The organism is Scandinavium sp. UTDF21-P1B, from assembly GCF_040750395.1.
Taxonomy (GTDB): Bacteria; Pseudomonadota; Gammaproteobacteria; order Enterobacterales; family Enterobacteriaceae; genus Scandinavium.
This window is the reverse complement of record NZ_JBFLVD010000012.1, coordinates 1-115343: the sequence shown is the minus strand read 5'-3', so window position 1 is coordinate 115343 and position 115343 is coordinate 1. Positions and strand designations below refer to the sequence as shown.

101 protein-coding genes and 1 tRNA gene (1 of these 102 running past the window's edge) are annotated in these 115343 nt (G+C 56.3%); 67 read left to right on the top strand and 35 right to left on the bottom strand.

The genetic code is table 11. The features are described from left to right. The 14 genes from nnr to rlmB form a co-directional block, all read left to right on the top strand. On the top strand, positions 1-785 hold the 3' portion of the coding sequence (gene nnr / locus AB1287_RS08925) for a bifunctional ADP-dependent NAD(P)H-hydrate dehydratase/NAD(P)H-hydrate epimerase (protein WP_435617557.1). Its footprint begins 766 nt before the window's first position; 785 of the gene's 1551 nt are visible here — the last part of the coding sequence; its start codon lies beyond the left edge, outside the window; the stop codon is at positions 783-785. Beyond that, positions 754-1215: a tRNA (adenosine(37)-N6)-threonylcarbamoyltransferase complex ATPase subunit type 1 TsaE gene (gene tsaE / locus AB1287_RS08920; RefSeq protein ID WP_312630064.1), complete on the top strand. Its 462-nt coding sequence runs from the start codon at positions 754-756 to the stop codon at positions 1213-1215. The genes nnr and tsaE overlap by 32 nt, the downstream gene beginning before the upstream one ends. Before the next feature lie 16 nt (positions 1216-1231). Further along, a complete protein-coding gene (gene amiB / locus AB1287_RS08915) occupies positions 1232-2566 on the top strand; it encodes an N-acetylmuramoyl-L-alanine amidase AmiB (RefSeq protein ID WP_435617556.1) in 1335 nt (444 codons plus the stop codon). Between the two features lie 10 nt (positions 2567-2576). Continuing rightward, the gene (gene mutL / locus AB1287_RS08910; RefSeq protein WP_435617555.1) at positions 2577-4424 is read left to right on the top strand and encodes a DNA mismatch repair endonuclease MutL; all 1848 of its coding nucleotides are present in this window, start codon (positions 2577-2579) and stop codon (positions 4422-4424) included. Continuing rightward, positions 4417-5364 carry a tRNA (adenosine(37)-N6)-dimethylallyltransferase MiaA gene (miaA, locus tag AB1287_RS08905; protein ID WP_435617554.1) on the top strand — a complete coding sequence of 316 codons (948 nt, stop codon included), beginning with the start codon at positions 4417-4419 and terminating at the stop codon, positions 5362-5364. The genes mutL and miaA overlap by 8 nt, the downstream gene beginning before the upstream one ends. A 123-nt stretch (positions 5365-5487) precedes the next feature. After that, the gene (gene hfq, locus AB1287_RS08900) at positions 5488-5796 is read left to right on the top strand and encodes an RNA chaperone Hfq (RefSeq protein ID WP_312630059.1); all 309 of its coding nucleotides are present in this window, start codon (positions 5488-5490) and stop codon (positions 5794-5796) included. Positions 5797-5870: 74 nt separating this feature from the next. Further along, positions 5871-7151 (top strand): ribosome rescue GTPase HflX, encoded by a 1281-nt coding sequence (gene hflX, locus AB1287_RS08895; RefSeq protein WP_312630166.1) that lies wholly within the window; start codon positions 5871-5873, stop codon positions 7149-7151. Between the two features lie 78 nt (positions 7152-7229). Then, positions 7230-8501: an FtsH protease activity modulator HflK gene (gene hflK / locus AB1287_RS08890; protein WP_435617553.1), complete on the top strand. Its 1272-nt coding sequence runs from the start codon at positions 7230-7232 to the stop codon at positions 8499-8501. Between the two features lie 2 nt (positions 8502-8503). Continuing rightward, positions 8504-9508, top strand: coding sequence for a protease modulator HflC (gene hflC, locus AB1287_RS08885; protein ID WP_312629140.1), 1005 nt, complete (start codon positions 8504-8506; stop codon positions 9506-9508). A 65-nt stretch (positions 9509-9573) separates the two neighbouring features. After that, on the top strand, positions 9574-9771 hold the full coding sequence (locus AB1287_RS08880; protein WP_312629146.1) for a DUF2065 domain-containing protein: 198 nt from the start codon (positions 9574-9576) through the stop codon (positions 9769-9771). Positions 9772-9873: 102 nt separating this feature from the next. Next, positions 9874-11172, top strand: coding sequence for an adenylosuccinate synthase (locus tag AB1287_RS08875; protein ID WP_435617552.1), 1299 nt, complete (start codon positions 9874-9876; stop codon positions 11170-11172). 139 nt (positions 11173-11311) lie between these two features. Beyond that, positions 11312-11737: a nitric oxide-sensing transcriptional repressor NsrR gene (gene nsrR, locus AB1287_RS08870; RefSeq protein ID WP_312629137.1), complete on the top strand. Its 426-nt coding sequence runs from the start codon at positions 11312-11314 to the stop codon at positions 11735-11737. 38 nt (positions 11738-11775) lie between these two features. Beyond that, positions 11776-14235, top strand: a complete 2460-nt coding sequence (gene rnr / locus AB1287_RS08865) for a ribonuclease R (RefSeq protein ID WP_435617551.1) — start codon at positions 11776-11778, stop codon at positions 14233-14235. 158 nt (positions 14236-14393) lie between these two features. Next, complete coding sequence (rlmB, locus tag AB1287_RS08860) at positions 14394-15128, top strand: 23S rRNA (guanosine(2251)-2'-O)-methyltransferase RlmB (RefSeq protein ID WP_312629133.1); 735 nt, start codon at positions 14394-14396, stop codon at positions 15126-15128. Between the two features lie 95 nt (positions 15129-15223). Here the strand turns inward: rlmB and AB1287_RS08855 are convergent, their stop codons facing one another. Further along, on the bottom strand, positions 15224-16516 hold the full coding sequence (locus AB1287_RS08855; protein ID WP_436799827.1) for an MFS transporter: 1293 nt from the start codon (positions 16514-16516) through the stop codon (positions 15224-15226). 198 nt (positions 16517-16714) lie between these two features. On the opposite strand from AB1287_RS08855, the gene AB1287_RS08850 reads away from it, so the two are divergent. Further along, positions 16715-18337 carry an isovaleryl-CoA dehydrogenase gene (locus AB1287_RS08850; RefSeq protein ID WP_435617550.1) on the top strand — a complete coding sequence of 541 codons (1623 nt, stop codon included), beginning with the start codon at positions 16715-16717 and terminating at the stop codon, positions 18335-18337. A gap of 36 nt (positions 18338-18373) precedes the next feature. Here the strand turns inward: AB1287_RS08850 and AB1287_RS08845 are convergent, their stop codons facing one another. Both AB1287_RS08845 and bsmA read right to left on the bottom strand, forming a co-directional pair. Then, positions 18374-18649 carry a DUF1471 domain-containing protein gene (locus tag AB1287_RS08845; protein WP_312629129.1) on the bottom strand — a complete coding sequence of 92 codons (276 nt, stop codon included), beginning with the start codon at positions 18647-18649 and terminating at the stop codon, positions 18374-18376. Positions 18650-18782: 133 nt separating this feature from the next. After that, complete coding sequence (gene bsmA / locus AB1287_RS08840) at positions 18783-19094, bottom strand: biofilm peroxide resistance protein BsmA (protein ID WP_435617549.1); 312 nt, start codon at positions 19092-19094, stop codon at positions 18783-18785. Between the two features lie 208 nt (positions 19095-19302). Here bsmA and yjfP point away from each other — a divergent pair, with 208 nt between their 5' ends. Next, positions 19303-20016 (top strand): esterase, encoded by a 714-nt coding sequence (gene yjfP, locus AB1287_RS08835; RefSeq protein ID WP_435617548.1) that lies wholly within the window; start codon positions 19303-19305, stop codon positions 20014-20016. A 65-nt stretch (positions 20017-20081) separates the two neighbouring features. Here yjfP and yjfY read toward each other — a convergent pair whose 3' ends face one another. Continuing rightward, a complete protein-coding gene (gene yjfY / locus AB1287_RS08830) occupies positions 20082-20357 on the bottom strand; it encodes a DUF1471 family protein YjfY (protein WP_312629126.1) in 276 nt (91 codons plus the stop codon). A gap of 339 nt (positions 20358-20696) precedes the next feature. Between yjfY and rpsF the strand changes: the two genes are divergently transcribed. The 5 genes from rpsF (at position 20697) to AB1287_RS08805 (ending at position 23209) form a co-directional block, all read left to right on the top strand. Continuing rightward, entirely contained in the window at positions 20697-21092 is a 396-nt protein-coding gene (rpsF, locus tag AB1287_RS08825; protein ID WP_312629125.1) for a 30S ribosomal protein S6, read from the top strand. 6 nt (positions 21093-21098) lie between these two features. After that, complete coding sequence (gene priB / locus AB1287_RS08820) at positions 21099-21413, top strand: primosomal replication protein N (RefSeq protein WP_312629124.1); 315 nt, start codon at positions 21099-21101, stop codon at positions 21411-21413. A gap of 4 nt (positions 21414-21417) precedes the next feature. Then, positions 21418-21645, top strand: a complete 228-nt coding sequence (gene rpsR / locus AB1287_RS08815; RefSeq protein WP_002210155.1) for a 30S ribosomal protein S18 — start codon at positions 21418-21420, stop codon at positions 21643-21645. 39 nt (positions 21646-21684) lie between these two features. Next, a complete protein-coding gene (rplI, locus tag AB1287_RS08810) occupies positions 21685-22134 on the top strand; it encodes a 50S ribosomal protein L9 (RefSeq protein WP_097162720.1) in 450 nt (149 codons plus the stop codon). A 145-nt stretch (positions 22135-22279) separates the two neighbouring features. After that, positions 22280-23209 carry a DMT family transporter gene (locus AB1287_RS08805; RefSeq protein WP_312629120.1) on the top strand — a complete coding sequence of 310 codons (930 nt, stop codon included), beginning with the start codon at positions 22280-22282 and terminating at the stop codon, positions 23207-23209. 30 nt (positions 23210-23239) lie between these two features. On the opposite strand, the gene AB1287_RS08800 is transcribed toward AB1287_RS08805, so the two are convergent. Then, on the bottom strand, positions 23240-23911 hold the full coding sequence (locus AB1287_RS08800; protein ID WP_435617547.1) for a LysM-like peptidoglycan-binding domain-containing protein: 672 nt from the start codon (positions 23909-23911) through the stop codon (positions 23240-23242). A 132-nt stretch (positions 23912-24043) separates the two neighbouring features. On the opposite strand from AB1287_RS08800, the gene fklB reads away from it, so the two are divergent. Together fklB and cycA are read left to right on the top strand one after the other, a co-directional pair. After that, positions 24044-24664 carry an FKBP-type peptidyl-prolyl cis-trans isomerase gene (fklB, locus tag AB1287_RS08795; protein WP_312629117.1) on the top strand — a complete coding sequence of 207 codons (621 nt, stop codon included), beginning with the start codon at positions 24044-24046 and terminating at the stop codon, positions 24662-24664. A gap of 313 nt (positions 24665-24977) precedes the next feature. Continuing rightward, on the top strand, positions 24978-26381 hold the full coding sequence (gene cycA / locus AB1287_RS08790) for a D-serine/D-alanine/glycine transporter (protein ID WP_435617546.1): 1404 nt from the start codon (positions 24978-24980) through the stop codon (positions 26379-26381). Between the two features lie 99 nt (positions 26382-26480). Here cycA and ytfE read toward each other — a convergent pair whose 3' ends face one another. The 4 genes from ytfE to AB1287_RS08770 form a co-directional block, all read right to left on the bottom strand. Then, on the bottom strand, positions 26481-27143 hold the full coding sequence (ytfE, locus tag AB1287_RS08785) for an iron-sulfur cluster repair protein YtfE (RefSeq protein ID WP_435617545.1): 663 nt from the start codon (positions 27141-27143) through the stop codon (positions 26481-26483). 82 nt (positions 27144-27225) lie between these two features. Further along, the gene (locus AB1287_RS08780; protein WP_312629114.1) at positions 27226-28200 is read right to left on the bottom strand and encodes a DMT family transporter; all 975 of its coding nucleotides are present in this window, start codon (positions 28198-28200) and stop codon (positions 27226-27228) included. A 73-nt stretch (positions 28201-28273) separates the two neighbouring features. Beyond that, positions 28274-29098, bottom strand: coding sequence for an AraC family transcriptional regulator (locus AB1287_RS08775; RefSeq protein ID WP_312629113.1), 825 nt, complete (start codon positions 29096-29098; stop codon positions 28274-28276). A gap of 78 nt (positions 29099-29176) precedes the next feature. Continuing rightward, complete coding sequence (locus tag AB1287_RS08770; protein ID WP_435617544.1) at positions 29177-30025, bottom strand: SDR family oxidoreductase; 849 nt, start codon at positions 30023-30025, stop codon at positions 29177-29179. 84 nt (positions 30026-30109) lie between these two features. Between AB1287_RS08770 and AB1287_RS08765 the strand changes: the two genes are divergently transcribed. Then, complete coding sequence (locus AB1287_RS08765) at positions 30110-30496, top strand: winged helix-turn-helix transcriptional regulator (protein ID WP_312629111.1); 387 nt, start codon at positions 30110-30112, stop codon at positions 30494-30496. A gap of 65 nt (positions 30497-30561) precedes the next feature. Here AB1287_RS08765 and cpdB read toward each other — a convergent pair whose 3' ends face one another. After that, entirely contained in the window at positions 30562-32505 is a 1944-nt protein-coding gene (gene cpdB / locus AB1287_RS08760; protein ID WP_312629110.1) for a 2',3'-cyclic-nucleotide 2'-phosphodiesterase, read from the bottom strand. 191 nt (positions 32506-32696) lie between these two features. Between cpdB and cysQ the strand changes: the two genes are divergently transcribed. Continuing rightward, positions 32697-33440: a 3'(2'),5'-bisphosphate nucleotidase CysQ gene (gene cysQ / locus AB1287_RS08755; protein ID WP_435617543.1), complete on the top strand. Its 744-nt coding sequence runs from the start codon at positions 32697-32699 to the stop codon at positions 33438-33440. Here cysQ and AB1287_RS08750 read toward each other — a convergent pair. Beyond that, positions 33434-33991 (bottom strand): YtfJ family protein, encoded by a 558-nt coding sequence (locus tag AB1287_RS08750; RefSeq protein WP_312629108.1) that lies wholly within the window; start codon positions 33989-33991, stop codon positions 33434-33436. The two genes, cysQ and AB1287_RS08750, sit on opposite strands and share 7 nt — an antisense overlap. Positions 33992-34312: 321 nt before the next feature. On the opposite strand from AB1287_RS08750, the gene AB1287_RS08745 reads away from it, so the two are divergent. Then, the gene (locus tag AB1287_RS08745; RefSeq protein WP_312629107.1) at positions 34313-34519 is read left to right on the top strand and encodes a DUF1107 domain-containing protein; all 207 of its coding nucleotides are present in this window, start codon (positions 34313-34315) and stop codon (positions 34517-34519) included. Positions 34520-34594: 75 nt separating this feature from the next. On the opposite strand, the gene AB1287_RS08740 is transcribed toward AB1287_RS08745, so the two are convergent. Together AB1287_RS08740 and msrA are read right to left on the bottom strand one after the other, a co-directional pair. Then, a complete protein-coding gene (locus AB1287_RS08740; protein WP_312629106.1) occupies positions 34595-35932 on the bottom strand; it encodes a hemolysin family protein in 1338 nt (445 codons plus the stop codon). A 191-nt stretch (positions 35933-36123) separates the two neighbouring features. Next, positions 36124-36765: a peptide-methionine (S)-S-oxide reductase MsrA gene (gene msrA, locus AB1287_RS08735; protein ID WP_312629104.1), complete on the bottom strand. Its 642-nt coding sequence runs from the start codon at positions 36763-36765 to the stop codon at positions 36124-36126. A gap of 214 nt (positions 36766-36979) precedes the next feature. On the opposite strand from msrA, the gene tamA reads away from it, so the two are divergent. The 3 genes from tamA to AB1287_RS08720 are packed head-to-tail and all read left to right on the top strand — an operon-like array spanning position 36980 to position 42833. Continuing rightward, entirely contained in the window at positions 36980-38713 is a 1734-nt protein-coding gene (gene tamA / locus AB1287_RS08730; RefSeq protein ID WP_435617542.1) for an autotransporter assembly complex protein TamA, read from the top strand. After that, positions 38710-42486, top strand: coding sequence for an autotransporter assembly complex protein TamB (gene tamB, locus AB1287_RS08725; protein WP_435617541.1), 3777 nt, complete (start codon positions 38710-38712; stop codon positions 42484-42486). Before tamA ends, tamB begins: the two co-directional genes overlap by 4 nt. Before the next feature lie 2 nt (positions 42487-42488). Continuing rightward, positions 42489-42833: a gamma-glutamylcyclotransferase family protein gene (locus AB1287_RS08720; protein ID WP_312629100.1), complete on the top strand. Its 345-nt coding sequence runs from the start codon at positions 42489-42491 to the stop codon at positions 42831-42833. Positions 42834-42920: 87 nt separating this feature from the next. On the opposite strand, the gene ppa is transcribed toward AB1287_RS08720, so the two are convergent. Next, entirely contained in the window at positions 42921-43448 is a 528-nt protein-coding gene (gene ppa / locus AB1287_RS08715; protein ID WP_032616230.1) for an inorganic diphosphatase, read from the bottom strand. Positions 43449-43742: 294 nt separating this feature from the next. Here ppa and ytfQ point away from each other — a divergent pair, with 294 nt between their 5' ends. The 5 genes from ytfQ (at position 43743) to AB1287_RS08690 (ending at position 50033) form a co-directional block, all read left to right on the top strand. After that, positions 43743-44699, top strand: coding sequence for a galactofuranose ABC transporter, galactofuranose-binding protein YtfQ (gene ytfQ, locus AB1287_RS08710; protein WP_312629098.1), 957 nt, complete (start codon positions 43743-43745; stop codon positions 44697-44699). Between the two features lie 140 nt (positions 44700-44839). After that, positions 44840-46345: a galactofuranose ABC transporter, ATP-binding protein YtfR gene (ytfR, locus tag AB1287_RS08705; protein WP_435617540.1), complete on the top strand. Its 1506-nt coding sequence runs from the start codon at positions 44840-44842 to the stop codon at positions 46343-46345. A gap of 10 nt (positions 46346-46355) precedes the next feature. Then, the gene (gene ytfT / locus AB1287_RS08700; RefSeq protein WP_435617539.1) at positions 46356-47381 is read left to right on the top strand and encodes a galactofuranose ABC transporter, ATP-binding protein YtfT; all 1026 of its coding nucleotides are present in this window, start codon (positions 46356-46358) and stop codon (positions 47379-47381) included. Continuing rightward, a complete protein-coding gene (yjfF, locus tag AB1287_RS08695) occupies positions 47368-48369 on the top strand; it encodes a galactofuranose ABC transporter, permease protein YjfF (protein WP_435617538.1) in 1002 nt (333 codons plus the stop codon). The genes ytfT and yjfF overlap by 14 nt, the downstream gene beginning before the upstream one ends. Before the next feature lie 95 nt (positions 48370-48464). Next, the gene (locus tag AB1287_RS08690; protein ID WP_435617537.1) at positions 48465-50033 is read left to right on the top strand and encodes a methyl-accepting chemotaxis protein; all 1569 of its coding nucleotides are present in this window, start codon (positions 48465-48467) and stop codon (positions 50031-50033) included. Positions 50034-50201: 168 nt separating this feature from the next. On the opposite strand, the gene fbp is transcribed toward AB1287_RS08690, so the two are convergent. Then, positions 50202-51200, bottom strand: coding sequence for a class 1 fructose-bisphosphatase (gene fbp / locus AB1287_RS08685; protein WP_312629091.1), 999 nt, complete (start codon positions 51198-51200; stop codon positions 50202-50204). 180 nt (positions 51201-51380) lie between these two features. Here fbp and mpl point away from each other — a divergent pair, with 180 nt between their 5' ends. Beyond that, a complete protein-coding gene (gene mpl, locus AB1287_RS08680) occupies positions 51381-52757 on the top strand; it encodes a UDP-N-acetylmuramate:L-alanyl-gamma-D-glutamyl-meso-diaminopimelate ligase (RefSeq protein WP_435617536.1) in 1377 nt (458 codons plus the stop codon). Positions 52758-52842: 85 nt separating this feature from the next. Next, complete coding sequence (locus tag AB1287_RS08675) at positions 52843-53367, top strand: GNAT family N-acetyltransferase (protein ID WP_435617535.1); 525 nt, start codon at positions 52843-52845, stop codon at positions 53365-53367. Between the two features lie 36 nt (positions 53368-53403). Here the strand turns inward: AB1287_RS08675 and yjgA are convergent, their stop codons facing one another. Next, on the bottom strand, positions 53404-53958 hold the full coding sequence (gene yjgA, locus AB1287_RS08670) for a ribosome biogenesis factor YjgA (RefSeq protein ID WP_312629088.1): 555 nt from the start codon (positions 53956-53958) through the stop codon (positions 53404-53406). 94 nt (positions 53959-54052) lie between these two features. Here yjgA and pmbA point away from each other — a divergent pair, with 94 nt between their 5' ends. The 13 genes from pmbA to ymcF all read left to right on the top strand — a co-directional run bounded on the left by pmbA (position 54053) and on the right by ymcF (position 65536). Further along, a complete protein-coding gene (gene pmbA, locus AB1287_RS08665) occupies positions 54053-55405 on the top strand; it encodes a metalloprotease PmbA (protein ID WP_435617534.1) in 1353 nt (450 codons plus the stop codon). A 70-nt stretch (positions 55406-55475) separates the two neighbouring features. Next, on the top strand, positions 55476-55862 hold the full coding sequence (gene cybC, locus AB1287_RS08660; RefSeq protein ID WP_312629084.1) for a cytochrome b562: 387 nt from the start codon (positions 55476-55478) through the stop codon (positions 55860-55862). A 453-nt stretch (positions 55863-56315) separates the two neighbouring features. Beyond that, a complete protein-coding gene (locus tag AB1287_RS08655; RefSeq protein ID WP_312629083.1) occupies positions 56316-56645 on the top strand; it encodes a glycine dehydrogenase in 330 nt (109 codons plus the stop codon). Between the two features lie 10 nt (positions 56646-56655). Beyond that, complete coding sequence (locus tag AB1287_RS08650; RefSeq protein WP_312629082.1) at positions 56656-57018, top strand: SFCGS family glycine-rich protein; 363 nt, start codon at positions 56656-56658, stop codon at positions 57016-57018. 2 nt (positions 57019-57020) lie between these two features. After that, on the top strand, positions 57021-57320 hold the full coding sequence (locus AB1287_RS08645) for a DUF4312 family protein (RefSeq protein WP_312629081.1): 300 nt from the start codon (positions 57021-57023) through the stop codon (positions 57318-57320). A gap of 19 nt (positions 57321-57339) precedes the next feature. Continuing rightward, positions 57340-58116 (top strand): DUF4311 domain-containing protein, encoded by a 777-nt coding sequence (locus AB1287_RS08640; protein ID WP_312629079.1) that lies wholly within the window; start codon positions 57340-57342, stop codon positions 58114-58116. Between the two features lie 11 nt (positions 58117-58127). Continuing rightward, entirely contained in the window at positions 58128-58769 is a 642-nt protein-coding gene (locus AB1287_RS08635; RefSeq protein ID WP_312629078.1) for a DUF4310 family protein, read from the top strand. An 18-nt stretch (positions 58770-58787) separates the two neighbouring features. Further along, positions 58788-59921 carry an amidohydrolase/deacetylase family metallohydrolase gene (locus tag AB1287_RS08630; RefSeq protein WP_435617533.1) on the top strand — a complete coding sequence of 378 codons (1134 nt, stop codon included), beginning with the start codon at positions 58788-58790 and terminating at the stop codon, positions 59919-59921. Then, positions 59905-61023 (top strand): DgaE family pyridoxal phosphate-dependent ammonia lyase, encoded by a 1119-nt coding sequence (locus AB1287_RS08625; protein WP_312629075.1) that lies wholly within the window; start codon positions 59905-59907, stop codon positions 61021-61023. Before AB1287_RS08630 ends, AB1287_RS08625 begins: the two co-directional genes overlap by 17 nt. Then, complete coding sequence (locus AB1287_RS08620) at positions 61020-61760, top strand: 2-dehydro-3-deoxy-phosphogluconate aldolase (RefSeq protein ID WP_435617532.1); 741 nt, start codon at positions 61020-61022, stop codon at positions 61758-61760. Before AB1287_RS08625 ends, AB1287_RS08620 begins: the two co-directional genes overlap by 4 nt. Positions 61761-61948: 188 nt before the next feature. Continuing rightward, positions 61949-63091: a lactonase family protein gene (locus AB1287_RS08615; RefSeq protein WP_435617531.1), complete on the top strand. Its 1143-nt coding sequence runs from the start codon at positions 61949-61951 to the stop codon at positions 63089-63091. Positions 63092-63142: 51 nt separating this feature from the next. Beyond that, a complete protein-coding gene (locus tag AB1287_RS08610; RefSeq protein WP_312629072.1) occupies positions 63143-65053 on the top strand; it encodes a BglG family transcription antiterminator in 1911 nt (636 codons plus the stop codon). A gap of 285 nt (positions 65054-65338) precedes the next feature. Further along, on the top strand, positions 65339-65536 hold the full coding sequence (ymcF, locus tag AB1287_RS08605) for a cold shock small protein YmcF (RefSeq protein ID WP_312629070.1): 198 nt from the start codon (positions 65339-65341) through the stop codon (positions 65534-65536). Positions 65537-65678: 142 nt separating this feature from the next. On the opposite strand, the gene nrdG is transcribed toward ymcF, so the two are convergent. The 3 genes from nrdG to AB1287_RS08590 all read right to left on the bottom strand — a co-directional run bounded on the left by nrdG (position 65679) and on the right by AB1287_RS08590 (position 69505). Then, a complete protein-coding gene (gene nrdG, locus AB1287_RS08600) occupies positions 65679-66143 on the bottom strand; it encodes an anaerobic ribonucleoside-triphosphate reductase-activating protein (protein WP_312629068.1) in 465 nt (154 codons plus the stop codon). 106 nt (positions 66144-66249) lie between these two features. Next, a complete protein-coding gene (nrdD, locus tag AB1287_RS08595) occupies positions 66250-68388 on the bottom strand; it encodes an anaerobic ribonucleoside-triphosphate reductase (RefSeq protein WP_435617530.1) in 2139 nt (712 codons plus the stop codon). Between the two features lie 373 nt (positions 68389-68761). Further along, positions 68762-69505, bottom strand: a complete 744-nt coding sequence (locus AB1287_RS08590; RefSeq protein WP_435617529.1) for a MurR/RpiR family transcriptional regulator — start codon at positions 69503-69505, stop codon at positions 68762-68764. Between the two features lie 257 nt (positions 69506-69762). On the opposite strand from AB1287_RS08590, the gene AB1287_RS08585 reads away from it, so the two are divergent. The 3 genes from AB1287_RS08585 to celB all read left to right on the top strand — a co-directional run bounded on the left by AB1287_RS08585 (position 69763) and on the right by celB (position 72838). Beyond that, entirely contained in the window at positions 69763-70071 is a 309-nt protein-coding gene (locus AB1287_RS08585; RefSeq protein ID WP_312629065.1) for a PTS sugar transporter subunit IIB, read from the top strand. A gap of 84 nt (positions 70072-70155) precedes the next feature. Continuing rightward, positions 70156-71463, top strand: a complete 1308-nt coding sequence (locus AB1287_RS08580) for a 6-phospho-beta-glucosidase (RefSeq protein WP_435617528.1) — start codon at positions 70156-70158, stop codon at positions 71461-71463. Between the two features lie 22 nt (positions 71464-71485). Then, positions 71486-72838, top strand: coding sequence for a PTS cellobiose transporter subunit IIC (celB, locus tag AB1287_RS08575; protein ID WP_312629063.1), 1353 nt, complete (start codon positions 71486-71488; stop codon positions 72836-72838). Positions 72839-72952: 114 nt separating this feature from the next. Here celB and treC read toward each other — a convergent pair whose 3' ends face one another. The 3 genes from treC to treR all read right to left on the bottom strand — a co-directional run bounded on the left by treC (position 72953) and on the right by treR (position 77163). Further along, positions 72953-74611 (bottom strand): alpha,alpha-phosphotrehalase, encoded by a 1659-nt coding sequence (gene treC / locus AB1287_RS08570; RefSeq protein WP_435617527.1) that lies wholly within the window; start codon positions 74609-74611, stop codon positions 72953-72955. A 50-nt stretch (positions 74612-74661) separates the two neighbouring features. Continuing rightward, positions 74662-76080: a PTS trehalose transporter subunit IIBC gene (gene treB / locus AB1287_RS08565; protein ID WP_312629144.1), complete on the bottom strand. Its 1419-nt coding sequence runs from the start codon at positions 76078-76080 to the stop codon at positions 74662-74664. A gap of 135 nt (positions 76081-76215) precedes the next feature. After that, positions 76216-77163 (bottom strand): trehalose operon repressor TreR, encoded by a 948-nt coding sequence (treR, locus tag AB1287_RS08560; protein ID WP_435617526.1) that lies wholly within the window; start codon positions 77161-77163, stop codon positions 76216-76218. A gap of 189 nt (positions 77164-77352) precedes the next feature. On the opposite strand from treR, the gene mgtL reads away from it, so the two are divergent. The 5 genes from mgtL to mtgA all read left to right on the top strand — a co-directional run bounded on the left by mgtL (position 77353) and on the right by mtgA (position 84353). Next, positions 77353-77406 (top strand): mgtA regulatory leader peptide MgtL, encoded by a 54-nt coding sequence (mgtL, locus tag AB1287_RS08555; protein ID WP_409438261.1) that lies wholly within the window; start codon positions 77353-77355, stop codon positions 77404-77406. A 154-nt stretch (positions 77407-77560) separates the two neighbouring features. Beyond that, positions 77561-80269, top strand: a complete 2709-nt coding sequence (gene mgtA, locus AB1287_RS08550) for a magnesium-translocating P-type ATPase (RefSeq protein WP_312629059.1) — start codon at positions 77561-77563, stop codon at positions 80267-80269. Positions 80270-80414: 145 nt separating this feature from the next. Next, a complete protein-coding gene (arcB, locus tag AB1287_RS08545) occupies positions 80415-82742 on the top strand; it encodes an aerobic respiration two-component sensor histidine kinase ArcB (protein WP_312629058.1) in 2328 nt (775 codons plus the stop codon). A 235-nt stretch (positions 82743-82977) separates the two neighbouring features. Then, positions 82978-83631 carry an isoprenoid biosynthesis glyoxalase ElbB gene (gene elbB, locus AB1287_RS08540; protein ID WP_312629057.1) on the top strand — a complete coding sequence of 218 codons (654 nt, stop codon included), beginning with the start codon at positions 82978-82980 and terminating at the stop codon, positions 83629-83631. Then, entirely contained in the window at positions 83628-84353 is a 726-nt protein-coding gene (gene mtgA / locus AB1287_RS08535; RefSeq protein ID WP_435617525.1) for a monofunctional biosynthetic peptidoglycan transglycosylase, read from the top strand. The genes elbB and mtgA overlap by 4 nt, the downstream gene beginning before the upstream one ends. Before the next feature lie 40 nt (positions 84354-84393). Here the strand turns inward: mtgA and AB1287_RS08530 are convergent, their stop codons facing one another. From AB1287_RS08530 to pepA, 4 genes are all read right to left on the bottom strand, one after another. Then, positions 84394-84897: a GNAT family N-acetyltransferase gene (locus tag AB1287_RS08530; protein WP_435617524.1), complete on the bottom strand. Its 504-nt coding sequence runs from the start codon at positions 84895-84897 to the stop codon at positions 84394-84396. A 120-nt stretch (positions 84898-85017) separates the two neighbouring features. Beyond that, positions 85018-87873, bottom strand: coding sequence for a valine--tRNA ligase (locus AB1287_RS08525; RefSeq protein ID WP_435617523.1), 2856 nt, complete (start codon positions 87871-87873; stop codon positions 85018-85020). Further along, a complete protein-coding gene (gene holC, locus AB1287_RS08520; protein ID WP_312629362.1) occupies positions 87873-88316 on the bottom strand; it encodes a DNA polymerase III subunit chi in 444 nt (147 codons plus the stop codon). Before holC ends, AB1287_RS08525 begins: the two co-directional genes overlap by 1 nt. A 116-nt stretch (positions 88317-88432) precedes the next feature. Continuing rightward, positions 88433-89944 carry a leucyl aminopeptidase gene (gene pepA, locus AB1287_RS08515; protein ID WP_435617522.1) on the bottom strand — a complete coding sequence of 504 codons (1512 nt, stop codon included), beginning with the start codon at positions 89942-89944 and terminating at the stop codon, positions 88433-88435. 392 nt (positions 89945-90336) lie between these two features. On the opposite strand from pepA, the gene lptF reads away from it, so the two are divergent. The 6 genes from lptF (at position 90337) to AB1287_RS08485 (ending at position 99419) form a co-directional block, all read left to right on the top strand. After that, positions 90337-91437 carry an LPS export ABC transporter permease LptF gene (gene lptF, locus AB1287_RS08510; RefSeq protein ID WP_312629364.1) on the top strand — a complete coding sequence of 367 codons (1101 nt, stop codon included), beginning with the start codon at positions 90337-90339 and terminating at the stop codon, positions 91435-91437. Further along, positions 91437-92519, top strand: coding sequence for an LPS export ABC transporter permease LptG (lptG, locus tag AB1287_RS08505; RefSeq protein ID WP_312629365.1), 1083 nt, complete (start codon positions 91437-91439; stop codon positions 92517-92519). The genes lptF and lptG overlap by 1 nt, the downstream gene beginning before the upstream one ends. A gap of 393 nt (positions 92520-92912) precedes the next feature. Next, on the top strand, positions 92913-93548 hold the full coding sequence (locus AB1287_RS08500) for a response regulator (protein ID WP_435617521.1): 636 nt from the start codon (positions 92913-92915) through the stop codon (positions 93546-93548). Continuing rightward, positions 93535-96702, top strand: coding sequence for an ATP-binding protein (locus AB1287_RS08495; protein ID WP_435617520.1), 3168 nt, complete (start codon positions 93535-93537; stop codon positions 96700-96702). The genes AB1287_RS08500 and AB1287_RS08495 overlap by 14 nt, the downstream gene beginning before the upstream one ends. 86 nt (positions 96703-96788) lie before the next feature. Further along, positions 96789-97220, top strand: a complete 432-nt coding sequence (locus AB1287_RS08490) for a DUF1090 domain-containing protein (RefSeq protein ID WP_312629368.1) — start codon at positions 96789-96791, stop codon at positions 97218-97220. 120 nt (positions 97221-97340) lie between these two features. Further along, a complete protein-coding gene (locus AB1287_RS08485) occupies positions 97341-99419 on the top strand; it encodes a fimbria/pilus outer membrane usher protein (RefSeq protein WP_435617519.1) in 2079 nt (692 codons plus the stop codon). 95 nt (positions 99420-99514) lie between these two features. On the opposite strand, the gene AB1287_RS08480 is transcribed toward AB1287_RS08485, so the two are convergent. Continuing rightward, positions 99515-101017, bottom strand: a complete 1503-nt coding sequence (locus AB1287_RS08480; protein ID WP_435617518.1) for a helicase HerA-like C-terminal domain-containing protein — start codon at positions 101015-101017, stop codon at positions 99515-99517. 136 nt (positions 101018-101153) lie between these two features. On the opposite strand from AB1287_RS08480, the gene AB1287_RS08475 reads away from it, so the two are divergent. Continuing rightward, the gene (locus AB1287_RS08475) at positions 101154-102794 is read left to right on the top strand and encodes a dihydroxyacetone kinase subunit DhaK (RefSeq protein WP_435617517.1); all 1641 of its coding nucleotides are present in this window, start codon (positions 101154-101156) and stop codon (positions 102792-102794) included. Positions 102795-102846: 52 nt separating this feature from the next. On the opposite strand, the gene ridA is transcribed toward AB1287_RS08475, so the two are convergent. The 4 genes from ridA to AB1287_RS08455 form a co-directional block, all read right to left on the bottom strand. Continuing rightward, complete coding sequence (gene ridA, locus AB1287_RS08470) at positions 102847-103233, bottom strand: 2-iminobutanoate/2-iminopropanoate deaminase (protein WP_312629374.1); 387 nt, start codon at positions 103231-103233, stop codon at positions 102847-102849. A 150-nt stretch (positions 103234-103383) separates the two neighbouring features. Continuing rightward, positions 103384-103845: an aspartate carbamoyltransferase regulatory subunit gene (gene pyrI / locus AB1287_RS08465; protein ID WP_312629376.1), complete on the bottom strand. Its 462-nt coding sequence runs from the start codon at positions 103843-103845 to the stop codon at positions 103384-103386. An 11-nt stretch (positions 103846-103856) separates the two neighbouring features. Beyond that, entirely contained in the window at positions 103857-104792 is a 936-nt protein-coding gene (gene pyrB, locus AB1287_RS08460; protein WP_435617516.1) for an aspartate carbamoyltransferase, read from the bottom strand. A gap of 36 nt (positions 104793-104828) precedes the next feature. Then, positions 104829-104933 carry a pyrBI operon leader peptide gene (locus tag AB1287_RS08455; protein ID WP_435617515.1) on the bottom strand — a complete coding sequence of 35 codons (105 nt, stop codon included), beginning with the start codon at positions 104931-104933 and terminating at the stop codon, positions 104829-104831. Positions 104934-105126: 193 nt separating this feature from the next. Between AB1287_RS08455 and AB1287_RS08450 the strand changes: the two genes are divergently transcribed. Continuing rightward, complete coding sequence (locus AB1287_RS08450; RefSeq protein ID WP_435617514.1) at positions 105127-105585, top strand: YhcH/YjgK/YiaL family protein; 459 nt, start codon at positions 105127-105129, stop codon at positions 105583-105585. A gap of 65 nt (positions 105586-105650) precedes the next feature. Here AB1287_RS08450 and ahr read toward each other — a convergent pair whose 3' ends face one another. Further along, positions 105651-106670, bottom strand: coding sequence for an NADPH-dependent aldehyde reductase Ahr (gene ahr / locus AB1287_RS08445; protein WP_435617513.1), 1020 nt, complete (start codon positions 106668-106670; stop codon positions 105651-105653). Positions 106671-106981: 311 nt separating this feature from the next. Here ahr and AB1287_RS08440 point away from each other — a divergent pair. After that, positions 106982-107066 (top strand) — tRNA-Leu (locus AB1287_RS08440). Between the two features lie 188 nt (positions 107067-107254). Next, positions 107255-108520 carry a tyrosine-type recombinase/integrase gene (locus tag AB1287_RS08435; protein WP_435617512.1) on the top strand — a complete coding sequence of 422 codons (1266 nt, stop codon included), beginning with the start codon at positions 107255-107257 and terminating at the stop codon, positions 108518-108520. A gap of 305 nt (positions 108521-108825) precedes the next feature. On the opposite strand, the gene AB1287_RS08430 is transcribed toward AB1287_RS08435, so the two are convergent. From AB1287_RS08430 to AB1287_RS08420, 3 genes are read right to left on the bottom strand one after another with little or no spacing between them, the layout of a single operon-like run. Beyond that, complete coding sequence (locus AB1287_RS08430) at positions 108826-109980, bottom strand: restriction endonuclease subunit S (RefSeq protein WP_435617511.1); 1155 nt, start codon at positions 109978-109980, stop codon at positions 108826-108828. Then, positions 109973-111607: a class I SAM-dependent DNA methyltransferase gene (locus AB1287_RS08425; RefSeq protein WP_435617510.1), complete on the bottom strand. Its 1635-nt coding sequence runs from the start codon at positions 111605-111607 to the stop codon at positions 109973-109975. Before AB1287_RS08425 ends, AB1287_RS08430 begins: the two co-directional genes overlap by 8 nt. Beyond that, positions 111601-114699, bottom strand: coding sequence for a type I restriction endonuclease subunit R (locus tag AB1287_RS08420; RefSeq protein ID WP_435617509.1), 3099 nt, complete (start codon positions 114697-114699; stop codon positions 111601-111603). Before AB1287_RS08420 ends, AB1287_RS08425 begins: the two co-directional genes overlap by 7 nt. Positions 114700-115343 lie beyond the last annotated feature (644 nt).

The following is a 115343-nucleotide window of genomic DNA, read 5'->3' as shown; positions in this document are numbered from 1 at the left end:
AGCTGGTGATTATCGGCGGTGACCATGGCACTTCAGGTGCCATTCGCATGGCTGGTGAAGCCGCGCTGCGTGCCGGGGCCGGACTGGTGCGTGTCTTGACGCGTGCAGAAAATATTGCGCCCATTGTGACGGCGCGGCCTGAACTGATGGTGCATGAGCTCACGCCGAAAACCCTGGATGAGAGTCTGGAATGGGCGGACGTTATCGTGATCGGCCCAGGGCTTGGGCAGCAGGCCTGGGGCAAACAGGCGCTGCGAAAAGTGGAAAACGTCAGAAAGCCCATGTTATGGGATGCCGACGCGCTTAACATTCTGGCAATCAATCCGGATAAACGTCACAATCGCATCCTGACGCCGCACCCCGGCGAAGCGGCCCGGTTGCTGAACTGCAGCGTGGCGGAAATTGAAAGCGATCGCTTACTTTCTGCACAGCGTCTGGTAAAACGGTACGGAGGCGTCGCGGTGCTGAAAGGCGCAGGAACCGTGATTGCCGGTGAGACGCGCGGTATCGCCATTGCCGATGTCGGCAACGCGGGGATGGCCAGCGGCGGCATGGGCGATGTCCTTTCCGGCATTATTGGCGCGTTGCTAGGCCAGCATCTCTCGCCGTATGATGCTGCCTGTGCCGGCTGTGTTGCACATGGCGCGGCGGCAGACATGCTTGCCGCCCGTTACGGAACCCGTGGCATGCTTGCCACCGATCTTTTTTACACGCTACAGCGTGTTGTTAACCCGGATGTGATTGACGTAAACCATGATAAATCGAGTGATTCCCTTACCCCATGAGCAGGCCACATTAGAGCTGGGCAATCGTATTGCCGGGGCCTGCACGGGCGCGACCGTCATTTATCTCTACGGCGATTTGGGCGCCGGGAAAACCACGTTTAGTCGCGGTTTTTTGCAGGCGCTGGGCCATAAAGGCAACGTCAAAAGCCCGACCTATACGCTGGTTGAGCCGTACACGCTCGACAATTTAATGGTTTACCACTTTGATTTGTACCGCCTTGCGGATCCTGAGGAGCTTGAATTCATGGGGATCCGCGATTACTTCGCTGACAATGCCATCTGCCTGGTGGAATGGCCGCAACAGGGCGCGGGTGTGTTGCCTGAACCGGATGTCGAAATTCACCTCGAATACCAGGCACAAGGGCGAGAGGCGCGCGTGACGGCAGTCTCCTCACTGGGTGAGTCTTTACTGGCGCGCTTAGCCGGTTAACCTGAGGGATGACGGGATGATGTATCGCGTTAAAAGTTGGTGGGTGGCATGCCTGATGCTTTTTTGCCTTCAGGCGACGGCGGCAAGTTTATCCGATATCCAGGTCTCTAACGGAGATAAACAGGCCCGCATTACGTTCAGTTTTCTGGGCGATCCTGACTACTCCTTCTCGCAGGAAGGCAAACGCAGCGTCGCGCTGGATATCAAGCAAACCGGCGTGATTCAGGGGTTGCCGCTCAACTTCAGCGGTAATAACCTGGTCAAAAGCATTCGTTCCGGCACGCCAAAAGATGACCAGTCTTTACGTCTGGTGGTTGATCTTACCGGCGACGGCAAAACTCGCGCGGTGAAACAGCAAAATGGTGCGAGCACCCTTGTGGTCTTCACCATCAACGCAGATGAGCCACCTCCGCCACCGGCGGTAGCGAAACGTGTGGAAGCCCCGATGGTGACTCCCGCACCTCGTCCTGTTGAACCAGCGCGCAATCCGTTCAAAACGCAAAATGACCGCATGACAAGCGTGACCAGCAGCAATACGCAAACCCGACCGGCGGCGAGAACGCGTACGGCAAGCGCCAGCGGTGACAAGGTCATTATTGCTATTGATGCCGGGCACGGTGGCCAGGATCCCGGCGCAATCGGCCCGGGCGGCACCAAAGAGAAAAACGTCACTATCTCCATTGCCCGTAAGCTGCGCGCTCTGCTGAATGACGACCCGATGTTTAAAGGCGTGCTGACGCGAGACGGCGATTACTTTATTTCAGTGATGGGGCGTTCGGACGTAGCCCGTAAGCAGAACGCTAACTTCCTGGTGTCCATCCATGCGGATGCTGCGCCAAACCGCGACGCCACGGGCGCATCGGTGTGGGTGCTGTCCAACCGCCGTGCCAACAGCGAAATGGCGGGCTGGCTGGAGCAGCACGAGAAGCAGTCTGAGCTGCTCGGCGGCGCAGGCGATGTGCTGGCGAACAGTCAGGCCGACCCTTACCTGAGTCAGGCGGTGCTGGATTTACAGTTCGGCCATTCGCAGCGCGTCGGGTATGATGTGGCGGTTGACGTTCTGGGTCAGCTTCAGCGTGTCGGCAATATTCACAAGCGCCGCCCTGAGCATGCAAGTTTAGGCGTGCTGCGCTCGCCTGATATCCCGTCGATCCTCGTTGAAACCGGCTTTATCAGCAACGGCGGTGAAGAACGCCTGCTCGGCAGCGACAGCTATCAGCAGCAGATCGCCGAAGCGATTTATAACGGTCTGCGGAAGTACTTTGAAGCGCATCCGTTACAAAGCGGGCCGCGCGGCGAAGCGTCACAAACGGCCAGCGCAGCAGGCCCAAACGGAACGTTAATTAACTAAGGAGCGCTTCATGCCGATACAGGTTTTGCCCCCGCAGCTTGCGAACCAGATTGCCGCTGGCGAAGTGGTGGAGCGGCCCGCATCGGTAGTGAAAGAGCTGGTCGAAAACAGCCTTGATGCGGGCGCGACCCGCATTGATATCGATATCGAACGCGGTGGCGCAAAGCTTATCCGCATTCGCGATAACGGCTGCGGCATCAAAAAAGATGAGCTGGCGCTGGCGCTGGCCCGTCACGCCACCAGTAAGATTGCGTCGCTCGACGACCTTGAGGCGATCATCAGTCTCGGTTTTCGCGGGGAGGCGCTGGCGAGTATCAGCTCCGTTTCCCGTCTGACCTTAACGTCCCGCGTGGCCGAACAGCCTGAAGCCTGGCAGGCGTACGCCGAAGGGCGCGATATGGACGTGACCGTAAAACCTGCGGCGCATCCTGTGGGCACAACTCTCGAAGTGTTAGATCTGTTTTACAACACGCCGGCACGCCGCAAATTTATGCGTACCGAAAAAAACGAATTCAGCCACATCGATGAAATTATTCGCCGCATTGCTCTGGCGCGATTTGACGTCACCATTAACCTCAGCCACAACGGCAAAGCGGTGCGGCAGTACCGTGCGGTGGCGGAAGGCGGCCAGAAAGAACGCCGTCTGGCGGCCATCTGCGGTACGCCGTTTATGGAACAGGCGCTGGCGATTGAATGGCAGCATGGCGATTTGGCCCTGCACGGCTGGGTGGCCGATCCGAAACTCAGCAATGCGCAGTTGGCGGAAATTCAGTACTGCTACGTGAACGGGCGCATGATGCGCGACAGGCTTATCAATCACGCGATTCGCCAGGCCTGTGAAGACAAGCTCGGAGCCGGGGAACAGCCTGCGTTCGTGCTTTATCTGACTATCGACCCGCACCAGGTCGATGTGAACGTGCATCCGGCGAAGCATGAGGTGCGCTTTCATCAGTCGCGGCTGGTACATGATTTTATCTATCAGGGCGTGCTGAGCGTGTTGCAGCAGCAGATGGATACGCCTTTGCCGCTGGCGGAAGAAGCTGAAGAACCCGCGCTGCGCACATTACCGGAAAACCGCGTAGCCGCCGGACGTAACCATTTTGCTGAACCTGCCGTTGTACGCGAGCCTGCCGCGCCGCGCTATAGCTCGCCATCCGGCGGCAGTTCGCGTCATGAAAGCTGGCCTAATGCGCAACCGGGTTACCAGAAACAGCAGGGGGCTTTATACAAACAACTGCTGGAGACACCGGTTGCAGAACGCAGGCCTGTTATGCCTGCCGCGCCGGAAAGCTTGTCCGGACACAGCAACAGCTTTGGCCGGGTATTGACGATTATTGCTGCCGATCTTGCACTGCTCGAACGCGACGGCAAGCTCAACCTGATGGCGCTGCCCGTTGCGGAACGCTGGCTGAAACAGGCGCAGCTTTCGCCGGAAACGTCCCCGGTTTGCGCGCAGCCTCTGCTGATTCCGCTGCGCTTAAAAATAAGCGCTGAAGAGCAGGCGGCGTTGGCTAAATCCCTTCCCGTACTGGGGCAATTAGGCGTTGAAATTCAATCAGAAGCGCAGCATGTAACGGTGCGGGCGGTGCCTTTACCCTTAAGACAACAAAATTTACAAATCTTGATTCCTGAACTGATAGGCTACCTCGCGCAGCAATCGACGTTCGATGCGGTGACGCTGGCGCAGTGGTTAGCGCGCAATCTTGCAAGCGAACATGCGCAGTGGAATATGGCGCAGGCGATTGCCCTGCTGACGGACTTAGAGCGTCTTTGTCCACAGCTGGTGAAAGCGCCGCCGGGTGGCCTGTTACAACCCGTTGATTTACATACGGCGATGAATGCCCTTAAACATGAGTGACGTAACACAGAGCCTGCCTCAGGCCATTTTTTTGATGGGGCCAACGGCCTCCGGTAAAACCGCGCTGGCGATTGAGCTACGCAAAGTTTTGCCCGTTGAGTTGATTAGTGTGGATTCCGCCCTCATTTACCAGGGGATGGATATCGGCACCGCGAAGCCAGATGCCCGTGAGCAGGCCTTAGCCCCTCACAGGTTGCTGGATATTCGCGATCCGGCGCAGGCGTATTCTGCCGCGGATTTCCGCCGCGATGCGCTGGCCGAGATGGCCGAAATCACCGCTGCCGGGCGTATCCCGCTGCTGGTGGGCGGTACAATGTTATATTTCAAGGCGTTGCTGGAAGGACTCTCGCCCTTGCCGTCGGCAGATCCCGCCGTCAGGGCCAGGATTGAGCAACAGGCAGCAGAGCAGGGATGGAATGCACTGCATCAGCAACTTCTGGAGATTGACCCGGTTGCCGGTGCGCGTATTCATCCAAATGATCCGCAAAGACTTTCCCGGGCACTGGAAGTTTTTTTCATTTCGGGTAAAACTTTAACGGAACTGACGCAAACGTCAGGAGACGCTCTGCCGTACAAGGTGCATCAGTTCGCCATCGCCCCGGCGAGCCGTGAACTGCTCCATCAGCGCATTGAGCAGCGTTTTCATCAGATGTTGGCTTCAGGTTTTGAAGCAGAAGTGCGGGCGCTTTTTGCCCGTGGAGATTTGCATACGGACATGCCTTCCATTCGTTGTGTGGGATACCGCCAGATGTGGTCATACCTTGAAGGCGAAATCTCATATGATGAAATGGTTTATAGAGGTATTTGCGCCACGAGACAGTTGGCCAAGCGTCAGGTGACCTGGTTGCGCGGTTGGGAAGGGGTTCATTGGTTAGACAGTGAACAACCTGAACAAGCGTTCAACGATGTGTTAAAGGTTGTTGATGCGAGCCTGGGCTGAACGTGTAAAATTAAGACGTATCGTGCGCAATTTTTCAGAATCGAAAGGTTCTAAGTACAAGCCCGAAGTTTGTGGGTAACACCCTGAAAACCGTGGGTATAACAAGCATATAAGGAAAAGAGAATGGCTAAGGGGCAATCTTTACAAGATCCGTTTCTGAATGCACTTCGTCGGGAACGTGTTCCGGTTTCTATTTATTTGGTGAATGGTATTAAGCTGCAAGGTCAAATTGAGTCTTTCGATCAGTTCGTGATCCTGTTGAAAAACACGGTCAGCCAGATGGTCTATAAGCACGCAATTTCTACCGTTGTTCCGTCTCGTCCGGTCTCTCATCATAGCAACAACGCTGGCGGCGGTACGGGTAGTAACTACCATCATGGTAGCAACGCGCAGTCTTCATCTGCGCCGCAAGACAGCGACGAAACCGAATAAGGTTGATGGCTGTTTTTCCATGTCGGGGAGCCAGTTTATTCGGTTCCCCGCTGGTCTTTTAGGAGATTTTTCGCTTGTTTGACCGTTATGACGCCGGTGAGCAGGCGGTGCTGGTACACATCTATTTTTCGCAAGACAAAGATATGGAAGACCTTCAGGAGTTTGAATCCCTGGTCTCTTCCGCCGGTGTCGAAGCAATGCAGGTGATTACCGGTAGCCGTAAAGCGCCGCACCCAAAGTATTTTGTTGGTGAAGGTAAGGCTGTCGAAATTGCGGAAGCCGTGAAAGCAACGGGGGCCTCTGTTGTCTTATTCGACCATGCATTAAGTCCGGCCCAGGAGCGAAACCTGGAGCGTTTGTGCGAATGCAGGGTTATCGATCGTACCGGTCTTATTCTCGATATTTTTGCTCAGCGTGCGCGTACCCACGAGGGGAAACTGCAGGTTGAGCTGGCGCAGCTGCGTCACCTGGCAACACGCCTGGTGCGAGGCTGGACCCACCTGGAACGTCAGAAAGGCGGGATTGGTTTGCGTGGCCCGGGTGAAACCCAGCTCGAAACTGACCGCCGTTTGCTGCGTAACCGTATTATGCAGATCCTCTCCCGTCTGGAGAGAGTTGAGAAGCAGCGCGAACAGGGGCGCCGTTCGCGAACCAAAGCCGATATTCCGACCGTGTCGCTGGTGGGTTACACCAACGCCGGGAAGTCGACGCTGTTTAACCAGATTACTGAAGCGCAGGTGTATGCGGCCGACCAGCTGTTCGCGACGCTCGACCCGACGCTGCGTCGGATTAACGTCGCTGACGTAGGCGAAACCGTACTGGCGGACACCGTTGGGTTTATTCGCCATTTGCCGCATGATTTAGTGGCCGCATTTAAGGCGACCCTGCAGGAAACACGTCAGGCGACGCTCCTGCTGCATGTGATTGACGCCGCCGATGTGCGTTTGCAGGAAAACATTGATGCGGTGAATGTCGTGCTCGATGAAATAGAGGCCGACGAGATCCCAACCCTGCTGGTGATGAACAAAATAGATATGCTGGACGATTTCGAACCGCGTATCGACAGAGATGATGAAAACAAACCGATTCGGGTCTGGCTTTCTGCTCAGACCGGCGTCGGCGTACCACTGCTTTTCCAGGCTTTAACGGAACGACTTTCCGGTGAGGTGGCACAGCACACGCTGCGCCTGCCGCCGCAGGAAGGGCGTCTCAGAAGCCGGTTTTATCAGCTTCAGGCGATAGAAAAAGAGTGGATGGAGGATGACGGCAGCGTTGGTCTGGAAGTTCGGATGCCGATAGTTGACTGGCGTCGCCTCTGTAAGCAAGAACCTGCGCTGGCAGACTACGTTGTCTGATAGCCAGTTGGCCTGAAGATTATTCGCCTTTATACCCGGCGTGCCGGGTATACACCGCATAACAAATGGAGCATATACATGGCGTGGAATCAGCCCGGTAATAACGGACAGGACCGCGACCCGTGGGGAAGCAGCAATAATCAAGGCGGCAACTCTGGGGGAAATGGAAACAAAGGTGGTCGCGATCAGGGGCCTCCTGATTTGGATGATATCTTCCGCAAGCTGAGCAAAAAGCTCGGCGGCTTAGGCGGTGGTAAAGGTGGCTCGGGCGGAGGCAGCAGCGCTTCGCAGGGGCCTCGTGCGCCAATGAGTGGGCGTATTGTCGGTATTGCGGCCGCAGCGGTCGTCATTATCTGGGCGGCGAGCGGCTTCTACACCATTAAAGAAGCAGAGCGCGGTGTGGTCACTCGTCTGGGTAAATTCAGCCATCTGGTTGAGCCTGGCCTGAACTGGAAGCCGACGTTTATCGACGAAGTGACGCCGGTCAACGTGGAAGCCGTTCGCGAGCTTGCCGCTTCTGGTGTGATGCTGACGTCTGATGAAAACGTGGTGCGCGTTGAAATGAACGTGCAGTACCGCATCACCGATCCGCAGAAATACCTGTTCAGCGTGACCAGCCCGGACGACAGCCTGCGTCAGGCGACGGACAGCGCCCTGCGCGGCGTGATCGGTAAATACACCATGGACCGTATTCTGACCGAAGGCCGTACCGTTATTCGTAGCGATACCCAGCGTGAGCTGGAAGAGACGATTCGCCCGTACAACATGGGGATCACCCTGCTGGATGTCAACTTCCAGGCTGCTCGTCCGCCGGAAGAGGTAAAAGCAGCGTTTGACGATGCCATTGCCGCTCGTGAAAACGAACAGCAGTACATTCGTGAAGCGGAAGCGTACACCAACGAAGTTCAGCCGCGTGCCAACGGTCAGGCGCAGCGTATCCTCGAAGAAGCTCGCGCTTATAAGACGCAGACTATCCTCGAAGCGCAAGGTGAAGTTGCGCGTTTCGTCAAGATTCTGCCTGCGTATAAAGCGGCGCCGGAAATTACCCGTGAGCGCCTGTATATCGAAACCATGGAGAAAGTGCTGAGCCATACCCGTAAAGTGCTGGTCAACGATAAAGGGGGCAACCTGATGGTGCTGCCGCTCGACCAGATGCTGAAGGGTGGCAGTGCAGCGCCGGCAAAAAAGAGTGACAGCAGCGGCGCCAGCAGCCTGTTGCGCCTGCCGCCTGCATCCAGCTCAAGCAGCGCCAACAGCAACAGCGCCGCACCGGCCACAAGCGACAGCGATATCATGGACCAACGCCGTGCTAACGCGCAGCGTAACGACTACCAGCGTCAGGGGGAATAACGATGCGTAAGTCAGTTATTGCAATAATTATCATCGTGCTGGTAGGCCTTTACGCTTCAGTCTTTGTGGTGAAAGAAGGTGAACGCGGAATTAAATTCCAGTTCAGCAGCGTGGTGCGTGACAGCGACAAGAAGCCGGTGATTTATGCGCCGGGCCTCCATTTCAAGGTGCCATTTATCCAGTCGGTGAAAACGCTGGATGCGCGTATCCAGACCATGGATAACCAGGCCGATCGCTTCGTGACTAAAGAGAAGAAAGACCTGATCGTTGACTCCTACATCAAGTGGCGCATCAGTGATTTCAGCCGTTACTTCCTGGCAACCGGTGGCGGAGACGTCTCTCAGGCCGAAGTGCTGCTGAAGCGCAAATTCTCTGACCGTCTGCGTTCTGAAATTGGTCGTCTGGATGTGAAAGATATCGTAACGGATTCCCGCGGTCGTCTGACTATCGAAGTACGCGATGCCCTGAACTCCGGTACCTCCGGCGGTGACGAAGAAGTGGCAACGCCTGCAGCTGACAGCGCTATCGCGGAAGCGGCAGAACGTGTCGTTGCGGAAACCAACGGTAAAGTGCCGGTGATCAATCCGAACAGTATGGCTGCGCTGGGTATTGAAGTGGTTGATGTCCGCATCAAGCAGATCAACCTGCCTGCGGAAGTGTCGGAAGCTATCTACAACCGTATGCGCGCCGAGCGCGAAGCGGTAGCCCGTCGCCACCGTTCACAGGGTCAGGAAGAGGCAGAGAAACTGCGTGCGGCCGCCGACTATGAAGTGACCAAAACGCTGGCGGAGGCCGAGCGTCAGGGTCGCATCATGCGCGGTGAAGGTGATGCCGAAGCGGCGAAACTGTTTGCCGATGCCTTCAGCCAGGATCCGGATTTCTACGCCTTCATCCGTAGTCTGCGTGCTTACGAGAACAGCTTCGAAAGCAATCAGGACGTGATGGTGCTGAGTCCGGACAGCGATTTCTTCCGTTACATGAAGACGCCGACCAGTACCGCGCGTTAAACTCTCCCATAGTTTTGTGAAAAACCACCGCTCTTGCGGTGGTTTTCTTTTTCTCAGGATGAATGATGAATTCAACAATCTGGCTGGCGCTTGCGCTGGTACTGGTGCTCGAAGGTCTTGGACCGATGCTCTATCCTCAGGCCTGGCGCAAAATGGTGGCGGCACTTTCACAGCTTCCGGACCATCTTTTGCGTCGTTTTGGCGGTGGCCTTGTGGTCGCAGGCGTAGTGATCTACTACATGTTGACGAGAACGATTGGCTGAATAAAAAAACGGCGGAATCATCATTTTTAGGATGCAAAAAGTGCTGGTCATCATCGAAACCGATGGTAGAATCCATTTTTAAGCAAACGGTGATTTTGAAAAATGGGTAACAACGTCGTCGTACTGGGCACCCAATGGGGTGACGAAGGTAAAGGGAAGATCGTCGATCTTCTGACTGAACGGGCTAAATATGTTGTACGCTACCAGGGCGGTCACAACGCAGGCCATACTCTCGTAATCAACGGTGAAAAAACCGTCCTCCATCTTATTCCATCAGGCATTCTTCGTGACAACGTGACCAGCATCATCGGTAACGGCGTTGTGCTGTCGCCTGCTGCGCTGATGAAAGAGATGAAAGAACTGGAAGACCGTGGTATCCCGGTTCGTGAACGTCTGCTGCTTTCCGAAGCTTGCCCGCTGATCCTTGATTATCATGTCGCGCTCGACGTGGCTCGTGAAAAAGCGCGCGGTGCAAAAGCTATCGGCACCACCGGTCGTGGTATCGGCCCGGCTTATGAAGACAAAGTGGCCCGTCGCGGCCTGCGCGTTGGCGACCTGTTCGACAAAGCGACCTTCGCCGACAAGCTGAAGGAAGTGATGGAATATCACAACTTCCAGCTGGTGAACTTCTACAAAGCCGAAGCGGTTGATTTCCAGAAAGTGCTGGATGACGTCATGGCCGTTGCCGACATCCTCACCGCGATGGTTGTTGACGTTTCCGACCTGCTGGATCAGGCGCGTCAGCGTGGTGATTTCGTGATGTTCGAAGGTGCCCAGGGCACGCTGCTGGACATCGACCACGGTACCTATCCGTACGTAACCTCCTCCAACACCACCGCAGGTGGCGTGGCGACCGGCTCCGGCCTGGGCCCACGTTATGTGGATTACGTTCTGGGTATTATCAAAGCTTACTCTACCCGCGTTGGCGCAGGTCCGTTCCCGACCGAGCTGTTTGACGAAACCGGCGAGTTCCTCTGCAAGCAGGGTAACGAGTTCGGCGCGACCACCGGTCGTCGTCGTCGCTGCGGTTGGCTGGATGCCGTTGCGGTACGCCGTGCCGTGCAGATCAACTCCCTGTCTGGCTTCTGCCTGACCAAGCTGGACGTGCTGGACGGCCTGAAAGAGGTGAAAATCTGCGTCGGTTATCGTATGCCGGATGGCCGCGAAGTGACCACCACGCCGCTGGCTGCCGACGACTGGGAAGGCATCGAGCCGATTTATGAGTCCATGCCGGGCTGGTCTGAAACCACCTTTGGCGTGAAAACCCGCAGCGGCCTGCCGCAGGCGGCGCTGGACTATATTAAACGCATCGAAGAACTGACCGGCGTACCGATTGATATTATTTCAACCGGCCCGGACCGTTCTGAAACCATGATCCTGCGCGACCCGTTCGACGCATAATCATGCCAGGGGCGCATTCATTGCGCCCCTCTGTTCCCGCTTTCCGCCTTCCTCCGCTTAAATTAATTAACCGCTACCTGGCTGGCTGGTTTATCATCAATGGTAATAATCCCCCGTTTTTTTCCGCTTTGAGGTTGATGTGCAGTTAACGAGTTTCACCGATTACGGATTGCGTGCGCTAATCTATATGGCATCGCTGCCGGACGGCCGAATGACCAGTATCTCTGAGGTGACGGAGGTGTATGGCGTGTCCCGTAATCATATGGTTAAAATTATCAACCAGTTAAGTCGTGCAGGCTTTGTTGATGCCGTGCGCGGTAAAAATGGTGGTATTCGCCTGGGCAAACCGGCCCATACCATTGGCATCGGCGACGTTGTTCGTGAACTTGAGCCATTATCGCTGGTGAACTGCAGCAGCGAGTTTTGCCATATAACGCCCGCCTGTCGTTTAAAACAGGCACTTTCTCAGGCCGTAAACAGTTTTCTCAAGGAGCTGGATAACTACACGCTGGCCGATTTGGTTGAAGAGAATCAACCGCTTTATAAATTATTGCTGGTGGAGTGACTCGTCACTTCACCGGAGCTGACAACGGAGGAACCGCTATGTCACAAGATCCTTTCCAGCAACGCGAAGCCGAAAAATACGCGAACCCTATCCCGAGCCGGGAGTTCATCCTCGATTTCATCACCCAACGCGAAAAACCGGTCAGCCGAGATGAGCTGGCAATCGAACTGAAAATCGAAGGTGAAGAACAGCAGGAAGCCCTGCGTCGCCGCCTGCGCGCCATGGAGCGCGACGGGCAACTCGTTTTCACCCGCCGTCAGTGCTATGCGCTGCCGGAACGTCTCGATCTGCTGAAAGGCAAAGTCATTGGCCATCGTGATGGCTTTGGCTTCCTGCGCGTCGAAGGGCGCAAAGACGATCTCTATCTTTCATCCGAGCAGATGAAAATGTGCATGCACGGCGATCTGGTGCTGGCACAGCCGCTGGGCGCCGATCGAAAAGGTCGTCGCGAAGCGCGCATCGTGCGCGTGCTTGAACCAAGAACCGGGCAAATCGTGGGGCGCTATTTCACCGACGCTGGCATCGGCTTTGTGGTGCCGGACGATAGCCGCCTGAGCTTCGATATCCTCATTCCGCCGGAAGAACTCATGGGCGCGCGCATGGGCTTTGTGGTGGTGGTTGAACTTACCCAGCGCCCAACCCGCCGCACCAAGGCCGTCGGCAAAATTGTCGAAGTCCTTGGCGATAACATGGGCACCGGTATGGCCGTGGACATGGCGCTGCGCACCCATGAAATCCCTTACGTCTGGCCGCCTGAAGTTGAAAAACAGATTGCGAACCTGAAAGAGCAGGTGCCGGAAGAAGCGAAAATCGGTCGCGTGGATCTGCGTGATTTACCGCTGGTTACCATCGATGGCGAAGACGCCCGCGATTTCGATGACGCCGTTTTCTGCGAGAAGAAACGCGGCGGCGGCTGGCGTCTGTGGGTGGCCATTGCGGACGTCAGCTATTACGTCCGTCCGCCAACGCCTCTGGATACCGAAGCCCGCAACCGCGGCACCTCGGTTTACTTCCCGTCTCAGGTCATCCCGATGCTGCCGGAAGTGCTGTCCAATGGGCTGTGTTCCCTGAATCCTCAGGTCGACCGCCTGTGTATGGTCTGCGAAATGACCATTTCAGCGAAGGGCCGCCTGACAAGCTACACGTTCTACGAAGCGGTGATGAGTTCCCATGCGCGTCTGACCTACAACAAGGTCTGGCATATGCTGCAGGGCGATCAGGATCTGCGCGAGCAGTATGCGCCGCTGGTCAAGCATATCGAAGAGCTGCATAACCTCTACAAAGTGCTTGATGCCTCCCGCGCCGAACGCGGAGGGATCTCGTTTGAAAGCGAAGAGGCGAAGTTTATCTTCAACGCTGAGCGTCGCATCGAACGTATTGAGCAAACCCAGCGTAATGATGCGCATAAGCTTATCGAAGAGTGCATGATCCTCGCCAATATCTCGGCGGCGCGCTTCGTCGAGAAAGAGAATGAGCCTGCGCTGTTCCGTATTCACGACAAGCCGACCGAAGAGGCGATCACCTCTTTCCGTACCGTGCTGGCCGAGCTTGGTCTGGAGCTCCCAGGCGGCAACAAACCGGAGCCGCGTGACTACGCGAAGCTGCTGGAGTCCGTTGCCGATCGTCCGGATGCGGAAATGCTGCAAACCATGCTGCTACGCTCAATGAAGCAGGCGGTGTACGACCCGGAAAATCGCGGCCACTTTGGCCTGGCGCTGCAGTCCTACGCCCACTTTACTTCACCGATTCGTCGTTACCCGGACCTGTCGCTGCATCGCGCCATCAAATACTTACTGGCGAAAGATGAAGGTCACAAAGGAAACTCAACGGAGACCGGCGGCTGGCACTACAGCATGGAAGAGATGCTGCAGCTCGGTCAGCATTGTTCGATGACCGAACGCCGTGCCGACGAGGCGACCCGCGAAGTATCCGACTGGCTGAAGTGCGACTTTATGCAGGATCAGGTCGGCAACGTGTTCTCCGGGGTCATTGCCAGCGTTACGGGCTTCGGCTTCTTCGTGCGTCTTAACGATCTGTTTATTGACGGTTTGGTGCACGTATCGTCTCTGGACAACGACTACTATCGCTTTGACCAGATTGGCCAGCGCCTGATTGGCGAATCCGGCGGTCAGACCTATCGTCTTGGCGATCGCGTGGAAGTGAAGGTTGAAGCCGTCAACATGGACGAGCGTAAAATCGACTTCTCGCTGATTTCCAGCGAGCGTGGCCCGCGTAACCCAGGCAAAACCGCGCGCGAGAAAGCGAAGAAACCGGCAAATGGTAAAGCGGGTGGTAAACGCCGCGATGCCGGGAAAAAGGTCAACTTTGAGCCAGACAGCGCCTTCCGCGGTGAGAAAGGCCAGAGCAAAAAAGTGAAGCCAAAAGCGGCGAAGAAGGCGGCGACCAGTCAAAAAGCCAAAAAACCGTCTGATAAAACGCTTAAAATCGCCGCTGCGACAAAAGCCAAACGCGCAGTGAAGAAGCAAGCGGCAGAGTAAGAGATAAGCCCCTCTCCCCGGCCCTCTCCCGTAGGGAGAGGGAGAAAATATACAGCGAGCTTTCCAGAACGAAGCTCAGGGCTGTTCCCTCTCCCTGTGGGAAAGGGTTAGGGAGAGGGGAAAACAATATTTGAACTAACAGGTAATGAGTACCCTTCATGAGTGAAATGATTTACGGCATCCACGCGGTGCAGGCCCTGCTGGAGCGTGCTCCGGAACGTTTTCAGGAAGTCTTTATTCTGAAAGGCCGCGAGGACAAACGTCTGCTGCCGCTTATCCACGCGCTGGAAGCGCAGGGCGTGGTGATCCAGGTTGCGAACCGCCAGTTCCTTGACGAGAAGAGCGACGGCGCCGTGCATCAGGGGATCATCGCCCGCGTGAAAGAGGGCCGTCAGTATCAGGAAAACGATCTGCCGGATCTGCTGGCTCAGTTCGAGAATCCGTTCCTGCTGATCCTCGACGGCGTTACCGATCCGCATAACCTGGGCGCATGCCTGCGTAGCGCCGATGCCGCAGGCGTCCACGCGGTGATTGTTCCGCGCGATCGCTCGGCTCAGCTCAATGCAACGGCGAAGAAAGTGGCCTGTGGTGCCGCTGAAAGCGTGCCGCTGATCCGCGTGACCAACCTGGCGCGCACTATGCGTCTGCTGCAGGAAGAGAATATCTGGATTGTAGGGACTGCTGGCGAAGCCGATCACACGCTCTATCAGAGCAAAATGACGGGCCGCATGGCGCTGGTGATGGGCGCCGAAGGGGAAGGCATGCGTCGCCTGACTCGCGAGCACTGCGATGAGCTGATCAGTATTCCGATGGCGGGCAGCGTGTCGTCGCTGAACGTTTCTGTTGCGACGGGCATTTGCCTTTTCGAAGCCGTTCGCCAGCGCGCGGTATAAACAGTAAAACCTTCTCTTCGGAGAAGGTTTTTAGTCTGTGCTCCCTCTCCCTGTGGGAGAGGGGCGGGGTGAGGGCACCAGACGGCGCTGAACTCTTACTCATCCAGCGACCGCAGATGGTCGTCCTTTCTCAGCGTCATCAGCGCGAAGATACTCACCACCGCCGTTGCCATCACGTAATAAGCCGGAATATCGAGATTCCCCGTCTGCTTAATCAGGCCGGTGATAATCAGCCCCGCACATCCCGAGAAAATCGCGTTCGACAGCGAATACGCCAGCCCAAGCCCGGTGTAACGCACTTTGGTCGGGAACATCTCTGACAGCATCGCAGGCCCTGGGCCCGCCAGCATGCCGACTAATCCCCCAGCCACCAGCACAACCAGCGCTTTTACCAGCAGCGTGCTCGACTCTGCCTGCAAAATCTTCAGCAACGGCAGCGCCAGCGCCAGCAGCAGCACCGCGGCGATAACCATCACCGTGCGACGGCCAATTTTATCGCTGAGCATGCCTGACGGCAGAATGGTGACCGCAAAACCAATGTTGGAAATAACGGCGATCAGCAGCGCCTGGTTAAAGCCGGTATGCAGCGCCGATTGCAGGTACGAAGGCATGATCACCAGATAGGTGTAGCCTGCGGCGGACCACACCATCAGGCGGCCAATGCCGGTCACAATTGCTTTAAAAGTGCCGCTGACGCTGGCTTTAACCGCTGGCATATCGGTTTTTTGCTGGCGTACAAAGCTCGGCGTTTCTTCCATATGCATGCGCAGCCAGAGCGCGACAGCACCCATCGGCAGCGCTAAATAGAACGGGACGCGCCAGCCCCAGTCGAGCATAGCTTCTGGCGTCAGCAGGGCCGACATCAGCGCGACAATTCCCGCGCCCGCCAGCAGGCCCAATGCCACGGTGAACGACTGCCAGGCGCCGTACAGGCCACGTTTTCCGCGAGGGGCAAACTCCGTCATTAGCGAAACTGCACCACCGTATTCGCCACCGGCAAACAGGCCTTGCAGGATGCGCAGCGCCGTCAGCAGCAGCGGGGCCGCTACGCCAATCGAGGCATAAACCGGCACGAGGCCAATCGCCGTGGTGGCGAACGTCATCATCACCAGCACCAGAATCAGCGTTGGCTTACGCCCGATGCGATCGCCAATGCGACCAAAAACCACTGCGCCTAACGGGCGGAAGAAAAAGGCGACGGCGAAAGCCGCGTAGGTGAGGATAAGGCTGGTGAGCGGCGCTTCTCCCGCCAGCTGAAAGAAGTTTTTGGCGATAACCGTTGCCAGAAAACCGTACACGGCAAACTCATACCATTCGATAAAGTTGCCAATTGAACCCGCAATAAGCGCGCGCTTGTGCGCTGCGCCAGCCACTGACCCTGTTTGCATACTCTTTCCCGGTTTGTACAGCGTATTAACGTGTGAATAAATTATTCCATACAAAAATGAGAAGAAAATTTAAAATTCTTATGCCTGTGATGTGCCTCACGAAGCCAGCGCCGATTCTTTTTTGTCCGGCCTTTAACAGGCAGAGTCGCCGTGCGCTGGCCATACTTATCGCTTAATCCCTGACAGTAAGGAGACGTCATGTCCTGGCAAACGCATACCGTGTTCAACCAGCCAGCGCCCCTGAACAACAGCAACCTCTTCCTTTCGGATACGGCGCTACGGGAGGCCGTGCAGCGTGAGGGGGCGGGCTGGGATGGTGATTTACTGGCAAGCATCGGGCAGCAGCTTGGTACGGCGGAATCGCTGGAACTCGGGCGGCTGGCAAACGTCAATCCACCGGAGCTGCTGCGCTATGACGCTACGGGCGAGCGGCTGGACGATGTACGCTTCCATCCCGCGTGGCACCTGTTGATGCAGGGGCTTTGCGCCAATCGGGTACACAATCTTGCCTGGGAAGAGGATGCGCGGATGGGGACGTTTGTGGCGCGTGCCGCACGCTTTACTCTGCATGCTCAGGTGGAAGCGGGGACGCTTTGCCCGATAACCATGACCTTTGCGGCGACACCGCTGTTACAGCAACTGATGCCAAAGCCCTTCGCCGACTGGCTGACGCCGTTAATGAGCGATCGTTATGACTCGCATCTGCTGCCGGGAAGCCAGAAGCGTGGGCTGCTGATCGGCATGGGGATGACCGAGAAGCAGGGTGGTTCAGACGTGCTCAGCAACACGACCCGGGCAGAGAAAATTGACGGCCAGCTGTACCGGCTGGTGGGGCATAAATGGTTTTTTTCGGTGCCGCAAAGCGACGCACATCTGGTCCTTGCCCAGGCCAAAGGCGGGCTCTCCTGCTTTTTTGTGCCGCGCTTTTTGCCCGACGGGCAACGCAACGCGATCCGGCTCGAACGCCTGAAAGACAAGCTTGGCAACCGTTCGAATGCCAGTAGCGAAGTTGAGTTCACTGATGCTACCGGCTGGCTGTTGGGTGAAGAGGGCGAGGGTATCCGGCTTATTCTGAAAATGGGTGGCCTGACGCGATTTGACTGCGCGCTGGGCAGCCACGGCCTGATGCGGCGTGCGCTTTCGGTGGCGCTCTATCACGCTCATCAGCGCCAGGCTTTTGGCAAGCCGCTTATTGAGCAGCCTCTGATGCGCCAGGTGCTCAGCCGTATGGCTTTGCAGCTGGAAGGGCAGACCGCGTTTTTGTTCCGTCTGGCGAGGGCCTGGGATAACCGCACCTCCCCGGAAGCGACGCTATGGGCGCGTTTGTTTACGCCAGCGGCGAAATTCGGCGTCTGCAAAGTGGGTATGCCATTTGTGGCTGAGGCGATGGAAGTGCTTGGCGGCGTGGGCTATTGCGAAGATAACGAACTGCCGCGTCTGTATCGCGAAATGCCGGTGAACAGCATCTGGGAAGGCTCGGGCAATATTATGTGCCTTGATGTACTTCGGGTGCTGACCCGACAACCCGGCGTGCTTGATTTACTCAGCGCCGAATGCAATGAAGTCAAAGGTCAGGACAGACACTTCGACAGGGCCTGGCGGCAGCTAGCTCAGCGGCTACATAAGCCTTCAGAAGCGCAGGGAAGGGAAATCACTCAGCAGCTTTATCTGCTGGGCTGCGGCGCGCAAATGCTGCAAACGGCGACGCCACCGATAGCGCAGGCGTGGTGCCGCATGATGCTGGATACGCGAGGAGGCGTACTGCTGGACGGGCAGGTTCAGGACGACTTATTACTCAGAGCGACGGGCGGCGTCGGGTAAGACGAAAGGGCAGACTGATGAAATCTGCCCGTGTGCTCAGGCGTAAAGAATCGCCTGTACGCGCCAGTTATCGGCGTGCTGTTCCTCATACATCTGAATAATACGGTACCAGCTGGCCCCTTGCTCATCGGCTTTGCGGGCGATGACGTATTCGACGTCCTGAAGCGTGCCGGAAATATTATTGACGGAAATCAGACCGATCTCGTTCAGTCCGGTAACACAATCGGCGCTGGCAAACTCCGCAGGCTGCGCCGTCGTGTTTGAAAATCCTAAAGAGAAGGCAAAGGCGTGTTTCATCGTCGTCAGCTCCATTTCACGTAACCCGAGGTAGCCCTGGGCAATCCATCGCGGACAATCATCCCGTCGTAAATCGGCATGACGCCATTGTGCATCGGGAAACGTGAAGGGCTGAAAAGCAATGTAAAGCGGATTAAATAATCCTCGCTTACGGCTTGTGATACATTATCGCCTGTGAATACCATTGCGCCGGAACCACGGTGTCATCAATCATTACGATCACGTAGTAATCCGCTTTGGCGGCAGTCACTTTCGCCTTAATATCCGCTTCTGCGTCCATCGGTGAACCGTAAACCATAGTGCTGACTGTGCCGATTTTTTGCAGGCCTTCCGTTTGGTTTCGCTGGATTTCCTGCGGATAGTCGGTTTTCGGCGGCGGCGCCGCAGGTGTTCCCTGAAGCACGCTACATCCACATAACAACAGCACCAGAAGCAGTGGCGTAATACGTTGCATAGCCATATCCCGTTTCCTGATAATCATGAGTGTAGTGACTAATAATTTGCCTTTAGGGGGAATGTTCCCGAATTGTTATCTCTGGCGCGATTTTCGAATGAAATCTTTCTAAAAGCGTAATCCATGTCGCAACATTCGGCGGACGCAATGTCAGTGCAATTTGCAGGTAATATTACTGCGCGCTATCGGCTAAAGAGAGAGAAGGAGAAGAGTAATGATTGAACTTGACGTGCGCAAGCTGGCGGGCAGGGAAGTTTTGCAGGCCTGTCCCCAGGGAAAGAACGCTTCTCCACTGCCGTGTGTCGTTTTTTATCATGGCTTTACCTCATCGAAGCTGGTCTACAGTTATTTTGCCGTGGCGCTGGCGCAGGCTGGTTTCCGGGTCATTATGCCGGATGCGCCCGATCACGGGTCACGCTTTGAAGGCGACGAGAACGCCCGGATGCAGCGCTTCTGGCCAATCCTGCTGAACAGCTGCCAGGAATTTGCTGCGCTGCGCGAAGCCATCATTGAGCAGGGCTGGCTGGAAGAGGAACGACTGGCAGTGGCGGGGGCGTCGATGGGCGGCATGACGGCGTTGGGTATTCTTGCCCGGCATCCGGACATCAAATGTGGCGCAAGCCTGATGGGATCGGGCTATTTTATGTCGCTCTCCCGTACGCTCTTTCCGTCGCCAGATTTTCCCACTGAGCTTGCGGAGTGGGACGTTACGCATCAGTTGGAAAAACTCGCCTTGAAGCCTTTGTTACTGTGGCATGGTGAAGACGATGACGTTGTGCCCGCGGCAGAAACGTTCCGCTTACAGCAGGCGCTGCGGAAGGCCGGGCTTGACGCAAAGCTTACCTGTGAGTGGCAGACTGGCGTGCGTCACCGCATCACGCCAGAAGCGCTGTCCGCGACGGTGGCTTTTTTCCAGAAACACTTGTGAAAAAAAGCCCCCGGAGCCGGGGGCAGAGTGGATTAGGGCAAATACGTTCAGTGGTTTTCCTGGTGCTAGCGGTAAACGTCAGCGCTGGCGTGAATAAGGCCATTGCTGCCGGGTTCATGAAGAAGGATTGGGTGATAGTATTTGGCGCCGTGGGCGTCACTCTCTTCACTCAAGGCTTGATCTGCTTCGCTTTCGGTGGCGATGTTATGATTGATGTATATGACGCCTAAGCTCTGCACATCGTCCATATTTCTGGCCTGTCGGCCGTCGATTTTGATGGCTGCCATCGCGTTTGCTGTGAGCAAAAGGGTAGCCATTACGGCGATTGCGATGTTTTTCATGTGCGTTACTCCATACAGCCTGCTGCGTTAAACTGAAGTCTCCTGCTGTCTTCCGCTGAGGTATGATGTAAGTGTAATCGCTCCTTTTCGATTCCATCACGACCATTTCTGATGCAGTTGTTCAAAAATTTGGCGCATCCATTACTGATTAATTTTAAGCCACTGACTTCCCTTCGCTTTGCCCTTCGTGCGAATTATTTGCGCAATCACCTTGAGTTTCCCCTTGCCCGCAAGTATGATTACGCGTCAATTTTTCAGCCGCCCTTTAACACGTTCCTTGCCTCCATGGGCCGCGGCTGACCCAGACAGGAGGCTGAATAATCCGTAAGGAGCAATTCGATGCGTCATTACGAAATCGTTTTTATGGTCCATCCTGACCAGAGCGAACAGGTTCCGGGTATGATCGAGCGTTACACTGGTGCAATCACTGCAGCAGAAGGTACGATCCACCGTCTGGAAGACTGGGGCCGCCGTCAGCTGGCTTACCCGATCAACAAACTGCACAAAGCGCACTACGTTCTGCTGAACGTTGAAGCACCGCAGGAAGTGATCGATGAGCTGGAAACAAACTTCCGCTTCAACGATGCCGTTATCCGCAGCATGGTTATGCGTACCAAACACGCTGTGACTGAAGCATCTCCAATGGTTAAAGCGAAAGACGAGCGTCGTGAGCGTCGCGATGATTTCGCAAACGAAACCACAGATGATGCTGAAGCTGGGGATTCTGAAGAGTAATTGCTGATGGCCAACCGTCTGGCGTTGTCCGGCACAGTGTGCAGGGCGCCCCTTCGAAAGGTCAGCCCATCAGGAATTCCTCACTGCCAGTTCGTGCTTGAGCACCGTTCTGTGCAGGAGGAAGCCGGTTTTCACCGGCAGGCGTGGTGTCAAATGCCGGTTATTATTAGCGGGCAAGAGAACCAGGCCATTACTCACAGTATAACGGTCGGCACGCAAATCACCGTTCAGGGCTTTATCAGCTGCCACAAGGCGCGAAATGGTCTGAGCAAAATGGTGTTGCATGCCGAGCAGATTGAATTGATAGATTCTGGAGACTAGCCAAATGGCACGTTATTTCCGTCGTCGCAAGTTCTGCCGTTTCACCGCGGAAGGCGTTGTAGAGATTGATTACAAAGACATCGCTACGCTGAAAAACTACATTACCGAAAGCGGTAAAATTGTCCCGAGCCGTATCACCGGTACTCGTGCAAAATACCAGCGCCAGCTCGCTCGTTGCATCAAGCGCGCTCGCTACCTGTCTCTGCTGCCATACACTGATCGTCATCAGTAATCGGCCGCCGTCTATTAACGACTTTAAGAGGATAAGGTAATGCAAGTTATTCTGCTTGATAAAGTAGCAAACCTGGGCAGCCTGGGTGATCAGGTTAACGTTAAAGCGGGCTACGCTCGTAACTTCCTGGTTCCACAGGGTAAAGCTGTTCCAGCTACCAAGAAAAACGTTGAATTCTTCGAAGCACGTCGCGCTGAACTGGAAGCCAAACTGGCTGACGTTCTGGCTGCTGCAAATGCTCGCGCTGAAGCAATCAACGCACTGGGCACCGTTACCATCGCGTCTAAATCTGGCGACGAAGGTAAACTGTTCGGTTCTATCGGTACTCGCGACATCGCTGACGCAGTTTCTGCTGCAGGCGTTGCTGTTGCCAAGAGCGAAGTTCGCATGCCGAACGGCGTTCTGCGTACCACTGGTGAGCACGAAGTGGACTTCCAGGTTCACAGCGAAGTGTTCGCTAAACTGGTAGTAAACGTGGTTGCTGAGTAATTCATTACTCCGTAGCACGACAAATCGCCGGCCTTGTGCCGGCGTTTTGCTTTCTGAGGTTTGCACTTTCCCACTTGTATGGTAGCTATTTCCGCCACCTTTCAGGATAATGAATTAAAACGCGATTTTAATTCAGGCTTAGCTCATGGACAGCGCCACACCCGCCCCGTTATTTACCCGTAAAAACATTGTTTATGCAGGCGCAACGCTTTGCTGTTTATTATGGGGAAGCTCGTATCCCGCCATCAAAAATGGCTATGAAATTTTCCAGATTGCCACTGACGACATCCCGTCGAAAATTATCTTTGCCGGTTACCGCTTCCTGTTTGCCGGTGTGCTGCTGTTGCTGTTTGCGCTGGCACAGCGTAAGCCGATAGCTCGCCTGAACGCCCGCCAGTTTGGCCAGCTGACGCTGCTTGGTCTGACGCAAACCTCCATCCAGTACGCCATTTTTTATATCGGCCTTGCGTTTACGACCGGCGTGAAAGGCTCGATTATGAACGCCACTGGCACCTTCTTCAGCGTGCTGCTGGCGCACTTCATCTACCAGAATGACAAGCTAAGCTATAACAAATCCCTCGGCTGTATTCTTGGGTTTGCCGGAGTGATGCTGGTGAACTTCAGCCATTCGCTGATGGATTTCAGCTTCGTCTGGCAGGGGGACGGTTTTATCGTGCTGGCCGCCTTTATCCTTTCGGCAGCAACGCTCTACGGCAAACGTATTTCGCAGACCGTCGATCCAACGGTGATGACCGGCTGGCAGTTGGGTATTGGCGGCCTGGCGCTGGTGGTGGGCGGCTACCTGAGCGGTGGAACGCTGACGTTCCACGGTATCGACTCTGTGGCCGTGCTGGGCTATCTGACGCTGCTTTCTTCCGTGGCATTTGCGCTATGGAGCACGTTACTGAAGTACAACCGCGTCAGTATGATTGCGCCGTTTAACTTTGTGATTCCGGTGGCGGGTACGGTACTGTCCGGCATTTTTCTTGGCGAGAACATTCTGGAATGGAAATACGCACTGGCGCTGGTGCTGGTCTGTTCGGGGATTTGGTGGGTCAATAAAAGAAGTGTCTGAGAGCTGCCCGGCGAGTGCCGGGCACGGTCATTAGCGAACGCGAAGATAGCTGCCGTCGACCTGGCGGGTAAACAGCACCTGCTGGCCATTACCGCTGTCAATCGTTAAGCCTGTCACAACGCCGTTAGCATTCTGGCGTACCTGCACCATCTGCCCGGCCTGTAATGTGCTCAGCGGCTTGCCCGCGCCTTCCACTTTAGACATCGCGTACACGTCAGTTGGCGGCAGGTTGTGGTCGCGGAACAGCTGCGCCAGGGTTTTGCCAGGTTCTACACGGTAGCTGCGCCACTGCTGCTCAATGCCTGGCACGGACTGCGCTTGCGCAGGTTCGCTCTGCTGCTGAGGCTGGCGCTGAACCTGCTGAGGCTCGTCGTCTGGCTGACCTTCCTGAACCACCTCAGGCGCGGCAGGAGCCGCCTGGTCAGGATCGCTCACCGTCGGTGAAGAAGAAACCAGCGGAGGCAAAGGCTGTTGCAGGTTGCCCTGCTGCGGCTGGGACTGCATATCGAGCTGCGCGTTGCGGCTCACCGATTGTGCGGGTGCGTTGTCGCCGGCAGGAAGCAGGAAGCCAATAATCACCAGCAGGGAGCCTGCGATGATGCCACGACGATGCAGCGGTGGCAGCGGGTCCATCAGCCGGAAATTATCCGGGGCATGCCAGATTTTTAACACCAAAGGTTGTAGTGCGAACCGCCCGGGCATGGGTTACCTCCTGCTCCGCGTTTCCCTGTTTTGTCCCTCAGTATATACATAATTCTGCCGAGACAAAGTTTTACCCGATGCGGCCTGGCTGGTATGCTGCCCGCTGATTTTCATCCGATGAAAGGAAAGACCATGGCAACCCCGACTTTTGACACCATTGAAGCCCAGGCCAGTTACGGAATCGGCCTCCAGGTAGGACAACAGCTTAGCGAATCCGGCCTGCAGGGCCTGCTGCCGGAAGCACTGGTCGCTGGTATTGCTGACGCTCTGGAAGGCAAGCAGCCACAGGTTCCGGTAGATGTGGTACACCGTGCACTGCGCGAAATTCACGAACGTGCTGACGCGGTTCGTCGTGAGCGCTTTGAAGCCATGGCGGCAGAAGGCGTGAAATATCTGGAAGAAAACCGTGAGAAAGAAGGCGTAAGCAGCACCGAATCCGGTCTGCAGTTCCGCGTTCTGACTCAGGGCGAAGGTGCTATCCCGGCTCGTACCGACCGCGTACGTGTTCACTACACCGGCAAACTGATTGACGGTACCGTGTTCGACAGCTCTGTCGCACGTGGCGAACCGGCTGAATTCCCGGTCAACGGCGTGATTCCAGGCTGGATCGAAGCGCTGACCCTGATGCCGGTTGGCTCCAAATGGGAACTGACCATCCCGCAAAACCTCGCTTACGGCGAGCGCGGCGCTGGCGCATCCATTCCTCCTTTCAGCACCCTGGTTTTCGAAGTCGAACTGCTCGAAATCCTGTAAGGCCGCTGGATCCTCTCCCGGTGACGGGAGAGGACGTCATAAATCAGAGAAAAATCCCTAAGTTAGAAAATTGTCAGTATTTAATCTTGCATTGCGCCGCAGTCGGTGTATTTTTGTGAGCTGTTTCGCGTTAGCAGAGTGATATAACACTCACTTTAAACATCTTATTAACATAATAGCCAATTCATAGTATTCAACCCGCCGATTCTTACCTACTATCGATCAGTCAAAAAACTGAAACCTCGTCAGAGGTATTCAATGGCCACAGAGCCAGCAAAGCACAACACAACAGGAACAACAGGAAGAAAATCACATGGTAGATCAGGTAAAAGTTGGTGCTCAAGAGGATGCGCCAACGGAACAGTCGCTCCGGCGCAATCTCACTAACCGGCATATTCAGCTGATTGCTATCGGCGGCGCGATAGGGACAGGCCTGTTTATGGGCTCGGGGAAAACCATCAGCCTGGCCGGCCCGTCGATCATTTTCGTCTACATGATCATCGGCTTTATGCTCTTTTTCGTCATGCGCGCAATGGGTGAATTGCTGCTGTCGAATCTCGAATACAAATCCTTCAGCGATTTCGCCGCCGACCTGCTCGGCCCGTGGGCCGGGTATTTCACCGGCTGGACCTACTGGTTCTGCTGGGTTGTCACCGGCATGGCGGACGTGGTCGCCATCACGTCATACGCGCAGTTCTGGTTCCCTGGACTTTCAGACTGGGTGGCCTCGCTGGCGGTTATACTTTTACTGCTGGGCCTGAACCTCGCCACCGTGAAGATGTTTGGTGAGATGGAGTTCTGGTTTGCGATGATCAAAATCGTCGCCATCGTTGGCCTGGTGATTGTCGGCCTGGTGATGGTGATGACGCACTTCACCTCGCCGAGCGGCGTACAGGCCTCGTTTGACCATCTGTGGAACGACGGCGGCTGGTTCCCGAAAGGCATCAGCGGCTTCTTTGCCGGCTTCCAGATAGCGGTCTTTGCTTTCGTGGGGATTGAACTGGTGGGCACCACGGCAGCGGAAACCAAAGATCCGGAGAAATCACTGCCGCGCGCGATTAACTCGATTCCGATTCGTATCATCATGTTCTACGTCTTCGCGCTGGTTGTGATCATGTCGGTGACGCCATGGAGTTCTGTGGTGCCGGACAAGAGTCCGTTCGTGGAATTGTTCGTGCTGGTAGGGCTGCCTGCGGCGGCGAGCATCATTAACTTTGTGGTGCTGACGTCTGCGGCTTCTTCCGCCAACAGCGGGGTGTTCTCAACCAGCCGTATGCTGTTCGGCCTGGCTCAGGATAAGATGGCGCCGAAGGCTTTTGCGACGCTGTCAAAGCGCGCCGTTCCGGCGAAAGGGTTGACCTTCTCCTGCATCTGCCTGCTTGGCGGCGTGGTGATGCTCTATGTGAACCCAAGCGCGATTGCGGCGTTCACCATGATCACCACCGTTTCAGCGATTCTGTTTATGTTCGTGTGGACCATCATTCTCTGTTCATATCTGGTCTACCGTAAGCAGCGCCCACAGCTGCACGCCGCATCGAAATACAAAATGCCGCTCGGCAAGCTGATGTGCTGGGTTTGCATGGCGTTCTTCGTGTTTGTGCTGGTGCTGCTGACGCTTGAGGACGATACCCGTCAGGCGCTGATTGTCACGCCGCTGTGGTTTATCGTGCTGGGGCTGGGCTGGCTGTATGCCGGGAAGAAGCGTTTGATGAAGTAAGTTAAAAAAATCTATTGCCCGGTGGCTCTTCGTATACACGGGCCTACGCCCGAGACCATTTGTAGGCCCGGTAAGCGCTAGCGCCACCGGGCATTTTTATTACTCGCCTGCCAACGCCCGAGGAAACAGCACGTTGTTTTCCAGGCTGATGTGCTCCATCAGATCGTCAATCAGCTCGTTAATGCCGTTATACATCGCCTTCCAGGTCGTACAGGCTTCCGGCGGCGGCGTCACGTTCTGGGTAACGTGCTTAATCACTTCCAGCAGTTCACCCGCTTCATCATGCTCGCTTTCCATCACGCTTATCGGGCCCATTGCCTGGCTGCCCATGCCTTGTTTGATCATCGGGAACAGGATCTGCTCCTCTTTCATCATATGGCTGGAAAGCTCCTGGTGCAGCGCCGTCAGGTATTTGGTGAGCCCTTTCGGTACATTCGGTTTGTCGGCGTGAACGCGTTCTACCTTGGTCGCCTGTAAAATCAGCTCCGGCAGCTGTTCGCGGTGACGGTCGTGATAGCGCGCCACAATATGATCGATAATTTCTGCCAGCGGCGTGGTGCGCCACTCTTTTTCTACGGGTGCTTCAGCCAGCGTCGCCAGTTCAGCTTCAATGATGGCAACGTCCAGGTCCTTACGTGCCGCAGCGCGCTCCAGCGTCTGCTTACCGCCGCAGCAGTAATCCATATCATATTTACGGAACAGCGCAGATGCGCGCGGAATGGAGAGAGCCAGTTCACCTAAGGGTTGATCGCGGAAGGCCATTGTCGTTACCTCATCTGTAAAATATAAGATGTATTTTAAATGCACCTTTAAGATAAGGGAATACCCCTTTGGGAATATCGCACTATTCCACAGGGTCTTCGCTCAGGGATTCAAGCTGAGGCTTCTGCGGTTTTGCCCGCACGGCAATGACCACGCCAGCGACCAGCAGCGCAATGCCGGACAGCGTCAGGATCGGGGGAAAGTTCTGGCGCAGCAGAAAGGTATACAGCAGCCCGGCCAGGGTTTCGAAGACGATCAGCGGCCCGACGATCACCGTCGGCAGGCGCTGGCTGGCGATATTCCAGCACAGCGCGCCGACCCAGGAGCAAAACACGGCGATGGCTATCATCAGGGTAATAAACACGTCCGGACGCGGGCCAAACGGCAATGGAAAGCTTTGTTCTTGACCGCGCAGCCACAGGCAGGCCAGCACGTAGCCGAGCAGCGATACCGGCAGCGTGACCAGCGCCTGGGCGGTGGCCCACATCATGGGATGCTTATCCGGATTTTCCCGCAGCCAGCGCGCATTGCGCAGCGCATACCAGGCCCAGCAAACGACGGAGATCAGCGCCAGCCCGATGCCGCTGCCGTAACGCCATGGGCTGAATTCGGCCAGCCCATGGCTAAGCTCGGCAATGTTCACACAGGCTAAGCCCAGCGCGATGCAACCTAAAGCGGGCGCCAGCCCACGCCAGGCGAGTTTACCGTCACGCTGGCTGTACAACAGATTGGCAAATACCGGGATCACCACCGGAAGCGTACCGATAATCATGGTCGACACGGGGGCGCCAGCGCGCTGAATTGCGCTGGCAAGGCAAACGTAATAGATGAGGTTGCCCATCATCGTCAGGCTCAGCGCCGTCAGCCAGTCGCGCTTGCCGAGCTGTTTGAGCTGCGTACGCCCAAGCCATGCCAGCGGCAGGGCGATAAGCCCAAGCGCCAGATAGCGGCCCATTGACTGCAATACTGCAGGATACTCAGGCACCAGCAGCGGCCCGACGAAAATCAGCCCCCACATCAGCCCTGCCAGCAGAGCGTAAAGCACACCACTCATCATCGTCGCCACCTTATTTATCAAGGCTGGCAGTGTAGGCAGCGTGGCGGAGACACGTATTGTATGAGGTTGCGCATTAGCGCGGAAAAACCTGCTTCTGATAGCGGACGGGCGTAATGCCGTAACGGCGGGTAAAAGCGCGGGTAAGATGAGACTGATCCGTCAGGCCCGTGGCAGCGGCCACTTCAGCGGCAGGCATCCCGCGAGTCAGAAAATCTTTGGCGCGCCACAGGCGAATCGCCATCAGCATTTGATGCGGAGTGACGTGATAGCGGGCCTTGAACTGGCGCTGGAAATGATAAGGGCTGAGCGCCACCACGGCGGCGAGCTCGTCGAGCGTCAGGGCATGCATATAGTTGTCGTGCAGATACTCGCGCACGCGTTCAAAACGATGCGCGCCTTCCTGTTTGATGGGGGCATGCTTCGCAAACGGACGGAAGGTGTCGATCAGGTCGAGCAGTAAACCTTTTTGAGCGAGCGGATCGGGGGTATTCCACAGGCCATAAATCTGCTGGCAAAGCAGGGCGGAACGCTGCGCATCGTGGCGAACCACATCGCTGAACCACCAGTGGCGTATGCCTGTCACCTCTTCCAGCAGGTCAGGCTCCAGATAGACCATCCGATAGCGCCAGCCGTCCTCGCTGGCCGCTTCGCCGGTATGCAGCTCGTCCGGATTCATGGTGACCACGGAGTTTACCGGGGCGACGTGCTTTGCACCGCGATAGCGAAACTGCTCCGCGCCCAGCTCAATGGCGCCGATGCCAAATGCTTCGTGGGTATGGGGCTCGAAGGCGTAGCGGGAGATATGGGCGTGATAAAGCTCCACCCCCGGAAGGTTGTCCAGGTGGCGGAAGCTTGCGCAATCTCTCTTATCATGGAACAGGTCAGGTACGCCCTGCACGGTCACCTCCCACGGAATATCCCGACATTATCGAAGATACCCCGTGGGTGTGCCACAAAAATGAGCAGTTATCGACGCTTACAGAATGCTTTTGACGCTTTCAGACAGCGGCGTGGTAGGGCGCTGAATCAGTTTGCTCAGGGTATGGCTGTCATCAAACAGACCACCTTTTGACGCGCCGATATCCGAATCCGCCAGCATGTCTGCCAGGCCCGCTGGCAGGCCCACGCCTTTCAGCGCCGCCGCGAAATCAGCTTCGCTCAGGTTCTGGTAACTCACCGGTTTCCCGCTTTGCTTGCTCAGCTCGGCGGCCAGCTCGTTCAGCGTCCAGGCGCTGTCGCCCGCCAGCTCGTACACTTTTCCGGCATGGCCGTCGGTGCTTATTACGGTTGCCGCCGCTGCCGCATAATCAGCGCGAGGTGCTGCTGCGATTTTTCCTGCCCCGGCGGCACCAATAAATACGCCATGTTCAATGGCCGGTGGGACGCTCGCCAGATAGTTTTCGGTGTACCAGCCGTTACGCAGCAGCGCGTAAGGAATACCGGACTCCGCCAGCATTTTCTCCGTGGCGACGTGTTCGACGTGCAGACCCAGCGGGGATTTGTCTGCATGCAGCAGGCTGGTGTAAGCGATGAATTTCACGCCAGCTGCTTTCGCGGCACGAATGGCATTGCCATGCTGTTCAGCGCGTTTACCCACTTCACTGCCGGAGATCAGCAGCAGTTTGTCCACGCCCTGGAGGGCCGTGGTCAGCGTGGCTTCATCGTTATAATCGCCCTGACGAACGACGATGCCTTTGTCGCTCAGCGCTTGTGCCTTTGCCGGATTACGCACAATGGCGACCAGTTGATTAGCGGGAACGGTTTTCAGCAGATTTTCGATAACGAGTTGGCCCAGTTGGCCGGTAGCGCCAGTAATTGCGATCATGAGGGTGCTCCATGGTGTTTGGTTTCAGTTGTGGTAAGCTAACACCATAGCTAACTTTTGGTAAGTACGTACAAAAAGGTAAGTATGAAAATGGCGAATCCGACACTGAGTGAGCAGCTGCGTGACGGCAATCTGTTTGCCGAACAATGCCCGTCCCGCGATGTGCTTAAGCACGTCACCAGCCGCTGGGGCGTACTGATTCTGGTGGCGCTGCGTGACGGCACTCACCGCTTCAGCGATTTGCGCCGCAAAATGGGCGGCGTCAGTGAAAAAATGTTGGCGCAGTCGTTACAGGCTCTCGAGCAGGACGGCTTTCTTAACCGCGTCTCTTTCCCCGTTGTGCCACCGCACGTCGAGTACAGCCTGACGCCGCTTGGCGAGCAGGTGAGTGAGAAAGTGGAAGCGCTGGCCGACTGGATCGAACTGAACCTGCCGCAGGTGATGGCGAACTGGGATGAGCGGGCGGCGTGAGCGTCCGCTATGATGCAGAAATTGCCCGGTAGCGGCTTCGCCTTACCGGGCTACAAATCCTTCCGCTACTTGCTTAAATCCACCTGATACACCGCAAAGCCAATCTCGTCGGTGCCGACCTGCTTCATCGGATACTGCGCTTTGTCTTTGATAAACGCAGCCGCTTTTTCTGACGGCGACGTTTCGAAGCGAATATCCAGCGGCGTAGCTGAGGTGATTGGCGCTAAGCGCCAGTTGTTGTCCGCTGCGGGATGAATCTCGCCATGCTTTTTCGACTCGGCGCTAATCCACGCCGCCAGGACTGAACGGTTTTCATCCGGCGAGGCGAAAGCGATATGGCTGTCGCCGGTGCCTGCAAACTTACCGCCGTAAGCGCGGTAGTTATTGGTCGCCACGAGGAAAGTCGCCTTTGGATCGATGGGCTTGCCGTTAAAGGTCAGATTTTTGATGCGCTCTGCGTTCGGGTTGAGGCTCTGGCATTCGCCGTCGTAGCGTGCGGGCTGGCTGACGTCTACCTGATAATTCACGCCGTCAATCACATCGAAGTTATAGGTGCGGAAACCGTCCCAGTTGATGAGCGACTGCGGTTTGCTGCTGGTCACGTCGATCTGGTTGAACTGCCCGGCGGAGCACTCCAGCCACTCTTTAACCTCCTGGCCGCTGACTTTCATCACCACTAGCGTGTTCGGGTAGAGATACAGATCGGCGGCGTTGCGGAAGGTCAGCTGACCCTTCTCCACTTCGGTGTAGCTCGCCGGATCGTTCTTGCGACCGCCCGCTTTGAACGGCGCCGCAGCGGAGAGCACCGGCAGCTTAGCCAGATCCGGATCGCCCTGAATAAAGTGCTCGACGTAGGCTTTCTGCGCCATATTCACCACCTGAACGGTAGGATCGTCCTGCACCAGCGATAAATAGCTGTACATGTTGTCCGAAGATTTGCCAATCGGCTTGCTGACAAAGGCGCGAGTGGCATCGTGGTCGGCCTTCAGCACCTTCACCAGGCTGGTGTCTTCTGCCGCGAGGGATTTTTTCGCCACCGGATCGTAAATCGGACGCGCCTCGGCTTTAGCCTGCGTCACCTGCCATTTGCCGCTGTCGTTATTCAGGCTCAAATCGACCACGCCCAGATGATCGCCCCACATGCCGGGCATTACCGCTGGCACGCCGTTCAGCAGGCCTTTTTCAATATCGGCACCTTTAATGCTGGCGAAATCTTTTGACGGGAAAACGGCGTGCGCGTGGCCAAACATGATTGCATCCACGCCCGGTACCTGGCTTAAGTAGTACACGGAGTTCTCTGCCATGGCGTGATAAGGGTCTGCGGAGAGGCCTGAGTGGGCGATGACTACCACAATATCGGCACCTTTCTCACGCATTTCCGGCACGTATTTACGGGCGGTTTCGGTGATGTCGTTCACCGTCACTTTGCCGCTGAGATTGGCCTTATCCCAGGTCATGATCTGCGGCGGCACGAAGCCGATATAGCCGATTTTCAGCGTCTGCGGCTTGCCGTCCTTATCGACGACCTTTGTCTCTTTAATCAGGTAAGGGGTAAACAACGGCTGTTTGGTCTTAACGTCGATGATATTGGCGTTAACGTACGGGAATTTCGCGCCATTGATGGCTTTGTGCAGATACTCCAGCCCATAGTTGAACTCATGATTGCCGAGGTTGCCCACGGCATAGTCCAGCGTGTTCATTGCTTTGTAAACCGGATGCACATCTCCCGTTTTTAATCCTTTGGCTGCCATATAATCGCCGAGCGGGCTTCCCTGAATGACGTCGCCGTTATCCACCAGAACGCTGTTTTTAACTTCCTCACGCGCGGCGTTGATAAGGCTTGCGGTGCGTACCAGGCCGAATTTTTCCGTTGCGGTATCTTTGTAGTAGTCAAAATCCATCATGTTGCTGTGCAGGTCGGTGGTTTCCATGATCCGCAAATCCACCGTCGCCGCACTGGCGCTGGCGGCAATCAGCGTGGCCAGGAGCGTTGCGCTAAACTTAATCATCAGAGGCGTCCTTTTATTGATCGGGGGCACAAAAGAGAAAAGGGTATACATCCTGTTGCTTACAGAAATGTGAAGCTTGCCAGAAATCGGGGCGATGAAACGGGTAACGCTTCACAGATAGCGCAATTTGTCGCGATGGGATATAACTAAAACAACGAGTTAACGCCACTCTACTCAATACGAGGTGGAATATGTTGGAACAGGTTTGTCAGCTTGCACGGAAAGCAGGTGATGCCATTATGCAGGTCTACGATGGCGAGAAGCCGATGGACGTGGTCAGTAAAGCCGATGACTCTCCGGTGACGGCGGCCGATATCGCGGCCCATAAGGTGATTGCTGAAGGGCTAAGCGCGCTGACGCCGGATATTCCGGTGCTGTCAGAAGAAGATCCGCCGGGCTGGAACGTGCGCCAGCACTGGCAGCGCTACTGGCTGGTCGATCCGCTCGACGGTACCAAAGAGTTCATTAAGCGTAACGGCGAGTTTACCGTTAATATCGCATTGATTGAAAAAGGAAAACCGGTTATGGGCGTGGTTTACGCGCCGGTAATGAAGGTGATGTACAGCGCCGAAGAGGGCAAAGCCTGGAAAGAAGAGTGCGGCGTGCGTAAACAGATTCAGGTACGGGATGCGCGTCCGCCGCTGGTGGTGGTCAGCCGCTCGCACGGCGGCGACCCTGAGCTGCAGGAGTATCTGCAGCAGCTGGGTGAGCATCAGACAACGTCGATCGGCTCCTCGCTCAAGTTCTGCCTGGTGGCGGACGGGCAGGCTCAGCTGTATCCTCGCTTTGGGCCAACCAGCATCTGGGACACGGCGGCGGGCCACGCGGTGGCGGTGGCTGCCGGGGCGCACGTTCACGACTGGCAGGGCAAAACCCTCGATTACACGCCGCGTGAATCGTTCCTCAACCCCGGCTTCCGGGTATCGATCTACTGAGCTAACAGCTTATGCAGCAGGGCGATGACCTGCTGCACTTCATCCTGGGTTAGCGCCCCGTCTTTTGCCCATTCAATGCGGCCATTTTTATCGAGTACGATAATCGCGGAGCTCTCTTCATCGAGCTGCCAGGCGCTGCGCACCACGCCGTTGCTGTCGACGATAAACTGCGACCATGGATAGAGCTTTTTATTGCTCTCAAGGCTGCTGCGCACGAACATGCCCGAGCCGGGAATCGCATCATCGGTGTTCACGATGGTGGTGGTCTGGTACTTATCATGCGGGAATTTTGCGGTCTTGATCGCTTCAATCAGCGCGGCATTTTTCTCTTTGGCAGATGTACGACCGGCAATATGTTGTACAACTCTCACTTTCCCGGCGAGCTGCGAGCTATTCCAGTTTTTATAGCTAAACTCATCATTATTGAGAATGAGTTCACCGCGGTCGGCGACGCCTACCGCCGGAACGCGCTCTCCGGTTTTCAGGTTGTGCGCCGAGGCCATCAGCGGGAACAGCAGGCATGAAACTGCCATCAGCTTACGTAGAGTCATGATGTTTCCTTATTGTATGCAGGTGATCCGACCACTTAGGGTTTTGTTTTAATCATAAGTGCGAATGATGAGGTTTTCCCGCAAGCGTGATGCCAGTTTGCGGGTGAACGCACATAACCGTGAGAAAATGAAGGTTTATACTGCCTTTATCGTCGTTCTGAAAAGATAATTCTTAAATTTTGTCATCAAACGGTAAATAAACTTCTACAGACTGGGTGTCCCGGTCGATATGGACTATAGTTTTAGTGCATTAATTTTGCGCCCCGGAACGCGGAGCCGATTGTGGACTCGCAAGGGTGTAAGACTCAGCAGGAGACAACAATGAAAATTTTCCAAAAGTACAACCCGCTTCAGGTGGCGAAGTACGTGAAGATCCTGTTTCGTGGACGGTTGTACATCAAGGACGTTGGCGCTTTTGAGTTTGATAAGGGCAAGATCCTTATCCCAAAAGTGAAGGACAAGCAGCATCTTTCCGTGATGTCCGAAATCAACCGTCAGGTTATGCGTCTGCAAACTGAGATGGCGTAATCAGCAACGTGCTATGCAGTAACGTAAAAAAAACGGCTCCCGATGGGAGCCGTTGATGTTTGTAGGGCCGGAAACTTACGCCGCGCCTTTCTCCTCCGCGTCCGGCAGCTTCGGTGCCAGCACCGTTGGCTTGCTGTCGATGCGGGTGACCAGCAGCTGGTCGATACGGAAGTTGTCGATATCCACCACTTCGAACTTATAGCCGGAGAACTTCACGAAGTCGGTACGTTTCGGGATCTTACGCAGCATAAACATCATGAACCCGCCGATGGTTTCGTAGTTGCCCGACTGCGGGAATTCGTCGATATCCAGCACGCGCATCACGTCGTCGATTGGCGTGCCGCCATCAACGAGCCATGAGTTTTCATCGCGGGCAACAATCTGCTCCTCCAGGCCCTGGCCGACCAGGTCACCCATCAGCGTGGTCATCACGTCGTTCAGAGTGATGATACCCACAACCAGCGCATATTCGTTCATGATCACCGCGAAGTCTTCACCGGCGGTTTTGAAACTTTCCAGCGCTTCTGAGAGCGTCAGCGTATCCGGCACGATCAGCGTATTGCGGATCTGCACGCCGCTGGTCAGCATCAGGCTCTGATTGGCCAGCACGCGGTTCAGCAGGTCTTTGGAATCCACATAACCGATGATGTGGTCGATATCTTCTTTACACACCAGGAACTTAGAGTGCGGATGCTCGGCCACTTTGTTTTTCAGGCTTTGTTCATCTTCGTTTAAATCAAACCAGATGACGTTTTCGCGCGAGGTCATAGAAGACGGCACGGTGCGTGATTCGAGTTCAAACACGTTCTCAATCAGCTCGTGTTCCTGCTTACGCAGCACGCCTGCCAGCGCACCGGCTTCGACAACGGCGTAGATATCGTCGGAGGTGATGTCGTCTTTACGCACCATCGGCAGCTTGAACAGGCGGAATATCATGTTTGCCATGCCGTTGAAGAACCACACCAGCGGGCGGAAGACGGCAAGGCAGAAGCGCATCGGGTTGATGATGCGCAAAGCCACGGCTTCGGGCGCAATCATACCGATGCGTTTCGGGGTCAGGTCGGCTATCAGAATGAACAGGCTGGTCACCAGGACGAACGACAGGACAAAGCTAATCTGCTCGGCCAGTTCAGCGGACATGTAGTTGATAAAAAGAGTATGGAAGGCCGGAGAGAAGGCGGCGTCACCGACGATACCCCCCAGGATAGCAACGGCGTTAAGACCAATTTGCACCACGGTAAAGAACATACCGGGGTTTTCCTGCATTTTCAGCACACGTTGAGCGTTAACGTTACCCTCATCGGCGAGCAGCTTCAGTTTAATTTTGCGGGAAGCCGCAAGCGAAATCTCGGAAATTGAGAAAAACGCACTGACGCCGATGAGGCAGAGTATGATTAATATACTGTTTAGCATAGTTTTTCTGGCTTTTGTCGCCAGAACCTCGGAAGGATAGTTGATGATGTTTTTGCGCGTGAAATTGCGCTTAAAAAAACCGGTCCGAAGGCGCTGGACCGGTAATATCGTGGGATAGTATAGCGTAAGGGACTGTAAATTCGCCAGAGGCTTAACTTTGCGCCCCGGCGTTGCGATGGCAAGTTCAGGCCTCAGGCAAGCTGTGGCGGTAAGCACACCCCGATTCCGCCGATACCGCAGTAGCCGTACGGGTTCTTATGCAGGTACTGCTGGTGATCGTCTTCCGCGTAATAGAAAGGTTTAGCGGTAGCGATTTCGGTGGTGATGGTGCGATCGTCCTGGGCTTCGCGCATCGCCGCCTGGAAACGCTCAAGGCTCTCGTGCGCAGCTTTGTCCTGTTCAGGAGTCAGAGGGTAAATCGCCGAGCGGTACTGTGTGCCCTGATCGTTCCCCTGACGCATGCCCTGCGCCGGGTCGTGGTTCTCCCAGAACACCTGCAACAGCTGTTCATAGCTGATGACTGCCGGGTTATATACCACGCGTACGGCTTCGGCATGGCCGGTCTGGCCTGAACACACTTCACGATAAGTCGGATTCGGCGTATAGCCTCCGGTGTAGCCCGCAGCGGTACTATACACGCCGGGCAACTGCCAGAAGAGGCGCTCCACTCCCCAGAAACAACCCATGGCAAAAAGAGCGATCTCCATGCCTTCCGGGACGTTGGTCATCGAATGGCCATTAACGGCGTGCAGCGTGGCGACGGGCATTGGCGTATTGCGACCGGGTAGCGCATCCGCCTGCGAAACAAGGGTTTTCTTATCAAATAGACTCACGGGATGGCCTCCGGATAAAGGAAATTGGGGTTAAGGTTGTCACAGCGCCTCTCTTTGAACACAATAAAGGCCGTGAACACGACTAGAGTTAGACATAGAAATAATATTGAGTTGGATCGATTTTTTTCAACCGAACGTGTTGGAATTTTGTTAAGCAGTAGATCGGCATTGTGTTTCCTGACGGGGTGGAAACAAGGACTTTTTGGGAGAAGACGTGCCACAAATTCGCCAATTTTGTTGGGCCAGCCTGTTGCTGGTCAGTGGTGTTGCCGGAGCGGCAAACATACGTTTACAGGTAGATGGGCTTGACGGAGAGCTGCTGAAGAACGTGCGCGCACAGCTGTCCACCATCGAGAGCGACGAGGTGACGCCGGATCGCCGTTTCCGCGCGCGCGTCGATGACGCTATCCGCGAAGGGCTGAAGGCGCTCGGCTATTACGAACCGCAGATTGATTTTGAGCTGAAGCCTGCGCCGGCCAAGGGCCGCCAGGTGCTGATGGCTCACGTTACGCCGGGCGAACCCGTTCGCATTGGTGGCACCGACGTGATTTTACGCGGCGGGGCGCGAACCGATCGCGATTATCTGGATTTGCTGAAAAAGCGACCTGCCGTCGGGACTGTCCTTAACCACGGCGATTACGACGGTTTCAAGAAAGATCTTACCAGCGTCTCGCTGCGCAAAGGTTACTTCGACAGCGAATTCAAAAAGAGCCAGCTTGGCGTTTCCCTTGACCGCCATCAGGCGTTCTGGGACATCGACTACGACAGCGGCGAACGCTATCGCTTCGGGCCGGTGACGTTCCAGGGATCGCAGATTCAGGACCGCTATCTGCAAAATCTGATTCCGTTTAAGGAAGGGGATTACTACACCTCCGACGATCTGGCCGAGCTCAACCGCCGTCTCTCGGCGACAGGCTGGTTCAACTCCGTGGTGGTGGCGCCGGAATTTGATAAAGCGCGAAAAACGAAAGTTCTGCCGCTGGAAGGCGTGGTATCGCCGCGCACCCGGAACACGATTGAAACCGGGGTTGGCTATTCCACCGACGTAGGCCCGCGCGTTAAAGCGTCATGGAACAAGCCATGGATCAACTCCTACGGCCACAGTCTGACCTCGTCCGTAAGCCTTTCCGCACCGGAGCAGCAGCTCGATTTCTCTTATAAAGTGCCGCTGCTGAAGAACCCACTCGAACAGTATTATTTGCTGCAGGGTGGCTTTAAGCGCACCGATCTGAACGATACCGAATCGGACTCCACTACGCTCGGCGTGTCGCGTTACTGGGATCTTTCCAGCGGCTGGCAGCGTGCGATTAACCTGCGCTGGAGCCTTTCTCACTTTACCCAGGCGGACGTCACCAACACCACCATGCTGCTTTATCCGGGCGTGATGATAAGCCGCACCCGCTCGCGCGGCGGCCTGATGCCGACGTGGGGCGATTCCCAGCGCTATTCTGTGGACGTGTCGAACACCGCGTGGGGATCGGACGTCGACTTCGCCGTTATTCAGGCGCAAAACACCTGGATTCGCACCCTTTACGATCGCCACCGCTTTGTGGTGCGCGGCAACCTTGGCTGGATCGAAACCGGTGACTTCGACAGAGTGCCACCGGACCTGCGCTTCTTCGCCGGGGGCGATCGCAGCATTCGCGGCTATAAATACCAGTCGATCTCACCGAAAGACGATAACGGCAAGCTTACCGGGGCATCGCGACTGGCGACGGGCTCGCTGGAGTACCAGTACAACGTGACCGGTAAATGGTGGGGGGCGATGTTCGTCGACAGCGGCGAAGCGGTAAACGACTTCCGCGATGACGATTTTAAAACCGGCGCGGGCGTCGGCGTGCGCTGGCAGTCTCCGGTCGGGCCCATCAAGCTCGACCTGGCGGTGCCGGTCGGTGACAAAGACGAGCACGGGTTACAGTTCTACATCGGTCTGGGGCCAGAATTATGAGTTTATGGAAGAAGATTAGCCTCGGCGTACTGGTATTCCTCATTCTGCTGCTGGGCACGGTGGCGTTTCTGGTGGGCACCACGACCGGCCTGCATCTGGTTTTCAAGGCCGCAGATCGCTGGGTGCCCGGCCTTTCCATCGGCCAGGTGGTCGGCGGCTGGAAAGATTTAACGGTTAAAAACCTGCGCTATGAGCAGCCAGGCGTGGCGGTAGACGCGGGGCAGTTCCATCTGGCGGTGAATACTGCCTGCCTGTGGAAAAGCAGCCTGTGCGTGAACGATCTGTCGCTTTCAAACGTGAACGTGGCGATCGACAGCAAAAAAATGCCGCCGTCAGCACCCGCGATGGAAGAGGACAGCGGGCCGCTGAACCTCTCCACGCCGTACCCGATAACCCTGAGCCGGATCGCGCTGAATAACGTGAATATCAAAATCGACGACACCACCGTGTCGGTGATGGATTTCACCTCCGGCCTTAACTGGCAGGATAAAAACCTGACGCTGATGCCGACCTCGCTACAGGGGCTGCTTATCGCCCTACCGAAAGTGGCTAACGTGGCGCAGGAACAGGTGGTTGAGCCGAAAATCGAGAAGCCGAAGCCGGATGAAAAAACGCTCGGTGAGACGATGAAGGAACTCTTCTCGAAGCCGGTGCTGCCAGAAATGACCGACGTGCATCTGCCGCTCAATCTGAATATTGAGGAATTTCGCGGTGAGCAGCTTAGGCTGACGGGTGACACCGACCTTACCGTCTACAAAATGCTGCTTAAAGTCAGCAGCATTGACGGCGACATGAAGCTGGACGCGCTGGACGTTGACTCCAGCCAGGGCACGGTGAACGCCACCGGCACGGCAAAACTTCAGGACAGCTGGCCGGTCGATTTAACCCTTAACAGCACCCTGAATATCGACCCGGTGAAGGGCGAGAAGATCAAAATGAAAATCGGCGGCGAAGTGCGCAAGCAGCTCGACGTCGGGATCAATCTCTCTGGTCCGGTAGACGTTGGCATTCGGGCGCAGGCGCAGCTCGCCGAAGCCGGGCTGCCGCTGAATCTGGAAGTGCTGAGCAAGCAGCTTTACTGGCCGTTTACCGGCGCGAAACAGTATCAGGCCGATGACCTGAAGCTGAAGCTCAGCGGCAAAATGACCGACTACACGCTGTCGTTCCGCACGGCGGTGAAAGGACAGGATGTGCCTCCGGCAACTATCACGCTGGATGCTAAAGGCAATGAGCTGCAGGTGAATCTCGATAAGCTGACCATCGCGGCGCTGGAAGGGAAAACGGAGCTCAAGGCGCTGCTGGACTGGCAGCAGGCGATTAGCTGGCGCGGTGCGCTGACGCTAAACGGCATCAATACCGCTAAAGAAATGCCGGACTGGCCTGCAAAACTCAACGGCAGCATCAAAACCACCGGCAGCCTGTATGGCGGCAGCTGGCAGGTGGACGTGCCAGAGCTTAAGCTCACCGGCAACGTGAAGCAAAATAAAGTAAACGTTGACGGTAAGCTTTCGGGCAACAGCTATCTGCAATGGAAAATACCGGGGCTCCATCTGGAGCTTGGGCGCAACAGCGCCGACGTGAAGGGCGAACTGGGCGTGAAGGAGCTGAACCTGGATGCGACCATCGATGCGCCGGGGCTGGATAACGCGCTTCCGGGCCTCGGCGGCACGGCCAAAGGTCTGCTGAAAGTTCGCGGCACCGTCGATGCGCCGCAGCTGCTGGCGGATATCACTGCCCGCAACCTGCGCTGGCAGGAGATTTCCGTCGCTCAGGCTTCGATCAAAGGCGATGTGAAATCCACCGACCAGATTGGCGGTAACCTCGATGTGCGTGTGAACGGTATTGCGCAGCCCGGCGTCAATATCAGGCAGGTGCTGCTGTCCGCGAAAGGCGATGAGAAACAGCACAAGCTGGAGCTGCGTGTTCAGGGCGAGCCGGTGTCCGGCCAGCTTGATTTGGCGGGCAGCTTTGACCGTAAAGAAGAGCGCTGGAAAGGGACGCTCAGCAATACCCGCTTCCAGACGCCGGTTGGGCTCGTGTCGCTCTCGCGCGCCATTACGCTCGATTTCCGCAATAAAGAGCAGAAAATCAGCATCGGGCCTCACTGCTGGACGAACCCGAACGCAGAGCTGTGCGTGCCGCAAACCATTGATGCCGGTGAGACCGGGCGGGCGGTGGTCAATCTTAACCGCTTTGATTTAGCCATGCTCAAGCCGTTTATGCCGGAAGCCACTCAGGCGAGCGGCGTGTTCACCGGCAATGCGGACGTGAGCTGGGATGCGACCAAACCGGGTCTTCCGCAGGGCAAAGTGACGCTTAGCGGACGTAACGTGAAGGTCACGCAGACGGTGAACGACGCGGCGCTGCCGGTAGCCTTCGACACGCTTAACCTGAACGCCGATCTGCACAATAATCGTGCTCAGCTGGGCTGGATGATTCGCCTGACCAACAACGGCCAGCTTGACGGACAGGTTGAAGTGACCGATCCGCAGGGGCGGCGCAATCTCGGCGGCAACGTGAATATCCGTAACTTCTCCCTGGCGATGATCAACCCGATTTTCGCACGTGGGGAAAAGGCCGCGGGCACTCTGAATGCGAACCTGCGCCTTGGGGGGAACGTTCAGAGTCCGCAGCTGTTCGGACAGCTGGCGCTGACCGGTCTGGATATCGACGGTAACTTTATGCCGTTTGACATGCAGCCGAGCCGGGTGGCGATGAACTTCAACGGCACGCGCTCGACGCTCGATGGCGTAATTGCCACCCAGCAGGGGCAAATTAGCCTCAGCGGTAACGCCGACTGGACGCAAATCGACAACTGGCGCGCGCAGGTGGCGGCAAAAGGCAGTCGGGTGCGCATCACCGTACCGCCAATGGTTCGCCTTGATGTGTCGCCGGACGTGGTCTTCACCGCAACGCCGAGCCTGTTTACGCTGGATGGCAACGTGGATGTACCGTGGGCGCGCATCGTGGTGCATGACGTGCCGCAGAGCGCCGTCGGCGTCTCCAGCGATGAAGTCATGCTCGACCAAGACCTGAAGCCGGTTAATCCGCAAACCGCGGGCATTCCGATCAACAGCAATCTGACTATTCACGTCGGTAACAACGTGCGCCTGGACGCGTTCGGCCTGAAGGCGCGCCTGACGGGCGATCTGAAAGTGGCTCAGGACAAACATGGTCTGGGTCTGAATGGCCAGATCAACATCCCGCAAGGGCGCTTCCACGCCTATGGGCAGGATTTGATCGTGCGTAAAGGCATCCTGCTGTTCTCCGGCCCGCCGGATCGGCCGATGCTGAATATTGAAGCAATTCGTAACCCGGATGCCACGGAAGATAACGTCACCGCGGGTGTACGCGTGACCGGGCTGGCGGATCAGCCGAAGGCCGAAATCTTCTCCGACCCGGCAATGTCGCAGCAGGCGGCGCTTTCGTACCTGCTTCGCGGGCAGGGGCTCGACAGCCAGCAGGGGGACGGCGCGGCGATGACGTCAGCGCTGGTCGGACTAGGGGTTGCACAAAGTGGGCAGATTGTGGGTAAAATCGGCGAGACGTTTGGCGTCAGCAATCTGGCCCTGGATACTGCCGGGGTGGGCGACTCCTCACAGGTTGTGGTGAGCGGCTACATCGCTCCAGGATTGCAGGTGAAATATGGCGTGGGAATTTTTGACTCTCTGGCAACACTCACGCTACGCTACCGTCTGATGCCCAAGCTATATCTGGAAGCGGTGTCTGGCATAGACCAGGCACTTGATCTGCTCTATCAGTTCGAGTTTTAGCAATGCGAATATTTGTTTACGGCAGTTTACGGCGCAAACAGGGCAACAGCCACTGGATGACCAACGCTCAGTGGCTGGGCGATCACAGCGTCGATAACTATCAGCTCTACAGCCTGGGCCACTATCCAGGCGCGGTTCCCGGTGAAGGAACAGTAGCAGGTGAAGTTTATCGAATCGACGCCTCGACGCTCGCCGAGCTTGATGCGCTGCGTACCAAAGGTGGTGAGTACGCCCGCTACCTGATTCAGACGCCGTACGGCAGCGCGTGGATGTACGTCTATCAGCGTCCGGTAGACGGCTTCACCCGAATCGATACCGGCAACTGGCTGGATAAAGATAAGTTCTGACTAAGTCACGCCACCTTCGGGTGGCGTGACTTTTTGTGCACAATAAAAAACACCGCCCGGAGGCGGTGTTTTTTATCACGAAAAGAATTACTTCTTCGCGCGCTCGAAGGAGGCGATGATTTCTGCTTTTGCAGCTTCAGCGTTGTCCCAGCCTTCCACTTTCACCCATTTGCCTTTTTCCAGATCTTTGTAGTGCTCGAAGAAGTGAGCGATCTGGGCTTTCAGCAGTTCTGGCAGGTCGTTCACATCTTTAATGTGATCGTACTCTTTGCTCAGTTTGGTGTGCGGTACGGCAACCAGCTTCGCATCTTCACCGGCTTCGTCGGTCATCTTCAGGACGCCAACCGGACGGCAGCGAATCACGGAGCCCGGCTGCAGTGGATATGGCGTTGGAACCAGAACGTCAACCGGGTCACCGTCCAGAGACAGGGTGTGGTTGATGTAGCCGTAGTTGCACGGATAGAACATCGCGGTAGACATGAAGCGGTCCACGAACAGCGCACCGGTGTCTTTGTCGATTTCGTATTTGATTGGATCTGCGTTAGCAGGAATTTCGATAACAACGTAGATGTCTTCTGGCAGCTCTTTGCCCGCAGGGACGTTGAGTAAGCTCATGTCGGATTCCTTAAAAATGTATGGCAACCAAGTGCCCGGTATTATAGCCAACTCAACCTAAATGTCTTCGCTTCTTTTCAGTCCTGGCTTGCCTTCGCGTCGTTTTTCAGAGCCTTTAACCAGGTGAAAAATCCATAAAGCCAGCCGCTTGATGAATAAAGCTGTGGAAGCGCTTACAAATCACACTTTCTCTTTTTGGAAGTGTGATGTAACGCATCACGTTACATTTCTCATTGTCTATAGTTTTTCGGCAGATGCTGGTTTTACCCACAAAATCTCAGAGAGGATACCCTTATGTGGAAGCGTTTACTTCTTGTCTCCGCTGTTTCCGCAGCCATGTCGTCTATGGCGATGGCTGCCCCTTTAACCGTAGGATTTTCACAGGTTGGTTCGGAATCTGGCTGGCGTGCTGCTGAAACCAGCGTGGCAAAAAGTGAAGCCGAAAAACGTGGGATCACCCTGAAAATCGCTGATGGACAGCAAAAACAAGAGAACCAAATCAAAGCGGTACGTTCGTTCATCGCCCAGGGCGTGGACGCCATTTTCATTGCTCCTGTGGTCGCAACCGGCTGGGAGCCGGTGCTGAAAGAAGCCAAACAGGCCAAAATCCCGGTGTTCCTGCTCGACCGTTCGATTGATGTGAAAGACAAATCGCTCTACATGACCACCGTCACCGCCGATAACGTGCTGGAAGGCAAACTGATTGGCGACTGGCTGGTAAAAACCGAAGCCGGGAAGCCGTGTAACGTTGTTGAGCTGCAGGGTACCGTCGGGGCAAGCGTCGCTATCGATCGTAAGAAAGGCTTTGCCGAAGCCATCGCTAAAGCGCCAAACATTAAGATTATCCGCTCTCAGTCCGGCGACTTTACCCGCAGTAAAGGTAAAGAAGTGATGGAAAGCTTCATCAAAGCAGAAAACAACGGCAAGAACATCTGCATGGTTTACGCCCATAACGATGACATGGCTATCGGTGCCATTCAGGCCATCAAAGAAGCGGGTCTGAAGCCAGGCAAAGATATCCTGACGGGTTCTATCGACGGCGTGCCGGATATCTATAAAGCGATGCTGGCCGACGAAGCCAACGCCAACGTGGAGCTGACGCCAAACATGGCTGGCCCGGCGTTTGATGCGCTGGAGAAATTCAAGAAAGACGGCACTATGCCGCCGAAGCTGACCCTGACGCACTCTCAGCTGTACCTGAAAGACAGCGCCCAGGCCCAGCTGGATAAGAAAAAAGACATGGGCTACTGATGTAAAACCCCTCACCCTGGCCCTCTCCCCTGAGGGGAGAGGGAACCGATCGAGCGGCGTTTCATTTTGAGCAGGTCTGATGTTCTCCCTCTCCCTTTTAGGGAGAGGGTCGGGGTGAGGGTTATTTTTAGGGGCTGACAATGACTGATTCTGTTCACAATCAGGATATTTTGCGCACGGAAGGCCTGAGTAAATTTTTCCCCGGCGTGAAAGCGCTGGATAACGTCGATTTCAGCCTGCGTCGTGGTGAAATCATGGCCCTGCTCGGTGAGAACGGTGCCGGAAAGTCCACCCTCATAAAAGCGCTGACCGGGGTTTATCACGCCGATCGCGGCACCATCTGGCTCGAAGGCGAAACCATTTCCCCGAAAAACACCGCCCACGCTCAACAGCTTGGGATTGGGACGGTGTATCAGGAAGTGAACCTGCTGCCGAACATGTCGGTAGCGGATAACCTGTTTATCGGCCGCGAGCCGCGGCGTTTCGGCTTCCTGCAACGTAAAGAAATGGAAAAACGCGCGACTGCACTGATGGCTTCCTATGGCTTTTCGCTCGATGTGCGTGAACCGCTGAACCGTTTTTCCGTCGCCATGCAGCAAATCGTGGCTATCTGTCGCGCTATCGATCTCTCCGCTAAGGTGCTGATCCTCGACGAGCCCACGGCAAGCCTGGACACTCAGGAAGTGGAAATGCTGTTCACCCTGATGCGCCAGCTGCGCGATCAGGGCGTCAGTCTTATCTTCGTCACCCATTTTCTCGATCAGGTTTATCAGGTTAGCGACCGCATCACCGTGCTGCGCAACGGCAGCTTTGTCGGCTGTAAGGAAACTAAAGCGTTGCCGCAGATAGAGCTGGTCAAAATGATGCTGGGTCGCGAACTGGACAATAACGCCCTGCAACGCGCGGGCCGCACGCTGCTCAGTGATAAACCCGTCGCTGCGTTCAAAGGCTACGGTAAGAAAGGCGTGATTGAGCCGTTTGATTTGCAGGTTCGTCCCGGTGAAATCGTCGGGCTTGCGGGGCTGCTCGGCTCCGGGCGTACCGAAACCGCGGAAGTTATTTTCGGCATCAAGCCTTCAGACAGCGGCAGCGCGGAGATCAAAGGCAAGCCGCAGACGCTGCGCTCGCCGCATCAGGCTTCCTGTCTCGGCATTGGTTTTTGCCCGGAAGATCGCAAAACCGACGGTATTATTGCCGCCGCCTCGGTGCGGGAAAACATCATTCTGGCGCTCCAGGCGCAGCGCGGCTGGCTGAGGCCGATTCCTCGCCGGGAGCAAAACGAAATTGCCGAACGCTTTATTCGCCAGCTTGGCATCCGCACGCCGAGTGCGGAACAGCCAATTGAGTTTCTCTCTGGTGGGAATCAGCAGAAGGTGCTGCTGTCTCGCTGGCTGTTAACGCGCCCTCAGTTCCTGATCCTCGATGAACCTACGCGCGGCATTGACGTAGGCGCTCACGCCGAAATTATCCGGCTTATCGAAACGCTCTGCGCCGACGGCCTGGCGCTGCTGGTCATTTCCTCCGAGCTGGAGGAGCTGGTGGGCTATGCGGATCGGGTGATTATTCTGCGCGACCGTAAACAGGTGGCCGAGATCCCGCTGGACGCGCTGTCGGTTCCGGCGATCATGAATGCTATTGCGGCATAAGGGGTATGCAGTGATGCCACAATCTCTCCCTCAAAGCGGGCCGAAGAAGCGTCGCTTTAGCTGGCCGACGGGGATGCCGCAAATCGCGGCGCTGATCCTCGTGCTGCTGGTCGACAGCTTCGTGTCACCGCATTTTTTCCAGGTGGTGCTGCAGGACGGACGGCTGTTCGGCAGCCCGATTGATATTCTTAACCGCGCGGCGCCCGTGGCGCTGTTGGCAATCGGTATGACGCTGGTGATTGCCACCGGCGGGATCGATCTTTCCGTCGGCGCGGTGATGGCGATAGCCGGTGCGACGGCGGCGTCGATGGAGGTTGCCGGACACAGCCTGCCGGTGGTGCTGCTGGCGGCGCTGGCGACGGGCGTGCTGGCAGGGTTATGGAACGGCATTCTGGTCGCCATCCTCAAAATCCAGCCGTTTGTTGCCACGCTAATCCTGATGGTGGCCGGGCGAGGCGTGGCGCAGCTCATCACCGCCGGGCAAATCGTAACTTTTGATTCCGACTCGCTTGCCTGGTTCGGCAGCGGCAAGCTATTGCTGTTCCCGACGCCGGTGATTATTGCGCTGATAACGCTCATTATCTTCTGGTTATTCACCCGCAAAACGGCGCTTGGGATGTTCATTGAAGCGGTGGGGATTAACATCCGTGCGGCGAAAAACGCCGGGGTGAACACCCGCATAGTAGTGATGTTGACGTACGTGCTGAGCGGCATATGTGCCGCCATTGCCGGGGTGATCGTTGCCGCCGATATTCGCGGGGCGGATGCTAACAATGCCGGACTGTGGCTGGAGCTGGACGCTATTCTTGCCGTCGTCATTGGCGGCGGATCGCTGATGGGCGGGCGCTTTAATTTGCTGCTCTCGGTAATTGGTGCGCTGATTATTCAGGGCATGAATACCGGCATTCTGCTGTCGGGCTTCCAGCCGGAGCTGAACCAGGTGGTGAAAGCGGTAGTGGTGCTGTGCGTGCTGGTGGTCCAGTCGCCGCGCTTTATCGGCTTACTAAAAGGAGTGCGCGGCCATGATAAAACGTAACCTGCCGCTGATGATCACCCTCGGGGTGTTCATCCTCGGCTATCTCTACTGCCTGACGCAGTTCCCCGGCTTCGCCTCAACGCGCGTGATCTGCAATATCCTCACCGATAATGCGTTTCTCGGGATCATCGCCGTTGGCATGACCTTTGTGATCCTTTCCGGCGGGATCGACCTCTCGGTGGGATCGGTGATCGCGTTTACCGGCGTGTTCCTCGCCAAGGCGATCGGCTTCTGGGGCATGTCGCCGCTGGTGGCATTTCCGCTGGTGCTGGTGATGGGCTGTGCATTCGGCGCGTTTATGGGGTTGTTGATTGATGCCCTGAAGATCCCGGCGTTTATCATTACGCTGGCGGGAATGTTCTTCCTGCGCGGCGTCAGTTATCTCGTTTCGGAAGAGTCGATTCCGATCAACCATCCGATTTACGACAGGCTTTCCGATATGGCGTGGATGATCCCCGGCGGCGGGCGGCTCAGCGCCATGGGCCTCCTGATGCTGCTGGTGGTGCTGGCGGGGATGTTTGTTGCTCACCGCACGCGGTTTGGTAATCAGGTCTACGCCATCGGCGGAAGTGCGGTATCGGCGAACCTGATGGGGATTTCCACCCGCAGCACCACCATCCGGATTTATATGCTGTCGACGGGCCTGGCAACGCTCGCCGGGATTGTCTTCTCCGTTTACACCCAGGCGGGCTATGCGCTGGCAGGGATGGGCGTGGAGCTTGATGCCATTGCCTCGGTAGTGATCGGCGGTACATTGCTAAGCGGCGGCGTGGGGACGGTGCTTGGCACATTGTTTGGCGTGGGTATTCAGGGGCTGATTCAGACCTACATCAACTTCGACGGCACGCTGAGCTCGTGGTGGACAAAAATTGCCATCGGCATTTTGCTGTTTATCTTTATTGCCCTGCAGCGCGGCCTGACGGTGCTGTGGGAAAACCGCCAGAGCTCGCCGGTGACGCGCCTGCCGGTGGCGGTAACAAAGCAATAACATACTGAATTTATTAATAACCCTAAAGTCTTCCCGGTCGCAGCCGATACCTTTTGTTTCCGCCCAAAAGTCTCTTTGCTACCGGGAATGACATCATGCTGAAACAGCTCTCCATCCGTACCGGCCTGCTTTCTTTACTGGCCGTGATGACCCTCCTTTTGCTGCTGGTCAGCGGCATTGGTATTTACGCCCTCACCAAAAGTTCCGCATCGCTCACGCGCATTAATCACCTGCAGGGTGAGCAGCTCGTGCAGCTCAACAAAGGCTACACGCTGATTCTGCGTGCCCGCAACGAAGCCGGGCAGGCCGTCCGCCTGATGGAAATCGGCATGCTCGACGATGCGGCAAAGTCGGTACAGAACATTCACCGGGAAATCGGGGTTGCGCAGAAAACCCTGGCCGATGTGATCGCCTCAAAAATTGATGATGAGCAGGGCATGCAGCTGCTGGCGAACGTCGCTAAAAGCTATGGTGCCTACAACCAGCAGGGCATCACCCCGATGTTGGCCGCGCTCGACAGCCAAAGCGCTGACAGCTATTACGATCTGCTGGAAAACCATCTGATCCCCGTTTCCCGCCAGTTTGATAACGATATGCAGGCATTTCAGGGCTGGGTGGATGCGCGCGGTCAGGCGGAAGTGAGCATAGTGCGGGCCAGTAAAAACCGGGTGATGACGCTGATGATTATCGCCATTTTGCTGACCGCAGGCGTGATCGTGCTGGCGTGGATGGCCCTGCGCCACATGCTGCTCAAGCCGCTGAATACGGCGATTGTGCAGCTTGAGCAGGTCGCGGCGGGCAACCTGACCCATAGCCAGAATGCCCTGGCGAGCTTCGAAATTAACCGGCTGAATGCGGCGATCGGCGAGATGCGTCAGTCATTGATGGATTCGGTATTGCGCGTGCGTGATGCCAGCTCGCAGATTGATATCGGCAGCCGCGAGCTGACCGCAGGCAATAACAATCTGGCGCAGCGCACGGAGTCGACTGCAACGTCGCTCGAACAAACGGCAGCCAGCATGGAGCAGATCACCGCCACGGTGAAGCAGAACGCAGACAACGCCGAACAGGCGCACCAGCTGGCGAAAACCGTCTCCGATACCGCCGATCGCGGCAGCGAAATGGTTTGCTATGTGATCGAAAAAATGCGCGACATCTCCGGCAGCTCCAGCCGTATTGGCGACATTCTGAGCGTTATCGACGGCATCGCCTTCCAGACCAATATCCTGGCGTTGAACGCCTCGGTCGAAGCGGCGCGTGCCGGGGAGCAGGGGCGTGGTTTTGCGGTGGTAGCGGGAGAAGTGCGCAATCTGGCGAGCCGCAGCGCCGATGCGGCGAAAGAGATCCGCACGCTTATCAGCGATTCCCAGACCCACGTCAGCGAAGGCAGCGACCTGGCGCAGCAGGCCGGGGAAACGATGGACGAAATTGCGTCTGAAGTGATGCGCATGACCAAACTGATGCGCGAAATTGCCAGCGCGTCGCTGGAGCAGAGCCGCGGTATAGAGCAGGTGAACATTGCGGTGAGCCAGATGGATGAGACGGCGCAGCAGAACGCGGCGCTCGTTCAGCAGTCTTCGGCGGCCACGCGCTCGCTGGAAGAGCAGTCGCGTGAGCTGATGGACGCCATGGCGTCCTTCCGCTTGCAGAACCAGGCGGCTTAATTTGCCCGGATGCCCTCTCCCTAACCCTCTCCCAAAGGGAGAGGGGACTATTACCGTGCCGTTGGTTTTTCTTCCTCTCCTACTGGAGAGGAAACAGATGCGGTGCCGTTAGTTTTTCTCCCTCTCCCTTTGGGATATGGCCGGGGAGAGGGGAAATCTGAGGCTTAATTACGCGTCCGGATACTCACGCATAAACCGCTCGACGTCTTCCACCATATGATCGGTGCCGACGAAGAACGGACGGCGCTGGTGCAGGGTCTCCGGAATAATATCCAGAATGCGGTCTTTACCGTCGCTTGCTTTGCCGCCCGCCTGTTCGGCGAGGAAAGCCATCGGATTGCATTCGTACAGCAGGCGCAGTTTTCCCTGCGGGTGGCTGGCGGTGCTCGGGTAGAGATAGATCCCGCCTTTCAGCAGGTTGCGGTGGAAATCCGCCACCAGAGAGCCGATGTAGCGTGAGGTGTACGGGCGCTGCGTTGCCTTGTCTTCTTCCTGACAGAACTTCAGGTATTTCTTCACGCCCTGCGGGAATTTAATGTAGTTGCCTTCGTTAATGGAGTAGGTGTTACCCCGCTCCGGGAAGCGCATGTGCTCCTGGCTCAGGCAGAACACGCCGAGCGACGGATCGTAGGTAAACGCGTGCACGCCGCAGCCGGTGGTGTACACCATCAGCGTTGAGGAACCATAGGCCACGTAGCCCGCGGCGACCTGCTTGTTGCCAGGCTGCAGGAAATCTTCTTCGGTGACGCGGGTGCCAACTGGCGTAATGCGATGATAGATAGAGAAAATTGTGCCGACGGTTACGTTAACGTCAATGTTAGAGGAGCCATCCAGCGGGTCCATCAGCACGACGTATTTGGCGTGCTCACAGCCTTCGAAAACGACAATCTCGTCCTCTTCTTCAGAGGCGATCCCGGCGACGATGTTGCGCGCTTTGAGGGCGGCCTTCAGTTTTTCATTCGCAAACAGATCGAGCTTTTGCTGCGCTTCTCCCTGGATGTTCTCCGCGCCGCTGGCCCCGAGAATGTCGACCAGGCCTGCCTTGTTGACATCGCGGTGGATAATTTTGGCGCCGAGCTTTATTGCCGACAGCAAAGCAGTCAGTTCACCCGTGGCATGCGGAAAATCATGCTGCTTCTCGACAATAAATTCACCTAACGTTTTCATAACACTTTCCCTGCATTTGATGTTGAGTAAAGCGGTTAATGTCCAACAATCTTAACAAACATTCAAAAAGCCGCGTACAGGTGAATCGCGCCAGCTAAATACGGAATTCGCTGAAATGCATTTCCGACACTGCCCACAAGAGGGTAAAATACGCCGCTGATGAAAAAGGAACAGTGACGTATGCGCATTCATATTTTGGGTATTTGTGGCACTTTTATGGGCGGTCTGGCGATGCTGGCTCGTTCCCTTGGCCATGAAGTAACGGGGTCGGATAACAACGTGTATCCGCCAATGAGCACGCTGCTGGAAGAGCAGGGCATTGACCTGATTCAGGGCTACGATGCTGCCCAGCTTGAGCCTCAGCCCGATTTGGTGATCATCGGCAATGCCATGACCCGCGGCAACCCGTGCGTGGAAGCGGTGCTTGAGAAAAACATTCCGTTCATGTCCGGCCCGCAGTGGCTGCATGACTTCGTGCTGAAAGACCGCTGGGTCGTCGCCGTTGCGGGGACGCACGGTAAAACCACCACCGCCGGTATGGCGACGTGGATCCTCGAAGCCTGCGGCTATAAGCCAGGCTTTGTGATCGGCGGCGTACCGGGCAACTTCAACGTCTCCGCGCATCTGGGCGACAGCCCGTTCTTCGTGATCGAGGCCGACGAATACGACTGCGCCTTCTTCGACAAACGCTCGAAGTTCGTGCATTACTGCCCGCGCACGCTGATCCTCAATAACCTCGAGTTCGATCACGCAGATATCTTCGACGACCTGAAAGCGATTCAAAAACAGTTCCATCACCTGGTGCGCATCGTGCCGGGCCAGGGCCGCATCATCGCGCCAGAGAACGACATCAATCTTAAGCAGACTCTGGCGATGGGCTGCTGGAGCGAGCAGGAGCTGGTGGGCGAGCAGGGCCACTGGCAGGCGAAGAAAATCACCCAGGATGCTGCTGAGTGGGAAGTGTGGCTCGACGGTGAGCAGGTAGGCCAGGTGAAATGGGGCCTGGTTGGCGAGCACAACATGCACAACGGCCTGATGGCGATCGCCGCTGCGCGCCACGTGGGCGTCAAGCCTGCCGATGCCGCCGACGCGCTGGGAAGCTTTGTGAACGCCCGACGCCGTCTGGAGCTGCGCGGTGAGGCCAACGGCGTGACCGTGTATGACGATTTCGCCCATCACCCAACCGCGATCCTCGCAACGCTTCAGGCGCTGCGCGGCAAAGTAGGCGGCACGGCGCGCATTCTGGCCGTGCTGGAGCCGCGCTCCAACACCATGAAAATGGGTATTTGCAAAGATGATCTGGCCCCGTCGCTTGGCCGTGCGGACGAGGTCTTCCTGCTTCAGCCGCAGCACATTCCATGGCAGGTGGCGGAAGTGGCAGATGCCTGCATCCAGCCTGCGCACTGGAGCGCGGACGTGGACACGCTGGTCGAGATGATTGGCAAATCTGCGCAGCCGGGCGATCACATCCTGGTGATGAGCAACGGCGGCTTCGGCGGCATTCACCAGAAACTGCTGGATATGCTGGAGAAGAAAGCGCAGCAGGCGCAAGAGTAATTCCGCAGTCAGAGCCGTCGGCATTACTGCTGGCGGCTCATTTCCCCGCTTTACTGCCTTTCCCTCATCGATAATGGACGCTGCGATGCTAACGAGCGAAAAACTGACGCACGCCGAAGGGGAACGTTTCTCCCTGGTGGATAACCTCTATTCCCACGCTTTTCCCTGGCATGAACAGCGGGAAGATGTGGCGAAACGGCAGGCGCTGGCGCATCCGGACTATGCGCTGGAGGCCTGGTACGACGGTGACATATTTGTGGGCTTAAGCGGTACCTGGAGATTCGGTGATTATGGCTACATTGAGCATCTCGCCATTGACGACAGCCTGCGCGGTCAGGGCTACGGCAAGCGTTTACTCGCCCGGCTTCTGGCGCGCAATCCGCGTACGCTGCTGGAAATCGACCCGCTAACCACGGACATAGCCCACAAGCGGCTTCGCTTTTATCAGAGCATGGGGTTTGTCGCGAACGACTACGCGCATACGCATCCGAGCTATCACGATGGCATCGCCGATCATGAATTGATGGTATTGAGTTACCCGCAGCCGTTAGCGGAAGAAGAGTATCAACGATTCAGGAAGGATTTACGTCTGGTGGTAATGGCGGAGTAACAGCAGGCCCCGTCAGAACGGGGCTGCTACAGGCGATCAGTCGGCGTTTTCAGCCAGTTCACGTAGATACTGGAAAATCAGGCGAGAGGATTTTGGTGGCTTGTTGCCTTCCTTCTCTTTCTTCGCGTTACGGATAAGCGAACGCAGCTGCTGTCGGTCGGCGTCCGGCCACAGGTTCAGCACTTCCGCGACGACATCATCCCCTTCGACAATCAGACGATCGCGCAGCTGCTCCAGCTTGTGGAACAGGGCAACCTGCTGGTTGTGGCGGTTTTTCAGCTTATCAAGCGCCTGGCGAATCGGGTCAACGTCGCGGCTTCGTAGCATTTTGCCGATCAGCTGCAGCTGGCGGCGGCGGCCTTCTTTCTTGATCTTTTGCGCCAGCTCAATGGCGGCGCGCAGGTCTTCATCCAGTGGGATTTTGTCGAGCGCATTCTTGCCGAGCTCAACCATTTCGGCGCCGAGGTCTTTTAATTCCTCAGCGTCGCGTTTAATTTCACTTTTACTGACCCAGATGATTTCATCATCTTCATCGTCAATTTCGTCATCACCGGGCACGTCATCGAGCCAGTCTTTGGGCTGCTTGGTCATCTCAGGCTCCTAAAAAAAGAGACACATGGTAGCAGTTTCATTACGCACTGAAAAACGGTTCTCTGATAGACTTCAATAAACTCCTTTCTACATTATGGCATTAGCGATGAAAGTCATCACACAGGTAGCAGAACAGCGTAAAGCACTGGAAAAAGCCGTCTCCACCGCGCTGGAGCTGGCGGCAGGCAAATCTGATGGCGCAGAGGTCGGGGTCAGCAAAACCACCGGGATCGGCGTCAGCACGCGCTATGGCGAAGTGGAGAATGTTGAATTCAACAGCGACGGCGCCCTTGGCATCACGGTGTACCACCAGAACCGTAAAGGCAGCGCGTCCTCAACGGACTTAAGCCCGGACGCCATTGCCCGTACCGTACAGGCGGCGCTTGATATTGCCCGTTACACCTCGCCAGATCCGTATGCGGGCGTGGCGGAAAAAGAGCTGCTGGCCTTTGATGCGCCGGATCTCGATCTGTTCCACCCGGCGGAAGTCTCCCCCGATGAAGCGATTGAGCTTGCCGCACGCGCCGAGCAGGCCGCGCTGAAGGCGGACAAACGCATCACCAATACCGAAGGCGGCAGCTTCAACAGCCACTACGGCATCAAGGTGTTCGGCAACAGCCACGGCATGCTGCAAAGCTACTGCTCCACACGTCACTCGCTCTCCAGCTGCGTTATTGCCGAAGAGAACGGCGACATGGAGCGCGACTATGCGTACACCATTGGCCGAGCGTTGGGCGATCTGCTTGACCCGGAAGCCGTTGGTGCAGATTGTGCGCAGCGCACGCTGTCCCGTCTCTCGCCACGCAAGCTCTCCACCATGAAAGCGCCGGTGATTTTTGCCAATGAAGTGGCGACCGGGCTGTTTGGGCATCTGGTCGGTGCGATTGCGGGCGGGGCGGTTTACCGCAAATCCACCTTCCTGCTGGACTCCCTCGGTAAGCAAATTCTGCCAGAGTGGCTGACCATTGAAGAACATCCGCATCTGCTGAAAGGCCTGGCGTCCACGCCGTTTGACAGCGAAGGTGTGCGCACCGAACGTCGTGACATCATCAAAGACGGTATTCTGACCCAATGGCTGCTGACCAACTACTCCGCGCGCAAGCTCGGCCTGAAAAGCACCGGCCACGCGGGCGGCATTCACAACTGGCGTATTCAGGGCCAGGGCCTCAGCTTTGAAAAATTGCTTAAAGAGATGGGCACCGGCCTTGTGGTCACCGAGCTGATGGGGCAGGGTGTGAGTGGCGTGACGGGCGACTACTCCCGCGGCGCGTCCGGTTTCTGGGTGGAAAATGGCGAAATCCAGTATCCGGTGAGTGAAATCACCATTGCCGGAAACCTGAAAGAAATGTGGCGTAATATCGTGACCGTGGCCGACGACATCGAAACGCGCAGCAACATTCAGTGCGGTTCCGTACTGCTGCCGGAAATGAAAATCGCCGGGCAATAACAGTGTTCTCATGGTGACGCAACCTGCTGCGCCACCTCTGTTCAATAATAAAAAATGAAGGAAGTGAGCAATGCGTAAAACAGTTCTGGCTATGCTGGCAGCCTCTACCCTGATGCTGGGTATCGCCCCTGCCTTTGCCGATCTCGGCGATGATATGGACACCCTGTCTGAAAACCTGAAAGTGGTGCAGAAAACGGATGATGCCGCGGAAATGAAAGCGGCGCTGACAAAAATGCGTACGGCGGCCCAGGATGCGCAGAAACAGACCCCACCGAAGCTGGAAGATAAAGCGCCGGACAGCGCGGAGATGAAAGATTTCCGCCACGGCTTCGATATTCTGATCGGCCAGATTGATGGCGCGATGAAGCTCGCGAACGAAGGCAAAATCAAGGAAGCGCAGGGTGTGGCTCTCGATCTGGCCGGAACCCGCAATACTTACCATAAGAAATACCGTTAAGAAGGGCGCCTGAGCACAACGCGGCCAGCGGAAGGCTGACGAAGAAATTCGGAGGTCCTTCGCCCGCGAATTCTCGTTGTCCGACGTAACAGATAAAGCCCCATTCCTGATGCAGAGTCAGGCTGGGGCTTTCTGATTTTTGTCTCCTGCTTCAGACAAAAAACCTCAGGCACCCGCCGTTATTCTCCCGTATCGTCATCGTAAAAGCTTATCGACGTCACAGTTTTACGTGAAGGCTCGCAAAATATTGCTGCTTCCTTCCGCGGCTAATTCAGTTTTTTCTCGTGACCTTCATCACGCTTATCCAGCATTTCATCCCCGATCGGCCAAATTCTGTGGGACAGATCACTCCTGCCGCTCGCCTTTCCACTTCGAAGTGGAAAACAACTCGCTACAAACCCGACAGCTGCCACGGTAGTTTTTGACTCAGACGCAATAAACGGGGTCAGAAGAGTGAACAACGGAGCAGTTATTACCGACGTCGGGAGTCAGACCGAAGAGCTTGCAACTCGCATGCTGGGCCAGGTGTACAGCCTGCTCAAGGGTCACGACATCATCCCGAATGCCGTCCAGGAACAAATGCTGACGTCTCACGTCCGTGCGATGGCACACCGGTCAATTACCGGCGAGCCGCTGCCCGAAGTGGAAGCCAGCCTGTTTGAAGAAATTTCAGCTGATTCAATGAACCTTGCCCGCGAAGTAGTGGCGCAGTTTGGCAATCTTCCGGATGAAGAAGCCTGGCTGCTGTCGGTGCACTTCGAAGTGGCGAAAGAAAACCTTTAAGGAGCAAAACATGGAACAAATTACCGTCGTGATTGGTGACCGTCTGGGCAAAGGTCAGAAAGTGGCAGCGGGCGTGGAAAAAGCCGGTGGCCGTGCGGTTGTTGTACCGGGCGTGGCAGCAGATATGAAGCTTGGTGACGTGATGAAGGCGGAAAACGCGACCTTCGGCATCTCCTTCTGCGGCAGCGGCGGCGCGGGTGCGATTACCGCTCAGACCAAGCACGGTTACAAAGCGAAGTACGGCATGCGCTCCGTGGATGAAGGCGTTACCGCGATCAACGAAGGCGCGAACGTGCTGGGCTTCGGCTTTATGGACAAAGAAGAGCTGGGCGAGCGTTTAGTGCAGGCCTGGCAGAAGAAATACGGCGCATAAGCATGAAAGAACAGTTCACCACCACGGTGAGGGTGAAGGGCAAAGGCGAGGCCAAAGCACGGGCCTTTGCCGATGCGCTGAGCCAGGTACAAGGTACGGTGATGAAATCCTCACCGCACATTTTACTGCGCATTGAACCACAGGATGTGGCGGTTGTTCATGCGCAGGAAACGGTCCGGAAAGAAGCATTTTTGTTTTTCTTTCTGCGCCGGGAGCGACGCATGTTCAGCGTGGAGCTGGACGTCACCGTCAACGTGACGGCGTTAAACCTCGACAAAGTGGATTTCGTCACGACAACATAACCATGAAAAGGACAGACTCATGTTCCTGATAATTCTTATTAAATCGCTCATCATCGGCGGCCTGGTTGGCGTCGGCGTGGGCGCCGGAGCTGCACGCATGTTTCATGCGCCCACCACTCAAGGGATGGGTGCTTTTCGTACGTTGGGCGAGCTGAACTCCTGTGAAGGGGATCCGGCTTCTCACTTCTCCTTTGGTCTGGGCTTCTTCTTCAACGCCTGGGCATCTTCCGTGGCGGCGGGTGCCTTCACTCAGGACGTTGACCACCGCATCATCCCGCACTGGGGCGCTTCAGCACTGATGCTGAAAAACCGCAACGTGGCGGAAACTCTTCACGATCCGAAGAAAATGGCGATTGCCTGCGGCCTGATCGGCATGATCGTTGTGGCGTTCCTCAACTCCACGGCGTCGGCAGTACCGGAAGCGTTACAGGTCACGGCGGTTAAAGTGCTGGTGCCTGCGGCTAACCTGCTGGTGAACATCATCATGCCAGTGATTTTCTGGCTGGCGGCGATTGATGCCGGTAAGAAATCCGGCTTCTGGGCGACCATCTTCGGCGGCGCAGCGCAGCTGATTATGGGCAACGCCGTACCGGGTCTGGTGCTGGGCATTCTGATCGGTAAGGGCGTAGAAGATGCGGGCTGGAACCGCGTAACCAAAATCATGATGGCGGCCATTATCGCCCTGTTCGTGCTGAGCGCCTTCTTCCGTGGCTTCGACATGAAGATGATCGAATCCTTCCACATGACGGTGCCGAACTGGCTGGATCTGCTGCATAACGCGTTAAGCGGCAAATAAGGGGATAACGCATGGAACAGAATAAAGGTTTTTGGTACGCGGACTGGTCATTCCCGATCTTTGTCGGCCTGCTCTCTTCCGGCGTTTTCGCCGGGACACACATGTACTACCTGTATGGTATCGGCGCGTTTAACGAAGTGGCCTTCGTGGCGATGCTGAAATCCGGGATCGACACCGGCGTCTACGGCGCGGTGGCGGCCTTCGGCGCGAGCTTTCTGTTTGCCCGCATTATTGAAGGTTCACTGGTCGGTATTCTTGATATCGGCGGGGCGATTCAGACCGGCGTGGGCCTCGGCGTTCCGGCGCTGCTGCTCGGCGCAGGCATCGTCTTCCCGGTGGCGAACTTTGCCGCTTCTCTGGCAACCGGCCTGATTATCGGCCTCGCGATTGGCTACGTCATTATTCTGGCGCGTAAGTTTACCGTTAACCAGAGCAACTCGACCTACGGGGCGGACGTCATGATGGGCGCAGGTAACGCTTCCGGTCGCTTCCTCGGGCCGTTGATTATCCTGAGCGCAATGACCGCTTCCATTCCTATCGGGATTGGCTCGCTGATTGGCGCATTACTGTTTTACATCTGGCAGAAGCCGATCACCGGCGGCGCCATCCTCGGCGCGATGATTCTCGGTTCCATCTTCCCGGTGGCGATTTAAGTCTGCAAGGAGAAAGCGATGTTTGATTTACTGCTTAAGGGCGCACGCCTGGTTGACGATACGGTAACGGATATCGCCATTAAAGACGGCAAAATTGTAGCCCTGGGCGACATTAACGGCGAGGCGACGAAAGTCGTCTCTCTGGGCGGCGAGCACTATGTCAGCGCAGGCTGGATTGATTTACACGTTCACTGCTACCCGAAATCGCCGATTTACAACGACGAGCCGGACAGCGTGGGCGTCGCCACCGGCGTGACGACGGTGATTGATGCGGGCAGCACCGGCGCGGATGACGTTGACACGTTCTACGACATCACCCGTAAGTGCGGAACGGATGTCTACGCCCTGCTCAATATCTCCCGCGTCGGGCTGATTGCGCAGAACGAGCTGGCGAACATGGCGAACATTGATGCAGAGGCTGCGGCTTCTGCCATCAAACGCCACCCGGATTTTATCGTTGGCCTGAAGGCACGCATGAGCAGCAGCGTGGTGGGCGAAAACGGCATCACGCCGCTGGAAAAGGCGAAGGAAATTCAGAAAGCCAACGGCGATCTGCCGCTGATGGTGCATATCGGCAACAACCCGCCGAACCTCGATGAAATTACTGAACTGCTGACCTCCGGCGACATCATCACCCACTGCTACAACGGCAAACCGAACCGCATTCTGACGCCATCTGGCGAACTGCGCGCCTCCGTTTCCGGCGCGCTGAAGCGCGGCATTAAGCTCGACGTGGGCCACGGTACGGCAAGCTTCAGCTTCGACGTAGCGAAGCAGGCGATTGCGATGGGCATTCTGCCGCATACCATTAGCTCGGATATCTACTGCCGTAACCGCATCAACGGCCCGGTGCATTCACTGGCGCGCGTGATGGCGAAGTTCCTTGCTATCGGCATGTCGCTGCCGCAGGTCATCAACTGCGTGACCGCTAATGCCGCCGAGGCGATTCGCCTCAAGCGCAAAGGCCAGCTGGCCGTTGGCTTCGATGCCGATCTGACCATTTTCACCCTGAAACGCCAGCCGGTAACGCTGGTGGATGCAGAAAACAACGCCCTGCAGGCGGACCTGGATCTGGTGCCGCTCGCCGCAATTCGTGCAGGCAAGGGCTATATGACCGAACAAGGGAGCGCAGAACATGCCTTCGATTTATGAGAAATACCAGCTTAAACAAGTGATTAACGCCTCTGGCCGCATGACAGCACTCGGCGTGTCAACGCCACGCCCGGAAGTGGTGGACGCGGTCATGACCGGCATGAATCACTACTTCGAGATGAAAGACCTGGTCAACAAAACCGGTGAATACATCGCGAAGCTGCTGGAAGTGGAAGGCGCGACGGTAGTGTCGTGCGCTTCTGCGGGTATCGCTCAGTCCGTCGCGGGCGTACTGGTCAAAGACAGCGACTGGCTGCTGGAAAACCTGCACAGCACCCCGATTGAGAATAACGAAATCGTCCTGCCACGCGGCCACAACGTTAACTTCGGCGCGCCGGTCAGCACCATGATCGCGCTCGGTGGCGGCAAAATGGTGGAAGCGGGCTACGCCAACGAATGCTCTGCCGATCAGCTGGCGGCGGCAATCACGCCTCGTACCGCGGCGATTCTTTACATCAAATCTCACCACTGCGTGCAGAAAAGCATGCTGAGCGTAGAACAGGCGGTGGTGGTGGCGCGTAAGCACAATCTGCCGCTGATTGTGGATGCGGCTGCCGAAGAAGATTTGCAGTGCTACTACCGTTATGGCGCGGACCTGGTCATCTATAGCGGCGCGAAAGCCATCGAAGGGCCAACCAGCGGCCTGGTCATCGGCAAAACCCAGTATGTTGAATGGGTGAAACGTCAGACCGCGGGCATTGGCCGCGCGATGAAGGTCGGTAAAGAGGGCATTCTCGGCCTGACCTGCGCTATCGAACACTACCTGACCGCCGAGAAAGAGAGCGGTGCAGAGATGGTGGAAAAAATGACGCCATTCATCAACGCCATGAACGCCCTGAACGGCGTGTCTTCCCGTGTGGTGTGGGATGCGGCGGGCCGTGATATCGCGCGCACTGAGATTAAATTCGACGAAGCCGTCACCAAAGTCGCGACCGGCGACCTCGTGGCCGAGCTGAAAAAAGGTGAATACGCCATCTACTTCCGCGGCTACAAGGCTAACGAAGGCATTATCGAAGCTGACGTTCGCAGCGTGAACGCGCAGCAGCTGGAGATCGTGGCACGCCGCATTGCGGAAGTGCTGAACAAGGAGAACAACGCATGAAACTGACCCCTAATTTTTACCGTGACCGCGTCTGCCTGAACGTGCTGGCAGGTTCCAAAAGCAACGCCAGCGACGTGTACGAAGCGGCGGAAGGTCATGTGCTGGTGGGCGTGCTCTCCAAAAACTATCCGGACGTACCGAGCGCGGTTGCCGACATGCGCGAATACGCGAAGCTTATCGATAATGCGCTGTCCGTCGGCCTTGGTGCGGGCGATCCGAACCAGTCTGACATGGTGAGCCTGATCGCCCGTGAAGTTCAGCCGCAGCACGTAAATCAGGTATTTACCGGCGTAGCAACCAGTCGCGCGCTGCTCGGGCAGAAAGAGACCGTGGTGAACGGCCTGGTGTCACCAACTGGTACGCCGGGAATGGTCAAAATCTCCACCGGCCCGCTGAGCAGCCAGGAAAAGGACGGCATCGTGCCGGTTGATACCGCCATCGCTCTGCTGAAAGACATGGGATGCAGCTCAATCAAATACTTCCCGATGGGTGGCCTGAAGTGCCGCGACGAGTATCAGGTTGTTGCCGAAGCCTGTGCACGCCATGATTTCTGGCTGGAGCCAACCGGCGGCATCGATCTGGAAAACTACAGCGAAATCCTGAAGATCGCCCTCGATGCGGGCGTGAAGAAAGTGATCCCGCACATCTACAGCTCGATCATCGACAAAGAAAGCGGCAACACGCGCCCGGAAGACGTGCGCACGCTGCTGGAGATGACCAAAAAGCTGGTGGGATGATTTTTCCCCCCTCTCCCTAACCCTCTCCCTCAGGGAGAGGGAACTGGATTGTGCTCGTATTTTTTCTCTTCCCCTGCAAAGGGAAAGAACTGGACTGCTGCTCATTCTCTTCTCCCTCTCCCTGTGGGAGAGGGCCGGGGAGAGGGCATCAGACCTCACCTCTGCTCAATCACCGTCAAGGAGTCATCATGCTGTCTGCACGTCACCTGCTTGTCGCTTCATTCTCTCTGCTGGCTACCGCCGCTCACGCCCAGTACGCCTGGGTGGGGACTTATAATCCGAACGGCGAAGGGCTTTACCGCTTTACGATCGATCCGAAGACCGGCGATTTGCACGATAAAACGCTGGTCAGTTCACTGCCTAACGCCGCGCAGCTGACGGTATCGCACGACGGCAAAACGCTGTATGTCGCAAGCGAAGCCGAAAAAGGTGTGGTGCAGGCGCTGAAAATAGGCGCAGACGGCTCGCTCACCGAGCTCAATCAGGTCTCCTCCGGCGGTGCGGGCCCGGTTTATCTGTCGCTGACGCCGAACGGTCGTCATCTTCTGGTAGCAAACTACGTCAGCGGCACGATTGCGGTATTGCCGGTGAAGGAAGACGGTAGCCTGAGTGAAGCCTCGGACACGCATCAGGATGAAGGCCCGGCGGGCGCGGGCAAACCGGAAGCGGCAGCGGAAGGCAGCTTTGCCATCAGCGATCATAACGGGCCGCATGCGCATATGATTTCTGCCGATCCTCAGGGAAAATACGTCTTCTCCACCGATCTGGGGCTCGATCGTATCTATCAGTATCAGCTGGATGACGCGACCGGCAAGCTGACGCCAAACACGCCGCCGTTTATTAATGCCTCTTCAAAAGGCGCAGGGCCGCGTCATTTTGTCTTCACGCCGAAGGGGGACGGGCTATGGTTAATTAATGAGGAAGCTTCAACGCTGACGCATTACCATCTCGACAAAGACAAAGGTCTGTTGACAGAAGGCAAAACGGTTTCTGCGCTGCCGAAAGAGTACAAAGGCACCAGTTTTGCCGCCGGACTGGCGCTCAGCCAGGATGGAAAGCAGCTCTATGTCGCCAATCGTTTGCATAACAGCGTCGCACACTTTACGGTATCTGCCGACGGCGAGCTCGTTCATCAGGATGATGTCTGGACCCGCGGCGACTACCCGCGCACCGTTACGCTCGACCCTGAGGGGCTGTGGCTGTATGTGATGAACCAGCGCAGTGACAATATTACTCGCTTTAAAGTCGCACCGCACAGCGGCAAGCTGACCTTTGAGCCGGGCTATACCGCCGTGGGCAGCCCGTCGCAAATGGTGATATCACCAAAATAATAAGAAACACCGCGGGCGCTTAGCGCCCGTTCTGAACATGAGGACACCGGAGTGCGATTCCCGAATCAACGCTTAGCGCAGCTTTTTGACATGCTGCAAAACGAAACGCTGCCGCAGGACGAACTCGCCCGGCGGCTTTCTGTTTCCACGCGAACCGTTCGGGCAGATATCACCGCACTCAATGCGCTGCTGGTTCAGCACGGCGCGCAGTTCGTGCTGAGTCGGGGCAACGGCTATCAGCTGCGCGTTGACGACCCGGCACTGTTCCAGTCCTTGCAGGATTCCCGCCCGCGCGCATTGCGCATTCCACGCACCGGCACTGAGCGCGTTCACTATCTGATGGTGCGATTTCTGACGTCGGCCTTTTCGCTCAAGCTTGAAGATCTGGCGGATGAATGGTTTGTCAGTCGCGCCACGCTTCAGGGGGATATGGCTGAGGTGCGCGAGTGGCTGGCGCGCTATCAGCTGACGCTGGAAACCCGTCCGCGCCACGGCGTGAAGCTTTTCGGCAGCGAGATGGCCATTCGCGCCTGCCTCACCGACCTGCTCTGGCAGCTGGCCCAGCAGGACAGCGCCAACCCGCTGTTGACTCAGGAAGCGCTGAACGCTGGCGTGCCGGAGCAACTGACGGCGGTCCTGCAGGAGGTCTTCAGCCGTTGGCACATTCGTTTGACGGACGAAGGCGAGCTGTTCGTGCGTCTTTACTGCGCGGTGGCGGTGCGCCGCGTCAGTGAAGGGTATCCGCTGCCGGAATTTACCGCCGATGATGTGGAAGAGAACGTGCGCCATGCCGCACGCGATCTTGCGGCAGCGATTCAAAAGCTGGCGGGCAAAACCCTGGCGGCTTCGGAAGAAAACTGGCTTCGGGTGCACATTGCGGCGCGTCAGGTTCAGGACATCGCGCCGAGCCAGATCAACGCCGACGATGACGAAGCGCTGGTGAACTACATTCTCCAGTACATCAACAGCCACTATAACTACAACCTGCTCAGCGATGAGCAGCTGCACGCAGACCTGCTGACGCATATCAAAACCATGATCACCCGTGTGCGCTACCAGATAATGATCCCCAACCCGCTGCTCGATAACATCAAACAGCACTACCCGATGGCCTGGGACATGACTCTCGCTGCGGTGTCGGGCTGGAGCAAATACACGCCCTGGACCATCAGCGAAAACGAAATTGGTTTTCTGGTGCTGCACATTGGCGTGGGGCTGGAGCGTCATTACAACATCGGCTACCAGCGTCAGCCGCGCGTGCTGCTGGTGTGCGACGCCGGAAACGCGATGGTGCGCATGATTGAGGCGGTGCTACAGCGCAAATATCCGCAGCTCGAAATGACCGAAACCATCACCCAGCGCGACTACGAACAGCGCGAAAGCATCAGCGAAGATTTTGTTGTTTCAACGGTGCGTATCACGGATAAAGACAAGCCGGTGGTAGTGATGTCGCCGTTCCCGACGGAGTATCAGCTGGAACAAATCGGCAAGCTGGTGCTGGTGGACCGCACCCGTCCGTGGATGCTGGAGAAGTTTTTCGACGCCCGCCATTTCCGCATTATCAACGAGCCTATCGATCAGCAGACGCTGTTCGCCGGGCTGTGTAAGCAACTGAGCGATGAAGGGTTTGTTGACAACGAATTTGTCGCATCGGTAGTGGAGCGTGAGGCCATTGTCAGCACCATGCTCGGCGACGGCATTGCACTGCCGCACGCCCTGGGGCTGCTGGCGAAGAAGACCGTGGTCTACACCGTGCTTGCGCCACAGGGAATCGCCTGGGGCGATGAAACTGCGCATGTGATTTTCCTGCTGGCGATCAGCAAAAGCGAATACGAAGAGGCGATGGCGATCTACGATATTTTCGTCACCTTCCTGCGGGAGCGGGCGATGGCGAGGCTGTGCAGCTGCAAGAACTTCAGAGAATTTAAAACGGTGGCGATGGAGTGCGTGAGCCGCTTTTAATGGCTATTTATGCTGAGCAGTAAGTGTAAGAAATGCTTACTGCTTATCGTCAATGACAACGCGTAATCCTGTTATTTACAATTCTTTTTATAACGGGGCTTGCCGGAAAACAATATTCATGAGTTAATGATGGTCTGGTTTGAACGTGAAAATTTACTGAAGTTACCCTAAAAGCAATTCCCATCATCTGCAGTATCCTCCGATATCTCCTGGTGTTTTTTCTTTTGTACCTCGTCAAATTTTGTTTCAGGCCACTTACCCAAAAAAATTATAAAGGTTATTGATATGAAAAATACGACTCAATCTATCCATTTTCGCTGCCCATGCTGCCATGGCTCGCAGTACCGCACCTCCGCTTTTGATGTGACGAAAAGCAATCCGCATGGTGCGAAATGCATTTTCTGTAAATCGGCCATGGTGCCGTTTGATAATGTCTTTACGTTTATTCAATCGGGCTACGCCCCGATGCAGTATCGTAAATAAAAAACCGCATCAGGCATAATATATTCAGGTGAATCGCTCGCGCCGTAATCTGAAAATACCAGAGTGTCCTGATTGCTGTTTATAAATAAAAAAACGCCACTGGGCGTTTTTTTATTTCTGTAGCGATAACATTGCAGAACCCTCAGCGCAGGTGATGGACGACCTGGTTACTGCTGCCGCGCCAGATCAGCGCCGGATCTTTCAGGTCCTGCACGAACTTCCCGTCGACCAGCACGTTAATCAGATCCACCACGGCCATCTGGTCAGCATTCAGCTCCGCAAGCTTATAGCCCGTCCATATCCAGATATCCTTCCCCGGGCATTCGGCATGAACGCGTTTTATCAGTTTCAGAATGTGCGGCACGTTCTGCGGATGCAGCGGATCGCCGCCGGAGAGTGAAATCCCCTGACGCTTCACGCGGGTGTCGTTGAGATCGGCGATGATGCGATCTTCCATCTCCACGGTAAAAGGCATGCCGGAGTTAAGCCGCCAGGTGCTTTTGTTGTAGCAGCCGGGGCATTCGTGGACGCAGCCGGAGACGAACAGCGTGCAGCGAGTGCCGGGGCCGTTGACGATGTCGACAGGGTAGTACTGATGAAAGTTCATAGCTGAAAACCATGCCGGGTGGTGCTGCGCTAACCCGGCCTACAATGAATGGCGGAACTGGAGGCCCGGTAAGCGCAGCGCCACCGGGCAGTAACGTGGCAGAGGCTTAACCGATTTGCCCGTTCCCCAGATGCTTCACGCGGCGCTTCACTTCTTCCTGTTTGCCAGCGTTAAACGGACGGGCATCCGGGCTGCCTAAATAGCCGCACACGCGGCGGGTGACCGAGACGCGAGCCGCATCGTGGTTGCCGCATTTCGGGCAGGTAAAGCCTTTGCTGGTGCATTCGAACTCGCCGGTGAAGCCGCACTCGTAGCACTCGTCGATTGGCGTGTTGGTGCCGTAGTACGGCACGTGCTGATAGCTGTAGTCCCACACGTCTTCCAGCGCCTTCAGGTTGTGCTGAATGTTCGGGTACTCGCCGTAGCAGATGAAGCCGCCGTTGGCGATCGGCGGGTAGGCCGCTTCGAAGTCGAGCTTATCGTACGGGTTCACCTTTTTCTCCACGTCGAGGTGGAAACTATTGGTGTAGTAGCCTTTATCCGTTACGCCGTTCACCAGGCCGAACTGTGCGGTGTCGAGGCGGCAGAAGCGATCGCACAGGTTTTCGCTTGGCGTGCTGTAGAGGCTGAAGCCGTAGCCGGTCTCATCCTTCCAGAGATCAACCGCGTCACGCAGGTGCTGCACGATGGCAACGCCTTTTGCACGCAGCGCTTCGCTGTCGTACATGTGCGTTTCACCACACAGAGCGTTAATGGTCTCGTGGATGCCGATATAGCCCAGCGAAATGGACGCGCGACCGTTTTTGAAGATTTCAGACACGTCGTCATCGGCCTTCAGACGCACGCCGCAGGCGCCTTCCATATACAGAATCGGTGCCACACGCGCCTTCACGCCTTCCAGACGGGCGATGCGGGTCATCAGCGCTTTACGTGCCAGCTGCAAACGTTCGTCCAGCAGCGTCCAGAAGGCGGCTTCGTCGCCCTTAGCTTCCAGCGCGATACGCGGCAGATTGAGGCTGATAACGCCGATGTTGTTGCGGCCATCGTGGACTTCTTCGCCGTTTTCATTTTCCCACACGCCGAGGAAGCTGCGGCAGCCCATCGGGGTTTTGAACGAACCGGTGACTTTTACCACCTGGTCGTAGTTCAGGATGTCCGGATACATACGCTTGCTCGCGCACTCCAGCGCTAGCTGCTTGATATCATAGTTGGCATCGCCAGCCTTGTGGTTCAGGCCATCGCGAATGGCAAAGACCAGCTTCGGGAACACGGCGGTTTTGCGGTTTTTACCCAGACCCGCGATGCGGTTGCGCAGAATCGACTGCTGGATCAAGCGCGATTCCCAGCTGGTGCCCAGACCAAACCCAAAGGTGACGAACGGCGTCTGGCCGTTGGCGGTGTGCAGCGTGTTGACCTCATATTCCAGTGACTGGAACGCGTCATAGCACTCTTTCCCGGTGCGGGAATGGGCGTAGCCTTCCGCATCCGGAATCTGCCACTCTTCCGCCGTTTTGCGGTGCTTGGCGAAGCTTGCAGTGACAAACGGGGCCAGCACTTCATCAATGCGGTTGATGGTGGTTCCGCCATAGATATGGCTCGCTACCTGAGCAATGATCTGCGCGGTGACCGCCGTTGCGGTAGAGATAGATTTCGGCGGCTCGATCTCCGCGTTGCCCATCTTGAAGCCCTGGGTCAGCATGCCTTTAAGATCGATAAGCATGCAGTTGAACATCGGGAAGAACGGCGAATAGTCGAGGTCGTGATAGTGGATTTCACCGCGCTCGTGCGCCTGTACCACATCGTACGGCAGCAGATGCTGGCGCGCGTAATGTTTGGCGACGATGCCTGCCAGCAGGTCGCGCTGGGTTGGGATCACTTTACTGTCTTTGTTGGCATTCTCGTTGAGCAGCGCGGAGTTGGTCTGCTCAACCAGACCGCGAATTTCCTGATTCAGACGACCGCGCTTCTCGCGCTGTACGTCACGGTCATGGCGATACTCAATATAAGCACGCGCCAGCTGTTTATGTGGGCCAGACATCAGCTGGTTTTCCACCGCCGTCTGGATCTCACTGATATCAACCTGGTCGCGGCCCTGCATCTGCTGGCTGACGACTTCTGCGACGGTGGCGCAATAGTCTGCGTCATCGACTCCCGCTGCTTTGGCCGCACGCAGGATAGCTTCCTGGATGCGCGCTGAGTTGAAAGGCGCTTTACAGCCGTCTCGTTTCATCACATGCGGTGTCATGATCACTCCATAATTAAAAGAACAGGTTATCCACAGAGGGGGAAAGCTGACTGAAAGCGCAATTGGGCTTATTCGCCAATCACTTCCTTCAGTCCCGGCCCTTTTTATCCACAAATCTCATCGCCTGGCTTGTGTGGCCATTGATGTGAGAATAGACGATTAATACAATATGTAGGGCCGGGGTGCATTCTAAGTTCTATATATAGTGATTTGCATCAAACATGTTTGCGATTTTTTTGATTCAGAACAAAGTAAAAATGGGACAGCGCAGCAGACGGGCAGTGCGTATTAAAATGAAATTTCCGGGAAGGTGAGGTGGGTAAAAAAGCCGCAAAATCAGCTGGTCACGGCACGAGCAGCGCCGTGATGAGGATCACGCATTGAGGGTATCGTTAAGTAAATCCACCAACATCAGCAGCGCATAGCGGGCAGCCTGCGGCGAAGAGGAAAGCGGCAGCACTTCCGCCGCCATGTTGCTAAGTGTGTGATTTTCAGGCGTGAGGGCAAAAATGGTTGCGCCCTGCATGCGGGCTTGCAGCGTCGCTCCCTGGAGCAGGTTGTCCGCCTGGCCGGTGGCGAGCACCAGCAGCAGATGATCGTCGCTCAACGTGCTGGCAATCATCCGCATCAGGTTACCATCCTGGCAAAGATTAAGCGCAATGCCGAGCGGCAGCAGCTGATGCTGTAACAGGGTCGCCAGCGGCACGTCCTGCTCTCCCAGCGCAAAACAGTGCACGGCACGAGCCGTTTGCAGGCGTGATTTCAGCTTATCGAGGGCGCTTTCGCTGGTGTGCTCCAGCTGATGCGTCAGCGTCAGGTTTACGGCGTCGAAGCGATCGCGCCAGGCGGCGGGTAACGCGGCGCTGTGGCCTGATACCCAGGTTGAGCGGCGCTCGCTTGCCTGGGCCAGCTGTTTACGCAGATCGCGAATGTCGTCGCAGCCCACCGAGCGGGCAAAGCGGGTGATCGTGGCCGGGCTGACGCCCGCTTTCGCCGCCAGTTCGTCAATCGAGGCGCTGGCGGTAAAGCTCAGATTTTCCAGAATAAACGTTGCCACCCGGGATTCCTGGGTGCTGAAACGGCTCATTCCGTCCTTCAGTTGGCCAACGATGTCCATCCGGTTCGGTCCTTTGCGTGATGTCACGGTTTGAAAATATTTTTCACTTATGGCTGACTCACTTTATACCACTGATTGCTGATGTCGCCTACATTTCTGCTTGAACTCTGTACCGTAAGGGCGCAACTATTGGCTGAAAGTTATGCATCGATCACACTCATGAAAATAAATTTCATATAGCCTTCTCCATTACATAATCTTAACAATATAGTCGTGCGGGTCGGAAGCGATCGCATGCATCACTAAAGGGGAACGTCATGCAACGAATCGTTTTATGCTGCGCTGCGGGGATGTCGACCAGCATGTTGGTCAACAAAATGAAGGCGGAAGCGCAGCAGCGCGCGCTGGATCTGGATATTTACGCCGTGCCCGTCGCCGAGTTCGAACGCGAGCTGCCGGGCGCGGACGTGGTACTGCTTGGCCCCCAGGTCAAATATGAAGTTGCCCGTCTCTCGGCGATTGCCGAACCGCAGGGCAAAGCCGTGGCGGTGATCGACATGGCCGACTACGGCCTGATGCGCGGCGCAGCGGTGCTGGATAAAGCGCTGGCGCTCATCGCTCACTGATTTTCCTTTTTCTAATCTGATCGGCACTTCCGCGTGACGCTTATGTTTACGCGCGGGCTTCCCTGTGCCGAAAACGAGGTCATCATGCAGGCATTAAAAATTGCCGTTATCGGCGGCGGCAGCAGCTACACACCGGAGCTGATCGAGGGGATTATCCTGCGCTACGAGCAGCTTCCGGTGACGGAGCTGGCGCTGGTGGACGTGGAGTCCGGTCGTGAGAAGGTGGAGATTATCGCCGCGCTGACCGGGCGTATGCTCAAACACAAAGGGCTGGAGCACGTGAAAGTGAGCGTCCACTTCACCCTTGATGATGCGATTCGCGGCGCAAGCTTTGTGCTCACCCAGCTGCGCGTCGGGCAGCTGGCAGCCCGTGCCCAGGATGAACGTCTGGGCCTCAAATACAACCTGCTGGGGCAGGAAACCACCGGCGTTGGCGGTTTCGCTAAGGCGTTGCGCACCATTCCGGTGATCCTCGAGGTGGCGCGTAAGGTCGAGAAGCTGGCGCCGGACGCCTTCATTCTTAACTTCACCAACCCGGCGGGCATCGTGACCGAAGCGGTCAGCCGCTACAGCAAGGCGAAGATAATCGGCCTGTGTAACGTGCCTATCAATATGCAGCACATGATTGGCAAAATGCTCGATGCCGATGAAGCCACGCTCAACCTGCGCTTTGCCGGGCTGAACCACATGGTGTGGATCCACAAGGTGATGCACAACAGTAAGGATGTCACCGCAGACGTCATTGAGATGCTCTGCGACGGCAGCGCGCTTTCAATGAACAATATTAAGGAGCTGCCATGGCCTGCTGATTTCCTGCGCGCGCTGAAGGCCATTCCTTGCCCGTATCATCGCTATTTCTGGCTGACGCCCGCGATGCTGGCCGATGAAATTGAAGCGGCTAAAAGCAAGGGCACCCGCGCCGAGCAGGTGATGAAAGTGGAGCAGGAATTGTTTGAGCTCTATGCCAGCCCCGGCCTCGACGAAAAGCCGGAACAGCTGAGCTTCCGCGGCGGCGCGTACTATTCCGAAGTGGCGGTGGAGCTGATCAACGCCATTCACAACAATCTCGGTAAAGAGATGGTGGTGAATACCCGTAACAACGGCGCTATTCACGGACTGGACGACGATGCGGTGGTGGAAACCAACAGCATTATCGATGCGCAGGGGGCGCGTCCGCTGGCTTTCGGGCCGCTGCCGCCCGCGATGAACGGCCTCACCCAGCAGGTGAAAGCATTCGAGCATTTAACCATCGAGGCCGCCGTTCACGGCTGTCGGGAAAGCGCGCTGCTGGCGCTGGTGACCAACCCGCTGGTGGGGAACGTCACCGACGCGCAGGCGCTGCTGGACGAAGTGTTAACCCTGAATCGTCAGTGGTTACCGCAGTTTAACTGAACCTTTAAGACGGGATATAACCATGTCAAAAACAACGTTAATTGAACGCTATGTCATGCCCGTCGCGCTGAAAATCGCCGGGCAGAAGCACGTGCTGTCGGTGCGTGACGGCATCATTCTCAATATGCCGTTTATGCTGATAGGCTCGTTTTTCCTGATTTTTGCTTACCTGCCGGTGCCGGGCTACGCCGATATGATGAGCCACCTGTTCGGTGACGTCTGGCGGGACAAAATGCTCTATCCGGTCAAGGCGACCTACGACATCATGGCGCTGATTTCGAGCTTCGGGATTGCCTACCGCCTCGCGGAAAAATACCGCACGCTTGATCCGCTCACCGCCGGGGCGATGTCGCTGGTGGCCTTTGTTATGACCATTCCGCAGAACACGCTGTTCACCCCGGTTCACGGCGCAGCGGAGGTGGTGAAAGGCGTGCTCCCGATTAACTTTGTCGGCAGCCAGGGGCTGTTTGTGGCGATTGTGATTTCGTTGCTTTCTACCGAGATTTACCGCTTTGTCGCCAGCCGCAATCTGGTGATCCGCATGCCGGACGGCGTGCCGCCTGCGGTGGCGAAATCGTTCCTCGCGCTGGTGCCGGGCTTTTGCGTGCTGGCGGTGGTACTGGCGCTGCGTCTGGCGGTAGAAGCCTCCCCGTTCGGCGACATTAACAGCATGATCGCCACGCTTATCGGCATTCCGATGCACCACGTCGGCGGCACGCTGCCGGGGATGATTATCTCGGTTATCCTGATTGGCGTTCTGTGGACGCTTGGCCTGCACGGCGATGCCATCGTGCTGGTGTTTATTCAGCCGGTATGGCTGTCGAATATGGCGGAAAACCTGACCGCGTTCCAGAACGGCCAGCCTGTTCCGCACATTATCACCCAGCAGTTCTATGATTTGTGGATCGCACCGGGCGGTACCGGAGCGCTGCTCGGGTTAGTGATTTTTATGGTGCTGAGAAGCCGCAGCGCACAGATGAAGCAGCTCGGTAAAATCGCCGCGCCTGCCGCACTGTTTAACATCAGCGAGCCGATGGTGTTCGGTATTCCGCTGGTGATGAACCCGTACTTCTTCCTGCCGTTTATCCTGACGCCGGTGCTGCTGGTGATTGTCAGCTACACCGCGATGGCGACCGGGCTGGTGGCTCCACCTGCGGGGATTGCGCTGCCGTTCACCACGCCGATTTTCATCAGCGGCTATCTGGCCACCGGCGGGCACGTTTCCGGTACGGTGCTCCAGGCGGTGAACCTCGGGATTTCGCTGGTGATTTACTATCCCTTCTTCCGCGCCTGGGATCGCCTGAAGGCGAAGGAAGAGCATGCGTCACAACAGAAAGAGAGCGCCGTGGCGGTGGATGGGGTGCCAAACGCCTGATTGTTGATGAGAAGAGAAGCGCCGGGTGGCGGCATGCGCCTTACCCGGCCTACGGGATGACTGTGTTTCGCCATGTATGCGTAGGCCGGGCAAACGCAGTGCCGCCCGGCAATACTACGGCTTCTGAATCCACCACACCGCTTCAAACGGGCGCAGCGTCATCGCGCCCGGTTTGTTTTGCGGCTGAGGATAGTTGCTTATCGCCACTTCCCACTCTCCCGCCATCGTCTCAAGCTCGCAGTGCTGTTCGTCGCGGCTGAGGTTGGCGACAACCAGCAGCGTTTGCCCCTGCCATTCGCGGCGGTAGCACCACAGCGACGGATGCTCCGGCAGCAGATCCTGATAGTTCCCCCACGTCAGCAGCGGCTCTTCTTTACGCAGGGCGATGAGCTTCTGATAGGCATAAAACACTGAATTCGAATCTTTGAGCGCCGCGTGCGCGTTGATCTCCGCTACGTTATCGGCGAGGTTGATCCACGGCCTGCCGGTGGTGAAGCCACCGTGTTCCTCGCTATTCCACTGCATCGGCGTGCGGCTGTTGTCGCGGGATTTACTGGCGAGGATCGCCAACAGTTCGTCGGCATCGCGGCCCTGAGCGCGGAGTTCGGCATACATATTGTGGCTTTCCACGTCGCGATACTCGCGGATAGTCGAGAAGTGCGGATTGGTCATGCCGATCTCTTCGCCCTGGTAGATGTACGGCGTGCCCTGCATGCCGTGGAGCACCATTGCCAGCATTTTCGCCGCCGGGACGCGATATTCTCCTTCATCGCCAAAGCGTGAAACGATGCGAGGCTGATCGTGGTTACACCAGAAAAGCGCGTTCCATGCGACGTTGTGCATGCCCTGCTGCCAGTGGCTGAACAGCGCCTTTAACGCCACGTAATCCGGCAACGCCTGCGTCCACTTTTCGCCGCCTGGATAATCCACCTTCAGGTGGTGGAAGTTGAAGGTCATCGACAGCTCGTTGCCGTCGAGCGAGGCGTATTGCTGACAGTGGTCGAGCGTAGTGGAAGACATTTCGCCGACGGTCATTAAATCGCGCGGGGTGAACACGTCGCGGCTCATTTCCTGCAGGAACTCATGCACGCGTGGGCCGTCGGTGTAGAAGCTTCGCCCGTCGCCGACCGGGTCGCCCGGGAACGCCTGATCTTTGGAAATCAGATTGATCACGTCGAGACGCAGGCCGTCCACGCTGCGATCGGACCAGAACTCACAAACCTTTTTCAGCTCAGCACGAACCAGCGGGTTTTCCCAGTTCAGGTCCGCCTGCTCGGTGGCGAACAGATGCAGATAGTACTGCTCGCTTTCGGCGTGCCACTGCCAGGCGTTGCCGCCGAACTTCGAGCGCCAGTTGTTCGGCAGCTCGCCAGATTTGCCGTCTCGCCAGATATAGAACTGACGGTAAGGGCTTTGTGGATTCAGGGATTCGCGGAACCACGGATGCTGCGTGGAGGTGTGGTTGAGCACCATGTCCAGCACGATGCGGATGCCACGGGATTTCGCTTCGGCCACCAGCTCATCGAAATCCTCAAGCGTGCCGTAGGCCTGGTCAATGGCGGTGTAGTTTGCCACGTCGTAGCCGTTATCCACCTGTGGTGAAACGTAGAACGGGGTCAACCAGATGGCGTCAATACCGAGGGTTTTCAGGTAGTCGAGGCGCAGGGTAACGCCGCGTAAATCGCCGGTGCCGCTGCCGGTGGTGTCCTGAAAGCTTTTTGGGTAAATCTGGTAGATGGTGCCGTTTTGCCACCACTGAGGAAGGTTGTTCATAAGGCTTTCCTGGTCAAATGAGGAAGGGGCGCAAGTGCGCCCCGAAAAAGTCAGACAATCTGTAACGCGCCCTGGCGGAACTTACGCTGGTACATCACGGTGGTGAGGATAATCGGCACAATCACCGCAATCGCCATCGCGAGGGCATAAACGGCCCAGAACTTCGGCTGGATGGAGAGGATGCCCGGCAGGCCGCCGACGCCAATCCCGTTGGCCATCACGCCGTTCAGGCCGCAGAGCAGGCCCGCCAGGCCGGAGCCAATCATCGCGCAGAGCATCGGGAAGCGGTACTTCAGGTTGATGCCGTACATCGCCGGTTCGGTCACGCCGAGGTAGGCGGAGATGGCAGCAGGCACTGAAATTTCACGCTCGTTGTGTTTGCGGCTGCAGATAATGATGCCGACAACCGCAGACGCCTGAGCAATATTAGACAGCGCAATCAGCGGCCATACCGGGGTGCCGCCCATGCTTTGAATCATCTGCATGTCGATGGCAAGCGTGGTCTGGTGGACGCCTGTGATAACCAACGGCGCATACAGGAAGCCAAACAGCGCCGCCCCAATCGGCGCGAAGCTGCCGGTCATCAGGTGGCGTACCGCGAAGGCAACGCCATCGCCAATCCAGCGGCCAAACGGGCCGATAAAGGCGTGGGCGAGGAACACGGCCAGGATCAGCGAGCAGACCGGCACAATCACCAGGTAGAGATAATCCGGCACGATGCGCTTCAGGCGCGTTTCGATAAAGCCGAGCGCCAGGCCTGCCAGCAGCGCCGGGATCACCTGCGCCTGATAGCCGACTTTCTCAATGGCGAACAGGCCGAAGTTCCACACTTCCGGAATCTTGCTGCCGAGCTCGTAGGCGTTCATCAGCTGCGGAGAGACCAGCGTTACGCCGAGCACAATGCCGAGGATTGGCGTACCGCCCATCTTCTTCACCGCAGACCAGCAGATGCCGACCGGCAGATAGAAGAAGATGGCTTCGCCAATCAGCCACAGGAAGTCGTACAGCGTTTTCAGGCCCGGGTACATCTGCGCCAGGGTCTGGCCGTTGCTCATCGGCACGTCGCCGATGACGTTACGGAAGCCGAGGATCAGGCCGCCGCTGATCAGCGCGGGCAGCAGCGGGAAGAAGATTTCCGCGAAGTGGGAGATCATCTGCTCGTGCCATTTCATGTTCTGGCGTGCGGCAAGCTTAGCCTGCTCTTTATCGGCGGAAGCCTGCCCGGTGGTGGTCAGCAGCAGCTTGTACCAGTCACCCACGTCGGTGCCGATCACCACCTGGAACTGCCCGGCGTTGGTGAAGCAGCCTTTCACCATCGACAGATCTTCAATGGCCTTCGGATCGGCCTTTGCCGGATCGTTCAGCACGAAGCGCAGGCGGGTCAGGCAGTGGCTGACGGTGGCGATGTTATCGCGCCCGCCAACCAGCACGATCAGTTTGTCGATGTCCTGTTGATTAACTTTGCTCATCATGAAGCCTCATGACTGTAGAAGAAAGGGAGTGTATTGACTGGCTGCAAGAGTATCCGCTTCGCTGAAAATCGAAAATGGGAACGTTCCCGAAATTGGGTGAGGATCACAATAATTCGGTTTTGCGCGTAGCCGTCAGGCGAGGGAGGCAGGGATGATCAGCTGCTGGGGTGCGATACGGCCATTGATCTGCTCGATCAACTGATGTGCGGCCTGGCGGCCCGCTTCACCGTAGCCCGGATCGACGGTGACAATCTCCGGATGCAGGAATTTCATCAGCGGGGTGTTGCCGACGCTCGCCAGCTGTAGCGTGTCGTTGCGCTGTTCCTGGAGGTATTTGCTGGCGCCGAGGGCGAGGGTATCGGTGGCGCAAACCAGCGCGGTAGTCTCTTCATGGGTGACGCTGCTGACGGCGTCATAACCCTGCTTCATCGCCAGGCCCGGGAGGGCGGCAACAGGGTGGATTTTGTGTTTTTTACAGAAGGCGAGATACGCGTTGTGGCGGCGTTTGCCGGTGGTCACGTCGCTGTGCGGTACGCCCAGATAGCTGATATGGCGGTGGCCTTTGTCGTACAGGCGCTGCATCAGCAGGGTAATGGCACCCTCATCGTCGTAACAGACGGAAGCGATATCTTTGGCATCGCGGGCGAGCATCACCAGCGTTTCGCGCCAGGGCTTTAGCATCGCCTGGGTGATGCCCGTAAAGCCGAACAGCACCACGCCGTCGATATTGCGGCGGCGCAGCATGCCGAGGTGTTCTTCCACCTTTTCTGGCGAAAACTGGCTTTCCATCATGATCGGGTCGTAACCCTGTTCGTAGAACGCCGGGAGCATGGTCTGCACTGCGAGGTTTTCCGACAGCGAATCCAGGCGGCTCATAATGATCGCCACCACCTTATCGCTCTGGCCGCGCATGGCGCGCGCCGAACGGGAAGGGGAGAAGTCATGCTGATTCATCACCGCTTCGACCCGCTCACGGGTGCGCTGGCTGACGCCGCTTTCATTGTTCAGCACGCGGGAAACCGTCGATTTCCCGACGCCGCTTAAGCGCGCAATATCTTTGATGGTCAGCCGGTTTTGCATCCTTTTTTCCCGTGTCAGCGAAGCGATTTGAAGAAAGAGCGTAATCGTACTCAATGAAACTTCAATGAGTAAAGTCTGGTATACGCGCCGTTTAGCTATGCGCGCCTATAATAATCGGCATTATCGCTACGCATTGTAAGGTTTAAGAGGTATAGTGCGCAGCGTTTCTTTTCACTTACCGGAGGCTGTATGGATCCCGATCCCACGTCCCATCATCGATGGAGCATGATCTTTTCCCGGTAAGCCAGTCTTTCGCTGCCTTACCGGATAATGCGTGAGGCAGTGACGTCATTTCTCAGATGTCCCTGTTTTAACTAAAAAAGTACCATCAGGTGCGGCCTCGTTGCGCCTGACAGTTACCCGCGATCGCCGAACGGCGAGCGCGAAGGGGCTTATTATGCTGAAAAACATTACCCGGCAGCTGATCGCACAGCTCAGCCGCCATCTGCCACATCGTCTGGTCAGCCGCGATCCGCTGCCGGATGCAAAAAACCTGGCCGCTGCGCCGATTCCGGACTCTCTTAGCAAGCAGTGTCTGAACGTCGCGGCGATGGATGAAAACGAAATCTGGCGGGCGTTCAGCAGCCACCCGGAAGGGCTGAACGAGCAGGAAGTTGAAGATGCGCGCGAACAGCACGGCAGCAACGTTATTCCTGCGCAGAAGCCATCGCCATGGTGGGTGCACCTGTGGCTCTGCTACCGTAACCCGTTCAACATTCTGCTGACCATTCTCGGCGTGATCTCCTACTCCACGGAAGATCTGTTTGCCGCGGGCGTTATCGGCCTGATGGTGATGATCTCCACGCTGCTGAACTTCATTCAGGAAGCGCGATCCACCAAAGCCGCCGATGCGCTGAAGGCGATGGTGAGCAACACCGCGACGGTGCTGCGCGTGGTGAACGAGCTGGGGGAAAGCCGCTGGCTGGAGATCCCTATCGATCAGCTGGTGCAGGGCGATATCGTTAAGCTTTCGGCCGGTGACATGATCCCGGCGGATCTGCGCGTGTTTCAGGCGCGCGATCTGTTTGTCGCGCAGGCTTCGCTGACCGGCGAATCGCTGCCGGTGGAGAAAGTGGCGCGCAGCCGTGACCCGCAGCAAAACAATCCGCTGGAAGCCGATACCCTCTGCTTTATGGGCACCAACGTGGTGAGCGGTTCGGCGCAGGCGATCGTCTTTGCAACCGGCGGCAATACCTGGTTTGGTCAGCTGGCGGGGCGCGTCAGCGAACAGGAAAGCGAGCCGAATGCGTTCCAGAAAGGCATCAGCCGCGTCAGTATGCTGCTGATCCGTTTTATGCTGGTGATGGCGCCGGTGGTGCTGTTGATTAACGGCTACACCAAAGGCGACTGGTGGGAAGCGGCGCTGTTTGCGCTCTCCGTGGCCGTGGGCCTGACCCCGGAAATGCTGCCGATGATCGTCACCTCGACGCTGGCGCGCGGGGCGGTGAAGCTGTCGAAGCAGAAGGTCATTGTGAAACACCTCGACGCGATTCAGAACTTTGGCGCGATGGACATCCTCTGCACCGATAAAACCGGCACCCTGACGCAGGACAAAATCGTGCTGGAAAACCATACCGATGTGTCCGGCAAAACCAGCGAACTGGTGCTGCACAGCGCCTGGCTCAACAGCCACTACCAGACCGGGCTGAAAAACCTGCTCGACGTGGCGGTGCTGGAAGGCGTGGAGCAGGAGTCAGCCCGCAGCCTGTCCGAGCGCTGGCAGAAAATCGATGAAATCCCGTTTGATTTCGAACGCCGCCGGATGTCAGTGGTGGTGTCCGAGCAGGACGACGTGCACCAGCTGATCTGCAAAGGCGCGTTACAGGAGATCCTCAACGTTTCCACTCAGGTGCGTTACAACGGCGAGATTGTCCCGCTCGATGACACCATGCTGCGTCGTATTCGCCGCGTAACGGATACCCTGAACCGTCAAGGGCTGCGCGTGGTGGCGGTGGCGACGAAATATCTGCCCGCCAGAGCTGGCGACTATCAGCGTGCTGATGAATCCGATCTGATCCTCGAAGGCTACATCGCGTTCCTCGATCCACCGAAAGAGACCACCGCACCGGCGCTGAAAGCGCTGAAGGCCAGCGGCATCACCGTGAAAATCCTCACCGGCGACAGCGAGCTGGTGGCGGCAAAAGTGTGCCACGAAGTCGGCCTGGAAGTGGGCGATGTGGTGGTGGGCAGCAGCATTGACGAGATGGGCGACGACGAGCTGGCGGCGCTGGCAAAGCGCACTACGCTGTTTGCCCGCCTGACGCCGATGCACAAAGAGCGTATCGTCACGCTGCTCAAGCGTGAAGGACACGTGGTCGGCTTTATGGGCGACGGTATCAACGACGCCCCGGCGCTGCGTGCGGCAGATATCGGTATTTCCGTGGACGGCGCGGTGGATATCGCCCGTGAAGCGGCGGATATCATCCTGCTGGAAAAAAGCCTGATGGTGCTGGAGGAGGGGGTTATTGAAGGCCGCCGGACCTTCGCCAACATGCTGAAATACATCAAAATGACCGCGAGCTCTAACTTCGGTAACGTCTTCAGCGTGCTGGTGGCAAGCGCCTTCCTGCCGTTCCTGCCGATGTTGCCGCTGCACTTGCTGATTCAGAACCTGCTGTACGATGTATCCCAGGTGGCAATCCCGTTCGATAACGTTGACGAGGAGCAAATCCAGAAGCCACAGCGCTGGAACCCGGCAGATTTGGGGCGCTTTATGGTGTTCTTCGGACCGATCAGTTCGATTTTCGACATCCTGACCTTCTGCCTGATGTGGTTTGTGTTCCACGCCAATACGCCTGAGCACCAGACGCTGTTCCAGTCCGGCTGGTTCGTGGTGGGCCTGCTGTCGCAGACGCTGATCGTACATATGATCCGCACCCGCCGCATTCCGTTTATTCAGAGCCGGGCCGCGTGGCCGCTGATTGTGATGACGCTGCTGGTGATGGTGGTCGGGATCGCGCTGCCGTTCAGCCCGCTGGCAGTCTATCTGTCGCTGACGCCGCTGCCGCTTTCCTACTTCCCGTGGCTGGTGGCGATTCTGGTGGGCTACATGACCCTGACGCAGTTGGTGAAAGGGGTCTACAGCCGTCGCTACGGCTGGCAGTAATCGTCTGACGCAACGCCCCTTTTCCGGCAAGAAAGGGGCGTTTTTACCTTCCTGATGCCAATCATTACCGCATTTTTCGCACAACCTTCAACGCGTTGCTCAGAATTGGGTATTATTGAGCGACGTTGTGGTGAAGGAAATCCCTATGAAGCAAATCCGAATGCTTGCGCAGTACTATGTCGATCTGATGATGAAGCTCGGCCTGGTGCGCTTCTCAATGCTGCTGGCTCTGGCGCTGGTGGTGCTGGCCATCGTGGTACAGATGGCGGTCACCATGGTGCTGCATGGTCAGGTCGAAAGTATCGACGTTATCCGCTCTATCTTCTTCGGGTTGCTGATTACGCCCTGGGCGGTTTATTTCCTCTCGGTGGTGGTGGAACAGCTGGAGGAGTCGCGTCAGCGCCTGTCGAAGCTTGTCGATAAGCTTGAGGAGATGCGTGACCGCGACCTGAAGCTTAACGTACAGCTGAAGGACAACATCGCTCAGCTTAACCAGGAAATCAGCGACCGCGTAAAAGCGGAGGCCGAGCGCCAGAGCACGCTGGAGCAGCTGAAAATCGAGATGAAAGAGCGCGAACAGACGCAGATCCAGCTCGAGCAGCAATCCTCTTTCCTGCGCTCCTTCCTTGATGCCTCGCCGGACCTCGTGTTCTACCGCAACGAAGATAAAGAGTTCTCCGGCTGCAACCGCGCCATGGAGCTGCTGACCGGCAAAAGCGAAAAGCAGCTGATTCACCTGAAGCCAGCGGATGTCTACTCCCCGGACGCGGCGGCAAAAGTCATTGAAACCGATGAGAAAGTCTTCCGCCACAACGTTTCTCTGACCTATGAGCAGTGGCTCGACTACCCGGACGGGCGCAAGGCCTGCTTCGAAATCCGTAAAGTGCCGTACTATGACCGCGTCGGGAAGCGTCATGGCCTGATGGGCTTTGGCCGCGATATCACCGAGCGCAAGCGCTACCAGGATGCGCTCGAACGCGCCAGCCGCGACAAAACCACGTTTATCTCCACCATCAGCCACGAACTGCGTACGCCGTTGAACGGCATCGTCGGCCTGAGCCGCATTCTGCTGGATACCGAGCTCACCACCGAGCAGGAAAAATACCTGAAAACCATTCATGTTTCGGCGGTGACGCTCGGCAATATCTTCAACGATATTATTGACATGGATAAGATGGAGCGCCGGAAGGTGCAGCTGGATAACCAGCCGGTCGATTTCACCAGCTTCCTGGCCGACCTGGAGAACCTCTCCGGTTTGCAGGCTCAGCAAAAAGGGCTGCGTTTCGTGATGGATCCGACGCTGCCGCTGCCGCATAAGGTCATCACTGACGGCACGCGCCTGCGGCAAATTCTGTGGAACCTCATCAGCAACGCGGTGAAGTTTACCCAGCAGGGCAACGTTTCGGTGCGGGTGCGCTATGACGAAGGCGACATGCTGCATTTCGAAGTGCAGGACTCCGGCATCGGGATCCCGCAGGAGGAGCAGGACAAGATTTTCGCCATGTATTATCAGGTGAAGGACAGTCAGGGCGGGAAGCCTGCTACCGGCACCGGTATTGGTCTGGCGGTATCGCGCCGCCTGGCGAAAAGCATGGGCGGTGATATTACGGTCGCAAGCCTTCCGGGCAGCGGTTCAACCTTTACCCTGACGGTTCATGCGCCGGCGGTGGCGGAGGAAGTCGAGGACGCGTTCAGCGACGACGATATGCCGCTTCCGGCGCTGCATGTGCTGCTGGTGGAAGACATTGAGCTTAACGTGATTGTGGCGCGCTCGGTGCTGGAGAAACTCGGCAACAGCGTTGACGTGGCGATGACCGGAAAGGCCGCACTGGAGATGTTCACCCCGGGCGAATACGACCTGGTGCTGCTGGATATTCAGCTGCCGGACATGACCGGCCTGGATATCTCCCGCGAGCTGAAGCAGCGCTACCATGCCGATGAGCTGCCGCCGCTGGTCGCGCTGACCGCGAACGTGCTGAAAGACAAAAAAGAGTACCTGGATGCGGGCATGGATGATGTCCTGAGCAAACCGCTCTCCGTGCCGGCATTGACGGCGATGATCCAGAAATTCTGGGATACCCCTGACGACGAGGAGAACCACGTGACCGCAAGCGACAGCAGTAAATCAAGCAACGTGCTGGATACCGACATGCTTCAGCAGTACATCGAACTGGTGGGGCCAAAGCTGATTACCGACGGTCTGGCCGTGTTCGAGAAAATGATGCCGGGCTACCTGGCGGTGCTGGAATCTAACCTGACCGCTCGCGACCAGAAGGGCATTGTCGAAGAGGGGCACAAAATCAAAGGCGCGGCGGGCTCTATTGGCCTGCGCCATATTCAGCAGCTGGGGCAGCAGATCCAGACGCCCGATCTTCCTGCGTGGTGGGACAACGTGGGGGAATGGGTTGAAGAGATGAAAGCCGAATGGCAACAGGATGTGGCAGCCCTGAAAGCGTGGGTGGCCAGCCGATAAAAATGACCCCGGTCAAGCCGGGGTGCGCGAATACTGCGCCAACACCAGGGAAATCGTGGCTGCGCCTTAGCGTTGATATCGTTGTTGACTGGCACTGCCTGAAAACGGGGTTGTACGCTCATTAAGATAGCAAAACTTATAATATTTGTTACGTAAATCAGTAAAATGTGTGAAGCATAGCGGTTAAATCAAAATAATTGATGGGCTTCATACGGTTGCAACAAGGAAACGCGTTATGAAAAAAATTGGCGTCGTGCTGAGCGGCTGTGGTGTCTATGACGGCAGTGAAATCCATGAAGCGGTGCTGACCCTGCTGGCGATTGCCCGCAGCGGCGCTAAGGCGGTCTGTTTTGCGCCTGATAAAGCCCAGTCGGACGTGATTAATCATTTGTCTGGTGAATCGATGGCGCCCGAACGCAACGTGCTGATTGAAGCCGCGCGTATTGCCCGCGGTGAGATTCAGCCGCTGTCGATGGCAGATGCACGCGAGCTGGACGCGCTGATTGTGCCCGGCGGTTTCGGTGCGGCGAAAAACCTGAGCAATTTTGCCGTGCAGGGAAGCCAGTGCAGTGTCGATCCGGAGCTGAAGGCGCTGTCGCAGGCGCTGCATCAGGCCGGTAAGCCACTCGGTTTTATGTGTATCGCCCCGGCGATGCTGCCCGCGATTTTCGACTTCCCGCTGCGCATCACTATCGGAACTGACATAGACACCGCTGAAGTGCTGGAAGAGATGGGCGCAGAGCACGTGCCTTGCCCGGTGGATGATATCGTCGTGGACGAAGAGAACAAAGTGGTGACAACGCCTGCCTACATGCTGGCGCAAAATATCGCTGAGGCCGCGACGGGCATCGAGAAGCTGGTCGCGCGCGTACTGGTGCTGTGCGAATGAGATCACGTCGTTCACCTCTCTCCTGGCTGAAACGCATTGCGCTGCGGGTGCTGCTGGTGCTTGTCGTTTTCTGGGGCGGCGGAATAGCGCTGTTCAGCGTGCTACCCGTCCCGTTTTCGGCGGTGATGGTTGAGCGTCAGCTGGGCGCCATCTTTAGCGGCAACTTCCACTATCTGGCCCATTCCGACTGGGTCAGCATGGATGAGATGACGCCGTGGATGGGGCTGGCGGTGATTGCGGCAGAAGATCAGAAATTCCCCGATCACTGGGGGTTTGACGTGTCGGCGATAGAAAAGGCGCTGGCGCACAACGAACGCAACGAGAACCGCATTCGCGGTGCCTCAACGCTCTCGCAGCAAACCGCCAAAAATCTGTTTTTGTGGGATGGAAGAAGCTGGCTGCGTAAAGGGCTGGAGGCCGGGCTGACGGTGGGGATTGAAACCGTCTGGAGCAAGAAACGCATCCTGACCGTTTACCTCAATATCGCTGAATTTGGCGAAGGCGTGTTCGGCGTGGAAGCCGCTTCGCAGCGCTATTTCCACAAGCCTGCGAGCAAGCTGACGATGTCTGAAGCCGCGCTGCTGGCCGCCGTATTGCCGAATCCGCTCAAGTTTCGGGCTGATGCGCCTTCCGGCTACATCCGCAGCCGTCAGGCGTGGATCCTGCGCCAGATGCGCCAGCTTGGTGGGGAAGGGTTTATGCGGGAGCACAAGCTGTACTGACTTTTGCCCGCGCGAACGGCGGCAGGCAAAGTGGATGAAATCAAAGCACCTTCAGCATCCGCACTTCGCAATCCACATGGCCCGTGCAGCCGAGCGGGCCGTCGATATGCTCAAAGCCTAAATGCTCATACAGTGCGATGGCCTCTTTCAAAAAGGCCGTGGTTTCCAGATAGCAGCGCGTAAATCCCTGACTACGCGCATGATCCATCGCCATCAGCGCCAGCTTCTTCGCCATGCCTTTGCCCCGCGCCGTGGGCAGAAAATACATTTTTTGCAGCTCGCAGATATCCGTATCGCTGCATTTCAGCGGCGCTACGCCGCCGCCGCCCACGATCTTCCCGCCTTGCTCGATAACCCAATAGGCATGCCCCGGCTGGCTGTAGAGCTGATACAGCTCGTCCAGGTTCGGGTCGGCCACGGTGTAGCCTTTGTCGGCAGTAAGTCCGTATTCGGCAGAAACCTGGCGGATGACCGAAGCGACGGCAGAATTATCCTGCTCAGCAATCCGGCGCAGCGTGAGGGCGGCGGGGGTCATAACATTCATAGCATTACTCGTGGCGATATGTGACAGATAGTGCAGTTAATAGCACCGCAGAAAAATGAGTGCAAGCGAGGAGTTTTCAGGAAGAAAACCCCTTACGCGGGCGCGTAAGGGGTTGAGGGATTACAGCGCGGCGATCACGGCCTGCTGTTCAATCAGCTTCGCTTTCGCTTCGGCGTAGCCGTCGAGTTTCTCACGCTCTTTGGCAATCACCGCTTCCGGTGCGCGTGCCACAAAGCCTTCGTTCGACAGTTTGCTTTCGATGCGGCTGATTTCGCCTTCGATCTTAGCGACTTCTTTCGCCAGACGCGCCAGCTCATCTTCTTTGTTGATGAGGCCAGCCATCGGGATCAGCAGCTCTGCGCCGTCGATGATTTTGGTCACGGAAACCGGGCCTTTGTCATCCGCAGGCAGAATGGTGATGCTTTCCAGACGCGCCATGGACTGCAGGAAGCTCTGGTTATCGGTCACGCGACGCACGGCATCGGCGCTGCAGCCACGAAGCAGCAGCTCCAGCGGTTTGCCCGGCGCGATGTTCATTTCCGCGCGGATGTTACGTACGGCAACGATCGCCTGCTTCAGCCATTCGGTATCGGCCAGCGCGGCTTCATCAACCTGAGCGGCATCGAACGCCGGGAACGGCTGCAGCATGATGGTGTCGGCGGTGTTGCCGCAAAGCAGCTTCACGCGCTGCCAGATTTCTTCAGTGATGAATGGAATGATTGGGTGCGCCAGGCGCAGCAGGCCTTCCAGCACGGTCACCAGCGTGTTGCGGGTGCCGCGCAGTTCTGCTTCAGAGCCCCCGGTCATCACCGGCTTGGTCAGCTCCAGATACCAGTCACAGAACTGGTTCCAGGTGAACTCATACAGGATGCCCGCGGCGATATCAAAGCGGAAGTTATCCAGCGCTTCGCGGTACGCTTTCACGGTCTGGTTGAATTCCGCGAGGATCCAGCGATCGGCCAGCGACAGTACTTTTTCGCCGCCGTTGAAGCCGCAATCCTGATCTTCGGTGTTCATCAGCACGAAGCGGCTGGCGTTCCACAGCTTGTTACAGAAGTTGCGGTAGCCCTCCAGGCGCTTCATGTCCCAGTTGATGTCGCGGCCGGTTGAGGCGAGCGCGGCCAGGGTGAAGCGCAGGGCGTCGGTGCCGTGCGGCTCGATGCCGTCCGGGAACTGCTTCTCGGTGCGCTTGCGGATTTTTTCCGCCAGCTGCGGCTGCATCATGTTGCCGGTACGTTTCTCCAGCAGGTCAGCCAGAGAAATACCGTCGACCATATCCAGCGGGTCAATGACGTTACCTTTGGATTTGGACATCTTCTGGCCTTCGTCATCGCGGATCAGGCCGGTCATGTAGATGGTCTTGAACGGGATCTGCGGCTTGCCGTCTTCATCTTTGATGAAGTGCATGGTCATCATGATCATGCGGGCGATCCAGAAGAAGATAATGTCGAAGCCGGAGACCATCACGCTGGTTGGGTGGAACTGACGCAGCGCGTCGGTGTTTTCCGGCCAGCCGAGGGTCGAGAACGTCCACAGCGCGGAGGAGAACCAGGTGTCGAGCACGTCTTCGTCCTGACGCAGCGCGACGTCTGCGCTCAGGTTGTTTTCGCTGCGCACTTCTTCTTCGGTGCGGCCAACGTAGACGTTGCCTTCGTTGTCATACCACGCCGGGATACGGTGACCCCACCACAGCTGACGGGAGATACACCAGTCCTGAATGTCGCGCATCCAGGAGAAGTACATGTTTTCGTACTGCTTCGGCACGAACTGGATGTCGCCGTTTTCTACCGCTTCTACGGCAGGCTTCGCCAGCACGTCGGCACGCACGTACCACTGGTCGGTCAGCATTGGCTCAATAACCACGCCGCCACGGTCGCCGTACGGCACGGTCAGATCGTGAGGTTTGATTTCGTCCAGCAGGCCCAGGGCATCAACGGCGGCAACGATGGCTTTACGCGCGGCAAAACGCTCCAGCTTCTGGAATTCCGCCGGGATGTCGCTGGAATAAACGTCGGACTCTTCGCCTTTGGTATCGAACACCTGCGCGCTTTCGCGGATATCGCCGTCGAAGGTCAGGATGTTGATCATTGGCAGCGCGTGACGCTTACCGACTTCGTAGTCGTTAAAGTCGTGTGCCGGGGTGATTTTCACGCAGCCGGTGCCTTTTTCCATGTCGGCGTGTTCGTCACCAACAATGGGAATGCGGCGGTTAACCAGCGGCAGCACCAGGAATTTGCCAATCAGATCTTTGTAACGCGGATCTTCAGGGTTTACGGCTACGCCGGTGTCACCGAGCACGGTTTCCGGACGAGTGGTGGCAACCACGAGGTAATCTTTACCGTCTGCAGTTTTCACACCGTCTGCCAGCGGATAGCGGATGTGCCACATCGAGCCCTTCGACTCGCGGTTTTCCACTTCGAGGTCAGAAATCGCGGTGCGCAGTTTCGGGTCCCAGTTGACCAGGCGCTTGCCGCGGTAGATCAGATCTTCTTTGTACAGGCGAACGAAGACTTCTTTCACGGCATTGGAAAGGCCTTCGTCCATGGTGAAACGCTCGCGCTCCCAGTCTACGGAGTTGCCGAGACGGCGCATCTGGCGGGTAATGGTACCGCCGGATTCGGCCTTCCACTGCCAGATTTTGTCGATAAAGGCATCGCGACCGTAGTCGTGGCGGGTTTTCCCTTCTTCAGCGGCAATCTTACGCTCCACCACCATCTGGGTTGCGATACCCGCGTGGTCGGTACCGGCCTGCCACAGGGTGTTTTTGCCCTGCATGCGCTGGTAGCGGATCATGGTGTCCATGATGGTTTGCTGGAAGGCATGACCCATATGCAAACTGCCGGTGACGTTCGGCGGCGGGATCATGATGCAGAAGGACTCTTTGCTTTCATCGCCGTTCGGCTTGAAATAGCCCTGCTTTTCCCAGTGCTCGTAAAGCGGCTGTTCGATATCTTGGGGGTTGTATGTCTTTTCCATTATTTCCAGGTTGCCGTATTCAGGTTAAAACCAGCCATGCGGTACGCTTTGTAGCGGTCACGCGCCAGTTGTTTTAAGGAATCTTCGTGTGGGACGAAGTCTATCACTTCTGTGAAAGCGGTGGCAAAATCTGCAAAGCCCACGCGCAGGCTGATTAACAGGTCCCGCGGGCTGCTGTTGCGCTTTTGCGGCCAGGCGATTTCCACCGGCGCACCGCCGCGTGGGCCTTCGCCCGACAGGTTATGCGGCACAAAGCTTTCCGGCGGCCGCGACCACAGCGCCTCGTCCAGGCGAATGGCCTGCTTCTCATCTTCACAGGCGATCAGAATGCGTTTTCCCGCTCGCCACCGATCCGCCGCCAGTTCACACACCAGCTGCTCTACGGCGCTTAAGCCGTCGGCGGTGTTGTCGTTGTCGAGCAGGTAGAACGTCGCATTCTTCATAATATGGGGCTTCTTTGCGTGGTTTTAAACGTAAAGCCGGGTGGCATGAATGCTTACCCGGCCTACGAAAAGCATGTAGGCCCGGCAAGCGAAGCGCCGCCGGGCATTAAAAACAACTACTCTTCGCCGGAAAAACCGGCGCGGTTCAGCAGGAACTGAGACAGCAGGGCAACCGGACGACCGGTGGCGCCTTTGGCCTTGCCGGAGCGCCATGCGGTACCGGCGATGTCCAGATGCGCCCAGTTATACTTGCGGGTGAAGCGCGACAGGAAGCAGCCTGCGGTGATGGCACCTCCAGGGCGGCCACCGATGTTCGCCATATCCGCAAAGTTGCTTTCCAGCTGTTCCTGATACTCATCACCCAGCGGCAGACGCCACGCGCGGTCACCGGCCTGTTCGGACGCGCCGATAAGCTCATGCGCCAGCGGGTTGTGGTTCGACATCAGCCCGGTGATGTGATGGCCCAGGGCAATCACACAGGCGCCGGTGAGCGTTGCCACGTCGATAACCGCTTCAGGTTCGAAGCGCTCCACGTAGGTCAGCACGTCGCACAGCACCAGACGGCCTTCGGCATCCGTATTCAGTACTTCAACGGTCTGGCCGGACATGGTCGTCAGCACGTCGCCCGGGCGATACGCGCGCCCGCCAGGCATATTTTCACAGCCCGCCAGAATGCCGACAACGTTCAGCGGCAGCTGAAGCTCTGCCACCATGCGCATTACGCCGTAGACCGCCGCCGCGCCGCACATGTCGTACTTCATTTCGTCCATGCCTTCGGCAGGCTTGATGGAGATGCCGCCGGAGTCAAACGTCAGGCCTTTACCGACCAGCACGATCGGACGCGCATCTTCGGACGGATTGCCTTTGTATTCAATGACCGACATCAGGGACTCATTCTGTGACCCGTTGCCGACCGCCAGATACGAGTGCATGCCCAGCTCTTTCATCTGCTGTTCGCCGATAACGCGGGTGATGACGTTCTTGCTGTAAGAGTCAGCCAGCTGGCGCGCCTGAGAAGCGAGATATGCGGCGTTACAGATGTTCGGCGGCATATTACCGAGGTCTTTCGCCGCTTTGATACCTGAGGCAATCGCCAGACCGTGCTGAATGGCGCGCTCGCCGCTGGTCAGTTCACGGCGGGTGGGTACGTTGAACACCATTTTACGCAGCGGGCGACGCGGTTCGCTCTTGTTGGTTTTCAACTGATCGAAGCTGTACAGCGTCTCTTTCGCCGTCTCAACCGCCTGGCGCACTTTCCAGTAGTTGTTGCGGCCTTTGACGTGCAGTTCGGTCAGGAAGCAGACCGCTTCCATCGAGCCGGTGTCATTCAGCGTATTGATGGTTTTCTGGATAACTTGCTTATACTGACGCTCATCAAGCTCGCGTTCTTTGCCGCAGCCAATCAGCAGAATGCGCTCGGAGAGCACGTTCGGCACGTGGTGCAGCAGCAGGGTCTGGCCTGGTTTGCCTTCAAGCTCGCCACGGCGCAGCAGGGCGCTGATATAGCCGTCGCTGATTTTATCGAGTTGTTCGGCGATCGGGGAGAGACGGCGTGGTTCAAAGACGCCAACAACGATACAGGCGCTCCGCTGTTTCTCCGGGCTGCCGCTTTTTACACTGAACTCCATGCACTACGCTCCTGAATCTTAAAGACAACGGCGGTGGCTACGGATAGAATTGCAAGCTTTCGTAACTCATGTCCGCTGTTGCGGTGACTTCGTGTTAATCTTAGCGATATCGCGATGTTGGCTCGTCAGAACCGGGTCTGAAACGTAAAGCCGCTGAGTCTTCTAATCTTAGCGATGTTTTCGACGACTCAAGAGAATAAATGACGTTTAAGCCATGAAACAAGCAATTTTCCAGCAACTGTGCTCTAAATTATTCGCGTTGCAGGAAGGCGGCAAGGCCGTGAATCCTCAGGAACATAGCTCACTATGTGACTGAGGTGAGCGGGTGCAGCCAACGCACCTGGAACGTGAAGAATGACGAGCAAAGACAGGTTTTAACGGGCGTATTTATAGTGATAATTATAAGATATCTGGTGCGGGAGACGCTGAAAAGCCAACTGGCGATCCTCTTCATCCTGCTTCTGATTTTTTTCTGTCAGAAACTGGTCAGGATCCTCGGCGCAGCGGTAGACGGTGACATCCCGACAAACCTCGTTCTGTCCCTGCTGGGACTCGGGGTGCCAGAAATGGCGCAACTTATTCTGCCCCTCAGTCTGTTCCTCGGCTTGTTGATGACGCTGGGCAAACTCTATACCGAGAGTGAAATCACGGTGATGCACGCGTGCGGCCTGAGTAAAGCCGTGCTGATCAAAGCCGCTATGATTCTGGCGCTGTTCACCGCCATCGTGGCTGCGGTCAACGTGATGTGGGCCGGGCCGTGGTCTTCGCGACATCAGGATGAAGTGCTGGCGGAAGCCAAAGCCAACCCGGGCATGGCGGCGTTAGCGCAGGGCCAGTTCACTCAGGCGACCAATGGCAACTCGGTGCTGTTTATCGAAAAAGTGAGCGGCACGCAATTCCATGATGTCTTCATGGCGCAAATTCGCACCAAAGGCAACGCGCGTCCGTCCGTGGTCGTCGCGGATTCCGGGCACCTCTCCCAGCAGAAAGATGGCTCACAGGTCGTAAATCTCAATACGGGCACCCGCTTTGAGGGCACCGCGATGCTGCGGGATTTCCGCATCACTGATTTCAAAGATTACCAGGCGATCATCGGGCACCAGACCGTTGCGCTGGATCCGGATGATACCGAGCAGATGGGTATGAGCGCCCTGTGGCATGCGGATTCACCGCAGGCCAGCGCCGAGCTGCACTGGCGTCTGACGCTGGTGGCGACGGTATTTATTATGGCGCTGATGGTCGTGCCGCTCAGCGTGGTGAACCCACGTCAGGGGCGCGTGCTGTCTATGTTGCCGGCCATGCTGCTGTATCTTGTCTTCTTCCTCGTGCAGACATCGCTGAAGTCTAACGGCGGCAAAGGCAAAATCGATCCGACGCTGTGGATGTGGGCTATTAACGTGCTCTATTTCGGGCTGGCAGTGTTGCTGAACATCTGGGATACGGTGCCAATGCGTCGTCTGCGTGCACGAATCGGCGGGAAAGGAGCGGTATAATGCAGCTATTTGGCGTTCTTGACCGCTATATCGGCAGAACCATCTTCACCACCATCATGATGACGCTGTTCATGCTGGTGTCCCTTTCGGGCATCATCAAGTTTGTCGACCAGCTGAAAAAAGCCGGGCAGGGGAGCTACGACGCGCTCGGTGCGGGTATGTATACCCTCCTCAGCGTACCGAAAGACATCCAAATTTTCTTCCCGATGGCGGCCCTGCTGGGCGCGCTGCTCGGGCTCGGCATGCTGGCGCAGCGAAGCGAGCTGGTGGTGATGCAGGCATCGGGCTTCACCCGTTTGCAGGTGGCGCTGTCGGTCATGAAAACCGCAATCCCGCTGGTATTGTTGACGATGGCTATCGGTGAGTGGGTGGCTCCGCAGGGCGAACAGATGGCGCGCAACCTGCGTGCGCAGGCGATGTATGGCGGTTCGCTGCTCTCTACCCAGCAGGGCATGTGGGCGAAAGACGGTAACAACTACATCTACATCGAACGCATCAAAGGTAACGATGAACTCGGTGGGATCAGTATTTACAGCTTTAACGACAACCGTCGTTTGCAGTCCGTACGCTACGCGGCTTCGGCTAAGTTTGACCAGGATGCCAAGGCCTGGAAGCTGTCGCAGGTAGATGAGTCTAACCTGAGCGACCCGAAACAGGTCACCGGTTCACAGACCGTCAGCGGCACCTGGAAAACCAACCTCACGCCGGACAAGCTGGGCGTGGTAGCGCTGGATCCGGATGCGCTGTCGATAAGCGGTCTGCATAACTACGTCAAATACCTCAAGTCCAGCGGCCAGGATGCGGGGCGCTACCAGCTGAATATGTGGAGCAAAGTGTTCCAGCCGCTGTCGGTGGCGGTGATGATGCTGATGGCGCTGTCCTTCATCTTTGGGCCACTGCGCAGCGTGCCTATGGGCGTACGCGTGGTGACAGGGATAAGCTTCGGCTTCGTGTTCTACGTGCTCGATCAGATCTTCGGCCCGCTGACGCTCGTTTATGGCATTCCACCGGTTGTCGGTGCCCTGCTGCCAAGCGCCAGCTTCTTCCTGATTAGCCTGTGGCTGATGATGAGGCGTAGCTAGCCTGTCGCTTTGCGTGATAAAAAAGCAGCCTGCGGGCTGCTTTTTTTATCTCCAAAGGGGTGAGATGGTCCCACTTCACCTTGTTTCCCAAAAGATAAAATAAAGTCGTCCGCTTCTGTTTTTTTTAAATAAAATAGACAAAATCTGAAATTTAAAAAATAGAGAAAAAATAAAATCTATTTTATATTTCACCAGACGATTAAATTGCTTTTTAACTATTTTGTGATTGTGCCCGTATCAGATAAAACCCATAAATAGAAAAGAATCCTAAAATAAGAATTTTATTTTCTCTCTGATATGTGATGGGGTTAAAATAAGCAACTTATACAGGGGGGCGGGCTGTGTTAGCTGCTCGCGAACATCGTTTTGTTCGCCATCATTGCAGGGAATGTTATGATTTCGATTCTGATAGTGGACGACCATCCGGCTATTTGCTTTGCGCTTAAAGTCATACTGGAAAAAGAAGGGAAGTACGCCGTTGCTATTTCAAATGGCGAAAATCTTCTTGCTCAGATACACCAGCACAGGCCGCAGTTGCTTATTCTCGATCTGGAATTAAGCCATGCCGATGGCCTTGATTTATTGCCCCGTGTGAATCAGCATTTTCCTGAGTTGAAAGTTTTGATATTTACCAGCCAGCCCGCAGGCTTATATGCCCTGCGTACGCTTCAGGCCGGTGCCAGCGGATTTATTAATAAAAATATGTCGCTGGAGCACGTCGAGCCGCTTTGTCAGCTGATTGCAGAGGGTTATCAGTGCTTTCCTGAGGGCGTTCTTCATCGCGCTGGTATCGTACAGGAGCATCGCAGCGACCCTGACAATATGCTGTCGCTGTTGTCCGATCGCGAAATCGCGGTACTGAATTTTTTAAAGCAGGGCAAAAGCAATATGGAGATTGCCGGCCTGCTGTCGCTCAGCAATAAAACCATCAGTACCTACAAAACGCGTATGCTGCAAAAGTGCGGCTGCGACGATCTCAGCCAGCTTATCGACATGATGGCTGCGGAGGATCGCCGTGAGGATCGCTAGCTGGTTGCTGCTGCTGATTTTCACCTTTAACGCCCATGTCGCCCAGGCGAATGAGGCGCTAAAGCTGCTGGCCCGCAGCCAGGAAGTGCTGGCCGATCCGGGGCTGACGCCGGGTGAGTGGCGCTGGGTACGTGAACATCGCAAGCTCCGCCTTGCCGTCTGGCGCCCCATGTCACCACCCTACGACATTACTACCGGGCTGAACGACTATGGCGGTATTAACGCCGACTTTTTAGGGCTGACGGCGGACAGCCTCGGCCTGGAAATCGACGTCATCCGCTACCCGGACTATGCTGCCGCGCTGGCCGCTCTGCGGGAGAGAAAGGCGGATTTTATCGCCCAGGCGGGAGAGAACCAGCGTCAGGACGGCCTGTTGCTGAGTACGCCCTACAGTCCGAACGAGGCGGTTGAGGTGGTTAACACTGACGCCCCGCGCGACGAAGCACCCGTCAAAATTGCCGTCGCATCGACCTATGACGGCGCGCAGGTACTGGCGCGCTACCCAAACGCACAGATCGTCAGCTTCTATTCCGCCCGGCACGCGCTGGAGGCGCTGGCCTTTCGTCAGATAGATCTCTTCTTCTGCGATGAGATCACTGCCCGCTATCTGGTCAGCCAGTCCAACCTGAGCAATCTGCGTATTCGTTCCCTTACCCGGCCTTATCCGACTCAGGGTTTCTCTTTTGCGGTGATGCCAGAAAGTAAAATCTGGATTACGGTGCTGAATAAGGTGCTGAAGGCCGTGCCCGAGAGCGCCGGTGTGGAAATTCACCGCCGCTGGAACGGCGGCATTCCGCTGTCCCTCAGCGAGCAGCAGCCGGTTTATACCTCGCTAGAGCGTAAATGGATTCAGGAGCATAACCGCATTCGCGTGGCGGTAGCGCAGGACAACGGGCCGGTGGCCTGGTTCGATGAATCCGGCCAGCTGCGGGGCATTATTGCCGATATTCTGACGGCGCTGCGGCTGCGCACCGGCCTGGTTTTTGAGATACAGCGCTATCCGGGGCAGCGCGCAGCGCTGGCGGCGGTCAAAGAAGGCAAGGCTGACCTCGTGGCGGGTGGCGTTCAGGACGATATCTGGCGGGCCGATCTGATCACCACCCGCACTTGGCTGTATAACTCCTGGGTGATGGTGGGCCGCCGGACGCATGCTCAGGCTGCGCTGAACCGGGCCGTCGTCAGCCTTGACGGCCAGTCGCCGGATGCCTGGCTGCGTCAGCAAAGCGCAGAGCTGAACCTCAAAGCCGCCTCCTGGCGGCAGGGACTCGAACGCGTTGTGCGGGGGGAAAGCGATATGATGACCATGCCGCTTATCGTCGCCAATACCCTGCTCGACGGGAAGGAATACCCCTCGTTACACATCCTGGCGAGCATTGATATTGATCCGATGCGCTACTCTTTCGGCGCTTCCCGGCAGTCCTGGCCGCTCATCACCATCCTCAACAAAGCGCTGATTAACATTCCGCCGGAGGATCTGCATGCCCTTACCCGGGGTGGCAGCGCAGGCAACGGCTTCACGGCGGTGTCGGCACCCTCAACGTCGGGTGGGTTACTGCTGCTCCTTTGTAGCGCTGTGATGCTGCTGTTGGTGCCCATCGTCTGGTTCTGTCGTCGTCAGCAGCGGCTCATGAAGATGCTGCGCGAGGCGAAGCGCCACGCCGATGAGGCCAGCCAGGCAAAAAGCGCTTTCCTGATAACCATGAGCCATGAAATCCGCACACCGGTGAGCGCCATTCTCGGCATGCTTGAGCTGGTGATGAAACGGCCGGGAGACGCGCAGCAGAACGCGCGCTCGGTGCAGGTGGCGTGGGATGCCGCCCAGTCTCTGCTGCTGCTGATCGGCAATATTCTCGACGTCTCACGCATTGAGGCGGGCCGCCTGGTGCTGCGCCCGGAACGCGTCGCGCTGCGGGGGCTGATTGAGGAGGCGGCCCTGCTGTTTGAGGGGATGGCCAGTCGGAAGGGGCTGACATTCGTGCTGGAAATTGACGCTGATATTCAGGGAGACGTACTGGCGGATCGCAGCCGCCTGCGGCAGATCCTCGTCAACCTGGCGGGTAATGCCATCAAGTACACCGATCGCGGGCAGGTCACCCTGCGGGTGGAGTCAGCGGGAAGAGAGGATGACTACCAGCTGCTGCGCATGGACGTTGAGGATACCGGCCCGGGCATTGATGACGTCACCCGAGAGCGGCTGTTCCAGCCCTTTGTACAGGGCGACGATCGCCATGTGGCACAGGGCAGCGGAATGGGGCTGTACATCTGTCGCAGCCTTGCGCAGATGATGGGAGGCAGCGTGGTATTGCACAGCGAACCAGGCAAAGGCACGCGAGTGACGGTGATGCTCAGGCTACCTCTCATGGCTGCTCTGACGTCGCCTGGACCTCAACCGCAGGAAGAAAAGCACAGTGGCCCTCTCAGCGTGCTGGTGGTCGACGATAACCCGGCGGGTAGGATGCTGCTGATTGAGCAACTGCGCTGGTTAGGCCATCGGGCAAGCGGAGCGGAAACGTCCGCACAGGCGCTGGCAAGCGTGGAGGCCTGGCAGCCGGATGCGATCATCACCGACTGCAATATGCCCGGAATGAACGGCTTCGAGCTGGTCAGTCTGCTTGTTGCACGCTGGCCTGAAATAGCCATTTATGGCGTGACCGCCGATGCCCGTGACGTGGTGCGTGAGGCGGGACGGAAGGCGGGGATGCGCGACTGCTTGTTTAAGCCCATAACGCTCAGCGTACTGTCAGGTCTGCTCGGCAGCGTCACGGCACCAGAACCTGCCGTGCCGACGTTTTCGTGGTCTGGCGAACCCGACCTCCCCCCGGCGCTGCTGGAGGGCGAGAACCTGAACGTTTTCCTTTCGCTACAGCTTTCCGTTCTTGATGAAACTCTTCATCAGCTGACCCGCTGGCATCACGACCAGGAGACGCCGCTGCGCGAAACGCTGCATAAGCTACGCGGTGGCATCCAGTTGCTGGGGGTTGATGGGCTGCTGGCGCTTTGCGAGGCCCAGGAGCAGGCACCCAATAGCGAAGGTATCCACCGTCTTGAAGCGCAAATACGCCAACTACGGGCCATGCTGATCCAGTGGCGTGAAACAGGGCTACAGCCGCAACGGACCGTCCTACAGCGCGATGAAGATGGGTCTGTATCGTAATGACATGCCGAACGCGATTATTCTTTTGGTCGCAGGAAACAGCCGCGGCTTCAGCTGCGGTGAGGCATTCATTAAGGAGATAGACAATGAAAAAATTAGTATCTGTTCTGGCTGTAGTAGCTTCCGTTGGTATGTTCGCTTCTGCTTCTGCCCACGCGGCAGAAACCTGCGCGCAGAAAGAAGCTGCGCTGCAGAAAGAAATCCGTATCGCTCAGCAGTTCGGCAACACCTACAAAGTTGCATCGCTGAAAAAAGCGCTGGCAGAAGTGAAAGCACACTGCACCAACGCAAGCGTGCTGGCCGATGCTCAGAAAAAAGTCACCAAGCTTGAGAAGAAAGTCGCGGAAAAACGCGAAGATGTGGCTGAAGTTCAGGCCGATCTGCGCGAAGCTAAAGCGAAAGGCGACGCGAAGAAAATCGCTAAATACCAGAAAAAACTGGTCGAAAAGCAGGCTGACCTGCGTGAAGTACAGCAGGAGCTGAGCGCAGCTCGCGCCGACCTGGCTTCCCTGAAATAAGTCATCAGTGATGGCTGTTGCGGGCAGGATGCAATGCGTCCTGCCCGCATTGTCATGTCCGCTACTGTGCTCTTCCGGATAGTCATCATTCTGCTGCAGTTGCTTTCAGCACGGGCAGCCATGGCCAGTGAAAGTACCTGGATAATATTCAACAACACCTACAAGGGTGCTATTTCGCTTGATATTCGGGAGGGATTTCCCTGCCTGACGCGGCCGCTTCTTCAGGAGTGGGGCGTGCGGGCGAACGTACTCGACAAACTTCAGTGGGATGCCCGCGCCTGTCTGACCCCACAGTCCGCCGAAACCTTTTCCTTTCAGTACTGGTATCGCCCGGAGGCGCATCTGTTGACGCTGCTGTTTCCTGAGGAGGCGATCAATCCTCAGCAGAACGGCGTCAGCACCAGCCGCTGGGATGACGGTATCAATGCGCTGTTCGTAAACTACCGGCTGAACGCTGATAACCAGCGGGCGCGCTACAGCTGGGAAAGCTCGGGCACGGAGGCGCAGCTGAGCCTGGAGAACGGTGTCAATGTGGGGCCGTGGCGTCTACGCTATCAGAACACCTTCTGGCGTGAAAGGGACGGTGACCATGGCTCCTGGACCGACAGCGCTTCGCTATGGCGCAATATTACGGCTCTGCGCTCGCGGCTTACCTTTGGCGATGGCTTTACCACCGGTTCACTCTTTGACAGCATTCCTTATCGCGGCATTTCCCTTGCCAGCAATGAGTCCATGTATCCTGACAGCTGGCGTCCCTACGCGCCGGTGATTAACGGCTATGCGCGCACCGAGGCGGAGGTCACCATTCACCAGAACGGCGAACGTGTTTATCGTATTCACGTTCCGCCGGGCCCCTTTACCCTGCGTGACTTCTACCCTCCCGATGCCCAGGGCAATCTGGAGCTGACTATCCAGGAGAGCGATGGAACGGAACGTACCCGCCAGTTACCCTATTCGATCATGCCGAATCTGGTGAAGCATGGCTATTTCAGCTACGAGCTGGCGGCGGGCCGCTACAAGCCATCGCGCCTCGATGACAAGGGTCGGGCTCGTTTCTGGCAGGGCACGCTTTCCAGGGGCGTCCTTCCGCACGTGACGGTTTTTGGCGGCCTTCAGCAGTCGGAAAACTACCAGAGCGAAGTGCTGGGGCTGGGGGGAAATATGGGGATGTGGGGCGCGGCGTCGGCGGATGTCAGTTTCGCCAGCTACGCCCAGTCGCACGAGCGTTATCGCGGTAGCGTCTGGCGGCTACGCTATGCGAAAGCCTTCTTCCGCACCGAAACCAGCCTTAACGCTCAGCTCCAGTGGTACCCTCGTGGAAGCCGGTATCGTTCGCTGGAGGAGAGGCTGGCTCAGTCGCAATGGCAGGCCTTTGGCATGGATGACGACGTAACGGAGAGGATAGTCGGCGGCCAGGTGGAGCTGACGCAGAATTTTGGTGAGGATTCGAACCTGAGCCTTTCCTGGAACTGGCTCAAATCACGCCAGTCGACCGCCGACAGAAACAGTATTTCTCTCAGTATGAACAGCAGCTGGGACGAGGTGGATCTGTCGGTATACGCCGGCTATGAGCGCAGCGGCGGCGAAGTGCCGGAGAGTTCGCTGGGCATTAACATCAGCGTTCCGTTCAGCTTCGGCGGCCACAGCAGCAATGTTGCCCTGGTTTCCGACCTGGCGAGCCGCGACAAAAATAGCCACGGGGTGAACGTTTACGGCTCGGCGCTGGACGATTTCAGCCTGCGCTATGATGCCACCGTCGGGCATACCGAACACGGCGACGACAGCCTGGCCGCCAGCCTTGGATACCAGTACAACGCAGGGGAGATGAACCTGAGCCTGAACCGCAGCGGCAACCGGCGCGATTATCACGCAGACGTGAGTGGTAGCGTGCTGGTACACGACGAAGGTATAGCCTTTGGGCAGACCCTCGGCAGCACGGCGGCCCTGGTACAGGTACCGGATACGCCGGGCGTCTCTTTCTACAACCAGTTTGGTTCCACCACTAACGCCCATGGCGATCTGCTGGTCAGCTACATGACGCCGTGGCGGGTGAACCGTGTGACCGCCGACAGCTTCAGCCTGCCGGAGAGTGCGCATCTGGACGTGGATGAACTGGAAACTGTCCCTGGCGACGGCGCGATCATCAGGCTGCGCTTTCCGACCAACGGCGAAGTCGCCGATTCCACTCCGGCGCAGTAACGAATAGCGTGAAGCCTGTACTACAGCGCCTTTATCTTTTTTCGTACAACGGCATGGGAACGCCGGGCAGCGATATCGACGCCCGGCGTTGGGGATCAGCGTCTGCGGCCGCCCATCAGGCTGCCGAGTACGCCGCGAATAATCTGATTGGTTATCTGTCGCGTGGCGCTTTTCGCCATGGTTTGCACGACGCCGTCGCGCTTACCGCCGCGCGGACCGGTAGTGCCGAACAAAATGTCCTTCAGGCCGCCGAGTACGCCGCCGTCCACTTCTGCCGTTTCGCCTTTGGTCGGTGGTGCGTTCTGTGCCTCGGTGGTCTGCTGAACGCCTTTCTGTAATTTCTCATACGCCGACTCTCTGTCGACAGCATCTTCATACTTGCCATACAGCAGGGAGTTATTGATAAGGCCGTTGCGTTCGTCGTCCGTGACCGGCCCCATACGCGAGCTTGGGGCAATCACCATCGCCCGCTCAACCACGGAAGGGCTGCCTTTTTCATCAAGAAACGACACCAGTGCTTCGCCTGTGCCGAGTTCCTGAATGGCTTTTTCGGTATCAAATGCCGGATTGGCGCGCATGGTTTGGGCGGCAGTTTTCACCGCCTTCTGATCTTTCGGCGTGAACGCGCGCAGGGCATGCTGCACGCGGTTGCCAAGCTGGCCCAGCACGTTATCGGGAATATCAGAAGGGTTTTGCGAAACGAAATAGACCCCGACGGCCTTGGAGCGAATAAGGCGAATCACCTGCTCGATTTTATCCAGCAGCACCTGCGGCGCGTCGCTGAACAGCAGATGCGCCTCATCGAAGAAGAACACCAGCTTTGGCTTCTCAAGGTCTCCAGCTTCCGGTAACTGTTCATACAGCTCCGACAGCATCCACAGCAGGCTTGCGGCATACAGCTTTGGCATCTGATACAGCTTTTCAGCGCTGAGAATGTTGATGATGCCTTTGCCGTTGCTGTCGGTTTTCATCCAGTCTTTGATGTCGAGCATCGGTTCGCCGAAGAAGTGCTCTGCGCCCTGTTGCTCCAGCGTCAGCAGGCCGCGCTGGATAGCGCCCACCGATGCCGGGCTGATATTGCCGTACTGATTCTGGAACGATTTGGCGTTATCGCCGATGTACTGAGTGATGGCGCGCAGATCTTTAAAATCGAGCAGCAGCAGGCCCTGATCGTCGGCGATGCGAAAGATAATGTTCAGCACGCCAGACTGGACCTCATTGAGATTGAGAAGACGCGAGAGCAGCAGCGGGCCAAGGTCAGACACGGTAGCGCGCACCGGATGGCCTTTCTCACCGAAAATATCCCACACCACGACAGGGTTTGCATGCGGCTGCCAGTCGGTGACGCCGATTTTGCTGAGCCGCTCCATGAGCTTCTCTGAGGCTTGCCCTTCCTTCGCCACGCCCGTCAGATCGCCTTTCACGTCCGCCATAAAGACCGGTACGCCAATCTCTGAGAACGATTCGGCCATCTTTTGCAGGGTGACGGTTTTCCCGGTCCCCGTTGCGCCGGTAATTAGTCCGTGGCGGTTCGCCATACCGGGCAGTAAATTGAGTTGTAGATCCTTTGTGCGGGCAATCAGCAGCGGTGAGCTCATGGGTTTTCCTCCGTTTATCCTGCGTCGAGTATAGGCCAAAGTGACGGAAAATTTGCTCAGGGAATTCCGGACTTTGCGGCGTAATACGCAAGGTGACCTATGCTTTTGCATACGTATTTCAAATGGGTGGAAGGTAATGTCCAGATTCTTCTTTAATGACCGCAAACAGCTGGTCAACGATGCCGTAGAAGGCATAGTGTTATCCGCGCCGCACGGCAACCTGGTTCGCTTAGACATTGACCCGGCCATTCGCGTGATTGCCCGCGGAGACTGGGATAAAAGCCGGGTGGCGGTGATTTCCGGCGGCGGCTCCGGTCATGAACCTGCACACGCCGGGTTTGTCGGCAAAGGGATGCTCACGGCGGCGGTGTGCGGCGACCTGTTTGCCTCGCCGAGCGTTGATGCGGTGCTGAACGCCATTGTGGCGGTAACGGGCGATCGCGGCTGCCTGCTGATCGTCAAAAACTACACCGGTGACCGGCTGAACTTTGGCCTGGCGGCAGAAAAAGCCAAGCGCTATGGCCTGAAGGTAGAGATGGTGATTGTTGCCGACGACATCGCGTTGCCGGACAACAAGCAGCCGCGCGGCATTGCGGGCACCGCGCTGGTGCATAAAATTGCGGGCTACGCCGCCGAACAGGGAAAAACGCTTAACGAGGTGCGCCATATTGCGCAGCAGGCGTGCGACAGCGTGTACAGCCTCGGCGTGGCGATGGAGAGCTGTAATCTCCCGGGCAGCGACGACGAAGCCGGGCGCATCAAGCCGGGGCATATCGAACTTGGGCTTGGCATTCACGGCGAGCCGGGCGCGTCGGTGGTCGAAAGCCATAACAGTAAAGCTATTATCGACAAGCTGGTGGCGGCGCTGAAAGCCAAAGCGGGCGACGCAAAAGTGGCGGTGCTCATCAACAACCTTGGCGGCGTATCGGCGCTGGAGATGGCGCTGCTGACCAAAGAGCTGGCGCATTCGGCGCTGAAGGAGCAGATTGGCTGGCTGATTGGCCCTGCCGCGCTGGTCAGCTCACTGGATATGAAAGGCTTCTCGCTTTCGGTTCTGAAGCTCACGCCCGCATTTGAGCAGGCGTTGCAGGCCGAAGTTGAAACCATCGGCTGGCAAAAACCGGTGGCGTTCGCACCGTTGAAAACACTGAAGCACGGCAAAATTCACGACAGCGTCGACACCACGCCGTCTGACAATGCACAGGTGAAAGCGCTGGTATTGAGCACGACGCAGACGTTAATCGACCTCGAAAACCGCCTCAACGCGCTGGATGCGAAAGTAGGCGACGGCGATACCGGCTCGACCTTTGCGGAAGGCGCGCGGGATATTGTGCAGCTCCTGAACGCGGGCAAACTCCCGCTTAACGACAGCGCGCAGCTCATGCAGCTTGTTGGCGAGCGGCTGGCAACGGTCATGGGCGGGTCGAGCGGCGTTCTCATGTCGATTTTCTTCACCGCTGCGGGCCAGGCCGTGCACGAAGGTAAAACGCTGCCCGATGCGCTGCTGAAAGGTCTGCAACAGATGAAGCACTACGGCGGGGCGGGTCTCGGTGACCGAACCCTTATCGATGCGCTGCAACCGGCGCTGGAAGCGCTACGGGATCAGAACCTGAATGCGGCAATCGAAGCGGCGAAAACGGGGGCCGAGAGTACGGCGAGAATGCAAAAAGCGGGAGCAGGGCGTTCTTCGTATGTGAGTAAGGAGAACCTGGACGGCGTGACCGATCCTGGGGCGGTTGCGGTGGCAGAGGTGTTTGCGGCGCTGAAAAAGGTCTGAAGGAGGATGCCCTCTGTCGCCGTCAGGCGAAGAGGGCTGAATGAAGAGGAAATCAGCGACGAACAGCGATCGCTTCGATTTCAATCTTCACATCTTTCGGCAGGCGAGCCACTTCCACGCAGGAGCGCGCCGGGAAGGTCGCTTTGTGCTCGGTGAAGAACGCCTCATAAGTGGCGTTAACGGTTGCGAAATCGTTCAGATCTTTCACGAACACGGTAGTCTTCACGATATCGCCTACTTTCAGGCCAGCGGATTCAACGATCGCCTGCACGTTTTCCAGCGACTGACGTGCCTGCGCGGCAACGTCGGCCGGTACTTCGCCGGTTTTTGGGTTAACCGGGATCTGACCGGAAGTGATGATCATACTGCCCAGATCGACGCCCTGAACGTAAGGGCCAATAGCGGCTGGTGCATTTTCCGTCGCGAGTACTTTAGACATGTTATCTCCTGAATATACTCGTCATACTTCGGGCTGTAGGTGAGTGGCTTTGCCGCCGTCCTACAACCCGAATTATTTAGAGTATAAAAGTAATGGGTTTTATAGGGACCCGGCCATTATAGGGAGGCCGGGATCCATTACCAACCTCAATTAGTTGGCCAGCACCACATAATGAGAAAACTCTTTTTCGCAGTATTTGCATTTGAGTGCGATGTCATCAGCGCGTTTTTTCACTGCAAAACTGGAGTAAACCGGCTCAGCATGACTGATGCAGTTGCTGTTCGGGCAGACCAGCACGCCATCGATGCGCTCCGGCAGGCTCGGGCGTGATTTACCCACCACTTCATACTCGTCGATGCGGTTTACCGTTGCGTGCGGGGCATACAGCGAAAGCTGGTTAACCTGTTCGTCGGTCAGGAAGGTATTTTCAATTTTAATCAGGTCCTTACGACCCATTTCGCCCGACGGCAGGTTCAGGCCGATGGTGATGCGTTGATCGGTTTCGGTCAGTTTGAACAGGGTGAGGAGCTTAAAGCCGACCTGCGCCGGAATATGGTCAATCACCGTGCCGCGTTTAATGGCTTCAACCTGAAGTTTGTTATCGTGTGTCATCATTTTTCCCCTTACAGTGCCAGGTCGCTGTTCAGAACCAGCGCCAGCAGAGCCTGGCGCGCGAAGATGCCGTTGCCCGCCTGCTGGAAATACCAGGCGTGTGGCGTTTTATCGACGTCGGTGGTGATTTCATCAATGCGCGGCAGCGGATGCAGGACCTTCATGTTGCTGCGCGCGCCTTCCAGATCCGCAGCGCGCAGGACAAACTGCGCCTTCACGTTGGCGTATTCGGACGGATCCAGACGCTCTTTCTGCACGCGGGTCATGTACAGAATGTCCACCTCTGCCATCACCTCTTCGATGGTGCCGTGCAGGCTCCAGGCAATGCCTTTTTCGTCCAGCATATCCAGGATGTACTGCGGCATGGCCAGCGCGTCCGGGGCGATAAAGTAAAAACGGTTGCCGTTAAATTTCGCCAGCGCCTGGGTCAGCGAATGGACGGTGCGGCCATATTTCAGGTCGCCGACCATCGCGATGCTGAGGTTTTCCAGGCGACCCTGGGTTTCCTGGATGGTGAACAGATCCAGCAGCGTCTGGGTCGGATGCTGGTTCGCCCCGTCGCCCGCGTTAAGTATCGGAATGCCGCCGGAAAACTCCGTGGCCAGACGCGCCGCGCCTTCCTGCGGGTGGCGCATCACGATGGCGTCGACGTAGGTGCTGATAACGGAGATGGTATCCGCCAGGGTTTCGCCTTTTTTGCCCAGTGACGTATTGGCGCTGTCGGAGAATCCGACGACGCTTGCGCCCAGGCGGTGCATCGAGGTTTCAAACGACAGACGGGTGCGGGTAGAGGCTTCAAAGAAGCAGCTGGCGATCACCTTATGCTTCAGCAGCTCTGGCTGCGGATGCGCCTTCAGCTTGGCGGCAGTTGCCAGCACCAGTTCGAGGTCTTCGCGGCTGAGATCGTTTATGGAAATGATATGTTTTTGATATAGCGGGTTAGCCATGTTTATCTCCTGACGCCTGGGCAAAAAAAAAGCCCCTTAAAAAAGGGGCTTCTTGAATTCGGGAATGCAACGGAAGAAAAACGGCAGACCAGCGTCAGTTTTCAGACGCGGTAAGACAGAATGTCGTACGCAGTTGACCATGCTTCCTCCCGGCAAAACGGCTGGCATTATACGCAGTTGGCTGCGGGGATCAAGGGGTTCATGCACAGAAAGGAAATCGTTTGCCTGCGGAAAGGTGCGTCAGGGCAAATATCCACAAAAAAGCGATGGTATGGCAGCGGGTTTGGGCGTATAAAACAAAAAATGAAACGTTGTTTTATATTTAGAGGGTTTTATGATCGCCGGAAATATTCATCATCTTCATATTCATAGCTGGCTGCCATCTGAGCTGCGCCAGGCTATTGACCATGTCAAAGCACACGTTACGGACGCCACGCCGCTGGGCAAGCACGATATCGACGGCAACCGCCTGTTTTATCTGATTTCAGAAGACAGCACCGAACCGTTTGCCGATCGCCGCGCCGAGTATCACGCGAAGTATCTGGATATCCAGATTGTCCTGAAAGGCCAGGAAGGGATGACCTTCAGCACTCAGCCTGCGGGCAAGCCGGACACCGACTGGCTGTCGGACAAAGACATCGCCTTTTTGCCGGAGGGCGTGCAGGAAAAAACCGTGGTGCTGAGCGAAGGGGATTTTGTAGTGTTCTACCCGGGCGAAGTGCATAAGCCATTATGCGCCGTCGGGAAACCGGCGAAGGTACGCAAGGCCGTGGTGAAAATGCTGGCGGAGTGAGTGTGTACTTACTTTCTTTGCTGGGAGGCAAAGTAAGAGGGCATCAGACGATGCCCTTTTTCACATCAAAAATCCGCCTTCAGCACCACGCGATAGCGCGCCTTGCCTTCGCGCACATGCTTCAGCGCATCGTTGATTTTCGACATCGGGAACAGTTCCGTCGTTGGGGCCACTTTCGCGCGCCCGGCAAACTTCATCAGCTTACGCAGCTCAGCCGGGTTGCCCGTTGCCGAACCGGAGATGCTGCGGTCGCCGCCGATAAGCGTAAACGCAGGCACCTGTAATGGCTTCATCACCGCGCCGACGGTGTGGAAGTTGCCGCCGTAGGCCAGCGCTTCGAAGTACGGCTGCCAGTCAAGGTCAACCGCCACGGTGTTGATGATGAGATCGAACTGCCCGGCCAGCGCCTTCAGCGCTTGCGGATCGCGGCTGTTAACCACGCGGTCTGCACCCATCGCCAGCACTTCTTTCTCTTTCGCCGGGTTTGAGCTGAATGCTGTGACTTCCGCACCCATTGCACGCAGTAGCTTGATGGCAATATGCCCCAGCCCGCCGATGCCGATCACGCCGACGCGGCTGGTGGCGGTGACGTTGTTAATCAGCAGCGGCTTGAACACCGTAATGCCGCCGCACAGCAGCGGGCCTGCGGATTCGATATCGATGCTTTCCGGCAGCGGAATGACCCACTGCCAGTCGGCGCGCAGCTTATCGGCAAAGCCGCCGCGGTTCATGATGGTGGGTAGCGAGCCTTCCAGGCAGTTGATCTGATTGCCGCTGATGCAGGCATCGCAGTGCCCGCAGCTGCGTGCCGTCCAGCCCACGCCCACGCGCTGGCCGACTTTCAGGCCCTTGCTTTGCGCCGCAGAGCCCAGCGCCGCCACGCGACCAATAATTTCGTGCCCCGCAACCAGCGGATAGCTCGACATGCCCCATTCGTTGTCGATCATCGACAGGTCAGAATGGCAAATCCCGCAGTAATCCACCTGAACTTCCACGTCTTCCGGCAGCAGTTCGCCCGCGTCGTATTCCCACACTTCCAGGTCTGCCCCCGCCTGCTTCGCGGCGTAGCTTTTAATAATGGACATCGCACTTCCCTCACTATGGTCTTGAACAGGAAGTGTAGAGCATGCCACCGGGCGGCGCTTGGCAGAACGGGGCGGGAAGTTGTGATTTTCGTGGGTGGGGAGGGGGGAATATTTGGCACGGTGTTTAACCCTTCGTTCCTTAGGGGGAGGGGCTGGGGTGAGGAGGGAAAGACGTAGTGCTGATATACCTGAATTCATTCACAAACCTCATTGCCGAAATTTTCAACACTTAGCAGATGCCGTCTGAGACGCAGCTTGCAAGCCACCGTATGACAGGTATAATCCAACACGTTTCCGCATCACCCTTCCGTGCCGGAGTGGCGAAATCGGTAGACGCAGTTGATTCAAAATCAACCGTAGAAATACGTGCCGGTTCGAGTCCGGCCTTCGGCACCATCGGAACATCAATAGACGTCAACGGACGTCTTTTTTTGTGCCTGAAATCCAGTATCTGCAAGGCTTTCCTCGCTTTTTCACTCAACCTGATTCAATCTACATCAACTTACAGATGCGGGTACAACTGCGGGTATTTCCCGGTTCGATAATGTTTGTACCCACACAAAACCCTTGAAAGGATACTCATCATGGCTCTGAGTGATGTGAAGGTTCGTTCGGCTAAGCCTGAAGCAAAAGCCTATAAGCTGACCGACGGTGAAGGCATGGTTTTGCTGGTTCACCCTAACGGTTCCAAATACTGGCGGCTACGTTATCGCTTTGGCGGCAAAGAGAAGATGCTGGCGTTGGGGAAATACCCCGAAGTGTCGTTGGCGGATGCCAGGGCACGCCGGGATGACGCCCGTAAGCTGTTAGCTAATGGCGTGGATCCCAGTGAAAACAAGAAAGCCGTTAAGGTAGAGCAGGAGCAAGAGGCAATAACGTTTGAAGTGGTTGCCAGAGACTGGCACGCCAGCAATCAAAAGTGGTCGACATCGCATAGCGCTCGTGTATTTAAAAGTCTCGAAGATAATCTCTTTGCTGCCATTGGTAAGCGGAACATTGCAGAACTGAAAACGCGAGACCTACTTGTACCCATCAAAGCAGTCGAGTCATCCGGACGCCTTGAAGTCGCCGCCCGTTTACAACAGCGTACTACCGCGATTATGCGCTTTGCTGTGCAGAGCGGCTTAATCGATTACAACCCCGCGCAGGAGATTGCCGGTGCGGTTGCTACGGCGAAAAGAAAGCACCGTGCGGCTCTGGATCTTGAACGCATTCCCGAATTACTTCACCGCATTGATCATTACTCTGGTAGGCCATTAACCCGCTTAGCCGTGGAGCTTACATTGTTAGTTTTTATCCGCTCAAGCGAGTTGCGCTTTGCTCGCTGGTCAGAAGTGGATTTTGAAACGGCCATGTGGACGATTCCTGGTGAGCGTGAACCGTTGGAAGGTGTTAAACATTCGCAGCGTGGCTCGAAAATGAAGACTCCTCATCTTGTTCCCTTGTCGCGTCAAGCCCTCTCCATCTTGGAAAAGATTAAAAGCATGAGTGGAAATCGAGAGCTGATTTTTGTGGGCGATCACGATCCACGTAAGCCGATGAGTGAGAACACGGTGAACAAGGCTTTGAGAGTGATGGGCTATGACACGAAAACGGAAGTTTGTGGGCATGGTTTCAGGACGATGGCGTGTAGTTCACTTATTGAATCAGGATTGTGGTCGAGGGATGCAGTGGAACGGCAGATGAGCCATCAGGAGCGTAACTCTGTGCGGGCAGCATACATTCATAAGGCGGAACATCTTGGGGAGCGTAGGCTGATGCTGCAGTGGTGGGCTGATTATTTGGATGCGAATATGCAAGAAGTTATCTCTCCCTTTGACTATTCCAAAACTAACAATCCATTGAGATAAGTTGGAACGAACCACTTCATCAATATTCATTTTAAATAAGACACTTCCACCAAGGGAAACCAATATACCTTAAATCGCCGGGATATTCATAATGATGTATATCCCGGCGATTTACTTAACCGGGGTGACTGTCTAATCATAGTGAAAAGTAAGATCTTTGATGATGGTTATAGGTTGTTGGGTGTTGTAATAATAAATACCGGTAAATGCGGGTGATATCCGATCAGAAATGGATGGCAAGATTTTGATTGTTGTGAGTGAGGCGCAGTATGAATCTGGGCTGCGCCTCGCAAAACACGTTAGGATTATTTGACCGTGACCTGCCCGTTCATAAGCAAGGGGAGGAGCCAGTCGCGGAGTTTAATTAAATCCTGATTTTCAAGGCTACGCGCAAAAATCATTTTATTGTATTCTGAAACAATATCATCATATCGTTTCAGTAATCCGGGTTCTGGGCAAACGACTTGCAGTGAATGCAAATCATCTTTTGTCATGGAACCAAATGTTGTCCCTTCCGCATTTCGACGATCAAATATTTGTTTGAAATACTTCATCACGTAGAATAAAAAGCCATCTGAGTGGCTTTTGCTGTTTAATGCCGCAAGCCCTCGCCCAATACAACAATCGGTATTGGCAATATTCATATCACCAACTGGCGCACGAACGCTGAGTAAAATATCACCTTTTGTCGCCATTCTTGCGGGTGATGTTGTGTACTGACGAGGAGTTGGGAAAAGCCAACCAAAGTCCGTTGAACCCTGGAAAAATAGCGTTCCGATTCCATCTTCGTTATAAGACTCACCAGCTGGAGACTGCCCCATTGTGATATTCGCTATTTGAGACAGCGTGTTAACCACCCACCCTACCGGAACTTCCCGTTTCAGCGTGGCGTTATATACCATCTTCCCGCCGGAAGTTTTATACGGTTTTCCGTTGGCATCAGGGAAATCGAACTGTACAAACCAGTAGTCATACAGCGTTTTCGCCATTGCTTCCAGTTCGGCGTTGATGCGGTTGTTGAGGGCGATTTTTTCGTCGACTGACTCAAGAGCTTCACGTATTTTTATTTGTGATGTCAAATCTTCTATGGCTGGAACAGCCATTTCATGAAGTTCATTTCTATTTACGCCAGGTACAGCACTTTTATCAGAGGTACGAATTCTCCCTAAACAGCTTAATAGATAAAAAATATATTTGGGGTCATTGCCTTTGAAGTCCTGCACGTACAGCGCGGTATTATGCGGCCAATACTCGTCCTCAACATAATACATTTCACCCAAGGTGCCGTATCGCCCGGTTACAACGCCCGGTCCCTCTACTTTATATTCGTTGTGCCATCCAGACACCCCGGCAGAACTTATTACCGGGTACGGGCCTGCTATCCTGACTTTTTCAGGTAAATCATATCCCCTCTTGAGAGTAATCAAATCTCCCAATCGTCTGAACGAGACCTTACTCATACTTCAGCCCTGCCATCTGCTTCTTAATCTCCGCTTCCAGCTCGCGCGACTGGCTAAACAAACTCTCAAGATCCTCCGTAAACCCTTTCATCTTCGCGGCAAACTGTTCCGGCGTCATATCGGTGTATTCAATTTTCACATCAAAATACTGCCCGGCGCTGAACGAGTAATTTTTCCCGGCGATCTCGTCATAGCTGACTACCACCGAGAAATCCTCTTCGCTCCACTTGTTGTTGAACACTTCGCAGATGCGCTGCTCTTCTTCTTCGGTCAGTACCGTTTTCTGGTTTTTGCCGTCTTTGACCTTTTCACCTAAATTCGAGGCGTCGATCAGCACCACTTTCTCTTTGTTACTGGCGTCAATAAACAGGATCGACACGTTGGTGCCGGTGGTGGCGAAGATATTCGACGGCATGGAGACCACGCCCGCCAACATCCTGTTTTTCACCAGATGTTCACGAATCCCTTTATCAATGCCTGACTGTGCGGTGATAAAGCCAGTCGGCACCACGACCGCCGCCTTGCCACCCGGTTTCAGCGAGAAAATGATGTGTTGCAGGAACAACTGGTAAATTTCCATTTTGTCCCTGGCTTTGGCTTTGATTTTCGGTATCCCGGCAAAGAAACGCTGCTGGTTTTCCTTGCTGTCGAGATCGTCGCGGAAATCGCTGAAATCCATCTTGAACGGCGGGTTGGAGACAATGTAGTCAAAGCGTTTCAGCGCGCTGCCGTCCTTGTGGAACGGATGCAAAATGGTGTTGCCCTGAATAACGTTAGGGATCGAATGCACCAGATTGTTGAGGATCAGGTTCAGGCGCAGCAGGCTGGAGGATTTCTGCGAGATATCCTGGGCAAAGATGCTGCAACGATCTTCCCCGATGGCATGCGCCACGTTCATCAGCAAAGTGCCGGAACCGGCGGACGGGTCGTAACAGCTTACGTTACGCACCACGCCCTGCTGCGCTTTCGGCACCAGGATTTCCGCCATGATGCGCGCCACGGCGTGGGGGGTGTAGTATTCCGCGTATTTGCCGCCGGAGTTGCTGTTGTAGTCTTTGATCAGGTATTCAAAGATGGTGGCGTAGAAGTCGAATTTCTGCGTGAAGATGCGTTCAAAGCTGAAATCGGCCAGTTTGTTGATAATGGCGCGGCAGAAGTCGTCGCGCTTTGATTCGTCGGCGATGTACTGGCTGAGGCGTTCAAACAGCACCACTTTCGCGCCGCCGTCGGTTTTGACCGCGAAGACGTCGTTGTTGGTGGCGGCGATGTCCATCAGGGTGTCGTCAAAGGTGGTGGCGAAATTGGCCTCATTTTGACGGTTGTATAAATACTGAATGAAGTGATGCGGTTTCAGACGCGCGGTGTCGGCGCTCATCTTCAGTTGCAGCTTGTCACGCTGTTCCTCACTCATCTGATTAAGCGCGACTTCCCATTTTTCGGCGCTGGCGATGCTTTTATCCACCTTTTTGGCTTCAAAGGCGAATTTGTCGTTCAGGAATTTGTACAGGAATGCCTGCGTGATGATTTTGAATTCGTTACCGTCGTTGCCCAGACCGTAGTTCGCACAGATGCTTTTCAGGCTGTCGATCAGGGTTTTGGTTTTGTCTCTAAATTCCAGTTCTACCACGTACGTGCTCCGGTATGAAATTCGTTCAGGTATTCCGCCACAATCAGGCGGTTGATGTCGCCAGCCGCTTTTGCACTGAGGGTGATGTGCTGCTGTTGTTCAAAGTGGTCAAGCACACATGACACAATCTGGCGCTCAAAGTAGCTTTCATTGTTCAGTATCTGGCTGTTGTTCAGCACTTTTTCATCCGCATCCAGCTTAACGCCAAGCAGTGCTTCGAAGATTTTACGCTCCGGCTCGTTCAGGCCGCCGCGTTCGCGCAGGCGTTTGTGGGTACGCGCGTATTTCACGTCGCCCCGGTATTTCTGGCGCAGCAGGTTGTTCTGGCGGTTCAGCTCTTTGATGCGGTCATGAATTTTATTGAGTGTGCCGATATTCGCAACCATTTCTTGCTGGGTGACTTCGCTGAGTTTCTTTTTCTTAAACAGGCGCTCCAGTTCGTCTTTCAGGCTGACGAACTGCGGGTCCTGCTGGTCGAAGTTGGCTGCCAGCGCCTCGCGGGTACGGCGCAGCGTCTCTTTCAGTTCGTCAGCCAGCACAAGTTCTTCTTCGCCCACTTTGTGGAATTCAAAGATCACCTCTTCCAGCGCCCGGTTCAGCAGGCCGGAGAGGTCGACACCTTGCTCCAGATCCGCTTTCAGGTTGAGTAAGTCGAGGCGGTGGCTGGCTTCGCGGTAGAGGATGTTGAGTTTGTTGAAGTCCAGCGCCTGAAGAAATTCGGTGTTACCCTGAAGGCGGATCAGGTTGTACAGGCTGCGGGCGTCGGCCAGCGCGTTTTTCAGCGCCAGCGCGGTTTCCCGGTCCTGGATCTGGTTTATCTGGTCTGTGAAGACTTCTGCGTTTTCCGTATCGAAGCTGAACAGAACGTCTTTGATATGCTCTATTTCTTCACGGATCTCTTCCGCCGATTTGAACAGGCGAGAGTAGTGCTCCATTTCGTCGCCCAGCTCGGCCTGTAGTTCTTCGAAGTAGGCTTTGTTGGTGGCGTCAAATTCCTGGCGGATGTCGGCAAAGTCCACCACGTAGCCGTAACGGAAGTGGTTGTAGGTTCGGTTGACGCGGGTCAGCGCCTGGAGCAGGTTGTGCTTTCTGATCACCCGCCCGAGGTAGAGTTTTTTCAGCCGTTTGGCATCAAAGCCGGTGAGTAGCATATTATAGACGAACAGTAGATCAATCTCGCCCGCTTTGAATTGCTCCACCCACTCTTTGCGTTCCTGCTTGCTGCCGATGTCGTGCAGGATCAGGGCGGCGCGTTTGATTTTTCGTGTTTCTTTGGCGTGGATCTGGTAAACGGCAGCGGGTTCTGCGGCCTGTAATACAGACATTTCGTCGGTGACTTCATCGGCGACGGTGTGCGATTCGGCGTAGCTGGCGTTGAACAATTCAAACATCTCTTTGGCCTGTTCAGAGCTGTCACATATCACCATGCCGCCGATTGTGTCATCATTCAGCGCGCCCCGGCTTTTGGCAAAGTCGGTGACGATGTAGTTCAGCATCGGTTTGACGAAGCTGGGATGGGCGTAGATGTATTTGCGATCTACATCGCCCATTCTGACTTCTACGTCTTTTAGCACCTGTTGCAGGATCATCCGGTAGTTGGTGGCGATCTCTTCACGGATCAGGCGCAGCGTGTAGCCATCGGCAATGGAAGCGTTGTAGTAGTATTTGTGGATATAGTCGCCGAAAAGGTCGCGGGAGTTATAGTCCGTTCCCAGCAGGGGCGTACCGGTAAGGCCAATTTTGATGGCGTTGGTGTCCGACTGGCTTAAGTTTGCCAGGAAGCTACCTTTGGGGTTGTAGCTGCGGTGGACTTCATCGAGGAAGTACACGCGCTGAATGTTGATGTCGTAGTCCTTGGTAGTGACTACGTCAGGATCATCGTGGAATTTCTGGATGTTGACGACGGTAATTTCCGCTTTGCCGTGGTGGTTGTGCAATGCCTGCGTCGCTTTGATATCGCGGGTGAAGTCTTCGCGCGAGTCGATAAGATGAACGATTAAGCCACGGGCGGAAAATTCACGCTGCGCCTGCTGGAGCAGATCCAGACGGTCAACAATAAAGTAGAATTTTGGGATCACCTGCTGATTCTGGAAGTAATCCGTCAGGAAGCGCACGTTGTAATAAGCCAGCGCGGTTTTCCCGCTGCCTTGGGTGTGCCAGATAATGCCTTTTTTCACGCCTGCGTGGAGTTTGCGCTCAATCGCTTTGGTGGCAAAGAGCTGCGGGTAGCGCATGATGTGTTTCTGGATGCCGCCCGGTTCGGCGACGTACACCAGCGCATAGCGCAGGATAAATGCCAACCGATCCCGACTCAACAGCGCGGTGCAGAGGCGGTTGGTGGGGCGGTTGTGATCTTTGTTGGTCTGAAATTCCGGATTGGTGCGGATTACTTCCAGGTTGTTGTCTTTCAGGACGGCGATTTCGGTTTCTTCTGACAGAGGTTTCAGTAAGTTAGTCAGGTTGAAGAGTTCTTCTTCGCGGAAGTAGTTGAATACCGGGTTGCTGTAAGAGCTGCTGGCGTAGAATGCCCCCTGAATCGGCTCCGGGTCGCTGTCGTCATACTCCATGTTGTTGGAGAAGATCATGAACTGGGTGATATTGGCGAAGCGTTTGAATTTGGGGTTCTTAAAGCGTTCGTTGATGCGGTTGCGTTCTGCGACTATACCTTCGCGGTTGTTGGGTTTTTTTACTTCGATAAAGATCAGTGGCATGCCATTGATCAGTAGTGTGATGTCCGGGCGGAACTCTTCATCGCCGTTTTCGCAGGTCAGTTCGGTGACGACATGGAAGCTGTTGTTGTTGAAGTTATCGAAGTCTATCAGTTTGATGCCGGAACGATCGCTGAGTTTTTCGAAGAAGGCGCGGCCCAGGTCGTCGTTGTCGAGAAGCAGCGTGAGGTCTTTTAACAGGCGCCCGATGTCGCCGGGCGCAATTCCGGGGTTAATTCTGCCAACTGCAGCGGTGAAAAGGTCAGGAAAGATGTTGGTTTCTTTGTCCCAGTGTTGTTCTTTCAGAGACAGGTAGCGGTAGCCCAGCCGTATCAGGTGGAGGATGACGGGAATTTTTACCCGGGTGTCTTCGGTGAATTTCATCGTGTTCCCTGTTTTTGATATTTATCACGTCTCAGGCCATGCGGTACTCCACAACCCCGAACGGCTGGCAACAATGTTTGTTCAATTTGTATCTATGTTACACGTTCTCTGTTAACTGCCGGAGTACATTTGTCGCGCTTTACTGAAAATGATAACCACCGTGCTAGGCTCTGAAATTTTTCGTGAAAATCAAGAATGGTTGCAAAGTTGCGTATCCAGCTCTGACCGATCATGTTTTCGCTTGGAACGTCGATCGGCGGTTCGCTAGGAATCAACGCTCATGTCAGGCCAGAATACGCCGCTAAGGCAGAAGAACAGTAGCCGGTTCTGGTTCTGCACAATTCACTCAGATAACTGGTGAAGTCACAGATGGCGCAGACTAAAGCTCTGCACGGCACGAACCTCTAGTTCGGTGAAACCATCCACAAATGTCGCTCAACCTGCGAATTCGGGTTGTAGTGGATCAGTAATTTAGGACGTTCAGGCAGTACATCCACCTACTGGCGGGTAAGCTGAATCGTTATCAGTCTCAGCCACTATGCTGAATAGCCACGGGTTTAACAGACACCTCGGAGTCATTTAAGATGACTTAAAGAGAGGTGCCCATGAGCGGTAAACGTTATCCCGAAGAGTTTAAAATTGAA

Coding starts and splice junctions, on each gene's coding strand:
- AB1287_RS08485 (WP_435617519.1), top strand. CDS start 97,341: ATGGCCAGTGAAAGTACCTGGATAATATTCAACAACACCTACAAGGGT.
- AB1287_RS08645 (WP_312629081.1), top strand. CDS start 57,021: ATGAAAGAACAGTTCACCACCACGGTGAGGGTGAAGGGCAAAGGCGAG.
- AB1287_RS08490 (WP_312629368.1), top strand. CDS start 96,789: ATGAAAAAATTAGTATCTGTTCTGGCTGTAGTAGCTTCCGTTGGTATG.
- AB1287_RS08850 (WP_435617550.1), top strand. CDS start 16,715: ATGTCCTGGCAAACGCATACCGTGTTCAACCAGCCAGCGCCCCTGAAC.
- AB1287_RS08690 (WP_435617537.1), top strand. CDS start 48,465: ATGCTGAAACAGCTCTCCATCCGTACCGGCCTGCTTTCTTTACTGGCC.
- AB1287_RS08805 (WP_312629120.1), top strand. CDS start 22,280: ATGGACAGCGCCACACCCGCCCCGTTATTTACCCGTAAAAACATTGTT.
- AB1287_RS08855 (WP_436799827.1), bottom strand. CDS start 16,516: ATGCAAACAGGGTCAGTGGCTGGCGCAGCGCACAAGCGCGCGCTTATT.
- pyrB (WP_435617516.1), bottom strand. CDS start 104,792: ATGGCTAACCCGCTATATCAAAAACATATCATTTCCATAAACGATCTC.
- AB1287_RS08615 (WP_435617531.1), top strand. CDS start 61,949: ATGCTGTCTGCACGTCACCTGCTTGTCGCTTCATTCTCTCTGCTGGCT.
- rnr (WP_435617551.1), top strand. CDS start 11,776: ATGTCACAAGATCCTTTCCAGCAACGCGAAGCCGAAAAATACGCGAAC.
- tamB (WP_435617541.1), top strand. CDS start 38,710: ATGAGTTTATGGAAGAAGATTAGCCTCGGCGTACTGGTATTCCTCATT.
- AB1287_RS08650 (WP_312629082.1), top strand. CDS start 56,656: ATGGAACAAATTACCGTCGTGATTGGTGACCGTCTGGGCAAAGGTCAG.
- AB1287_RS08430 (WP_435617511.1), bottom strand. CDS start 109,980: ATGAGTAAGGTCTCGTTCAGACGATTGGGAGATTTGATTACTCTCAAG.
- arcB (WP_312629058.1), top strand. CDS start 80,415: ATGAAGCAAATCCGAATGCTTGCGCAGTACTATGTCGATCTGATGATG.
- AB1287_RS08780 (WP_312629114.1), bottom strand. CDS start 28,200: ATGATGAGTGGTGTGCTTTACGCTCTGCTGGCAGGGCTGATGTGGGGG.
- ymcF (WP_312629070.1), top strand. CDS start 65,339: ATGAAAAATACGACTCAATCTATCCATTTTCGCTGCCCATGCTGCCAT.
- rpsR (WP_002210155.1), top strand. CDS start 21,418: ATGGCACGTTATTTCCGTCGTCGCAAGTTCTGCCGTTTCACCGCGGAA.
- ytfQ (WP_312629098.1), top strand. CDS start 43,743: ATGTGGAAGCGTTTACTTCTTGTCTCCGCTGTTTCCGCAGCCATGTCG.
- nrdD (WP_435617530.1), bottom strand. CDS start 68,388: ATGACACCGCATGTGATGAAACGAGACGGCTGTAAAGCGCCTTTCAAC.
- AB1287_RS08585 (WP_312629065.1), top strand. CDS start 69,763: ATGCAACGAATCGTTTTATGCTGCGCTGCGGGGATGTCGACCAGCATG.
- hfq (WP_312630059.1), top strand. CDS start 5,488: ATGGCTAAGGGGCAATCTTTACAAGATCCGTTTCTGAATGCACTTCGT.
- treB (WP_312629144.1), bottom strand. CDS start 76,080: ATGAGCAAAGTTAATCAACAGGACATCGACAAACTGATCGTGCTGGTT.
- rpsF (WP_312629125.1), top strand. CDS start 20,697: ATGCGTCATTACGAAATCGTTTTTATGGTCCATCCTGACCAGAGCGAA.
- lptG (WP_312629365.1), top strand. CDS start 91,437: ATGCAGCTATTTGGCGTTCTTGACCGCTATATCGGCAGAACCATCTTC.
- yjfP (WP_435617548.1), top strand. CDS start 19,303: ATGATTGAACTTGACGTGCGCAAGCTGGCGGGCAGGGAAGTTTTGCAG.
- cybC (WP_312629084.1), top strand. CDS start 55,476: ATGCGTAAAACAGTTCTGGCTATGCTGGCAGCCTCTACCCTGATGCTG.
- AB1287_RS08455 (WP_435617515.1), bottom strand. CDS start 104,933: ATGGTCAACTGCGTACGACATTCTGTCTTACCGCGTCTGAAAACTGAC.
- AB1287_RS08590 (WP_435617529.1), bottom strand. CDS start 69,505: ATGGACATCGTTGGCCAACTGAAGGACGGAATGAGCCGTTTCAGCACC.
- ahr (WP_435617513.1), bottom strand. CDS start 106,670: ATGTCCATTATTAAAAGCTACGCCGCGAAGCAGGCGGGGGCAGACCTG.
- AB1287_RS08475 (WP_435617517.1), top strand. CDS start 101,154: ATGTCCAGATTCTTCTTTAATGACCGCAAACAGCTGGTCAACGATGCC.
- AB1287_RS08500 (WP_435617521.1), top strand. CDS start 92,913: ATGATTTCGATTCTGATAGTGGACGACCATCCGGCTATTTGCTTTGCG.
- AB1287_RS08625 (WP_312629075.1), top strand. CDS start 59,905: ATGCCTTCGATTTATGAGAAATACCAGCTTAAACAAGTGATTAACGCC.
- amiB (WP_435617556.1), top strand. CDS start 1,232: ATGATGTATCGCGTTAAAAGTTGGTGGGTGGCATGCCTGATGCTTTTT.
- AB1287_RS08580 (WP_435617528.1), top strand. CDS start 70,156: ATGCAGGCATTAAAAATTGCCGTTATCGGCGGCGGCAGCAGCTACACA.
- hflK (WP_435617553.1), top strand. CDS start 7,230: ATGGCGTGGAATCAGCCCGGTAATAACGGACAGGACCGCGACCCGTGG.
- AB1287_RS08525 (WP_435617523.1), bottom strand. CDS start 87,873: ATGGAAAAGACATACAACCCCCAAGATATCGAACAGCCGCTTTACGAG.
- yjgA (WP_312629088.1), bottom strand. CDS start 53,958: ATGACCAAGCAGCCCAAAGACTGGCTCGATGACGTGCCCGGTGATGAC.
- AB1287_RS08635 (WP_312629078.1), top strand. CDS start 58,128: ATGGAACAGAATAAAGGTTTTTGGTACGCGGACTGGTCATTCCCGATC.
- AB1287_RS08630 (WP_435617533.1), top strand. CDS start 58,788: ATGTTTGATTTACTGCTTAAGGGCGCACGCCTGGTTGACGATACGGTA.
- fbp (WP_312629091.1), bottom strand. CDS start 51,200: ATGAAAACGTTAGGTGAATTTATTGTCGAGAAGCAGCATGATTTTCCG.
- AB1287_RS08435 (WP_435617512.1), top strand. CDS start 107,255: ATGGCTCTGAGTGATGTGAAGGTTCGTTCGGCTAAGCCTGAAGCAAAA.
- treR (WP_435617526.1), bottom strand. CDS start 77,163: ATGCAAAACCGGCTGACCATCAAAGATATTGCGCGCTTAAGCGGCGTC.
- AB1287_RS08450 (WP_435617514.1), top strand. CDS start 105,127: ATGATCGCCGGAAATATTCATCATCTTCATATTCATAGCTGGCTGCCA.
- pmbA (WP_435617534.1), top strand. CDS start 54,053: ATGGCATTAGCGATGAAAGTCATCACACAGGTAGCAGAACAGCGTAAA.
- cysQ (WP_435617543.1), top strand. CDS start 32,697: ATGTTGGAACAGGTTTGTCAGCTTGCACGGAAAGCAGGTGATGCCATT.
- mutL (WP_435617555.1), top strand. CDS start 2,577: ATGCCGATACAGGTTTTGCCCCCGCAGCTTGCGAACCAGATTGCCGCT.
- cpdB (WP_312629110.1), bottom strand. CDS start 32,505: ATGATTAAGTTTAGCGCAACGCTCCTGGCCACGCTGATTGCCGCCAGC.
- nrdG (WP_312629068.1), bottom strand. CDS start 66,143: ATGAACTTTCATCAGTACTACCCTGTCGACATCGTCAACGGCCCCGGC.
- priB (WP_312629124.1), top strand. CDS start 21,099: ATGGCCAACCGTCTGGCGTTGTCCGGCACAGTGTGCAGGGCGCCCCTT.
- rlmB (WP_312629133.1), top strand. CDS start 14,394: ATGAGTGAAATGATTTACGGCATCCACGCGGTGCAGGCCCTGCTGGAG.
- fklB (WP_312629117.1), top strand. CDS start 24,044: ATGGCAACCCCGACTTTTGACACCATTGAAGCCCAGGCCAGTTACGGA.
- ridA (WP_312629374.1), bottom strand. CDS start 103,233: ATGTCTAAAGTACTCGCGACGGAAAATGCACCAGCCGCTATTGGCCCT.
- hflC (WP_312629140.1), top strand. CDS start 8,504: ATGCGTAAGTCAGTTATTGCAATAATTATCATCGTGCTGGTAGGCCTT.
- pepA (WP_435617522.1), bottom strand. CDS start 89,944: ATGGAGTTCAGTGTAAAAAGCGGCAGCCCGGAGAAACAGCGGAGCGCC.
- ppa (WP_032616230.1), bottom strand. CDS start 43,448: ATGAGCTTACTCAACGTCCCTGCGGGCAAAGAGCTGCCAGAAGACATC.
- mgtA (WP_312629059.1), top strand. CDS start 77,561: ATGCTGAAAAACATTACCCGGCAGCTGATCGCACAGCTCAGCCGCCAT.
- bsmA (WP_435617549.1), bottom strand. CDS start 19,094: ATGGCTATGCAACGTATTACGCCACTGCTTCTGGTGCTGTTGTTATGT.
- AB1287_RS08420 (WP_435617509.1), bottom strand. CDS start 114,699: ATGAAATTCACCGAAGACACCCGGGTAAAAATTCCCGTCATCCTCCAC.
- tsaE (WP_312630064.1), top strand. CDS start 754: ATGATAAATCGAGTGATTCCCTTACCCCATGAGCAGGCCACATTAGAG.
- ytfE (WP_435617545.1), bottom strand. CDS start 27,143: ATGGCCTTCCGCGATCAACCCTTAGGTGAACTGGCTCTCTCCATTCCG.
- AB1287_RS08845 (WP_312629129.1), bottom strand. CDS start 18,649: ATGGAGCTGACGACGATGAAACACGCCTTTGCCTTCTCTTTAGGATTT.
- AB1287_RS08720 (WP_312629100.1), top strand. CDS start 42,489: ATGCGAATATTTGTTTACGGCAGTTTACGGCGCAAACAGGGCAACAGC.
- AB1287_RS08675 (WP_435617535.1), top strand. CDS start 52,843: ATGCTAACGAGCGAAAAACTGACGCACGCCGAAGGGGAACGTTTCTCC.
- mpl (WP_435617536.1), top strand. CDS start 51,381: ATGCGCATTCATATTTTGGGTATTTGTGGCACTTTTATGGGCGGTCTG.
- cycA (WP_435617546.1), top strand. CDS start 24,978: ATGGTAGATCAGGTAAAAGTTGGTGCTCAAGAGGATGCGCCAACGGAA.
- pyrI (WP_312629376.1), bottom strand. CDS start 103,845: ATGACACACGATAACAAACTTCAGGTTGAAGCCATTAAACGCGGCACG.
- AB1287_RS08750 (WP_312629108.1), bottom strand. CDS start 33,991: ATGACTCTACGTAAGCTGATGGCAGTTTCATGCCTGCTGTTCCCGCTG.
- AB1287_RS08765 (WP_312629111.1), top strand. CDS start 30,110: ATGAAAATGGCGAATCCGACACTGAGTGAGCAGCTGCGTGACGGCAAT.
- treC (WP_435617527.1), bottom strand. CDS start 74,611: ATGAACAACCTTCCTCAGTGGTGGCAAAACGGCACCATCTACCAGATT.
- AB1287_RS08740 (WP_312629106.1), bottom strand. CDS start 35,932: ATGCTAAACAGTATATTAATCATACTCTGCCTCATCGGCGTCAGTGCG.
- rplI (WP_097162720.1), top strand. CDS start 21,685: ATGCAAGTTATTCTGCTTGATAAAGTAGCAAACCTGGGCAGCCTGGGT.
- yjfY (WP_312629126.1), bottom strand. CDS start 20,357: ATGAAAAACATCGCAATCGCCGTAATGGCTACCCTTTTGCTCACAGCA.
- AB1287_RS08800 (WP_435617547.1), bottom strand. CDS start 23,911: ATGCCCGGGCGGTTCGCACTACAACCTTTGGTGTTAAAAATCTGGCAT.
- holC (WP_312629362.1), bottom strand. CDS start 88,316: ATGAAGAATGCGACGTTCTACCTGCTCGACAACGACAACACCGCCGAC.
- AB1287_RS08640 (WP_312629079.1), top strand. CDS start 57,340: ATGTTCCTGATAATTCTTATTAAATCGCTCATCATCGGCGGCCTGGTT.
- AB1287_RS08480 (WP_435617518.1), bottom strand. CDS start 101,017: ATGAGCTCACCGCTGCTGATTGCCCGCACAAAGGATCTACAACTCAAT.
- AB1287_RS08880 (WP_312629146.1), top strand. CDS start 9,574: ATGAATTCAACAATCTGGCTGGCGCTTGCGCTGGTACTGGTGCTCGAA.
- AB1287_RS08530 (WP_435617524.1), bottom strand. CDS start 84,897: ATGAATGTTATGACCCCCGCCGCCCTCACGCTGCGCCGGATTGCTGAG.
- AB1287_RS08745 (WP_312629107.1), top strand. CDS start 34,313: ATGAAAATTTTCCAAAAGTACAACCCGCTTCAGGTGGCGAAGTACGTG.
- yjfF (WP_435617538.1), top strand. CDS start 47,368: ATGATAAAACGTAACCTGCCGCTGATGATCACCCTCGGGGTGTTCATC.
- elbB (WP_312629057.1), top strand. CDS start 82,978: ATGAAAAAAATTGGCGTCGTGCTGAGCGGCTGTGGTGTCTATGACGGC.
- AB1287_RS08875 (WP_435617552.1), top strand. CDS start 9,874: ATGGGTAACAACGTCGTCGTACTGGGCACCCAATGGGGTGACGAAGGT.
- celB (WP_312629063.1), top strand. CDS start 71,486: ATGTCAAAAACAACGTTAATTGAACGCTATGTCATGCCCGTCGCGCTG.
- mtgA (WP_435617525.1), top strand. CDS start 83,628: ATGAGATCACGTCGTTCACCTCTCTCCTGGCTGAAACGCATTGCGCTG.
- ytfR (WP_435617540.1), top strand. CDS start 44,840: ATGACTGATTCTGTTCACAATCAGGATATTTTGCGCACGGAAGGCCTG.
- AB1287_RS08620 (WP_435617532.1), top strand. CDS start 61,020: ATGAAACTGACCCCTAATTTTTACCGTGACCGCGTCTGCCTGAACGTG.
- AB1287_RS08770 (WP_435617544.1), bottom strand. CDS start 30,025: ATGATCGCAATTACTGGCGCTACCGGCCAACTGGGCCAACTCGTTATC.
- miaA (WP_435617554.1), top strand. CDS start 4,417: ATGAGTGACGTAACACAGAGCCTGCCTCAGGCCATTTTTTTGATGGGG.